This is a genomic window from Paenibacillus sp. Marseille-Q7038 (assembly GCF_965111595.1).
In genome coordinates, this window is record NZ_CBCOOM010000001.1 from 3,231,310 (window position 1) to 3,346,652 (window position 115,343).

111 protein-coding genes and 4 pseudogenes (2 of these 115 only partly in view) are annotated in these 115,343 nt (G+C 41.3%); 25 read left to right on the forward strand and 90 right to left on the reverse strand.

Features of this window, described 5'->3' with window-relative positions:
• Positions 1-953, reverse strand: the 5' portion of a protein-coding gene (gene htpG, locus ACWPWY_RS15350; RefSeq protein ID WP_454192445.1) for a molecular chaperone HtpG. The gene continues 934 nt to the left of window position 1, outside the view; 953 of the gene's 1,887 nt are visible here — the first part of the coding sequence; it begins with the start codon at positions 951-953; its stop codon lies beyond the left edge, outside the window.
• A gap of 101 nt (positions 954-1,054) precedes the next feature.
• Entirely contained in the window at positions 1,055-2,368 is a 1,314-nt protein-coding gene (locus tag ACWPWY_RS15355; protein WP_454192446.1) for an Imm26 family immunity protein, read from the reverse strand.
• A 98-nt stretch (positions 2,369-2,466) separates the two neighbouring features.
• Here ACWPWY_RS15355 and ACWPWY_RS15360 point away from each other — a divergent pair, with 98 nt between their 5' ends.
• A complete protein-coding gene (locus ACWPWY_RS15360; RefSeq protein ID WP_454192447.1) occupies positions 2,467-2,907 on the forward strand; it encodes a hypothetical protein in 441 nt (146 codons plus the stop codon).
• Positions 2,908-3,049: 142 nt separating this feature from the next.
• Positions 3,050-3,385: a nuclear transport factor 2 family protein gene (locus ACWPWY_RS15365; RefSeq protein WP_454192448.1), complete on the forward strand. Its 336-nt coding sequence runs from the start codon at positions 3,050-3,052 to the stop codon at positions 3,383-3,385.
• A 102-nt stretch (positions 3,386-3,487) separates the two neighbouring features.
• Here the strand turns inward: ACWPWY_RS15365 and ACWPWY_RS15370 are convergent, their stop codons facing one another.
• Complete coding sequence (locus ACWPWY_RS15370; protein WP_454192449.1) at positions 3,488-3,679, reverse strand: hypothetical protein; 192 nt, start codon at positions 3,677-3,679, stop codon at positions 3,488-3,490.
• Positions 3,680-3,917: 238 nt separating this feature from the next.
• Here ACWPWY_RS15370 and ACWPWY_RS15375 point away from each other — a divergent pair, with 238 nt between their 5' ends.
• Entirely contained in the window at positions 3,918-4,889 is a 972-nt protein-coding gene (locus ACWPWY_RS15375) for an aldo/keto reductase (RefSeq protein WP_454192450.1), read from the forward strand.
• Between the two features lie 179 nt (positions 4,890-5,068).
• On the opposite strand, the gene ACWPWY_RS15380 is transcribed toward ACWPWY_RS15375, so the two are convergent.
• Complete coding sequence (locus ACWPWY_RS15380; RefSeq protein ID WP_454192451.1) at positions 5,069-5,401, reverse strand: hypothetical protein; 333 nt, start codon at positions 5,399-5,401, stop codon at positions 5,069-5,071.
• An 82-nt stretch (positions 5,402-5,483) separates the two neighbouring features.
• Here ACWPWY_RS15380 and ACWPWY_RS15385 point away from each other — a divergent pair, with 82 nt between their 5' ends.
• Positions 5,484-6,068: a GNAT family N-acetyltransferase gene (locus ACWPWY_RS15385; RefSeq protein WP_454192452.1), complete on the forward strand. Its 585-nt coding sequence runs from the start codon at positions 5,484-5,486 to the stop codon at positions 6,066-6,068.
• A gap of 125 nt (positions 6,069-6,193) precedes the next feature.
• Here ACWPWY_RS15385 and ACWPWY_RS15390 read toward each other — a convergent pair whose 3' ends face one another.
• Genes ACWPWY_RS15390 through ACWPWY_RS15400 form a run of 3 tightly spaced genes read right to left on the reverse strand, consistent with a single transcriptional unit; the run spans position 6,194 to position 7,581 of the window.
• Positions 6,194-6,673: a GNAT family N-acetyltransferase gene (locus tag ACWPWY_RS15390; RefSeq protein ID WP_454192453.1), complete on the reverse strand. Its 480-nt coding sequence runs from the start codon at positions 6,671-6,673 to the stop codon at positions 6,194-6,196.
• 39 nt (positions 6,674-6,712) lie between these two features.
• Entirely contained in the window at positions 6,713-7,201 is a 489-nt protein-coding gene (locus ACWPWY_RS15395; protein WP_454192454.1) for a hypothetical protein, read from the reverse strand.
• A complete protein-coding gene (locus ACWPWY_RS15400) occupies positions 7,198-7,581 on the reverse strand; it encodes a hypothetical protein (protein WP_454192455.1) in 384 nt (127 codons plus the stop codon). The genes ACWPWY_RS15395 and ACWPWY_RS15400 overlap by 4 nt, the downstream gene beginning before the upstream one ends.
• A gap of 272 nt (positions 7,582-7,853) precedes the next feature.
• On the opposite strand from ACWPWY_RS15400, the gene ACWPWY_RS15405 reads away from it, so the two are divergent.
• Together ACWPWY_RS15405 and ACWPWY_RS15410 are read left to right on the forward strand one after the other, a co-directional pair.
• On the forward strand, positions 7,854-8,669 hold the full coding sequence (locus ACWPWY_RS15405) for a DUF4097 family beta strand repeat-containing protein (RefSeq protein ID WP_454192456.1): 816 nt from the start codon (positions 7,854-7,856) through the stop codon (positions 8,667-8,669).
• Between the two features lie 318 nt (positions 8,670-8,987).
• Entirely contained in the window at positions 8,988-10,433 is a 1,446-nt protein-coding gene (locus ACWPWY_RS15410; protein WP_454192457.1) for a methyl-accepting chemotaxis protein, read from the forward strand.
• A gap of 119 nt (positions 10,434-10,552) precedes the next feature.
• Here ACWPWY_RS15410 and ACWPWY_RS15415 read toward each other — a convergent pair whose 3' ends face one another.
• The 29 genes and pseudogenes from ACWPWY_RS15415 to ACWPWY_RS15555 form a co-directional block, all read right to left on the reverse strand.
• Positions 10,553-10,951: a hypothetical protein gene (locus ACWPWY_RS15415; protein WP_454192458.1), complete on the reverse strand. Its 399-nt coding sequence runs from the start codon at positions 10,949-10,951 to the stop codon at positions 10,553-10,555.
• A 9-nt stretch (positions 10,952-10,960) separates the two neighbouring features.
• Positions 10,961-12,088 carry a WXG100 family type VII secretion target gene (locus tag ACWPWY_RS15420; RefSeq protein ID WP_454192459.1) on the reverse strand — a complete coding sequence of 376 codons (1,128 nt, stop codon included), beginning with the start codon at positions 12,086-12,088 and terminating at the stop codon, positions 10,961-10,963.
• Between the two features lie 164 nt (positions 12,089-12,252).
• On the reverse strand, positions 12,253-12,573 hold the full coding sequence (locus ACWPWY_RS15425) for a nucleoside triphosphate pyrophosphohydrolase (RefSeq protein WP_454192460.1): 321 nt from the start codon (positions 12,571-12,573) through the stop codon (positions 12,253-12,255).
• Between the two features lie 322 nt (positions 12,574-12,895).
• Positions 12,896-13,147: a hypothetical protein gene (locus tag ACWPWY_RS15430; protein WP_454192461.1), complete on the reverse strand. Its 252-nt coding sequence runs from the start codon at positions 13,145-13,147 to the stop codon at positions 12,896-12,898.
• Between the two features lies 1 nt (position 13,148).
• A complete protein-coding gene (locus ACWPWY_RS15435; RefSeq protein ID WP_454192462.1) occupies positions 13,149-13,622 on the reverse strand; it encodes a hypothetical protein in 474 nt (157 codons plus the stop codon).
• An 81-nt stretch (positions 13,623-13,703) separates the two neighbouring features.
• Positions 13,704-14,279, reverse strand: a complete 576-nt coding sequence (locus ACWPWY_RS15440; RefSeq protein WP_454192463.1) for a WXG100 family type VII secretion target — start codon at positions 14,277-14,279, stop codon at positions 13,704-13,706.
• A gap of 163 nt (positions 14,280-14,442) precedes the next feature.
• Positions 14,443-14,766 (reverse strand): nucleoside triphosphate pyrophosphohydrolase, encoded by a 324-nt coding sequence (locus ACWPWY_RS15445; RefSeq protein ID WP_454192464.1) that lies wholly within the window; start codon positions 14,764-14,766, stop codon positions 14,443-14,445.
• 657 nt (positions 14,767-15,423) lie between these two features.
• Positions 15,424-15,657, reverse strand: a complete 234-nt coding sequence (locus tag ACWPWY_RS15450) for an immunity 22 family protein (protein WP_454192899.1) — start codon at positions 15,655-15,657, stop codon at positions 15,424-15,426.
• Positions 15,658-15,998: 341 nt separating this feature from the next.
• A complete protein-coding gene (locus ACWPWY_RS15455) occupies positions 15,999-16,364 on the reverse strand; it encodes a hypothetical protein (RefSeq protein WP_454192465.1) in 366 nt (121 codons plus the stop codon).
• A 428-nt stretch (positions 16,365-16,792) separates the two neighbouring features.
• Positions 16,793-17,428 carry a hypothetical protein gene (locus tag ACWPWY_RS15460; RefSeq protein ID WP_454192466.1) on the reverse strand — a complete coding sequence of 212 codons (636 nt, stop codon included), beginning with the start codon at positions 17,426-17,428 and terminating at the stop codon, positions 16,793-16,795.
• The gene (locus tag ACWPWY_RS15465) at positions 17,429-18,205 is read right to left on the reverse strand and encodes a hypothetical protein (protein WP_454192467.1); all 777 of its coding nucleotides are present in this window, start codon (positions 18,203-18,205) and stop codon (positions 17,429-17,431) included.
• Positions 18,206-18,256: 51 nt separating this feature from the next.
• Positions 18,257-18,511: a WXG100 family type VII secretion target gene (locus ACWPWY_RS15470; protein ID WP_454192468.1), complete on the reverse strand. Its 255-nt coding sequence runs from the start codon at positions 18,509-18,511 to the stop codon at positions 18,257-18,259.
• 178 nt (positions 18,512-18,689) lie between these two features.
• Entirely contained in the window at positions 18,690-19,121 is a 432-nt protein-coding gene (locus ACWPWY_RS15475; RefSeq protein WP_454192469.1) for a DUF5643 domain-containing protein, read from the reverse strand.
• Positions 19,122-19,305: 184 nt separating this feature from the next.
• Positions 19,306-19,608: a DUF4179 domain-containing protein gene (locus ACWPWY_RS15480; RefSeq protein WP_454192470.1), complete on the reverse strand. Its 303-nt coding sequence runs from the start codon at positions 19,606-19,608 to the stop codon at positions 19,306-19,308.
• 189 nt (positions 19,609-19,797) lie between these two features.
• Positions 19,798-19,926 (reverse strand): sigma factor-like helix-turn-helix DNA-binding protein, encoded by a 129-nt coding sequence (locus ACWPWY_RS15485; RefSeq protein WP_454192471.1) that lies wholly within the window; start codon positions 19,924-19,926, stop codon positions 19,798-19,800.
• A gap of 55 nt (positions 19,927-19,981) precedes the next feature.
• Complete coding sequence (locus ACWPWY_RS15490; protein ID WP_454192472.1) at positions 19,982-20,206, reverse strand: RNA polymerase sigma factor; 225 nt, start codon at positions 20,204-20,206, stop codon at positions 19,982-19,984.
• 11 nt (positions 20,207-20,217) lie between these two features.
• Positions 20,218-20,370: a hypothetical protein gene (locus ACWPWY_RS15495; protein WP_454192473.1), complete on the reverse strand. Its 153-nt coding sequence runs from the start codon at positions 20,368-20,370 to the stop codon at positions 20,218-20,220.
• Positions 20,371-20,516: 146 nt separating this feature from the next.
• Positions 20,517-21,955 (reverse strand): annotated as a pseudogene (locus ACWPWY_RS15500) (radical SAM protein).
• 27 nt (positions 21,956-21,982) lie between these two features.
• A complete protein-coding gene (locus tag ACWPWY_RS15505; RefSeq protein ID WP_454192474.1) occupies positions 21,983-22,492 on the reverse strand; it encodes a prolipoprotein diacylglyceryl transferase in 510 nt (169 codons plus the stop codon).
• Between the two features lie 388 nt (positions 22,493-22,880).
• Positions 22,881-23,144 carry a B-box zinc finger protein gene (locus tag ACWPWY_RS15510; protein WP_454192475.1) on the reverse strand — a complete coding sequence of 88 codons (264 nt, stop codon included), beginning with the start codon at positions 23,142-23,144 and terminating at the stop codon, positions 22,881-22,883.
• A gap of 408 nt (positions 23,145-23,552) precedes the next feature.
• Positions 23,553-24,014: a DinB family protein gene (locus tag ACWPWY_RS15515; RefSeq protein WP_454192476.1), complete on the reverse strand. Its 462-nt coding sequence runs from the start codon at positions 24,012-24,014 to the stop codon at positions 23,553-23,555.
• Positions 24,015-24,049: 35 nt separating this feature from the next.
• Positions 24,050-24,523 carry a HugZ family pyridoxamine 5'-phosphate oxidase gene (locus ACWPWY_RS15520; protein ID WP_454192477.1) on the reverse strand — a complete coding sequence of 158 codons (474 nt, stop codon included), beginning with the start codon at positions 24,521-24,523 and terminating at the stop codon, positions 24,050-24,052.
• Between the two features lie 89 nt (positions 24,524-24,612).
• Positions 24,613-25,386 carry an ABC transporter ATP-binding protein gene (locus tag ACWPWY_RS15525; RefSeq protein ID WP_454192478.1) on the reverse strand — a complete coding sequence of 258 codons (774 nt, stop codon included), beginning with the start codon at positions 25,384-25,386 and terminating at the stop codon, positions 24,613-24,615.
• A 3-nt stretch (positions 25,387-25,389) separates the two neighbouring features.
• The gene (locus tag ACWPWY_RS15530; RefSeq protein ID WP_454192479.1) at positions 25,390-25,770 is read right to left on the reverse strand and encodes a FecCD family ABC transporter permease; all 381 of its coding nucleotides are present in this window, start codon (positions 25,768-25,770) and stop codon (positions 25,390-25,392) included.
• Between the two features lie 64 nt (positions 25,771-25,834).
• A complete protein-coding gene (locus tag ACWPWY_RS15535; protein ID WP_454192480.1) occupies positions 25,835-26,089 on the reverse strand; it encodes an iron chelate uptake ABC transporter family permease subunit in 255 nt (84 codons plus the stop codon).
• Positions 26,090-26,147: 58 nt separating this feature from the next.
• Positions 26,148-26,291 (reverse strand): annotated as a pseudogene (locus ACWPWY_RS15540) (iron chelate uptake ABC transporter family permease subunit); the annotation flags it as partial.
• Positions 26,292-26,406: 115 nt separating this feature from the next.
• Positions 26,407-26,751 (reverse strand): ABC transporter substrate-binding protein, encoded by a 345-nt coding sequence (locus tag ACWPWY_RS15545; protein WP_454192481.1) that lies wholly within the window; start codon positions 26,749-26,751, stop codon positions 26,407-26,409.
• Positions 26,745-27,212 carry an ABC transporter substrate-binding protein gene (locus tag ACWPWY_RS15550; RefSeq protein WP_454192482.1) on the reverse strand — a complete coding sequence of 156 codons (468 nt, stop codon included), beginning with the start codon at positions 27,210-27,212 and terminating at the stop codon, positions 26,745-26,747. Before ACWPWY_RS15550 ends, ACWPWY_RS15545 begins: the two co-directional genes overlap by 7 nt.
• Positions 27,213-27,307: 95 nt before the next feature.
• On the reverse strand, positions 27,308-27,430 hold the full coding sequence (locus ACWPWY_RS15555; RefSeq protein WP_454192483.1) for a hypothetical protein: 123 nt from the start codon (positions 27,428-27,430) through the stop codon (positions 27,308-27,310).
• A 317-nt stretch (positions 27,431-27,747) separates the two neighbouring features.
• On the opposite strand from ACWPWY_RS15555, the gene ACWPWY_RS15560 reads away from it, so the two are divergent.
• Positions 27,748-28,050 carry an ArsR/SmtB family transcription factor gene (locus tag ACWPWY_RS15560; RefSeq protein ID WP_191803092.1) on the forward strand — a complete coding sequence of 101 codons (303 nt, stop codon included), beginning with the start codon at positions 27,748-27,750 and terminating at the stop codon, positions 28,048-28,050.
• A 146-nt stretch (positions 28,051-28,196) separates the two neighbouring features.
• Positions 28,197-29,213, forward strand: a complete 1,017-nt coding sequence (locus tag ACWPWY_RS15565) for a zinc-dependent alcohol dehydrogenase family protein (protein ID WP_454192484.1) — start codon at positions 28,197-28,199, stop codon at positions 29,211-29,213.
• Positions 29,214-29,336: 123 nt separating this feature from the next.
• Here the strand turns inward: ACWPWY_RS15565 and ACWPWY_RS15570 are convergent, their stop codons facing one another.
• From ACWPWY_RS15570 to ACWPWY_RS15590, 5 genes and pseudogenes are all read right to left on the reverse strand, one after another.
• Entirely contained in the window at positions 29,337-29,651 is a 315-nt protein-coding gene (locus ACWPWY_RS15570) for a DUF2628 domain-containing protein (RefSeq protein ID WP_454192485.1), read from the reverse strand.
• A gap of 354 nt (positions 29,652-30,005) precedes the next feature.
• Positions 30,006-30,176, reverse strand: coding sequence for a hypothetical protein (locus ACWPWY_RS15575; RefSeq protein WP_454192486.1), 171 nt, complete (start codon positions 30,174-30,176; stop codon positions 30,006-30,008).
• 39 nt (positions 30,177-30,215) lie between these two features.
• Positions 30,216-30,395, reverse strand: a pseudogene (locus ACWPWY_RS15580) (CPCC family cysteine-rich protein); the annotation flags it as partial.
• A gap of 169 nt (positions 30,396-30,564) precedes the next feature.
• Complete coding sequence (locus tag ACWPWY_RS15585; RefSeq protein WP_454192487.1) at positions 30,565-32,184, reverse strand: Na/Pi cotransporter family protein; 1,620 nt, start codon at positions 32,182-32,184, stop codon at positions 30,565-30,567.
• Between the two features lie 211 nt (positions 32,185-32,395).
• Positions 32,396-33,772, reverse strand: a complete 1,377-nt coding sequence (locus tag ACWPWY_RS15590; protein ID WP_454192900.1) for an MATE family efflux transporter — start codon at positions 33,770-33,772, stop codon at positions 32,396-32,398.
• A 182-nt stretch (positions 33,773-33,954) separates the two neighbouring features.
• Here ACWPWY_RS15590 and ACWPWY_RS15595 point away from each other — a divergent pair, with 182 nt between their 5' ends.
• Together ACWPWY_RS15595 and ACWPWY_RS15600 are read left to right on the forward strand one after the other, a co-directional pair.
• Positions 33,955-34,596, forward strand: a complete 642-nt coding sequence (locus tag ACWPWY_RS15595; protein ID WP_454192488.1) for a TetR/AcrR family transcriptional regulator — start codon at positions 33,955-33,957, stop codon at positions 34,594-34,596.
• Positions 34,597-34,763: 167 nt separating this feature from the next.
• Complete coding sequence (locus ACWPWY_RS15600; RefSeq protein WP_454192489.1) at positions 34,764-37,868, forward strand: MMPL family transporter; 3,105 nt, start codon at positions 34,764-34,766, stop codon at positions 37,866-37,868.
• Positions 37,869-37,897: 29 nt separating this feature from the next.
• Here the strand turns inward: ACWPWY_RS15600 and ACWPWY_RS15605 are convergent, their stop codons facing one another.
• Genes ACWPWY_RS15605 through ACWPWY_RS15615 form a run of 3 tightly spaced genes read right to left on the reverse strand, consistent with a single transcriptional unit; the run spans position 37,898 to position 38,802 of the window.
• On the reverse strand, positions 37,898-38,491 hold the full coding sequence (locus tag ACWPWY_RS15605) for a GNAT family N-acetyltransferase (protein ID WP_454192490.1): 594 nt from the start codon (positions 38,489-38,491) through the stop codon (positions 37,898-37,900).
• A 43-nt stretch (positions 38,492-38,534) separates the two neighbouring features.
• Entirely contained in the window at positions 38,535-38,708 is a 174-nt protein-coding gene (locus ACWPWY_RS15610; RefSeq protein WP_454192491.1) for a hypothetical protein, read from the reverse strand.
• Entirely contained in the window at positions 38,674-38,802 is a 129-nt protein-coding gene (locus ACWPWY_RS15615; protein WP_454192492.1) for a hypothetical protein, read from the reverse strand. Before ACWPWY_RS15615 ends, ACWPWY_RS15610 begins: the two co-directional genes overlap by 35 nt.
• Positions 38,803-38,992: 190 nt before the next feature.
• Between ACWPWY_RS15615 and ACWPWY_RS15620 the strand changes: the two genes are divergently transcribed.
• Positions 38,993-39,430, forward strand: a complete 438-nt coding sequence (locus ACWPWY_RS15620; RefSeq protein ID WP_454192493.1) for a GNAT family N-acetyltransferase — start codon at positions 38,993-38,995, stop codon at positions 39,428-39,430.
• Between the two features lie 69 nt (positions 39,431-39,499).
• Here ACWPWY_RS15620 and ACWPWY_RS15625 read toward each other — a convergent pair whose 3' ends face one another.
• Positions 39,500-40,699 carry a copper amine oxidase N-terminal domain-containing protein gene (locus ACWPWY_RS15625; protein WP_454192494.1) on the reverse strand — a complete coding sequence of 400 codons (1,200 nt, stop codon included), beginning with the start codon at positions 40,697-40,699 and terminating at the stop codon, positions 39,500-39,502.
• A gap of 487 nt (positions 40,700-41,186) precedes the next feature.
• Between ACWPWY_RS15625 and ACWPWY_RS15630 the strand changes: the two genes are divergently transcribed.
• Entirely contained in the window at positions 41,187-41,936 is a 750-nt protein-coding gene (locus tag ACWPWY_RS15630; RefSeq protein ID WP_454192495.1) for a class I SAM-dependent methyltransferase, read from the forward strand.
• A gap of 55 nt (positions 41,937-41,991) precedes the next feature.
• Here the strand turns inward: ACWPWY_RS15630 and ACWPWY_RS15635 are convergent, their stop codons facing one another.
• From ACWPWY_RS15635 to ACWPWY_RS15655, 5 genes are all read right to left on the reverse strand, one after another.
• Positions 41,992-43,521, reverse strand: coding sequence for a glycoside hydrolase family 32 protein (locus tag ACWPWY_RS15635; RefSeq protein ID WP_454192901.1), 1,530 nt, complete (start codon positions 43,519-43,521; stop codon positions 41,992-41,994).
• A 135-nt stretch (positions 43,522-43,656) separates the two neighbouring features.
• A complete protein-coding gene (locus ACWPWY_RS15640) occupies positions 43,657-45,252 on the reverse strand; it encodes a glycoside hydrolase family 68 protein (protein WP_454192496.1) in 1,596 nt (531 codons plus the stop codon).
• A gap of 103 nt (positions 45,253-45,355) precedes the next feature.
• The gene (locus tag ACWPWY_RS15645) at positions 45,356-46,633 is read right to left on the reverse strand and encodes an ABC transporter substrate-binding protein (protein ID WP_454192497.1); all 1,278 of its coding nucleotides are present in this window, start codon (positions 46,631-46,633) and stop codon (positions 45,356-45,358) included.
• 29 nt (positions 46,634-46,662) lie between these two features.
• Positions 46,663-47,859, reverse strand: coding sequence for a helix-turn-helix domain-containing protein (locus tag ACWPWY_RS15650; protein WP_454192498.1), 1,197 nt, complete (start codon positions 47,857-47,859; stop codon positions 46,663-46,665).
• Positions 47,837-49,642 (reverse strand): cache domain-containing sensor histidine kinase, encoded by a 1,806-nt coding sequence (locus ACWPWY_RS15655; protein WP_454192499.1) that lies wholly within the window; start codon positions 49,640-49,642, stop codon positions 47,837-47,839. The genes ACWPWY_RS15650 and ACWPWY_RS15655 overlap by 23 nt, the downstream gene beginning before the upstream one ends.
• A 406-nt stretch (positions 49,643-50,048) precedes the next feature.
• Here ACWPWY_RS15655 and guaD point away from each other — a divergent pair, with 406 nt between their 5' ends.
• Both guaD and ACWPWY_RS15665 read left to right on the forward strand, forming a co-directional pair.
• Complete coding sequence (guaD, locus tag ACWPWY_RS15660; RefSeq protein ID WP_454192500.1) at positions 50,049-51,413, forward strand: guanine deaminase; 1,365 nt, start codon at positions 50,049-50,051, stop codon at positions 51,411-51,413.
• 74 nt (positions 51,414-51,487) lie between these two features.
• The gene (locus tag ACWPWY_RS15665; RefSeq protein WP_454192902.1) at positions 51,488-52,804 is read left to right on the forward strand and encodes a uracil-xanthine permease family protein; all 1,317 of its coding nucleotides are present in this window, start codon (positions 51,488-51,490) and stop codon (positions 52,802-52,804) included.
• Between the two features lie 55 nt (positions 52,805-52,859).
• Here the strand turns inward: ACWPWY_RS15665 and ACWPWY_RS15670 are convergent, their stop codons facing one another.
• From ACWPWY_RS15670 to ACWPWY_RS15685, 4 genes are all read right to left on the reverse strand, one after another.
• Positions 52,860-54,410, reverse strand: coding sequence for an acetamidase/formamidase family protein (locus ACWPWY_RS15670; RefSeq protein ID WP_454192501.1), 1,551 nt, complete (start codon positions 54,408-54,410; stop codon positions 52,860-52,862).
• A gap of 298 nt (positions 54,411-54,708) precedes the next feature.
• A complete protein-coding gene (locus tag ACWPWY_RS15675) occupies positions 54,709-55,326 on the reverse strand; it encodes a sugar O-acetyltransferase (protein ID WP_454192502.1) in 618 nt (205 codons plus the stop codon).
• Between the two features lie 227 nt (positions 55,327-55,553).
• Entirely contained in the window at positions 55,554-57,737 is a 2,184-nt protein-coding gene (gnpA, locus tag ACWPWY_RS15680) for a 1,3-beta-galactosyl-N-acetylhexosamine phosphorylase (RefSeq protein WP_454192503.1), read from the reverse strand.
• 12 nt (positions 57,738-57,749) lie between these two features.
• A complete protein-coding gene (locus ACWPWY_RS15685) occupies positions 57,750-58,769 on the reverse strand; it encodes a glycoside hydrolase family 88/105 protein (RefSeq protein WP_454192504.1) in 1,020 nt (339 codons plus the stop codon).
• Between the two features lie 224 nt (positions 58,770-58,993).
• Between ACWPWY_RS15685 and ACWPWY_RS15690 the strand changes: the two genes are divergently transcribed.
• Complete coding sequence (locus ACWPWY_RS15690) at positions 58,994-59,935, forward strand: helix-turn-helix domain-containing protein (RefSeq protein ID WP_454192505.1); 942 nt, start codon at positions 58,994-58,996, stop codon at positions 59,933-59,935.
• A gap of 153 nt (positions 59,936-60,088) precedes the next feature.
• On the opposite strand, the gene ACWPWY_RS15695 is transcribed toward ACWPWY_RS15690, so the two are convergent.
• From ACWPWY_RS15695 to ACWPWY_RS15720, 6 genes are all read right to left on the reverse strand, one after another.
• The gene (locus tag ACWPWY_RS15695) at positions 60,089-60,577 is read right to left on the reverse strand and encodes a cation:proton antiporter regulatory subunit (protein WP_454192506.1); all 489 of its coding nucleotides are present in this window, start codon (positions 60,575-60,577) and stop codon (positions 60,089-60,091) included.
• A gap of 28 nt (positions 60,578-60,605) precedes the next feature.
• Positions 60,606-61,838 (reverse strand): cation:proton antiporter, encoded by a 1,233-nt coding sequence (locus ACWPWY_RS15700; RefSeq protein WP_454192507.1) that lies wholly within the window; start codon positions 61,836-61,838, stop codon positions 60,606-60,608.
• 297 nt (positions 61,839-62,135) lie between these two features.
• Positions 62,136-62,507, reverse strand: coding sequence for a hypothetical protein (locus tag ACWPWY_RS15705; RefSeq protein ID WP_454192508.1), 372 nt, complete (start codon positions 62,505-62,507; stop codon positions 62,136-62,138).
• A gap of 48 nt (positions 62,508-62,555) precedes the next feature.
• Positions 62,556-63,071: a DUF4241 domain-containing protein gene (locus ACWPWY_RS15710; protein WP_454192509.1), complete on the reverse strand. Its 516-nt coding sequence runs from the start codon at positions 63,069-63,071 to the stop codon at positions 62,556-62,558.
• Positions 63,072-63,363: 292 nt separating this feature from the next.
• Positions 63,364-64,530, reverse strand: a complete 1,167-nt coding sequence (locus ACWPWY_RS15715) for a DUF4317 domain-containing protein (protein ID WP_454192510.1) — start codon at positions 64,528-64,530, stop codon at positions 63,364-63,366.
• A gap of 177 nt (positions 64,531-64,707) precedes the next feature.
• Positions 64,708-66,342 carry a formate--tetrahydrofolate ligase gene (locus ACWPWY_RS15720; RefSeq protein ID WP_454192511.1) on the reverse strand — a complete coding sequence of 545 codons (1,635 nt, stop codon included), beginning with the start codon at positions 66,340-66,342 and terminating at the stop codon, positions 64,708-64,710.
• Between the two features lie 297 nt (positions 66,343-66,639).
• On the opposite strand from ACWPWY_RS15720, the gene hcp reads away from it, so the two are divergent.
• Positions 66,640-68,328 carry a hydroxylamine reductase gene (gene hcp, locus ACWPWY_RS15725; RefSeq protein WP_454192512.1) on the forward strand — a complete coding sequence of 563 codons (1,689 nt, stop codon included), beginning with the start codon at positions 66,640-66,642 and terminating at the stop codon, positions 68,326-68,328.
• A 167-nt stretch (positions 68,329-68,495) separates the two neighbouring features.
• Here the strand turns inward: hcp and ACWPWY_RS15730 are convergent, their stop codons facing one another.
• From ACWPWY_RS15730 to ACWPWY_RS15785, 12 genes and pseudogenes are all read right to left on the reverse strand, one after another.
• Positions 68,496-69,065 carry an SF0329 family protein gene (locus tag ACWPWY_RS15730; RefSeq protein ID WP_454192513.1) on the reverse strand — a complete coding sequence of 190 codons (570 nt, stop codon included), beginning with the start codon at positions 69,063-69,065 and terminating at the stop codon, positions 68,496-68,498.
• A gap of 306 nt (positions 69,066-69,371) precedes the next feature.
• Complete coding sequence (locus tag ACWPWY_RS15735) at positions 69,372-70,529, reverse strand: cobalamin-independent methionine synthase II family protein (RefSeq protein ID WP_454192514.1); 1,158 nt, start codon at positions 70,527-70,529, stop codon at positions 69,372-69,374.
• A 373-nt stretch (positions 70,530-70,902) separates the two neighbouring features.
• Entirely contained in the window at positions 70,903-71,871 is a 969-nt protein-coding gene (locus tag ACWPWY_RS15740) for a tRNA dihydrouridine synthase (RefSeq protein ID WP_454192515.1), read from the reverse strand.
• A 388-nt stretch (positions 71,872-72,259) separates the two neighbouring features.
• Positions 72,260-73,051 (reverse strand): ROK family protein, encoded by a 792-nt coding sequence (locus ACWPWY_RS15745; protein ID WP_454192516.1) that lies wholly within the window; start codon positions 73,049-73,051, stop codon positions 72,260-72,262.
• Positions 73,048-73,425, reverse strand: coding sequence for a winged helix-turn-helix transcriptional regulator (locus ACWPWY_RS15750; protein WP_454192517.1), 378 nt, complete (start codon positions 73,423-73,425; stop codon positions 73,048-73,050). Before ACWPWY_RS15750 ends, ACWPWY_RS15745 begins: the two co-directional genes overlap by 4 nt.
• Before the next feature lie 119 nt (positions 73,426-73,544).
• Complete coding sequence (locus tag ACWPWY_RS15755) at positions 73,545-75,173, reverse strand: glycoside hydrolase family 43 protein (protein WP_454192518.1); 1,629 nt, start codon at positions 75,171-75,173, stop codon at positions 73,545-73,547.
• Positions 75,174-75,238: 65 nt separating this feature from the next.
• Positions 75,239-76,636, reverse strand: coding sequence for an MFS transporter (locus ACWPWY_RS15760; RefSeq protein WP_454192519.1), 1,398 nt, complete (start codon positions 76,634-76,636; stop codon positions 75,239-75,241).
• A 696-nt stretch (positions 76,637-77,332) separates the two neighbouring features.
• Complete coding sequence (locus ACWPWY_RS15765) at positions 77,333-78,427, reverse strand: DUF1648 domain-containing protein (protein WP_454192903.1); 1,095 nt, start codon at positions 78,425-78,427, stop codon at positions 77,333-77,335.
• Positions 78,428-78,578: 151 nt separating this feature from the next.
• Positions 78,579-78,855 (reverse strand): annotated as a pseudogene (locus ACWPWY_RS15770) (23S rRNA (uracil(1939)-C(5))-methyltransferase RlmD); the annotation flags it as partial.
• 54 nt (positions 78,856-78,909) lie between these two features.
• The gene (locus ACWPWY_RS15775) at positions 78,910-79,503 is read right to left on the reverse strand and encodes a DUF1349 domain-containing protein (RefSeq protein WP_454192520.1); all 594 of its coding nucleotides are present in this window, start codon (positions 79,501-79,503) and stop codon (positions 78,910-78,912) included.
• A gap of 378 nt (positions 79,504-79,881) precedes the next feature.
• Positions 79,882-82,695, reverse strand: a complete 2,814-nt coding sequence (locus ACWPWY_RS15780) for a cellulase family glycosylhydrolase (RefSeq protein WP_454192521.1) — start codon at positions 82,693-82,695, stop codon at positions 79,882-79,884.
• A 59-nt stretch (positions 82,696-82,754) separates the two neighbouring features.
• A complete protein-coding gene (locus ACWPWY_RS15785; protein WP_454192522.1) occupies positions 82,755-84,587 on the reverse strand; it encodes a cellulase family glycosylhydrolase in 1,833 nt (610 codons plus the stop codon).
• Positions 84,588-85,042: 455 nt separating this feature from the next.
• On the opposite strand from ACWPWY_RS15785, the gene ACWPWY_RS15790 reads away from it, so the two are divergent.
• Complete coding sequence (locus ACWPWY_RS15790) at positions 85,043-85,795, forward strand: helix-turn-helix domain-containing protein (protein ID WP_454192523.1); 753 nt, start codon at positions 85,043-85,045, stop codon at positions 85,793-85,795.
• A gap of 269 nt (positions 85,796-86,064) precedes the next feature.
• On the opposite strand, the gene rlmD is transcribed toward ACWPWY_RS15790, so the two are convergent.
• From rlmD to ACWPWY_RS15810, 4 genes are all read right to left on the reverse strand, one after another.
• Positions 86,065-87,963, reverse strand: a complete 1,899-nt coding sequence (rlmD, locus tag ACWPWY_RS15795; protein WP_454192524.1) for a 23S rRNA (uracil(1939)-C(5))-methyltransferase RlmD — start codon at positions 87,961-87,963, stop codon at positions 86,065-86,067.
• Positions 87,964-87,997: 34 nt separating this feature from the next.
• Positions 87,998-88,879, reverse strand: coding sequence for a diacylglycerol kinase (locus ACWPWY_RS15800; protein ID WP_454192904.1), 882 nt, complete (start codon positions 88,877-88,879; stop codon positions 87,998-88,000).
• Between the two features lie 276 nt (positions 88,880-89,155).
• Complete coding sequence (locus tag ACWPWY_RS15805) at positions 89,156-89,929, reverse strand: sirohydrochlorin chelatase (RefSeq protein ID WP_454192525.1); 774 nt, start codon at positions 89,927-89,929, stop codon at positions 89,156-89,158.
• Between the two features lies 1 nt (position 89,930).
• Entirely contained in the window at positions 89,931-90,221 is a 291-nt protein-coding gene (locus ACWPWY_RS15810) for a YerC/YecD family TrpR-related protein (protein ID WP_160033767.1), read from the reverse strand.
• A 408-nt stretch (positions 90,222-90,629) separates the two neighbouring features.
• On the opposite strand from ACWPWY_RS15810, the gene ACWPWY_RS15815 reads away from it, so the two are divergent.
• Positions 90,630-91,325, forward strand: a complete 696-nt coding sequence (locus tag ACWPWY_RS15815) for a hypothetical protein (RefSeq protein WP_454192526.1) — start codon at positions 90,630-90,632, stop codon at positions 91,323-91,325.
• Positions 91,326-91,466: 141 nt separating this feature from the next.
• On the opposite strand, the gene corA is transcribed toward ACWPWY_RS15815, so the two are convergent.
• From corA to ACWPWY_RS15835, 4 genes are all read right to left on the reverse strand, one after another.
• Positions 91,467-92,426 carry a magnesium/cobalt transporter CorA gene (corA, locus tag ACWPWY_RS15820; protein ID WP_454192527.1) on the reverse strand — a complete coding sequence of 320 codons (960 nt, stop codon included), beginning with the start codon at positions 92,424-92,426 and terminating at the stop codon, positions 91,467-91,469.
• Positions 92,427-92,737: 311 nt separating this feature from the next.
• Positions 92,738-93,724, reverse strand: coding sequence for an anion permease (locus ACWPWY_RS15825; protein ID WP_454192905.1), 987 nt, complete (start codon positions 93,722-93,724; stop codon positions 92,738-92,740).
• A gap of 20 nt (positions 93,725-93,744) precedes the next feature.
• Positions 93,745-94,362 carry a DUF47 domain-containing protein gene (locus tag ACWPWY_RS15830; RefSeq protein WP_191802778.1) on the reverse strand — a complete coding sequence of 206 codons (618 nt, stop codon included), beginning with the start codon at positions 94,360-94,362 and terminating at the stop codon, positions 93,745-93,747.
• 328 nt (positions 94,363-94,690) lie between these two features.
• A complete protein-coding gene (locus tag ACWPWY_RS15835) occupies positions 94,691-95,773 on the reverse strand; it encodes a DUF3048 domain-containing protein (RefSeq protein WP_454192528.1) in 1,083 nt (360 codons plus the stop codon).
• Between the two features lie 327 nt (positions 95,774-96,100).
• On the opposite strand from ACWPWY_RS15835, the gene ACWPWY_RS15840 reads away from it, so the two are divergent.
• Positions 96,101-96,628, forward strand: coding sequence for a DoxX family protein (locus ACWPWY_RS15840; RefSeq protein WP_454192529.1), 528 nt, complete (start codon positions 96,101-96,103; stop codon positions 96,626-96,628).
• 158 nt (positions 96,629-96,786) lie between these two features.
• Positions 96,787-96,999 carry a hypothetical protein gene (locus ACWPWY_RS15845; protein WP_454192530.1) on the forward strand — a complete coding sequence of 71 codons (213 nt, stop codon included), beginning with the start codon at positions 96,787-96,789 and terminating at the stop codon, positions 96,997-96,999.
• A 71-nt stretch (positions 97,000-97,070) separates the two neighbouring features.
• Here ACWPWY_RS15845 and ACWPWY_RS15850 read toward each other — a convergent pair whose 3' ends face one another.
• Both ACWPWY_RS15850 and ACWPWY_RS15855 read right to left on the reverse strand, forming a co-directional pair.
• Positions 97,071-97,853, reverse strand: a complete 783-nt coding sequence (locus ACWPWY_RS15850; RefSeq protein ID WP_454192531.1) for a DODA-type extradiol aromatic ring-opening family dioxygenase — start codon at positions 97,851-97,853, stop codon at positions 97,071-97,073.
• A gap of 102 nt (positions 97,854-97,955) precedes the next feature.
• Entirely contained in the window at positions 97,956-98,786 is an 831-nt protein-coding gene (locus ACWPWY_RS15855; protein WP_454192532.1) for an alpha/beta hydrolase family protein, read from the reverse strand.
• Positions 98,787-98,982: 196 nt separating this feature from the next.
• On the opposite strand from ACWPWY_RS15855, the gene ACWPWY_RS15860 reads away from it, so the two are divergent.
• A complete protein-coding gene (locus ACWPWY_RS15860) occupies positions 98,983-99,735 on the forward strand; it encodes a DUF1129 family protein (RefSeq protein ID WP_454192533.1) in 753 nt (250 codons plus the stop codon).
• A 73-nt stretch (positions 99,736-99,808) separates the two neighbouring features.
• On the opposite strand, the gene dhaK is transcribed toward ACWPWY_RS15860, so the two are convergent.
• Both dhaK and ACWPWY_RS15870 read right to left on the reverse strand, forming a co-directional pair.
• On the reverse strand, positions 99,809-101,566 hold the full coding sequence (dhaK, locus tag ACWPWY_RS15865; RefSeq protein ID WP_454192534.1) for a dihydroxyacetone kinase subunit DhaK: 1,758 nt from the start codon (positions 101,564-101,566) through the stop codon (positions 99,809-99,811).
• A 5-nt stretch (positions 101,567-101,571) separates the two neighbouring features.
• Entirely contained in the window at positions 101,572-102,705 is a 1,134-nt protein-coding gene (locus ACWPWY_RS15870) for a glycerol dehydrogenase (RefSeq protein ID WP_454192535.1), read from the reverse strand.
• A 220-nt stretch (positions 102,706-102,925) separates the two neighbouring features.
• Between ACWPWY_RS15870 and ACWPWY_RS15875 the strand changes: the two genes are divergently transcribed.
• A complete protein-coding gene (locus ACWPWY_RS15875; RefSeq protein ID WP_454192536.1) occupies positions 102,926-103,951 on the forward strand; it encodes a PocR ligand-binding domain-containing protein in 1,026 nt (341 codons plus the stop codon).
• A 77-nt stretch (positions 103,952-104,028) separates the two neighbouring features.
• On the opposite strand, the gene ACWPWY_RS15880 is transcribed toward ACWPWY_RS15875, so the two are convergent.
• Positions 104,029-106,806 carry a stalk domain-containing protein gene (locus tag ACWPWY_RS15880; protein WP_454192537.1) on the reverse strand — a complete coding sequence of 926 codons (2,778 nt, stop codon included), beginning with the start codon at positions 106,804-106,806 and terminating at the stop codon, positions 104,029-104,031.
• 186 nt (positions 106,807-106,992) lie between these two features.
• Between ACWPWY_RS15880 and ACWPWY_RS15885 the strand changes: the two genes are divergently transcribed.
• Together ACWPWY_RS15885 and ACWPWY_RS15890 are read left to right on the forward strand one after the other, a co-directional pair.
• Positions 106,993-107,958 carry a hypothetical protein gene (locus ACWPWY_RS15885; RefSeq protein WP_454192538.1) on the forward strand — a complete coding sequence of 322 codons (966 nt, stop codon included), beginning with the start codon at positions 106,993-106,995 and terminating at the stop codon, positions 107,956-107,958.
• 97 nt (positions 107,959-108,055) lie between these two features.
• Positions 108,056-108,439, forward strand: a complete 384-nt coding sequence (locus ACWPWY_RS15890) for a VOC family protein (protein ID WP_454192539.1) — start codon at positions 108,056-108,058, stop codon at positions 108,437-108,439.
• Between the two features lie 108 nt (positions 108,440-108,547).
• On the opposite strand, the gene ilvA is transcribed toward ACWPWY_RS15890, so the two are convergent.
• Positions 108,548-109,828 carry a threonine ammonia-lyase IlvA gene (ilvA, locus tag ACWPWY_RS15895; RefSeq protein ID WP_454192540.1) on the reverse strand — a complete coding sequence of 427 codons (1,281 nt, stop codon included), beginning with the start codon at positions 109,826-109,828 and terminating at the stop codon, positions 108,548-108,550.
• Positions 109,829-110,045: 217 nt separating this feature from the next.
• Here ilvA and ACWPWY_RS15900 point away from each other — a divergent pair, with 217 nt between their 5' ends.
• Positions 110,046-110,330 carry a DUF4176 domain-containing protein gene (locus tag ACWPWY_RS15900; RefSeq protein ID WP_454192541.1) on the forward strand — a complete coding sequence of 95 codons (285 nt, stop codon included), beginning with the start codon at positions 110,046-110,048 and terminating at the stop codon, positions 110,328-110,330.
• Between the two features lie 202 nt (positions 110,331-110,532).
• Here the strand turns inward: ACWPWY_RS15900 and ACWPWY_RS15905 are convergent, their stop codons facing one another.
• The 4 genes from ACWPWY_RS15905 to purN form a co-directional block, all read right to left on the reverse strand.
• Positions 110,533-111,153, reverse strand: coding sequence for an alpha/beta hydrolase (locus ACWPWY_RS15905; RefSeq protein WP_454192906.1), 621 nt, complete (start codon positions 111,151-111,153; stop codon positions 110,533-110,535).
• 280 nt (positions 111,154-111,433) lie between these two features.
• A complete protein-coding gene (gene purD, locus ACWPWY_RS15910) occupies positions 111,434-112,699 on the reverse strand; it encodes a phosphoribosylamine--glycine ligase (RefSeq protein ID WP_454192542.1) in 1,266 nt (421 codons plus the stop codon).
• Between the two features lie 272 nt (positions 112,700-112,971).
• On the reverse strand, positions 112,972-114,519 hold the full coding sequence (purH, locus tag ACWPWY_RS15915; RefSeq protein WP_454192543.1) for a bifunctional phosphoribosylaminoimidazolecarboxamide formyltransferase/IMP cyclohydrolase: 1,548 nt from the start codon (positions 114,517-114,519) through the stop codon (positions 112,972-112,974).
• Positions 114,520-114,726: 207 nt separating this feature from the next.
• On the reverse strand, positions 114,727-115,343 hold the 3' portion of the coding sequence (gene purN, locus ACWPWY_RS15920; RefSeq protein WP_454192544.1) for a phosphoribosylglycinamide formyltransferase. The gene runs 28 nt beyond the window's last position; 617 of the gene's 645 nt are visible here — the last part of the coding sequence; its start codon lies beyond the right edge, outside the window; its stop codon occupies positions 114,727-114,729.

Genomic DNA, 115,343 nt, shown 5'->3' on the forward strand with positions numbered 1-115,343 from the left:
AAGTCGCTGCACTTGTCCATAATTAGAACGCCATTAGAGTAAAGTTCAAGACCTTTTTCATACTCTTTTGTGTAGTAATCAAACGGTGTTTTCTCAGGTATAAACAGGATTGCATTATATACAACTGCACCGTCTGCATTGATATGAACGTGCTTCAGCGGTTTGTCAAAACCATAACGTTTTTCAAAATAAAAGTTCTCATAATCTTCATTCGTGAGCTCGTTTTTATTTTTACGCCAGATCGGCACCATGCTATTCACGGTTTGTTCTTCGGTAACTTCCTCGAACTCGTTCTCTGCATCTTCTTTCGGTTTCTGTGTTTTCACATCCATCTTGATTGGATAACGGATAAAATCAGAATACTTCTTGATGATGGTTCTGAGACGATACTCTTCAAGGTATTCATCGTAAGAATCTTCTTCTGTATTCTCACGAATGTGAAGAATAATGTCGGTACCTACGCTGTCTTTCTCTGCTAATTCAATGGTATATCCATCTGCACCTTCGGACTCCCATTTGTAAGCCTGCTCGCTTCCCCATGCTTTCGTAATGACCGAAATCTTATCAGCCACCATGAACGCAGAGTAAAAACCAACCCCGAACTGACCAATGATATTGTGTCCGTCCTTCAGTTCATTCTCGTTCTTGAACGCAAAAGAACCACTGTTCGCGATGATCCCGAGGTTGTTCTCCAGATCTTCTTGCGTCATCCCGATCCCTGTATCGGAAATCGTTAGGGTGCGGTTTTCTTTATCCGCCGTAATTTTAATAAAGTAGTCTTCGGACTGGAAAGTCAGTTGATCTTCCACCAAAGCTTTATAGTACATTTTATCAATCGCATCACTTGCGTTAGAAATCAGTTCCCGCAAGAAAATTTCTTTCTGGGTGTAAATGGAGTTAATCATCATTTCAAGTAAACGCTTGGATTCCGCTTGGAATTGTTTCGTTGTCATGAATAGTCTCCCTTCAACTCGTTAACCTATTTTAGCACTCTGATATTGAGAGTGCTAAGTCTTCCTTTTATATACCATATTCCATTTTTTAATGTCAAGTTTCAGGACGGATTATAATAATCTGGAACCATCACACTGACTGTCTCAAAATACATAAATCGCAGCTCGTCCTGCTGATTTTCAGCACACATTTCCTTATACCAAGCTTCCTCTATTTGTTCTTCTTCAAGTACATTTCCTCTCCACAACGCAAGACCTAACTCCTTAAAATAATAGGCATACCCATTGTCTTCTTCGGACCGATCATACGGCGATACTTTATCAATAATCGGAATGAGCATCTTGGCTTTCGTGTGAAAAGCATCCACCGTCTGTTCCGGCAAATGGATTCGGACTTGAAGAAGTTCCGGTTCGTAACCCGTCACCATCTCTATGAAGGAACTCTTTCCCTCCTGATCATAGTCGATGCGAAAAACATCATTAAACGAATAATTCCAAAGACCTTTTAGATGCTCTTTCCTATAAGATTCCAATACTGCACGGCATTCCTTTTCACTCATTCCAAGATAGAGTTTTCCAATACGCTCACCGGGAATGACATCAACAACCTTATTCGGTATCGGCCTTGAATCGTTATCGTATGGCCCATCTACTCCTGGTAAAAGAAATGCCTCATTATCCTGCATAGGATCATCCCATTCCGTGAGTCCATGATATGCGTTCGCTAATTGGGTAAGGAAAGAATCGGAAAAACGTTTCACTTTACTTCCTGGATGTTCGGACTCTTCTTCTCCTGTAACAAGTACCGGGGCATTCCCAATCACCTGAAAGGTAAAATTATGTATTTGGTCGCCTAATACTGATATGATTGCAATCGGACGCTGAGTTATGACATAAGAAGGCTCCAATACCTCTTCAGAGCAACATTCATAGAGTACACACACTGGATTTTTCTCTGTCGTTTCCTTTACCACTTGTCCATAGGCATAATCTTCATTCATTAAAGGAATCGTAAATACATCACCTATTTTCCATTTCTGCGGGGTTGGTCTAACCCATTTTTTGCAGTAATCGATTGCCCTATTCTTTTCTTCATTAGATAAATTTATCTGATAAGGTGGAACCATGAGGTCATGTGCCAAGAAAATCACTTGAAGGATCGCCTCCGCGTGGGCCTCGCTAGAATGAACAATAATTCCCCCATCGTCATATTCGAAGGTAAGTTGATCCAGCAACCCTTCTTCCTCTCCCCGAATCTTGTCTAATAATAAGAGGCCCGCTTGCGTATTCGTCTGTACTCCGAATTGGTTCGCAATTGTTGTTATTAATAAGTAGCGCTCTAGTTCATAATCAGGAATAAATAACGTCATGTGTCCAATTGTAATATGTTTGTGGGTATCTTTAGATAGAATCAAAGAAATCCAACTCCTCATTATTTTTTATGTCTACTTCTTGATGAAACTAGTCAAATTATGTAATAATTTGTATCATGTGGAACGGAAATTATAGGAGTGTGAGTTACATTATCAAATATTTCATGAAGCTAAATATCGTAAGTATTCTCTATGCCTTGCTTCTATTTATACTAATCGAATTTCAAGTAAATATATACCGTATGGTAAGAATAACAGGCTTGGATGTAGATCAAGTAAATACGGCGGTGACGATCTTATCTTGGGTATTATTTCTCCTCGTAACTGGTGGATGTATCTGGCTTACAAGTAAGTGGCTTAGACCACGTATATTAAACTTTTCGATCATGTTGTTGTGGCTACCTTACTTTTATCTCATGATCACTGTATTTGCACGGCTGTTTCCCCTCACAAATCCAGCTGAATCTCCGCTTCCGGCTATTGGCATCATCATTCTTGCTATGATCTTCCTCTATCCACTGTATATTGGCTTAATTACATGGATTGGATCACTACTCGGCAAAAAGACTCATTCCATATAATTATAATGTAGATTAAATACCACTTTTCGCCGCCAACTTTATCGCTTTAAAATAGTAGTTGATTGATGTGGTAAAAATTGTTATATTCTGATCAAACGAATTCATCATTTACCATCTTCCCATACGTAAAGGAGACTTACCTATGTCCATCACCCAAGTTATTGATGCTCAGCTTGAAGCTTACAATGCTCGTGATATTGAAGCTTTGCTTCGTACTTATCATCCCGATTGTGTTATTGAAGATGCTGCGGGCAACGTACAACAAACGAACAGAGAAGAGATTCGCACTAGATATACGAAGACATTTGAAGTTAGTCCTGAGCTGCATGCGAAGATTCTGACTCGAATTGTAAACGGTCCTTATGTCATCGATCATGAAGAAGTTAGCGGACATAGCGGAAGAACAGATCTGCTGTATGCGGTTCCTATCTATCGTGTTGAAGATGGACTGATCACACATGTACGTTTTATTGGTTAATTCATCGAATTGGATATAAATATAAAGAGGTAAGTCCCTAATTCTAATGGATCGGGGGCTTACCTTTCTTTATAAGAACTCCGAGATTTCATATGGTAACTGCTAATGTCCTATATGTTCCTCTGGAGCAATGAATTGATAAGAACCAAGCAGAACAAAAAAGAGAGTCATCACAATTAAAGAAATTCCAATCCATTGATAGAAACCTTTATTTGAAGATTCCTTTTTTGACCTCACAATGAAATAGGTGCCCATAGCTAAAAATAAAATAATTAAGGGAATTACGATAATCATACATATACCCTCCTTTTTTTCCATTCTATACTAAAATTTAATAGTCCACTAAATCAATTTTCATAACTCATTAAAATGACAAGTTGAATTCTTAAAAGACCCTTTCCCGCTATAAACGAGTCGTATTGCTCCTACTCCGCTACCTCTTTTGCTCTCTATCTCTGGAAATAATATACTTAATGTCTATCGATATATTTTGACTAATCCTACTGAAGATCTCGAAAGGAGCACTGTTCTAATGAAATATAATTATCTAGGTCAGAGTGGACTTCAAGTCTCTCAGCTTGGGCTTGGCACGAATTCTTTTGGTAAGAGAGCGGATGAGCAGACCTCGGCCCGTATTCTCCATCACGCCATTGATCATGGCATCAACTTTATTGATACAGCCAATATTTATGCGGGGACCGAATCAGAACGAATCATTGGACAAGCACTGCAAGGGAAACGAGATCAGGTTGTACTGGCTACAAAAGCAGGACTTGTCAAAGACGATAAGCCTAATGGACGTGGGTCTTCCCGCTATCATCTACAGCTTGAGCTGGAGAACAGCCTGAGACGACTCCAAACCGATTATGTGGATCTCTATCAGATTCATACCTTTGATCCCAACACCCCTCTGGAAGAAACCCTTCGAGCACTCGATGACATGGTCCGTTCCGGTAAAGTACGCTACATTGGTGCTTCTAACTATGCTGCTTGGGAGATCATGAAGGCACTCGGTATTAGTGAGATGCGGAATTTCGTGCGTTATATATCTACTCAAACCAGTTATTCCCTCGCGGATCGTACGCCCGAGCTTGAACTCGTACCGATGTGTCTTGACCAAGGTGTCGGTATTATCCCTTACTTCCCGCTTGCAGGAGGCATTCTGACAGGGAAGTATACAAGCAAACATAGTACTCCATCTGGTTCCCGTGCCGAGACGGATCCGAACTTCAATCGGTTCTTGGAAGAGCATAATTTGGAGTTAGGCCGTAAGGTAAGTGCCCTTGCCGCTTCCCAGGGCTATTCCCCAAGTGCGCTTTCGGTTGCGTGGCTCATGAACCGCCCAGCGGTATCGACGGTTATCGTAGGTGCGACAAAAACGGAACAGCTAGACGATAATATCAAAAGCCTTGAGATTGATATGAATTCAAATCTCGGCGCTGAACTGGATCAGATCAGTGAGCCGTTCATTCACGCCAAGCCTTTTGCAACGTACCGTATTTAGGTAGATCTGTACAAAGTGCGTTTGAATTAGAATTTTATTTAGAAAAAAAGTAACCTACTCCCGTGAAAACTAGCGAGTGGGTTACTTTACTATGGTTATGTATAATATCGGGTGAATCTAACGAATTAAGAGATTTGATGTGATACTTGGTTTGGCCTGCCTTCAAGTTATTAAAAGGGTTAGTGTTCTTCAACGAACAATCCCAATTGCTCGATTAACGGAATCATGGAATCTATTGACCTAGAGGTATGGATTCCCATTAGATAGTCATACCCGATAAAAACTTTCATTCTTCTAGGATAATATACTTTAGCCCACATATCTTCACGTAATATTAATCGGCAAAAAGAGCCCACTTGCTCTGTATCTAGTTTGTCTAAGTCTTTTATGTGGATATAAGTTTCTAGTAATTCCTTAGAATAGAGTTCACGATATTGTTCATTCATTTCCATAAAAGTATCGTAAGAAAAACATCTCGCGACTTGATTAACCATCAAAAATGGTAGTTTCATATATTCCATAACCATCTGTTTGCCAGTAAAATACATTTCATGTTATGTTTATGAGAAATTTTTCCACTGGAGGTCTAGCGATATGACCCATGAGACTAAAGAAAAAATCATGCTCACGATTCCAGAATCCTTTGAAAGTAAAAGATTAATCATCCGTGCACCATTATTTGGGGATGGCGCAGCCTCCTATGAAGCAGTCCAGGAAAGCATGGAAGAATTACGGCCGTGGATGCCATTTGCGAATGATCAGCTTACCGCAGAAAATTCTGAGATCAACATCAGACAGGCACATCTGAAATTTTTAGAGCGTTCCGATTTACGACTTATGCTATTCTCCAAAGAAAATGGACAATTGATTGGAAGCAGCGGGCTGCACCGGATTGACTGGGATGTTCGTAAATTCGAGATCGGCTACTGGGTTAGAAGCTCCTATACAGGGCAGGGTTATATAAGCGAAGCAGTAAACGCCATAACGAACTATGCGATAAATGAACTTGCGGCCAATCGGATCGAAATTCGCTGCGACGCAAGAAATGTGAAAAGCGCAAAAGTAGCCGAGCGGAACGGATTTGTCCTTGAAGGAATTCTACGCGGAGACAGTCTGGATGTCTATGGGGAGTTATCAGATACCAAGGTTTTCTCAAAAGTACGAGGGAAAGAATTTTAAGGAACGATCTTCGAACATATTAAAAATCCATGTGAAGCTGTCTGGTAACTCAGCTGCCATTAACTCGAACGGCACCCCAATTTGTTAGACAACATCTAAAAAATTGGGGTGCCGTTATTCTATGACTACGTTTGGTTCATCGCTACGAATTCCCGATCCCTGCTAAGAAAGGTTTGACCCTTTTGAAATCCAGCTCCCTCATATACTTTTATAGCCCGTTCATTGAAAGTGGCAACAACGAGCTGTAACGGCGAATGGTTCGTAAGATTACGAATGAAAGAAAGGCTCTCTTTTAAAAATAGTCCACCCTGCCCGTTTCCAGTTAGATCAGGCCTCATCCCTAAATCTATATCGATCTGCTCCTCTTCATTATTGTAGATTCCTGCTGCATATCCTCCCGGAACCCTTGCTGCTTCTCCAGTACAAATAAACCCAATGAGATTCTCCTTTCCATCAAGTGCGACATAATAGCTACCGTCCATAAGTTCGTCCAAGGTCTCTTCCTCATCATCCATGTTGTACAGCGAGTAAGGTTCAGGATACGTCCAAGTAGCAATGGCGTTAGCATACTGATGGCTCATCGGTAGAAATGTAATTGTGTTCATTGGAAGTCCTCCTCAATTAACAAGTGTCCTTTTGTATTATTACTTGTACTTCTTATCCCACTCTCGTTTCCATGTACCGTAATTCAGTCCCGAAAACTCCTCCAGTGTCCGTCCATCGAGTGAGTACACCCATCCATCAACAGGGACGTCTGAATCCGGTAAGCTGTATCCGCCAATCACCTCGTTCTCAGTCTGCATTATATATACGATCGTTTGGCCCTTAGGGTTGTCAGGGGCTTGATCTAATGGATGATTCTTAACATAGAATTGAGAAGTAAAAATCATTTTCCCGATATACGAAGCGGCTTCCACCGATTGAACACTCCAATACATTTGATGCGGCAGCTGCGTGAGATCTTCCCTTTGAAGCCTACGTGCATAAACTTTGTCTTCTTGCCGAATGATTTCATAGCCTTGTTTTGTTAGAAATTCACCAGCAGGGGAGTCTACCTTTTGGATTGTGTGATTACTGCATCCAGTGGTCAAAAAAATCAAAACAATTAGTAAAGTGAGACCTCTCATTTTCAATTGTCCGATCCTACATATTTCTGAAGAGATTTGAATACGAGGAGTAACAGTTCACAACATACTTTCCATAGGACGAACAGAACACCCAAACCTATTGCACCTGCAACAAAACCAAGAAGAACATTATCTGTTTCTACTCTGGTAGTTACACTTAGGTCTCTTGAGACGATCTTCATGTATGGAAAGTTCTCTGCAATATATTTTCCGAATTCAATTGCAAGATATATGATCCCAATCATCCCAGTCCAAAACAAAAGATATACCAAATTCTCTGCAGGCTTTCGCCCCAAGGTAAATAGTTCACTTATCGTTACCGGTTCGATCTTTTTCTTTGTAGTTTTATCCGGATGTTCAAACTTCTCTTCATTCTTCTGTTCCATATCGCTTCTTCCCCCATTACTGCTACAGATTATATATCCAATATTATACATTCATATTATTGAATTAAAATTACAAAGCATGAAAAAAGCGCCCTTGGAAAACGAGGCGCTTATCTTGAATTGCGTCTCCTTTGATAGGAAGTGCAACGTCTCGCATATTACTGGCTACATTACAACTTAGTACATCCATTCAATTCTATAGTTTATGGGTATACATTGATTAGATGTAACCATAAGACCCAACTAACTATAATCGAAATGAGTGAAGTAATATGAAGAAGTTATTTTTCGCCCTATTGTCTACCATGTTAGTCCTTAGTGCCTGCGGTAAAGAGGATCATGATCATCCGCCTAATCAGAGTGACTCATCTGTTCAAAACGATACTACTATTCATCCGAGCCAAAATTCCGATCAGGATAACAGAGTGAACCCTCCCCCCACTTCAGCTGCTGGACGAAGTACATATACCAAAGAATTAAATGCAGCAGATATCCATTCGATTGAAGTGAGTCAGCACTACACGGGAAATATTTTTATCAAAATGGAACCTAATACGGACCATATTACCGCTACTCTAAATAACGAAGAAGTGAATGAAGAGATTGCACCCGAACTAGTTCTCTCAACAGATAGCCAAACTCTGTTTGCAGAGGTGCGAGTACCGGGTGAAACGGATACTAACTCAAGCCATATCAATACGAGTTCAAATAATGTAAAACTTAATCTAACCTTTATTATTCCTGAAAAAGCATATGAACATATTTCACTCATCACGCAAAGCGGTAATATTACAGTGGAACGGTTAAACACCAAAGCGATGGAGATCAAAACTGATGCAGGTAACCTTGATATGAAACAAGTGAGTACTAGCCAGTTGAATGCCGAGTCGGGGGCGGGCGATATCTTTTTCCAAACAGATATTCCCGAAACATTTACCTTCCTAGCCGGGACGGGCTCCGGCAAAATTGAAGTGCTAGGAGAAGTGATCGAACAAACAGAGTCATCTGAACCGGACCATACCGTTGGTAACGGAGCTAATGAGGCAAGGCTCATTACTGGAGCCGGAACTGTCCGAGTATATCAGTAAAATAGTGTCACTCCATCTACACCTAACCCTTAGGATTAAGGGGCTTAGGTGTTTTTTTACGATTGTACGAGAAGAAAGATTAGATTACTATCCCTATTCATCTATATAAAATCTCATTGTAACTGTAAATTTTGACTATAAGATATGACCGTATTTCAGACGATATAGTAAATAGGCCTTTATTATAGAGTCCGTTTTACCTACGTATATGGCGAACCTTTCATAAGAGCGAAACGAACGCGTAAACGTTGCAGGAACATTTCTATAACAAGTGGTCCCTAATAAAAAATCATCACCTAAATCGGGAGGAAATAAGGAATGACGCAAGAATTAAGTGAATTGCATAAACGAAATGGACTCATGGTTAGATTGTTATGGATTTGTACAACTCTTGGGCTCGCCGCAAGTTACCGAAGTTTGGATATCATACTCGCGATCCTATACACTGCCATTCCTGTAGTAGCAATATGCACCCTGTTCTATCTTAAGAAGTGGTATGTGAATCAAACGATGTATTTTGTCGCTGTTGGATTTAATGTCATTTGTTTTACCTTTATGTATGCTAGTAAATCTCCCGGAGATTATGTCATTCTGTTGCTTGGACTGGCTCTAACCTCTCTCTATATGGATATGAAGCCACTGCTTCTCAACGGGATCATCGGACTCGCTGTGCTCATCTATTTCTGCTTTGTCATCTATGTTGGTGAAAATACACTAGGTATCAACGCCTATTATTTAGTCACTTGGATAACCCTGCTCGGTCAAAGCACCATTGGAAAACGAATGCTGATAAATATGAGATCAAGCATGCAAGAATCGGAACAGGCTAGACAAAAGGTGGAGCTGCTCATGACTGAAGTACGGCAAGTATCTAACGTAATCACTACGTCGGGAGCAGAACTTAACGAAAATGCGAATATGGCAGGAAAGATTAACAATGAGGTGTTGCTTGCTTTTCAAGAAATATCAACGGGGATGGAATCTCAAGCAGATAGTGTGTCTGACATTAGTTCTGCAATGCATGAATTAAATGAATCTGTGCAGAGAACGTTTGATGCCTCAAACACCACAAGTGACCGAGCTCGTAAAGCCGTAGAGTTAACAAGGGATGGCAAGATTCAGGTTACTGAACTGAGTTCTCTGATTCACCTCGTATCTGAAATTGTGGAAGATACAACGCAAATGATCGAAAAAGTGAATAATGAAAACAAGAAAATTGGCGGGATTCTCACTGCTATTCAGGAAATCAGCACACAAACGAACCTGCTTTCTCTAAACGCATCCATTGAAGCGGCACGTGCAGGTGAGCATGGACAAGGCTTTGCCGTCGTTGCTACTGAAATTCGTAAGTTAGCCCAGTCTACCCAGCAGTCATCAGCCGATATTGCCGAAATTTTGTCCTCTATTCAGAAAGATGTGAGCAGTGCAGCCATACGTATTTCCGAAGGCAAAGAAGCATCGATGGCAGGAGCGACTTCTACTGATATTATTGAAGCACTCTTTACGAATATTGACATCAACAATAATGAAGTGATGGAACAAGCTGTCCACCTGCAGAACCTCAATAGTCAGCTCCAGGAAGCTTCTGCTCGAATTAATGATGAACTAAATTCTGTATCCTCTGTGACGGAGCAATCCGCTGCCTCTGTAGAAGAAGTTCTTGCCAGTGCTGAACTGCAGCAGGAACGAGTTACCGATATGGTAGAGAGTATTGTGAAACTTAACGAGACGGCGCAAAGTTTGAATAAAGTTTTGCAGGGATAAGTGTATTGATGAATAAGAAAACCTCTTTCCTCGTTATTTGCTTGGAAAGAGGTTTTTTATAAATTTCGTTCGGATCTCCCACCCGCTTAATGGCAGTTCACGGTGTGGAACATATAAGATTAATCATAAACTATATATACATTGCTTCCGTTACTCTTAGCTTGTTCTAAAAACTGCGTAATCTCACGTGCAACTTCAGGCAGTATGGGTACGATATTCTGAGAGGCTTCAACTGCCTTCACATCTAACCTTTTTAAATTGAATGATTTAAATAACTTAATAGTAGTATCAAGATTTGTTAATTCCCAAGGACTTTCTTCGTACCAACCTTCATGAACGTAATATTCATGCAAGATACCATCATTGTAAGCTTCATAATGGCACATTAAATCTAATATAGTTTCAAAGTAACCCGTCCACATTTTAAGAATCTTTCTTTCATTGAACTTTTCATAGATAAAAGCAATTTCAGGCTCGCCTTCAAACCCTGCATAGTAGGAATCATTAATTATTTCCATTTTCATATTTTACTCCTTCCAATGCCCTTGGTCTAAAATTCTAACTTGTTCTGGAGTAGCAGTTCCAGCTTTTCTAGCGGCAATTGCATCATACCATTTGTACCCTTCGATCCACTCATTTTCCCCAATCTTGAAGAAGGACTGTGGTTTGTTCCCACCACTACCTGGGACTGTTCTTTGTATTACCCAAGTGTTTCCTTGGTCAACAGGTGCTCCAGAAGTTCTAGTATGCCATCTTACTTCGTATTTATATGTTCCGTCATTCCATTTGTAGGTTATTTGCTCATAACCATCAGCCATTGACTTCGCCTTCATGTTCGTGTTTTCTGGTATTTCGATTGGTGCTCTCTGGGAATACTGCTTTGCTATAGCTAATTGTTCATCAGCACTCATGTCTGAGAATTTTTTATTACCATTAGGCATCCCTTCAGGCCTATTATTCCCTCCCGAACCACCTGGATCATCAAGCTGACTTTTCTTCAACAGCTTCCCTATCGTTAAATATACAGCTGCCTGGCTTGTCACATAGCCCGCATAATATCCTGTACCTTTTTCTTCTATATCTTGTTTCATTTGTTCTACAAACTGTTCTGCATCGGCTCTTGCGGTTCCACTCCCCCAGGCGTAATCCCATGCGAAACGTACACCTATTAATACATCAACTACTCTTCCAACTGTAAATGCATATCCTATATCATATGCTGTTCCGAAGGGGTTCTCCCATAAACTCTTTCCCGTACCTACTACATTATTAAAGAGCCCTTCGATCGTAGCTCCTACTCCCTTAAGCGCAGAGGCAGTATAATCAACACCACTTTCTAGCTTTGCCTCCACTTTTGGAGGTAAGCTAGGCATAACGATCGCCGATCCTCCTTCACCATCCGCTTCAGCAAAACTCCTTGCTATAAAGTTCAGCTGGGCAATCGACGAAATTTTCTCCATCGTCACACCCATGGATAACCTGGCCGATAAATACTCCTGAAAAAACCGTTCTTTTGTCGCTCCTGACCAGCCTTCACTTATAAAATAAATTTGCTTATCTAATTGATTGCACATTCGTTCCAGTTCCTGACGCTGGTTTAAGAAGTGTCTGACAACTTCCATCAGCTGGTCAGGTGAGACCAATATTTTCACCATAAGGCTTTCACTCTCACTGTTAGTTAAGGTGAATAGATTCTATCAAATAATGGAAATATTGCATCTGCCATTTTTCCTTGAACTTCTATTTAATCTCTATCTTATGTACTTCATAAAAGGAAAATTCAGTGAATTTCTAGATATGTTTTTTATGACTGCCTCTACTAATCTACCTCCACGAGAAATATCTTGTCTTTAAATGCACCACGCTGATCGGCTTTCTCTTTACCAATCTTATTTAGTTTCTCTTCACTAATACCATGAACCGAAGCCAGTGCGTAAATGACCTCTAGCATATCCGCTAATTCTTCATTAGCAAGTTCATCTGTTTCTGCTTCTTGATATTCTCTATGTTCCTCTTCCAGCTTTATTCTCAACGCTGACTTGTATGTTTCCTCATCTAGAATTAAAGTCTTACAACGTTTCCCTTGAGATTCGATGATATTCGGAATTAAATCCCTTACTAACTTATTATAGGTTCGCACGTTTATATTAGTCTCCTCTCGATCTCAATCTATTTATCTAACACATCAAATCATTCAAAATACTTCTATATCAATAAAATTATTAAATTGGATTTTTAAATATCAAGAAGCAAAGTTAAAAAAACAGATCAATCATGGTGGTATCTGACCATAATCGACCTGTTCTATGTAACGCTTTAGTTTAATTAGGTGATGCTTTTCAAGCAATATTGTGTGTACAAGTGAAAAGACAGGGATCTACATAAGTTATATGTTTTTGGTTGGGTGATTGATTTCTTCGACGCTGGATAGTCCAATTCCCACCATTTCAAGACCTAGATAATCATGATTCAAATGCTGTTCTTTCCGGAAATTCCCCCCCCTCCCTAACTAAGCAAACCACAAGTCTTTGAGCCGCTCTATCGAAATAAAATTTATTTGGAATATTAGGATCAGGTAAAGACTCTAGCTCAGTAAACTTCTTAGTTATCTTATTCAATTCAATCTTCCCCATAATATCTTCATTTGGACCAAATCTGTAAACAACCGTTTCGTCATCTTCGTGATCTTTTAATAGCAATACATATGAAGCCATTTTATTCCTCCTCAGGTGGATGCCACGAACGGCCAGAATCAACAGTTCTATCGTGTGCCCTCCTATAGTCTGTTTTAAAAATACCTTCAAACTTTGATTCAAAAAGCTCATGCTTCAATAAGTCAATATCTTGTTGTTTAAATGTCCCTTTTTGAAGTCTATCCCATGCTTGTCCTATTTCATAATCTGCTTCAAATCGTCCAACACCATGCTCTTTAATATGCTCTTTAAAAAACACATGATTTTTTATTCTTTCAATTCTATTTTCGGGCATACCTGTATTTTTAGCAATACTCTGAATATCTACATTTGATTTCCTAAAGGATTCATACATTGCATCAGCCGTATCAAGACGCTTTAAATATTCATCAACTGAAAGTTCTCTTCCACCAGTCTGAACATTACCCGTCCCCTCAGTCTTACTCTTTTCACTCAAGCTAACCAAATCATTATTCTTTACGTGGCTTTTCTTCAAAAGCTTTCCTATCGTTAAATAAGAAGCTGCCTGACTTGCTATATAGCCAGTATAATACCCTCTTCCCTTTTCTTCCTCTTTTTACTTTATTTGTTCTAATAATTGTTCAGCATCTGATCGTGCAGTCCCCGTCCCCCACGCATAATCCCAAGCAAAGCGTGCACCTAATAATGCATCGACTGCTCTCCCAACTGTAAATGCATATCCAATATCATATACTGTTCCGAAGGGACTCTCCCAAAAGCTCTTTACTGTACCAACTGCATCGTCAAATAGCCCTTCGATCGTAGCTCCTACTCCCTTAAGCGCAGAGGCAGTATAATCAACACCACTTTCCAGCTTTGCCTCCACTTTTGGAGGTAAGCTAGGCATCACAATCACCGATCCTCCTTCACCGTCCGCCTCAGCAAAACTTCTGGCTATAAAGTTCAGCTGCTGAGCAATGGATGAAATCCGTCCCATTGTTACTTCCATGGATTGACGAGCGTCGAAATATTCCTGGAAAAACCGTTCTTTCGTTGCCCCTGACCAGCCTTCTCTTATAAAATAAATTTGCTTATCTAATTGATTGCACATCCGTTCCAGCTCCTGACGCTGGTTCAAGAAGTGTCCGACAACATCCATCAGCTGGTCAGGTGAGACCAATATTTTCACCATAAGGATTTCACTCTCACTGTTAGTTAAGGTGAATAGATTCTATCAAATGTTGGAAAATATTACATCGGTCATTATTCCTTTAACTTCTATCTCATCTCTATCTTATGTACTTCATAAAAAGGAAAATTCAGTGAATTAATAGATACGACTTTCATCACTACCTCTACTTATCCACCTCCACGAGAAAGATCTTTTCTTTAAATTCACCTCGCTGATTCGCCTTCTCTTTACGAATCTTATTTAACTCCTCTTCACTAATACCATGAACAGAAGCAAGTGCGTAAATGACCTCCAGCATATCCGCTAATTCTCCATTAGCAAGTTCATCTGTTTCCGCTTCTTGATATTCTCTATGTTCCTCTTCCAGCTTTGCTCTCAGTGCTGACTTGTAAGTTTCCTCGTCTAGAATTAAAGTCTTACACTGTTTACCCTGAGACTGAATGATATTCGGAATTAAATCCCTTACTAGCTTATTATAGGTTCGCACGTTTTATATCATTCTCCTCTCGATCTCAATCTAACATTAATTTAACTCATAAAATTATTAAAAACACTTCTAAATCAATACCTGTCGGAAGGAGATCTGTCCACTCTAAACTAAATAACTAATCAGATGTATATTGGGATTTCTTTAATCCTTTTCAATTACGACTTCGTGAGTATTTAAATGCTAATCGGCTTACTTCGATACATTGGAACAGATATGCCGAACTCTTAACATCAACCTGCATGACTTATATATGCACACTTGGCAAGGTACTCGCTACTCCAATATAAGGTATCAGTTACGTTGCCCTCAACAAAGTCCTATTCTTTGCATAACACCTTTACTGTAGTTGTCGTGATTTCCATCTTGAAAGGTGCGAAAGTTTCTTCCTCTCTCTCACTATCGCCACAGGGTAATCTACAGTTGCGAATAAATTTTAATAAATTGCAAGAAACTGAACACAACAAAAACAGGCCAATCACGGTGGTATCTGACCATAATCGACCTGTATTATCTAACGCTTTAGCGTTATTTAGGTTATGCTTTTCAAGCATTACTGTGCGTACAAACAAAATGGTGAAATCTTTATACGGATATTACATGGGTTAGATGTGTTATTGTTTGAACGATGGGGTCACTCGATACTGGGTAGCCCCATTAATGATATTCTACCGTACCTAAGAATCTCAGGTATTTGGAATGAATTGTAGCTTCAACAATTTCATCATAAGAGAATCCTTCAAGTAATTGATTAAGATCATTACTTGCTTCTTCATAATATTCTGCTTCTCTTACTGCATCATCATATCTACGAATCTCAAAGTGTTTAGCAAAAATAGATGAAATAAAATCTCCTTCATCTGAATAAGAAACAACACGTAATCTATCCAGTTCCTCGGAAGATTGGACACCCTACCCACAGAGATACGAATCCTTCTTTTTCTATGTTAAGCCTCCTCTAAAAACTGACTTCATCAAGTTTCTCTAATACTTGATTGTATATTTATACTTGATCACAATTCATGCTTTAGTCTTCTCTACTTCACAATCGATACATGTAGTGTTTAATATTCAATCGCTAATATGTAATTACAAATGTTTCATATATTCACTACGATCCCTTCTCTAGAATTAAGACACCCTTAAGAGGTAATCCTCAGTTAAACTTCTTTAATTGTTGTTGATATTTCTAACTGAAATATGAGTTTGGTTAGCAAATAAAATCATCTTAGTCACAAAATAGCTCTAAAGGTTTCCTTTGGAGTTATCTTTCTAACCTTGATATGATCTGATAGCGTCTTATACCAATCAGGGCGTTGAGCTTTAATCAAAGACAAAGCTTCAGTCAATGCAATTCCTTTTAAGTTTGACAATTTTTCATAATCAATTTGTTTATTAGTTAACCATATATTTGCTATAGACTCACCACAACATGCTACAATCATTTCATCGTAATTACTATCATTTGAGACCTTAATTAAAGTATCAACTGTATCAGTATCCTGGAAGTTATTTGCCAATTCAATTACTGCATCATCTTTCTCTGCCTCACTTGTTGTTGGGTCTAACAAAATTTCTAATAAACTTTCTTTATCCATCCATATCACTTCCTCAGCAGAAATGTATACCTACTCTTCGTCCTCCCGACCAGTAAAAGGATTAAGTACATTTCTTTATCATATAGTCTGGCATCAATACGGAGTTAATCGGTTAATCATCATTCTTGCAATACGTCACCCCTGCTATTTCAAAGAAGAAATCATCAGCAAATTCGATTGAATCAATTGACGAAAGTTGGTTGATATTCAATTTTCCCCATCGAATTTTCATTTGGTCCATATTAATATACTACTCTATCTTCGTCCTCAAATTCCTTTAACATCAATACAAAAACTGCCATGATTCTCTTCTCACCCTTATCTTTTTTCTCGCAATTCAAACGGCCTTTCAGAATCTATCATCTAGGCAGCCCCACATTAATATTGGCATTTAGACAAGCAGCGAGACTGTCCATCGTACAATTCATTTACTTTTTACTAAAGTATTCATTTACTATTGCAGTTAATTGGTCATTTCCTAACTCAATGTTAGTTAAATAATAAAGGAAAAAGTCTTCTACTTCACTTTGATTGAAAAGACTAAGGTATTGAAATGCAAGTAGTGTAGTATTATCTACCCCATAATTTTTTTCTAAGTTTGATTTTATATAGTGAATTACTTGATTAATGAACCTATTATCTTTTGACTTAAAAAGGAAGTTAAGAATGAATGTAATCTTCTCTTCATTCTCCATTTCAATAATCTCACGCACTTCATTCTCTTCTAGTTCTTCTTGTAATAACTTTTCCTTAACCAAATTGAATTTTTTTAAAGCTTCTAATTCATCATTGTAATAATCCTCCCAGAAACTTAGATAAGCAAATTGCTTCGGTAATAAGGCTGAGCTATTATTGGGTTTGTTCCACAATATCCAATCTGGATTCACTTTATCAGATACTATTTCAAATAAGGAGGTTGAATAAGGCACCACTTGATTTACATCATTTTCTATCCTGTAAAATTCCTCACCATTTTTGCTTGTCTCCACAGAATAAACTATATACTTTTTAATCACTGATAGATTCTCTTGTCTCTCGGCATCCTTTTTAAGGCATACTCTCATTTATCTTACTCCTTTAACATTAAAATCAACGTCCAATTCATTTATCCAGAATAGGTCATTTTCATTTTCTCTGAGCTTCTTAGGTTTAGATACTTTAAGTTTAATATCAAATGGACTAATTTCTCCTGTTTTTTGATTTTGATAAAAATGAATTTCTCCCTTTCCATATGGGGTTTCATACTGTTGCTTTGATGTCATTTTAGCCCAATCTTCAATTTCACTTCCGTCATTAGTTAGTATCCTTCGAGCCTTTTTATCCCATAAATCCTCGCCTTTAATAATAACATCAGAGTTAGACAAAACATCTTCTATAAGAAGTGAATGCTTATACTGTTGATGTTTATAAATGTCACTAGCATCACCCGTCCCCTCAGTCTTCCCCTTTCCACCTGAACCTCCCGAACCACCCGGTTCATCATGCTTTAGAAGCTTTCCTATCGTTAAATAAGAAGTCGCCTGACTTGCTACATAGCCAGTATAATACCCTCTACCTTTTTCTTCCTCTGTTCGCTTCATTTGTTCTAACAATTGTTCAGCATCTGATCGTGCGGTTCCTGTCCCCCACGCATAATCCCATGCAAAGCGTGCACCTAATAATGCATCGACTGCTCTCCCAACTGTAAATGCATATCCTATATCATATACTGTTCCGAAGGGACTCTCCCAAAAACTCTTTACTGTACCAACTGCATCGTCAAAGAGCCCTTCGATCGTAGCTCCTACCCCCTTAAGCGCAGAGGCAGTATAATCAACACCACTTTCTAGCTTTGCCTCCACTTTTGGAGGTAAGCTAGCATAACGATCGCCGATCCTCCTTCACCATCCGCTTCAGCAAAACTTCTGGCTATAAAGTTCAGTTTGCTGGGCAATCGACGAAATCTTCTCCATCGTCACACCCATGGATTGCCTGGCCGATAAATACTCCTGAAAAAAACGTTCTTTTGTCGCCCCTGACCAGCCTTCACTTATAAAATAAATTTGCTTGTCTAATTGATTGCACATCCGTTCCAGTTCCTGACGCTGGTTTAAGAAGTGTCTGACAACTTCCATCAGCTGATCAGGTGAGACCATTATTTTCACCATAAGGATTCACTCTCACTGTTAGTTAAGGTGAATAAATTCTATCAAATAATGGAAAATATTACATCGTACATTATTCCTTTAACTTCTAAAACTTCTCTATCTTATGTACTTCATAAAAAGGAAAATTAGAAAACAACAAGAGCGACCCTTAATGGATCGCTCTATACCTCCTATTCCTTTATATCCACTTCGAACTCAAGTTCAGGAAAATAGTTTTCATGATATTCCCTTCCTCGTCATACTTAAATAATCCTTCTTCTGTTTCACTACGCTTGGACTGATAAGGCTTGATAATAATCTTAGAGGGGACAGAGGAAAAAGGTTCTAACCGAAGATCTTCTGTTACCTCAGTTCCGTTTCTTTCATAATGTGCATTTCCAGTAATTGATCTCAAGTCATTACCTTTGTCATCCAACACTTCATACTCAATATTCATCGTTAGCGGATCATATTTTACTCCCTCAGGAAGAACGATGTGAGTCGAGATATTCGTCGTTATTGGTGATAACTCTACTCTCTTCAAGGTTACCGTATAAATCCCTTCCGTCTTGGTTACATGTGGAGAAATATCGACCGTGTCCTCGCTGTTCTTTTTGACAGGAATATTCATGACAACGGGTTCTTCTAGGTTTTTCATATCCAAGTTTACTGTGAGTATAAAAGATTCGGGAAAGGCAGTCTCTTGCTGGTTTCGAAGATCGGATATCTCTATTATTGTAGAATTCTGCGTGGCTCCAGGGTACATGAATGTAGGTATACTTTTATTTGGGGCATACTTTTCAATATTTTTCCCGTCAATCTGCGGCTTTTATATTCTTTATATCATCATTCAACTTCTCTCCCACTTGAACCGAAGAGTCCAGTATCATACGTTCTAAACTCAGTGAGACCCTCGTACCATCATAGATGAGTTCGGGGACCGTAAATTTGGTATTCCCTTGAACTACACTTACATTTGGTTTATCCGCTAGACCTTTTTCGGAAGCGGTCCTGAGCCCAAGGTCACCCGCAAATGCAAATACACTCTTCATCCCGGGAATTTGCTGTAACGAATCGGCCATCGTTGGTGACACAAATCCACTCCCTACAATCACCATGACAGCTGATCTGTACCGCAATCGTTGAAACTGTAATTTTCTTCCACATCTTCTTTCTCCCCCTACGCTTCGTTTTATTTTGATAGATCTCCTCCATCACCCGATCCGTAAGATCGAGAGGCATCTCTTTTTCTCGTATCATTCGGATGACCTGATCCATGGGTTCCTCTTTTTTATGTAAATGATTCTTCATACACGCGACCCGCCTTCCCCATTTCTTTTGATCAGTTTTTTACGTATACGCTCATATTTCTTTCTCGCCGTAGCCGCCTTGATGTTCATGACTTGTCCGATCTCATCATAGGAGTAGTCTTCCACTGCGCGAAGCGGAGAATATGTTTTTCATCAAAAGAAAGATAATCCATTAGTATCTCTAATCTGTCAGTGCTTTGGGTATCCTTCTTGTATGCCATTTCTGCCGAGTAGGTATTCTTAAAGAATTGGAGCACTCTACATCTCGGAATTTCTTTTTATTGAGATTCATACAGTGGTTGTACGCAATTTTGTAGAGCCAAGCTGAAAAGGAACCAGGGCTTTTGTAACTTAGCATGTTCTCATACGCCTTAATAAAAATGTCCTGGACTGCATCCTGTGTCATTTCGGTCTGCTTTAATAAGTATAACAATACACATAGATTTGCCTTTGATACTTCTCGACAATGACTCTATAGGGCTCGGTCTCTCCCTGCTGTATCCTCTGGATCATATGATCTAAATGTAATTGCTCACGATCGTCTGTACTGTTCCGCTGTATAGAGTTCAAAGATGCCTCTCCCTCCTTTCCACGCCTATATAACAATCTGGAATCCCAAAATGTGACATTACATTAAAATAATCCCGATAAATTCTTCACACAAAAATAAAAGCCGGATCGCATCTCTGCTCTCCGACCCTTCTCTATCCTAAAATCTAATTCTCACTCGTTGGTACGACCTTGGTATCTCGATCCCATGCGGTTACAATCTCATTTTTCCGTTCTTTCAGCGACTCTTCCTTATCGTCCCTATAGAATAGATTATATGTATCAAAAGGAATAATACGTCCATCAGGATGGACAATGTGAACACAGGACTTTTTGACAGAACGCACATCAAAATTGTGCGCATCGAGGAACTGCATATGATCACCCGGAATACGTTGTCATACGTAATCTCTTCGGGAACAGTCGCGAGCGGCGGCAAGAGAGCAGGCTTTTCAGCGATAGAGCAGAAGATTCCGGCGAGTGTCCGGTCGACAATAGCCCAAACATTTTATCTCTGATTATGGGATCTTGTTCATATATAATCGTATTGCTGTCCCCTTCGAGTAAAATGCCCGGATCGATCATTCCTGTCAGCGGGATAACTTGTCCGCCAAGCTTCAGCGCATATCCCATTGCCAGGCAGTCCGGATGACATGGAACCGGCAAAATATCATCATCCTCAAATACTTCCGATTGATCAATAATCATCTGTCTCACTTCACTTACCGTCAGGCGATCGGTTGCAGGGTCATATCCTTCGAGTCTGCCTGCGGCCTGAATGGGCTGGATCGTGACTCCACGAACTGCTTTCTGCTGAAGTCCATACTGAATAATATCACCGATCTCTCCATCATTAAGCCCTTTTTTTAGGGTAACAACGAGTGTAGTCGAGATATTGAATTCATTCAGATGATCAATTGCCTGCTGGCGAATTCTTCTTAGATCTGCCCCTCGTAGTTCTTTCAGTACATGTGCTTCAAAACTGTCGAACTGCAAATAAACCTCAAACCCAGGAGCATATTCAGATAACTGGCGAGCAAACTCCCGATCCTGTGCAATGCGAATTCCATTCGTGTTCACCATAATATGCTTGATGGGACGCGATTTACACCTATCCAAAATTTCAAAAAAATCAGGATGTGTCGTCGGTTCGCCTCCACTGATTTGCACGATGTCTGCTTCGCCTTCGTTTTCTATAATACGGTCTAACATAAATTCAATCTGAGCAAGTGATCGATACGAGGTGCGATGCGGGGAAGATTCTGCAAAACAGATCGGACACTGCAGGTTACAGTGATCTGTAATCTCCAGTAAGGTCAGGCGACTATCGCCTCATGATCTGGACATAACCCGCAGTCATAAGGGCATCCGTACTTGATCGGGTATTCCACACGAGCGGCATTTCCGAAGGCTTAATAAACTTACGGGTCCGGTGATAATACTCCACATCGGTGGAGATAAGCACTTTCTCCGGTCCGTGAATAAGGCATCTTTTGACCATGTAAATCTTACCGTCTTCTTCGATGATTTTGGCTTCTACTTTGCGGTAACAGGTCGTACATATACTGTTTGTCAGCTCGTGATAGAGATAAGGACGGTTAGGCATGAAATCGCTCCTCCTGTTAAATACAGATTAGACCTGCATATTGGTATTCGTTATGTGATGATCTACCTTCTTCTTGCCATAAATAAGCCAAGCATAATAGAGCAAACCGGCGATGCAGGCGAGCTGAATATTATTCAGTCCCAGATAAGGATGTGGCGTTGGTTTGATCCATTCAATACCCAGACGAAACAGTAAATATCCTGCCATAAACCACTGAAACATCCGCCCCGATACATATCTTTCTTGAGTAACACTGCTACTTTTTCCCCGGCTTTGACGATACAAAGGTATAAGCAGAATAGCCAATATCATAAGAAAGAAAATTTCATAAAGTCGCGCTGGATGACGGTAAATCCCGTCTCCAAAATCCACACCCGTAATCCATGTCGTTGGCGTACCATAAGTATGGTCGTCCAGTCCTGTCAGGAAACAGCCGATTCTTCCGATACCAAGACCAAGCATCAACGGATACACAAAATCGTCCCCCGTCGATTGGGACCAGCCAACCCAGCGCTTAGTGAGTTCTACTCCGATCAATCCCCCAAGCCGCCGACAATGGTCTTCCCGCCCCATAAGAGTTGTCCTTGACTAAGATGCTCCCAGGTGGCGACCGGGTCCTCCAACCAAAACAGCAACTTGGCACCAATCGCGCACCCAGAATCGTACCTGCTAAAATTTGCAGGCTCATCAGGGCAGACATCCCGCTCGGTCTTCGTGTCCATAGATAGACCCTAAATCCGATAAAATAGCTAAGAGACTCAAACAGTACATGAGGGTGAATCCGCAAGGACCCAAGATATAGATATACAGGAAAATCCATTGGTCCACTCCTAGATTGAGATAGTAAACTCGTATTTGTGTGTGCGAATATAGTATTGAACACTAGAGTAGTTAGAATTAGAGAAGAATAACGTAATAACTAACATTAGTAAGATAATATCAAGGCACCGCATATCGTAATCAAGAGTATCGCAAGTCCGCCAATGATTGCTAAAATTGCAACAATGACTTGCAGAACAACATTTTTCTTGGATGTATGTATAGAAGAAATGGCTTCATTCTTGGTACACTGATCACGGCAATATCCAGTCGCTGGATCATAGCAGTCCTGGCACACCGGTTTCCCACATCTTCTACACTGAGCAACTGCCTGCTTATGAGGATGGTTCATACAGAGGAATTCTGCCATTACTTCACCTCTATTGGTAAGTTTTGTTATCCATTGTAACTTTGTTTTTTATTATTATGCTAGAACGTTGTGAACTTCCATCCTTAAATGAGAAGACATTCTTTATTTTTTGATAAAAGGATCGTATCCTTTCTCCCGGATCGCAGTAACCAGCTAGATATGAGTTCACAGATTATATACTAAATAATCCATTTAAATGGATACATAAAAATTTCATTTCTACATATTGCAAATATATTATTCTGTCTCGACACACAAAAGAACCCAAGAGGTTATCCTCTCGGGTTCTATCTATTTAGCTTTAATTTTTCACCGATCTGCCTGATTTACGCAGGCTCTCTCACTCATCACCAAACTCTATATATCTACTCAACACCTAAATTTTTAATTCATACCTACTATATGTTTTTATACTTGCTTCGCCGCATGCAGTTTCTTTATATACGAGATTTGCCCTGCATGAATGCCTGTATGATACATCAGACGTCCTACGGCTTCAAGCGGTGTAGAGTCCCCAATAGGACATTTCTTGATTTCATTCCATTCTTCCTCGGACAGCTCCGACATCGCCTGAATAAGCCAAGTTTGAGATGCTTCTAAAAATGCTACAAGTTCTTCTACATTCGTAAATGTTTCTTTACTGCGGGTAGCACCTCGGTGGGTATGAATCACAAGATCTTCCGGCATCGGCTTATTAAAAAACCAAGCCGCAAACATGTATTCTACCTCCGCATTATGCCTAAGCATATACCCAATAGAAGTATCGTCCATTTGAAGTGCGAGTTCCTCTGTAGTCAGTCGCTTTACCGTATTTAGAAAACGGCTTTGAATTGCATTCCAGACAGGCATAATCGTAGCAAATGTAGACATTTCCAGCTTTCCTCCCTTTTCCATTTCATCTCACGCTATATGATTCGTTCTTTATTTCGTCTTTTTGCACTGCTGGCGTGACCATCACGGGCTACATGCTCAATGTGGTCTCCAGCAAGGTCTAGATCAAAGGCAAGACCGAAGCCTGCTACATATCTTCCTATCTGCGGAGTAAGCTCGAACAAGGAGAAATCGAGTCCGCGCAAGATCGTTACAAGTTTCGCTGGAAACTTCTCTTCAAATAAAGCGAATACTTCTGGATGTCCCTCATTCCCTACATTTTTTGCTGTACAAGGAAAACGAGCCCGCTGTCTTGCAAATAGATTGCTCGAAGTTGCTTCATCCTCAATTAACAATACATCCACTTGCGAACGTTTATCCAGATGATGATAGTGATTTGCAATACGACTGATATAGATATACATTTTACTGTCGTGAGCTACAAAAGGAGCATAAGAAATGAAGGGGTTCCCTTCCTCATCTACCGTACTTAACATGAGTGATCGCATGACTCACCTGTAAATTCAACATACTTACTTTTTACTTCTTCCATATTGATCCGATTCATATTCATCATGTTTATTCCACCCGCTCTATCCTATATTTTATGAAGTACATGTATTCTAGGTTTTCTATCTTTCGTCAACTCTACATCGACTTCAACGCCGTATACACTACGGATTAATTCTTGGTTTAGTACATCCTTCGGAGTTCCGTATGCTTTTCGCTCTCCGTTCTGAATGACACATACTTTATCACTGTATAGACTCGCATGGTTCAGATCGTGCAGTACCATCACTACGGTAATCCCGAGTTCCTTATTCAGTGTCTTCACGAGCTCTAGCACATCCAGTTGATGCGCAATATCCAGATAGGTGGTCGGTTCATCGAGTAATAACAATTTGGGACGCTGGGCAAGTGCCATGGCGAGCCATACTTTTCTTGACTCCCCGCCTGATAAAGAGTGAACGAGTCTCTGCTCATACCTTGTCATGTTCGTCTGTTCAAGTGCCCACTGAATGATCTCACGGTCTTCCTGAGTGAGTTGTTCGTACCACTTTTTATGCGGCATCCGTCCAAAACCAACCAAATCTCCAACTGTCATATCCGTAGGGCTTACATTCGATTGAGACAACATACATAGTCGCTTCGCTACTTCTCGGACATTCATTTTTTGGAGTTCCTTACCATCAATCGTAATCTCTCCGCTTGCGTAAGGAATAAGGCCGGATATACTTTTGAGCGGCGTAGATTTCCCTGATCCATTGGGTCCGATGATGGAGACAACTTCTCCTTTTTGAACGGGAAGTGATAAGTTCTGAACGATCGGACGTTCTCCGTAGTGTACATGTACCGATTCTACTTGCAACAAGTGCTATGCCCCTCCTTTACGCATCAGATACAGAAAATAAGGCCCTCCTACCATCGCCATCACAATACCCGCCGGAATTTCAAGCGGACTAAACATCGATCTGCCAATGGTATCCGCCACAATCAATACGACAGCCCCTAGCGCTAAGCTAAAAGGAAGGCTGTATTTATAATCCGAACCGATCATCATACGTGCCATATGTGGAACGATTAGACCAACAAAGCCAACAAGCCCAACCATGGAGACGGAGACGGAAGCAAGAAAGACAGCAACAAAAGAAAGCGTAAACCGCACCCGATTTATATTTTGACCGAGGTTATGTCTTTGCCTGTTCACCCAGCCGTAAAATATTTGCCTGCCGAATGCATAGAAGTGCCGATCCATCCCACCGCAGAATAAGGCAGAATCGCTAGTACCGCATCCATTCCTTTTCCCGATAAACTACCGTTCATCCACGAGAGCGCGCGGCGGGTAATTTGTCACTGTAGAGAATAGATAGTAGTCCAATAACTCCGCCAAAGACGGCATTGACTGCTACCCCTGATAAAATAATGCGAATGGGCGTTATCCCCTGTGTCTTGGTCCAAGCCCATCCATAAACCATGGTCATAGCGATCCCTCCGCCGACAATAGGCGCAATGGGAATAAGCGAAGATAACTCTGGCTTCACCAGCATGATAAAAAGTACAGTAACGGCGGACACCGCTGGAAACCCCAGTTAGCCCAGGGTCTGCCAGCGGATTATGCATTACAGCTTGAAGCGGCGCACCCGAAACCGCGAGATTGGCTCCAATGATCAGCGCGAGGATCACCCGCGGAATACGTATATTCCATAGGATCGTGTTCCATTGTTCACTTCCCGATCCCGTTAAAGTCTGGAGGACTTCAGCAGGAGATAACCTCACGCTTCCGATGCCGATAGCAAGAATAATAATGATCAGTAAGATGAGGTACGTAATTGCAAGAAGTAACTTCCGGCTTCTCAGTCAGCCTTGGTGTATTCACAAGCTTATAGTCCCCCTATTCCCCGTACAAAACGGAAGAAAGTGCTTTATAAGCTTCAGGCGTTTTGGATAGGGAAGCTACACCAAACAAGTTGTAATCCAGCGTTTTCATTTTTCCATTCTTGAAAGCACTCATCTTCTCCCATGCGCCGTTCTTCTTCACATCTTCCTCAAACTTCTTCGCTACGGCTTCAGCGTCTCCGTGAGCCACAAGTAAAATCACGTCCGGATTGGCTTCTACTACACTTTCCATATTAAAAGGAACATACGTCTCGGTGGACTGCATTGTATCCGTAAGTACATTCGTTGCTCCCAGATTTTTAGCGAGACTGCCCGCAAATGTATCTTCATTCATCAGCATGAGATAATCTGTGGAACCGAATAGAACATGACAGAGGGTGCGTCTTTTCCTTCTACAGATTTCACAACTTCTGATTCCTGTTCAGCAAAGGTACTCAATACCTGCTCTGCCTCGGCTTCTTTGCCATAGAGACGCCCTATTGCAACCAGTGAAGCTTTGAGACCATCTAATGAATCAACCGGGAGGTATGCTCCCTTCAAACCGGATGGTTTCAGCATTTTTTCAATGCTGTCTTTAATTGATCCAGGTGACAGGATTGCATCCGGCGTAAGGCTTGCGATCACTTCGAGATCCGGCTGATGAGATGACCCGACTTTCTGTACATCTTGGTAAGTCGCTGGCAGTTCACTTTGTGTGGTCGGTACACCTTCTAGCGACAATCCTAAGTCATTAAATAATTCCGTGATGGCTACTGACAAAGTTACGGTCGTACTCGGTGTTTTATTATCAAATTGAGACAAAATCTTTTCTACTAGCGCTTCGTCTACCGCAACCGTTGCGGCTTCCTCTCTTGGAGTCGTATCTTCCGCTCCTGTTGTTGGTGTTGTATCTGCGGCTACTTGTCGCGCTGAGCATCCGAACTGGTCTCACTGCCGGACCCTTCCTGATTCCCACACGCCACCATAACAACCATGGTTAAAGCGATCATTCCTAACTTCCACGTTGAACCCTTCTTCATATCCTCATGCCCCCTGATTTATTGTTTTCTCTCTATGTAGACGTATAATTGATAATGATTATCATTATATGTTTGTTGATAATGGTTATCAATGGACTTTTTCCGTCTACCCATGGATTTTTTTTTGACAGAGTTAGACCAATACATGGGGTAAACCTATTTCCTCATCCGATCTCTTTCTCCTATTTCCTATTTTTCGGTATTCTCAAAAAAATTTGTGCAAAGTCGACTAGCCTTATATCCTCTTATTGAGTAACGTTTAGTAATAAAAGCCCTTTGAATTGACAAATCGTACTTTATCGATTTATAATAGGCAGATGGACAAGTTAACTATTTTTAAATCACTTTCAAATGAAGCTCGATTACAAATTTTAGATTGGCTGAAAGATCCTTTTGCTCACTTTGATCCACAAGAAGGAATTGATTTAGTCGAAGTTGGTGTGTGTGTTAGTCAAATCACGAATAAGTTAAATATGACTCAATCTACTGCTTCTCAATACCTTTCAACCCTACAAAAAGCTGGTTTAATTAAATCAACACGAATAGGTAAGTGGACATATTACAAAAGAGATGAAGAAGTTATTAAAAATCTCGGTATATTCATTCAAACAGAACTATAATAACCAACCAAATTCTATGACGGAGTTTGGTTGTTATTATAACCTACATATCGATAATTCTTAATTTGTAGATTTGTTAGATGCGGATTTAAGTAATATTTCTTGTTATTGGTTATTGATTATTTAATATAAGAAAAGAGGAACTGATGATGAAAGCATGGCAAAAACAAGGCGTAGGATTAGAAAACCTTAAACTAGTAGAAGTAGAAACCCCTAAACCAGGTCCTCATCAAATATTGATTCAAGTGAAAGCTGTATCCCTTAATTTCCGTGACAAATCCATCATGGATGGCGATTATTTACCAGACTTAATGAGCAAGCCTTTCACACCTGTGTCAGATGCGGTAGGTATTGTTGTGAGTGTCGGTTCAGAAGTAACCCAGTTTAAAGTGGGCGACCGTGTTGTTTCACACCTTTATACAAAATGGGTCGATGGAGCACCAAGCGAAGACTATGCCCCAACAGCTGTGGGTGGACCGAATGATGGTGGACTAGCAGAATATATGTTGTTAGAAGAGTATGCAGCAGTAATGGCTCCAGCTAATTTAACAGATGAAGAGGCTTCAACTCTGCCAATTGCGGCACTAACCGTGTGGTTTTCTTTAGTGGAATACGGCAAAATTAAAGCCGGTGATACCGTACTTGTTCTGGGAACAGGTGGCGTGTCCGTCTATGCGACTCAAATCGCCTCTGCCTTAGGTGCAAGAGTAATTGCTACAACGAGCAGTGATGCAAAAGGTGAACGAGTAAAAGAGTTAGGCGCCAAAGAAGTCATCAACTATGTGAAAACACCGGATTGGGAAAAAGAAGTATTAAAACTGACGAACGGTAAAGGCGCTGAACATATTTTAGAAGTTGTTGGCGGAGATAGCATTAACCGTTCGATCGAAGCACTTGCACTACAGGGACATATTTATATCGTTGGTTTCTTGAAGAGCATGATGGCGGAAGTGAATTTATTCGCATTATTAGCGAAGCAAGCACGTATTCAAGGTATCTATGTTGGTCACCGTAAAGCATTTGATGACATGAACAAAGCTTTTGATGAACTCAATATCCATCCCGTAATCGATACCGTATACTCATTCGACGAGGCGATCCAAGCTTATGAGCATCTAGGTCGTGGTGCTTTTGGTAAAATTGTCATTAAAGTTTCTGAATAATTCAAAACTATATAAAGAGACTTTGTTCGATTGAATATGGAACTACGGATTTTTCAGTAAAACCTTAGCATTATCAGCACAAAAAAACCTTCTAACGATGAATTCGTTAGAAGGTTTTTACGTTTACGCTATTCTAGATATGATGCTGTTATGCTCAAGTACTGCACGATCCGACTCATTCACTGGACGGTATCCTTTTTCCAAAAGTTCTTTAATATAAATCTTATTGTAGACAAAAGAAAATACAATGCCGCAGACCCATGCACCAAACCCCAGTGTAAAGGCTCCAAGAATAGCAGCGAGAATGAACATAATGGCGGCCCACTTTAAATCCCCTCTAAATAATGCTGGAAAGAAACCAAAGAAAAATGTTGTCCAGCTGAATCCTACTTTAACGTCTTTTGTTACCCCTGCTTGATTAGCTAATACGACTCTCACGACGTGCACCCCTGTTCTTGCAAAAAAAGCGGATTGCCACTTGGGATAAAACCATTTCATTTCTCATTATTATAGGTCTTATGTATGCCTAACTGACAAAACACATCTTCTTTTCTAGTCATTTACTCCTAATTATATCGGCTCACTTTATGGATAATTTTAGATACATCTCAATATTTTACTTAAAATATGTAAAATTATATTAAATATGCCCTTTTTATTAGTCTTTATCAGGTTCTAAGAACTACTAAAAAACCCCGTCATCATCCACTCATTGCGTGTTTGTAAACTTCGTAATCAGCGGATAATCTGAGGGATTAATTTATGTTATTTTGCGTTTATCTTCCCTATTTTTTACTTCATCATGCTGAGAGCTGCTTCACGATTAAATACTTCTTCCCATTTCTTATCGGTTCCTAATGAAGTTCCTTTAGTAGCCCAATTTTCCGGCTTCTCAAGCTGATCATAGGCATCCATAAGCCGCTTGTTAGCATGGATAACCGCTTCTCTTTTCTGTGATTTCAAGACCTCATTATGGTGATATCCAAGACAATGTTGCTTGAAGATTTCTCTCGCTTTTGTAAGCGAATAGTCCTGATTAGCCCCACCCCATACCTTGTCAGCCTGATCATCCAGCTGGCCATCGTCTTCCCAACCACACAGAATGCAAACCTCGTAACCATATATCTGAATTTCTAATGTAGGATAACCACAACATGGACAGGGATATCTTTTCGGGTCTATTTCCTCATCATCGAGGTCATAGAACTCAGATCTTCATAGTACCGGTGCCAGCTTCTATTTTTCTTTCTCTGCCGATGTCCTAGACCGTCATTATTTGCCGTAAAGCACAAAATGATCAGCACAAAAAAACGTCCTTTCAGCTATAGCCGAAAGGACGGTTCCTTCTTTTCTAATGCTGTTCGTGAAGCACGAACTGAGCAATATTTTTACAGTGATCTCCGATACGTTCAAGGTTCGTTAGCAAGTCCAAATAAATGGTTCCTGCATTGCTTGAACATATGTTTTGGTTTAGACGAATGATGTGATTTTTCCGGAATACAACTTCAAGATCATCTAATTTTCTTTCCAGTTCCAATACGGTGTTAGCTGCCTCGGTATCCTGTCCTTCTAGTGCTACAAGTGCCTTCTCTACCGTCTGATCTGCTACTTCCATCATTTCTTGCAACTCTTTCGTAGCAGCTTCCGAGAACAAAATCTTGTTATTAATGCTGAACTCTGCAAGCTCTACTACATTCTCTGCATGGTCGCCGATCCGCTCAATATCACTAACCGTTTGGAACCAACCAGAAGCTTTTTCCGACTCCCCTGCCGGCAGTCCGTTCTTCTGGTGAATTCGTATGATATATTCCGTGATTTTGCGATTAAGCTCATTAATAAGCTCTTCCTTTTGCAAGGCAAGGTCGGCATACTTCGTATCCTTCTGAAAGAAATACTTCGTCGCATCCTGCAAAGACTCTCTTGCATATTGACCCATGCGCACAATTTCATGCTGAGCTTGCCCTAATGCAACTGCCGGTGTTGCAAGTAGACGATCATCAAGATAAATGGGTTTAAACTGAATTTCTTCCATCTTGCCCGGAATGAGCTTCGTAACAATCCATGCCAATACAGGAATCAACGGCAGGAAGATAAGGGTGTTCGTCACGTTGAATAATCCATGGGCATATGCGATCTGCATCCGGATATTCACACCTTCTCCTAACCATAGAACGATCCAGAGTACGACTGGCAGTAAGAGCATGAAGATAATTGCTCCGCAAACGTTAAAAATAACATGTACTAAAGCAGTACGTCTTGCTGCAATGGAAGCACCAATGGATGCGAGTACCGCTGTAATCGTTGTCCCGATATTGTCACCGAAAAGAATCGGCAAAGATCCACCAAGACTAATCATTCCTTCATCTGCAATGGTCTGCAGAATCCCGATCGTTGCACTTGAGCTCTGTACTACCATTGTAAAGATGGTACCTACGAGCAGTCCCAGTACAGGCTGGTCCGCCATTTGGATCATAAAATCAGTAAAAGCAGGCAGTTCCCTAAGCGGCTTCACCCCACCGCTCATCGTAGATAATCCGAGAAACAACATCCCAAAGCCAAAGATAACTTGGCCAATGTATTGAAATCTCTTTTTATTCAGGAAAAATAAAAAGAAGGCACCTACTGCAATAATAGGCAGCGCATACTCTTCAATTTTGATCCCGACAATAAAAGCAGTCATCGTTGTACCGATATTCGCACCAAGTACAACCCCAATTGCTTGTCTAAGCGTCATAAGTCCAGCGTTTACAAGACCAATTGCCATTACCGTCGTCCCTGAAGACGACTGAATTAAACAGGTAACGATAACTCCGACTAGAACTCCCAATATAGGATTTGTGGTGTACTTTTCCAAAATCCCACGCATTTTGTCTCCGGCCGATTTTTGTAGTCCGTCTGACATAAATTTGATACCAAACAGAAAGATGCCGAGTCCCCCGACAAACTTAAACAATATCTCTTGCCAATCCAATATATGAAAGCCTCCCTCAGTTATTGGTTGTCCAAACCTTTTTTAATTTATCATACTCACGAATCGAAATGAATAATTCAAGTTTAGACATTTTATGATAATTTTAGTACAGACCAGAGAAAAATATTTAATATTTCATATATAGTTGTGACAGATGTTATTGCAAAAAAAAGAGAGCTGATTGCTCAGCTCTCTCGGTTGAAAATATGAATTATATCAATTTGCGGCGATACCATTTATCTCCTCGGAATCGATACCAGAATATGACTCCACGGACACTCCACTCGGTCACCATAGCAATCCATACCCCCATGATGCCAAGTCCAAGCGTAATTCCTAGAAAATATCCTAAAATTACACGGAGAACCCACATCGACAGTAAAGAAGTTAAGGAAGTAAAGTTTGAATCCCCAGCCGCACGTAGTGCAGAAGGAAGAATGAAACTAATCGACCAGAAAATCGGCTGAGTGATCGCAATCAGCAGTGTCAGTGCAAATATATCGGGTACAATCTCAGCCGGCGGCGAGAATAATCCGACGATGAACGGAAACAGCGGAATGATAATAACAGCTACCAGGATAAAGAACGCAGTCGACAAGCCCATAAATGATTTAATAAATTTCCTTGCGTCCGGAATACTTCCATTACCAATACACTGCCCAACAACAGTGACAACCGCGATACTTAGCGCGCTGCCCCCAATTTGGAAAAGTAGCGATATAGAACCGCTGATTGCATTCACGGTAATCGCTAAAGTCCCGAGCTGAACAATAAAGGTCTGAGTGAGCAGTTTCCCGCCATTAAAGAACATCTGCTCTGCGGCAAATGGAATTCCAATCGCCATAATTCTTTTTAGGATCGAAAAATCCAGTTTTAGTGCTTCTTTGATCTTGTATTTTAATGTCTGATTTATTTTGATCAAATAATACATCGAGATGAACATCCCCAGCACTCGTGCAGTAATCATCGAAATAACAAGACCCATAATTCCCATATCAAATACCGTAATAAGCAAAATATTCAGTCCAAGATACGTAAGGTTCATGATGAGTGACAATCCAAGGCAAGCCTTCGTCTCTGCTACCCCGCGAAGGACACCGGTTACGGCCTGAAATATGGCAATAAACGGATAAGAAATACAGCTGCCTATGAGAAAGACACGAGCATTCTCAAATACTTCTGCTTCCGCCTTACCAAATAACAAATTAAGAACAGATGTATGAAAAGTAATAACCAGCCCGCATATGACGATGGAAAGAATTGCTACTGCCGTAATGGCCTGTGTAGCCGATTTCGATACCATCTCCTCATTACCGCTCCCCTTATACTGTGCAACAATGACCGTTCCCCCTGTAGCTACCGCAACAAATACGTTAACGAGGAAAATATTGATCGAATCAACCATACTTACGGCACTTACCGCCGCAACGCCAGATGATGCAATCATCGCTGTATTTAACAGGGCCATTAAAATAATAAAAGCCTGATCCACAAATATCGGGATAATAATCGCGATAATTTGCCTGAAATCAAGCGTCTTTCCAGTAAAATATTTATTCATTAATGCATTTGATTTTTCTTTATACATAGGAAGTGGATTACTCAAATGATCATCTCTTTTTCATTGTATTTACAACATCGCCCAATAGTATAGCATGATTTCGCGAGTATGGGTTGTGAAGTATTTCTTTTTTTATGATAAGGATTGCAGAAAAAACGGTTTTCGACTATAATTTCGTTATTCCAATAAAAGTAAACAGGTGTTCACTAATGCAAATTTTAAAAGAAGAAATCCGAAACAATATTCTGAGCGCTGCCCTATCTGAGTTTGAACAATATGGGTATGCACAGTCCTCGATGAGACGAATTGCGACCGCAGCAGGAATAACAACAGGTAACATTTATCGCTATTTTAAAAACAAGGATGATCTATTCCAGGCACTGATGGGAAGTGCACATGAACAGTTTATCTCGTACACCATCGCAGTTAAGGAAGAAATAGACAATACCTTCACTATTCACAGTGACGAAGTATTTAAGTATATCAAGATGGTGGATGAGACTATTGTAGAACTGCTGAAAGACTCAAGTACGGAGATCAAGATCTTATTAACTTTAAGCGAAGGTTCAGCTTATGCATCGGCAAAACAGGATCTTATTTCCATTGTCATTCAGATTCTAGAAAAGGTATTTACGGTTACCCGGGAGACAACTGATTTAGATCCCGAAGACCGATTGTCTAGCCAGATGCTAGCTGTCACCATCATTGAAGGGATATGCCTGATTCTCCGCGACCACCGGGATGGAGCAACCATTAAATATTTAGTTGATGAGCTGCTGCAAGTGTTCTCCGTAGGGATTGCGGAGAAAATTAGTCGTTGTACGTCCAAACCTTTGGATCATCTCAGCTGAGTGAATAAAGGTTTGGAAGTACCTCCAAACCTCTGGATCATCTAATTTGAGTGAATAGAGGTTGAAGTCTATCTCTTTTTTTAGCATTATAATGAACGCCTGTTTACTAATGTTCTCTGTACCTTAAGCAATGCCACTATTCCAAGATCAAGGGAGATAATGTACGAATGCAAAAGATACTAAAGTGGCGCTGGCTTCTTCTAGCCTTTTGGCTGGTTAGCGCAATCTTACTCACCGTGTTTCAGCCAGATGTCAACGCGATCCTGCATGAAAGAGGCCAAGATCCGCTCACCAAAGATAGTCCCTCCAAAGTAGCAAGTGAACTATTAAAAGAAATGACAGGAGATCAAGGTACCAGTGACATTATTGTTTTTCATAATGAGAATAAACTTTCTGAAACGGATTTAACTCAGATCGAAACAGGTATAGAGAACATACGAGATCATGGTTCGGCGCTCGGTGTGCGCGATATGATCGACCCTTTTTCTACCCCAGAGGCGAAATCCTCTCTTCTCTCCGAGAATGGAACAACCTTAATGGTCAGCTTCAGCCTCGATAAAGGAGATCGTGAAGTTGCCGTCATTAAAGAACAACTGGAGCAAGAATTAGCTGCCGTAGATACTGATTTTTATCTAAGTGGTGAAGATTTTATTCAGAACGATTATCTGGAAGCAACGACGTCAGGCGTAGAAAAAAGTGCTCTACTGACGGTTGTCTTCATTCTTGCCGTTCTTATTATTATGTTCCGTTCACTGCTCATCCCGTTTATCTCGCTACTAACGGTAGGGATTACATATCTCGTATCCATGGGCATTGCAGCACAAATTATTGAAAAATTGAATTTTCCGGTCACCAGTGTAACGCAGATGCTGCTTGTCCTCATTCTGTTCGGGATCGGTACCGACTACAACATTCTTTTATTCAATCGCTTTAAAGAAGAACTTGCTCACGGGGCAACGATTGATGAAGCTATTTTCACTACGTTCCGAACCGCAGGCAAAACCATTCTCTACAGTACATTAACCGTATTTATTGCGTTTGCTGCACTAAGTTTCTCAAACTTTGGAATTTACAAATCTGCAAACGTGGTAGCCATTGGTGCTATTGTGTTAATTGTGCAGATTTATACATTAACCCCCTTCTTTATGAAGACACTCGGGGAAAAATTATTCTGGCCTGCCAAACAAAATAACGGCCATAAAGACAGCAAGTTTTGGACCAAGCTCGCTACGATTTCAGTAAAATATCCGGTTATTACAACTGCACTTATTATTGTCATCATGATTCCCGTTCTGATGTTCAGCAAACAAACGTTGTCCTTCGACCAGCTGAAAGAACTCGGTAACGCCTACCCTTCGACCAAGGGATTCAGTCTCGTTGCTGAAAACTTCAGTGAAGGTCAGGCTCTACCTACGAATGTGGTTATACAAAATGATGAGCCGATGGATAACAATGATGCCTTGGCTGTCATTGATTCGATTACAAACTCCCTTAACCAGCTCGAAGGAGTCGACAGCGTATCCAGTGTAACGCAGCCACAATTCGAGGAAATTCCGGATTTGTATACAGATAGCCAAACCTCTGCTATAACGGATGGAATCTCAGCTTCTAAGGATGGTGTCGATCAGATCCAGAATGGACTTTCACAGATGGAAGCAGGACTTGAGACGCCTGACTTCTCTGAAGTGGATCAGCTAGTTTCCGGTTCGGGAGAGATTACATCAGGATATCAGCAACTGACAGATGCGGTGAAAGAACTTGGAGGCGGTATTAGTGATGGGGCTACCGGTGCTACCGGACTTTCTTCCGGAATTACCGAGATTCGAAACGGTCTTTCTTCCATACAAAACAGCTCTGTAGAAGTCTCAAACGGACTCCGTGAGATTCAGAAACAATATACTGCACTTGGCAGTGGATATGAATCACTCGCGAAGCAACTGCCCGGCATCCAGCAAGGGATGACAGGAATTAACGGACTGATCACTGCTCTCGGCGCTTCCCACAGTGAACTTGCATCAGATGATACTTATGTCGAGCTGAAGACGCAAGGTGCAGCACTCGAAAGCGGCATTGCCCAGTGGGCTGGAGGGCTAACACAGCTCAATACGAATTATGAAAAGTTAAATAACGCCTTTACACAAGCCGCTGGTGGTTTAGATCAAATTAATAGTGCTCAGGGGCAAATCCTCAGCGGTCTCAAAGAATTAGAAAATGGGGCAAAAGAGCTGAGCTCTGGACTGAATCAAGGCGCAAGCGGCGCGGATGAAATTGCTGCAAATATGAATAAATTAAATGTTGCTCTGGCTCAAGTAAATCAGGGGCAAGAAGAACTGAGTAACGGACTATCTCAGTTTTCGGGCGGTCTAAGTTCATTAAAAGATGGACTTCATCAAAGTGGAAATGGACTTGAAGATATTTCGGAGGGACTTGGAAAAACCAACGAATTCCTAACGCAATTTGAATCTTCCAAAACGTTCTTCATTCCTAGAGAAGCGCTCGAAGGAGAAGATTTTGCCCAGGTACTTGATAATTTCATGTCCGAAGATCGTAAAATTACGAAATTGATGGTTATTTTAAATGATGATCCTTATTCTAAAAAAGCGATGGACACCATTGAAGAGATTAATGAGACCGTTGCTTCAGGACTCAAAGGAACTAACCTAGATGGGGCTGTATTCGGAGCAGCTGGACCAAGTTCTACCACCTATGATACCAATAAAGTACAGCTTGAGTCATTTAACGGAACAGCGGTTATCGTTATTATCGGTGTGTTCCTGGTACTGCTACTTGTAATTCGTTCGATTCTGCCATCCATCTATATTGTATTGTCTTTGATCGTCTCGTACTATGTTGCCATGGCTGCAACCAATCTGGTTACCTATCAAATACTGGGTGCTGACGGCGTATCATCGTTTGTTCCCTTCTTCTCCTTCATCATTATTGTAGCGGTCGGAGTCGATTACAGTATCTTCTTCATGATGCGCTACAAAGAATATGGGGAACTGGAACCTGCAAAAGCACTCGTGGAATCAGCCAAAAATATCGGCGGCGTTATCATCTCCGCCATGATTATACTCGGCGGTACCTTTGCCACACTTATTCCATCAGGACTTGTCCTGCTGATTGAACTGGCCGCTGCAGTCATTGCGGGTCTCCTTGTACTTTGCTTCATCTTACTTCCGATGCTGGTACCTGCTTTAATTATGTTACCTAACGCACTTAGCAAGAGAAAAAACAAAGTTTCAAGTGAGAAATCTACGTTACACCAATAACGATATATAGTTGTTAAAAGAAGCATAGCCTATAATAGGCTATGCTTCTTGTTTTGTTTGGAGTGACCATACTCCTCTTTTAAAATACCGAATACTTCTCGATCCACCACCCCTTTGCCGGGCCAAAGCGTTGCTTGTCTGAGTGTGCCTTCTTTCATAAAACCGTTTTTGATAAGCACCTTTTTGGAGACTTCATTTTGCGGCATTACATCCGCCTGAACTCGGTTAATACCCGCACGCAGGAACAGGAATTCAAGCACCAAGTGAACCGCTTCCGTTGCATACCCCCTACCCCAATAAGCCTCTGCTAAGAAGTAACCCATCGTGGCCATATTCACCTTGTGATTGAGATCAAATACTTCTATAATACCAATCAGCCGATCCTGCTGATCCTCAGTAAAAATCCCCCACTTTACACGCGTCTGTTTATTAAAGTCTCGCTCAAAGTGTCCGACCATTTTCCTCACCGTATCTTTATTGTGTCTCGGAAGGATCCCGCAATATTTGAATACAACGTCATTGCTATAGATCTCGAACAATTCATCTACATGTTCCTCTTCTACTTTCTTAAGTACAAGTATGTCTGATTTCAGAACAGGAAACGGGCCAAAAATAGCAACCATATTCTCCTCCTTGTCATTCATCTTATTCTTTCTAAGATGCGGTCTATTCCTGGAGATTCAGATCTCTCAGGAATGGATTAAGAGCTGCAATCTCGTTTGCTTTTTTCATAAGGTCTGTTCCTTCCGGCCCTTGAGCAAACCGAGTAAGCAGAATCCAGCGCAGATAAGCTATTGCTTCAAATTTAGTTCTGTCTTCCTCGGTACTGAAAATCAACATTTTGCGTCACCGGCTGTACGATGATCGGTAGATTTTGTGCTAACAGCTCATCCAGTAAAGGATCTTTCTGTATCCAATCCATGTCACGTAACATAGATATCAGCTCCTTTTTCTTAAAGGTAATAGCCGCCTAAGTGCAGTATCCCTGTTACATTCGATTAGAGAGGCTAGGAAACCTCTGTAATTTAAGGTGCAATTGAATATAAAACATTTTTTACTTTCCTGTTAGGATTGAAATAAGGTAAGTTGGAATTGAGATCATTATGAAGAGAGGTTAATATACCATGGAACTACATATTTCCACTGAACACAGTAATGAGGATCGGACCCGTGTCCGTAACAAGCTGATTGCCTTTAATCATGCTCATTTTCCTAAAGAACTTAGTGATCGGTACGAAGAATTGAACCTGTTTCTAAAAAATGCAGACGGGGAAACACTGGGAGGAATCGTCGGGGATATATGCTGGAACTGGCTGGAGATCCACTATTTGATTCTGGATGAACAAGTTCGCGGACTTGGATATGGATCGAAACTGTTATTGGAGATCGAAGAAATAGCCAGACAGAAATCATGTGATTTCATTAAACTCGATACGCTTAGCTTTCAAGCGCTGGATTTCTATTTGAAATACGGTTATGAAGTATATGGAACGATTCATAATGCAGGCGGGCATACTCACTATTACTTAAAAAAGGATTTAAAAGATTTAATAGACACATGATAACTATCCTGAGCATTGTAAAAAGCCCTGCAGATATCTGCAGGGCTTTCTCTAAGATTCATCGTTCAATTATGAAAGTACGTCGTACTTGAATTCATCTTCTATCGTTGAAATATCAACGGTATCATAAATGAGCCAGTTTCCTCCTTTATTTTTCACTAGATAGTACAAGCTCTCCATATCAAATTTCAAAATTTTGTCCGTCTCTTCTGCATACAGAATCGCGGTATTCCCCGTGTACTTAATGACACTCATGAATTTCGCAGACATATCAAAATTAATTGCGTTTAGTAAGCCCTCATCTGTCATCGCTTGCATCATTTCATACAGTATGGATGAAGGGTCCATTGAGGAGAGAAGCAACGCTGTATTTTTTTCATTAAATCCTTTGTATTGGTTGCTTACGGTCTGCATGATTGCTTTTTCCGTATCTGCGGGTACTTGAACTTGAGTCCCAATGAGATCCTCAGCTGCATAATAGTAGTCCTCGTAGTACAAATCATACTGTCTTAACGTACCATTTGGCATTTTCATCAGATTCACTTCATAGGTTTCTACCGAATCCCAGAAGAAAGGACCACTGATATAACTGCGTGTTCGAGTAATGGTCGCGTAGATGTCATCACCATAGGCATAAATGTTATTTACATTGCTGTAGACCACTTTTGCTTTGGAAAGAAATTGATCGCGGTATTCTTCTTTAATCTCCTCATAGTAAGGAGCGTCAGGGTGAATGAGCTGCATCGTTTTCGATAAACTTCGTTCATTTTCCGCTGCTTGCTGTTTTTTGAAAAATTCAGCGACTTGTGCTTTTACCTTGCTATCTGCAACTCCAGTTGAGATATGAATCGTTTTGTTCTGCTGATTCCATACCACATCATACCCTGTTGCTTCTGCTACAAATCGAAGTGGAACAAGTGTGCTTCCTTTGGTTATGTAAGGTGCAGCGGACAGACTTGTCTTCATTCCATCAATATAAGCTGATTTCTGTCCGACCGTCAGTTGGATTTTTGTCATTCCGTTATTTGCATTAATTCGTTTAGCCGCATTATTATAAGCAACTGTGTAATCAAATGCCTCAAATAATGGACGGAATTGTACGAAAGTGACTCCATTTTTGATTTCAGGGGAAATCGAAAAACTCATAACTTTCCCATCTAGATATACCTGGATCTTTTTCGTTGCCGCATTGGCAGGGGTTACGTTACTAAGGACGGTAAATACCATCAGCAGAGATAACATAAGAAGCCCTAATTTCTTTCTCATCATGCAGTCTTCTCCTCTAAGTTGTAAGTTTTCGGGGAAAGAGAACTCTCTCCTCTCATTCCAAAATAATGAAATGAGCCCATCATAAGCCATCGTAACCTCACACAAAAGAGATTTCAATACTTGTGTAACTTTTTACATAGAGGTAAAATATGACAATCAAAATTAGTGCCTACATATCCGAAATTCTTACTTTTTCGCACCTTTCTTTTTCGCTGCTGCTTTTTCTTTATTCTCTGCAACTCGAAACTGTACAATCCTACTGATTAATTCGTAAATGAGATATAATGGAAGAAATCTTTTGAATGAGGTGAATGGGATGAACTTCCGTATGGTTCGAAGTATGTAGTTGCCGGGCTGGATAAAAACGCGTACCAGCTGTCAAGGGACCCGTCTGTCCTTTTGTCCACAGTAACTAAGGATTTGAATGATATGGCACTGTTCTTTCTCTAGCTTTTTATGAACCTCAATTTGGAAGGTGGAAGAAAAAATGAATGTACTAGAATACAAAGATTTTTATGATAAAGTAGGAAAACGCATCGGCTGGGATTTTAGTAGGGTGAAATGTGTCTCCGAAGGATTACCGTGGGACTTTTATAATGAAGTAACAAAAGTAACGAAGAAGTCAGATCTCTTGCTTGATATCGGAACGGGCGGCGGCGAAGCAATCCTCTCCATCGCGGACTCTGCACTGCTTCTCGTCGGGATTGATTATTCCACAGGAATGATGGAAACAGCAACTAAAAATGCGGCGAATTCCGGCATCCCTAATGTCCGTTTTCTGCAGATGGATGCAGAACATCTTGATTTTCCTAACCATTTCTTTCAGGTCGTCTCTTCTAGACACTCAGGCTTCGATCCAAGTGAAATAGCTAACGTGTTAGCTCCAGGCGGTATATTTCTGACTCAACAAGTCAGCGAAAACGACAAAGGGAATATAAAAGAGGCTTTTGGGAGAGGTCAAGCATTTGGTAAGAAAAATGGGACGTTACAAACTCAGTATATTACGGAGCTAAGGGAGGCTGGCTTTACGAATATCGAGGCTTTTGAAGGTAATGTAACCGAATATTATCAGACGCCGGAAGACTTACTGTTTCTCTTGAAGCATACTCCGATCATTCCTAACTTTGGAGAAACCGAAGATGATTTTCAAATCTTGGAACAATTGATTAGGGACAATCAGACGGACAAAGGAATAAAGACCAATTCATCAAGATTTATGATTATAGCTCGAAAGTAAACATCTTACGTAACAAAAATCATACTAAAAAGGGATACTCATCGTATCCCTTTTGTTATTTCACCGTACGAAAATGCTTAATGACTACATTATCAAACATCGCCGTTCCGCCTTCAGCAAACAGAGTGATTGATTTGTCGTCCGATTCCGGGAAAATTTCATTCGTAAAGACGACTTTACCATCATCAATAAAAACTTCAATGCTTGTTTTATCAACAAGGATTTTTAAATGTACCTTCTTGTTGTTCCCATCAAATGGCGCGGTACTTTCTACATATCTATTACTCTCATCAGGATGTCCGGTCGAAGCTCGGTTCACATAAGTATATTGGCCTTCTACAAAAACACCAACGTCTACGTGGCGAGTTTTATCACTAGATTCTCGAAGTCTGAGTCCAACATTCTTAATCTCTGACCAAGAGATATCTGTCTCCAGCTGATACATGTCTCCTGTTACATCAAGTGTTGTGGAGTCATCCACTTTAATATGTTCAAACGTATCGGTTGAACTCGTTAACTCATCTAATGCTTCAATGGGTTGGGATACTAAATAGTACCTATTATCTCCTTCTGCCTGTAACTCGATCTGACGGACAATGGAGTCTGTACCGTTAAAACCTTCTTCGAGGGTAGGGGTAACATTTGCGTAATCCCAATTATTCATCCAAGCTAACGCATACCGATGATTATATTTATCACTTTCCACTCCGTCTTCAAACGTTACCGCACCATACCAGTCAAATCCATAATCCAACCACTGAGGCTCGGTCTGATCCGCGATAAACTGTTCTCCATCAAAATCTCCGATCCAATACGCATATGTATTCGGTTGGCCTACCGATTTGCCGTTGGCACTGGCACCGAGAATCCACTTTAATGTACCGTCATCCGCTCTTAATTGATAAAGATCAGGGCATTCTAGAACTCCAATATTTTCAGTATGGAAACTGCTTGTATACTGCCAATCTTTTAAATTATCAGACTCATAAAATCCTATTTTGGACCCTTCTGCCATCGTCATCACCCATTTTTGCGACTCATGATCCCATATTACTTTTGGATCTCTGAAGTCTTCCACTCCCGGATTGGCTAGAACAGGAGTATCTCCATAAGGTTGAAATGTTTGGCCGCGATCTGTACTGTACCATAAAAATTGTTCCTGCTTCCCTTCATCTGCCGAGGGTTGCGTCAGTATCGCTACAATTGCACCTTCACCAAATCCTGCTGTGTTTGTATCATCTACAACAACCGAACCCGACCATGGATCTCCATTTTGATTCGTGTATTTGGGAATCGCAACGCCTTCATCTTCCCACTCCACTAAATCTACAGAAGTCGCATGCCTCCATTCTGTACCGTTCCCCTCAGGATAATCGCTATTATATAGATAATAGTAATGATATTCTCCATCAAAATAGATCGGCTTCTGGGGGTCATTTTTCCATTTGTCAGGCACGGTAAAATGATATCCGGGACGAATACTTACCTCTGGAATCGGATGAATAGTAGCTTCCTTATCGTTTTTAACTGCGGTATAAGTGATCAGTGCTAATGCGATTAAACAGCCTGCGAAAAAGATGAACATCACCGTTTTACTTCTCCTCAATCTTTCCACTATATTCAAAATAGTTTCCCCATTTATACTCTGATATGATGCTGCTAAAGCTCATAGATAAAAAGAAAGTAAATGCGATATACAATCCGCATTTACTTCCATTACTTAGTTATCTCTTTTATTTGGTTTGTTTGAATTGTTTGAGTTACCATTTGAGTTACCATTTGAGTTACTGTTTGAGTTACTGTTTGAGTTATTATTTGGTTTGTTCGGTTTCACCGGTTTATTTGGATTATCCGTAGAAATCGTGACTTGACCCTGCTCTAGAATGCTGTCCTTCACAACGGAAGTCTTCGAATTCTTGATGTTAAGCAAGAAGCTTGGAGCAAAGGTAGAGTTATGTTCACCATAGTATCCTCTGTTCGTCATGTAACTTGTGACCACCACATTATCACCTTTTACTTGTGGAATTGCAAAGTGAGCATACGTCCAAGTGATGTCATTCGGATCTAGATCTTGATGCAGCACCAGTCCCGTACCGTTCAGTGGTTTATATGGTCCAGTTAATGAATTAGATACATATCCAAGCAGATAGATGTCTTCATCATCGATTCCATCAATGTACATCTTAGATCCTCTTGAACTTGTGAACAAATACCATTTACCTTTTAATTTAAATACATTCGGACGTTCAATTTCGTCTGTAACCGTATTGGAAGCGATTAGAGGCTTCAATTCTTTTTTGAATGTATAATCATCATTAAGTTCAATAATACCAAGTGCTCCATTTGCGATTTCTGCAAATGATCTTACCGGGCTTTCCAGCAATTTCTTTCTTTCTGCTTCAAAGAAAGCATCCGTTCCGCCGTAATAAGCTTTATTATTAAGAGATTCTGCCCCTTGATACCCCGTTTCTTTGCCTGTATTGGCTTCAAATACAAGATATTTACGGTTCTTATCTTCTACGTAGTGAGGATCTCTTAAGGTATGATTGTCGTTGTAGTCACCTTGGCTAAAACCAGTGGAATCAACGTTTTGGTACATGTCTCCATCTTTACCATCATAGATTGATTTCATATCTTCTACACCAGTGATCTCCAGTGTGTTTTCATTTGGGGCTGACACATTAACTTGAGCTGTAGTTAAAGTTTGCTTTCCGTAAAAATCATTAGCAGGGTCCCATGCTTGACGATTCGTATAGAACAAGCGAATTTCACCATCTGAAGTTAATGTTGCAGAACCAGACCATTCTTCGGCTTGATTGTTTAGAATCGTATCACCCGGTACTAGCTTGTCCGTATCTTTAAATACACGGCCGGCATTCTTCCAGCTGGAAAGAGAATTATCTCCTTGCTTTTTATAGAACATATAAATAAATGTATCGGAACCACGGTCAGGGTCGCCAGCTAAGCCAAAGACAATTTCATAGCCTTTATAGTTCGCTACAGTCCCATCTGCATTTTGCAGCGGCCAAGAGTCCCAAACATCCATTTCAATTTTATTGCCATTCTCATCATATTTCACTGCTGAAGGAATGTTCTGAATCGTAGACGCATCAAATTCAGGAACCTTAAATTGTTCACTATTTTGTTGCGCAGGTATTTTCAGCATATCCGCACGAGTGATATGGGAAAATCCGTACGTTTCTCCTGCATCCTTATGATTGTTTCCTTTGGCTAATGCCGAAGCCCCTCCGCTAACCAACAAAGAAGCGGACAAGGATAATACTACCGTTTGTTTCATCATCTTTTTAAAATTCATAACTGACTCCTCTTTTATAATTAACTTTAAACTCATTGTAATAAAAGCGGGTCATATTAAACATGTCTTACATTGATGCTTTTTGCGGCTTATATTGATTTGTCTATTTATTCGCATACTTTTCCCATGAAGATTGGAGCTCATCGAGCAGCTGATCTCCGCTTATCTGCTTCCGAACATAAGCTTGCATCGCGTATCCGAACTCATCCCTTGTCTGTTCCGGAAACTTAAACCAATTCCAGGACAAGGTTTTCTTATCCTCTACATAACGCGTTAGATCCTTCACGAGTGGTTCTGAGCGATCGGTTTCTATATTTTTAAATGCAGAAATATAATGGAATTGTTCTTTCATGAACTTTTTCCCCTGCTCCGAAGATACCATCCAGTTCAAAAACTTCTTGGCTTCTTTTTTCTCTTCAGTTGAAGACAGCTTATTTACAGCCCAGTTATTCGAGATTCCGATCGGCAGAGCATCATTTTTAGCATGATCATTAATCGACATAGGGATAAATCCTATATTTATATTTGGTGATATTTCCTTGATTTTAGACTCCACCCAGTTGCCCTGTTTCAACATCGCTGATTTACCTGTTGCAAACCGCTCCACCTCGGTATTATAATCAATCGTCTCATAATCCGGGTTACCATACTCCATGGTGAGGTCCAGCATTCGAATAACATCCTTGATCTCTTTATTCCCACGGATGGTTTCCGTCCCTTCATTTAAGGCTTGAATAAAAGCGTCGGGGTTGTCCTGCTGAGCAAAGGCAATATTGAGCATAAGTATAAAAAACCAATTATCTGCGTATCCAACGGTAAAAGGTGTTATCCCTTTTGCCTGTAATTTTTCAGCTGCCTTTTTTAATTCGGTAAACGTAGTAGGAAGGGTATCAATCTTGGCTTCAGCGAAAAGATCCTTATTGTAGATAAAACCGTAGCCTTCAAAATTGATCGGCATTCCATATATTTTCCCATCCATTGTCATCGGCTCAAGCGCCTTATCATAGGCTTGTTTCACCCAGGGCTGATCAGATAAATCCTCTAAATACCTTTTCCATGCCTTGGCTTCTTCGTAACCACCATTCGGAAAAATATCCGGACCTTCATCAGCAGCAAATCTCGCTCTCAATTCATCAAGATAGCTTGCACCGCCGCCGTAGGTTACAATTTCAAGTTTTACATTCGGATTTTCCTTTTCGTATACGTCTGCCATCTGCTCGAACTCGGTCGCAATTTCTACTTTGGGATTCAAGATCTCCAAAGTGATTGTCTTTTCTGCAACGAGAGGTTTTGCTTCTTTCTGTGAAACGATGTCCCTTCCACATGAAGAAAGAGACAGGGTAATAAACCCTGCCATAATTAGAATTCCTATTCGTTTCATGTTTCCTCCATTACTTCCGCTGTATATACTTATACATTCGCCATTCTGGCTTCGCCGTTTATCCTATTTTGCCGTTCTACATTTCGATATTCAATAGGTGTCTTACCTACGTGCTTTTTGAACAATTTAGAAAAATAGATTTCATCTTGATATCCAAGCTTCAGCGCAATCGAGTACATCTTCTCATCCGTTTCAATTAACCACTGTTTCGCTTGATTAATTCGTAACTGAATTACGTAACTCGAGAGCGTCATCCCTACCTTTTGCTTGAATCGCCGCGAGATATGCTCACGGCTTAGGAAAAATCGGGTTGATAGCTTATCTAAGCTTAAATCTTCCATGTAGTGTTCTTCTACAAAAGTAACGATATCTTGCATACGTCTTGCATCATCAAGATCTGCTAAACGGTGAATCGCCCTATAATTTTGTTCTGCCATAGACCACTGGGCTGATTGATAGGAGGATGCAATCTCTTTTAATGAACGAATGGAATACCCGCTGACCAAACGTACCGGAATATCAAACTGCTGTGTAATCCATTCTTCCACCTCAAAGAACTGACCCTCGGCCGATAGAATCACACTCACATGCGGATCATGCTGAAGGGTAAATGCATTCCCCAGTTTTCGAGCATTTAGTTCACGGCTCAGATGCTGTATGTAAGGTTCCGAGTGATGCGTTTGATAAAAATACAATAATGTAAGATCGTACGCATCCGCTTGCGGAAGAGAGGAAGCAATTGCATCCGAATCGAAACTTTCTCCGTTACAAGCGGAGGTAATCTCTCTATTCAACCGAAATGATTTTACCTCTTCATAGAAACCGGACTCCACATTGCGGCGTTCTTCCTCTTCCAGCTTCCAGGCATTTATCGCTCTTGTCAAAGCTTCATTCAACAACTGATCTTCGATTGGCTTCATTAAATAATCGATGCATCCATGCTGAAGCGCTTTTCGCATATAAGAGTAGTCATCAAATCCCGAAATCATGATTACTTTCCCCGGGTAGGAAATGGCACCCAACCATTCAATTAATTCAATCCCATTATTTTTAGGCATTTTGACGTCGGTTAGAATAATCTCTGGACACTCCAGATCAATAATCTGTTTCGCCTCGATACCGTTTTTGGCTTCAAATATTTCCGTGATTCCATGTTTCTCCCACTGTCCCAAGAAACGAATGATTTTTCTTACATTGTTTTCATCATCTACAATTAGAGCCTTCATGTCTTACTCCTCCTTCGTACTTACGTGGAATCACCAGCCGTACGGAGAATCCTTCTCCCTGCAAGTTGTCTACTGTGATTCCTGCTGACTGATCAAAATGAAGAATCAAGCGATCATGAATGTTTTTTAAACCGATATGTTCTAATGAATAGTTCTCTTCACTCGCGGCTGCATAAATGTTATTTTGTAATGATTTCAGTTCCTCCGCGGTCATACTGTTTCCGTTATTTTCAACGACTAAATGGATATACTCGCCTTGAATTTCGCCAGATATATGTAAGTAGGCTTGTTCATATCCCTTGTCATAGCAATGTTTAAAAAAGTTTTCAACGAGTGGCTGCAAAATCATACTTGGAACCGGCACATCAAGAATTTCTTCAGGAATGTCAAGTGAGTAGCTAAAGTCATTCTGAAATCGCTCCTCTTGAAGATGAAGATAGGCTTTAACATACTCTACTTCACTCTGAATCGTTGCTTTTTGATCGACTCGTATAGAGTAACGCATCATTTTAGATAAAGAGTTGATGAGCTGGTAGACCTTTGGTGAATCAGATAGAAGAGCAACCGTAGCAATAGATTGCAGTGCATTGAACAAAAAGTGCGGATTCACCTGAGACTTTAATGCCCGATGCTGGTTTTTCCTATTTTCTATCTCAAGTTTGTATTCCCGGTCAATATGACGATTAATTCGGTTCATCATATCTTTGATATTCCGCTCCAGGATGCCGATTTCATCCTCTCGTTTATCGTTAAACGGGGCATTCATATTTCCTGCCTCTATGCTCTGTACCTTTTGGCTAAGCAGTTTAATCGGACGTGTAACATAGTAGGAAATAACGGCTACCATAATCATACCAAGACCTCCCACAATGACACCAACGATGATGTTTGTGTAGGCTGTTGTTCTCACATTCTCAAATAATAATTCGCTTGAGGTGATTTTCGTAAAGTGCCAATCTTTAATCGGCCCTTGCAATGGGTTAGAAAAAACAATATCTCCATCAGAAACGGTTGCCTCTGTTGGAGAAGAATAGATGATATTCGCTAGTTCAGCCGAGACCATCTTGCCTGTCCAGTTATTATTACTTGTGTATATAATGTACCCCTCTGCATTTGACAGGAGGACCGTTTCATTTTTTGCAAGCACATGATTTGCGAGACTCGCGATCTGATCCAGATCCATATCTATTGTGATGATCCCGAGAAATTCATTCGTCAGGGTATCCATGATTTTATGGTGAATAGTAAGAACCACCGATTGATCAGATTCTGGCAAAATAGAGGTGTTATTATAGTTCACAATCGGATGAGGCGGTTCAATAACATAGTTCATCTCCGAATTCAGGAGCTTCTGGATCGAAGCTTGTTTCAATATGTCCGGGTCCCGCTTCCCTGAACTAAGCATCGCGTTATAGACAGAATAAGAAGTTTGCTCTGCTTCGATATAAAATCGAATCTGGCGAAACTCACTTCTCATCAGATAAAAATGAATCATATCTTTATTGATTTGACGCATACTGAGATAAGGAGAGTCTTCAAATCCTTCTTCAAAGAAGCGAAATAAATCCGGATTTCGATATAAAAGATAAGGGAGATTCAGAATATCATCAAAATATTGTGCTATATCCGTAGATGCTTGTTGCATCTGCTCTGTGCTATTCTCCAGTTCAAGCTGTTCCACGTTTTCCTTCGTCTGCCGGTAGATTAGCAGTACAGAAAGGAAGTAAGGAAGAATAATAAAAACAAGCAGCAAGATTAGTAAGCGATTCTGGATGCTTTTCAACAATACATACTCCTTTATATGAAGACATTTCCCAATGTCTGGTCGATTAAAATGGACAGTGTAACCAAATAAATACTTGCTGCACGCAGCAAGTATTTACAAAAGATTCTATTATTCACATAGCATATTCATATAGCCTGTTCATGCGAAACTTACCATATTTATTACTATGGTCTCCGGTTCGGACAAACTTTTGTTCTTCATTACCCATTTAAGAGGCAGATGAAACAACGCATCCTATTAAACGTTCACTAGATACGAAAATCAGCATTCACCTCGGCTAATGTAACCATTACTGCTCATAAGGCGAAAGCTTACAACTAGCCGCCTTTTATTATAGACTAATCATTTTCCACAGATTATAATAACAAAATACATCATAAAAACGAACATTAAGGCGGTAAGTATGAATAATTATATGCAAATATTTCAAGGTACTGCGTTTACCAGTAAGTCTCCCAAAGAAATTGAAATCCTAAAAGATTATCTTTTCTGTATTAATACAGATGGAATTATTGAAAAGATTGTTGCACCCACTGAACCAGAATATCAAACATTATTAGAGGCGTATCAAGGAAAACCTAATTTCCATTCACTAGATGAAGGACAATATTTCTTGCCTGGTTTCGTCGATCTGCATGTACATGCGCCGCAGTGGGCTCAGTCTGGAACGGCACTCGACATTCCACTCTATGATTGGTTACATACTTACACCTTTCCACTAGAGTCTAAATTCTCGGATCTCGATTTTGCCAAAGAAGTCTATGATGATGTGGTAAGCACCTTACTTGCCAATGGAACCACAACGGCTCTTTATTTTGCAACCGTGCATAAAGAAGCAAGTATATTGTTAGCTGAGATTTGTGCAAGTAAAGGTCAGCGTGGTCTCGTCGGAAAAGTAGTGATGGACGACCCAGAGGGCAATCCAGAAAACTATCGGGACGCGGATACGCAGACTGCTTTAGTAGATACGGAAGAATTTATTATCGCTGTACAGGAACTAGCCAAAACTACCAAACAAGGCGTTTATCCCGTAGTGACACCAAGATTCATTCCAAGCTGTACAGATGAAGGTTTACAAGGACTCGGAGAGCTCGCAGCTAAATATGATACCTATGTTCAGTCTCACTGCAGTGAAAGTGACTGGGCGCATAAATATGTACAAGATCGTTTTAATAAAAATGATGCTTTTGCCCTGAATGATTTTGGTTTGCTCCGTGATAAATCGGTAATGGCTCATTGCAATTTCCTCGATAACGATGATGCCCAATTATTCGCTGAGACCGGAACGGCCATAGCCCATTGTCCTGTATCCAATGCTTATTTTGCAAATAGCGTAATTCCCGTTAAAGAGTTCCACTCCAAGGGTGTTGAGATCGGACTCGGATCGGATATATCAGGCGGTTTCTCACCTAGCCTGTTCGATAACATTAGACAAACTGTCATCTCTTCTCGGATGCTGGAGGATGGTGTGAACCCTAACCTTCCTGCCGAAGATCGCGGTTTACCTAATTCCCGAATTACCGTTGATGAAGCGTTCTATCTCGCTACGGCTGGCGGCGGGGAAAGCTTAAGCTTACCAATCGGTCGTATTAAAGAAAACTATGTATGGGATGTACAAGTGATCGACACGAAGTTACCCACTGCTAAATTACCTATCTTTAACCAGAATGAAGACTTGCATGATGTTTTCCAAAAAATGATGTACCTTGTAAGGCCTGAACATATCCGTGAAGTCTGGGTACAAGGCGAGAAAGTTCATACACGGTAAGAACGAAAATAAATAGAAAATTCGGGGTGTGCATCAGATTGAATACACAGGTAGAGCATCAAGATAATACGGAAATGAGATCACAACATCTAACAGTCTTACCCGATGAGAAGGTACCTTTTTTAAAATCGACTTTCCTAGGTTTACAACATGTACTCGCTATGGATATCTATGTGGTGCCTTTCCTGATCGCGATTTTACTTGGATTACAATCCAATCAGTCGAGTGCTTTGATTCAATCTACTTTTATTGCTGCGGGGATCGGAACGATCGTACAATCTTACTTTTGTATGAAACTGCCTATGGCCCAGGGACCTTCTTATGTTCCACTTGCTGCTATCATCAGTATTTATGCGGCTAGCGGCGGCGGGGAATTAGGTTGGAGTTCCGTACTAGGTGCAAGTTTAGTCGGTTCCCTACTTGTAATCGGGTTAGGTTTTACCGGCGTTTATAATACGATTGTCAAAAACTTCATTCCGCCTGTCGTAGGCGGTACCATTATCTTTAATGTGGGTCTTTCCTTATTGCCTGTTGCTCTGCAAGATAATATCTATGAAGCTTCAGGTGCTACGATTCAGCAAAATGTACTACTAGCACTTACGACCGGCGCTGTACTTATGTTTTTTGTTATTCTCGGTTCTCTTTTAGGTAAGAAAGGTACTTTCTTCCGAATCACATCCGTACTTATGGCGTTAATCGCTGGATGTATTACAGCGAGTTTCATGGGAGTCCTAGATTTCTCAGCCGTAGCAAATGCCAAATGGTTCAGCATGCCGCAGATTCCTTTTAAAGATTTTGGGTTCTCGTTCAATCTCTCTGCTATTATTACGATGGTCATTGTTTATCTCGTACTGATGGCGGAAACAACAGGTACTTGGTTTGCCATCAGCAACGTAATTGATCGCCCGTTAACGGATAAAAATATTAACCGAGGTGTGATTGGCGAAGGAATCAGCTGTCTTGTTGCTTCCCTGCTCGGTTCGACTCCGGTTACCGGTTATTCCACAAATGCGGGTATTATTTCGATCACGGGTATTGCCAGTCGCCGTGTTTTTCTAGCGGTTGGAGGATGGTTCGTCCTCTTCGGTTGTCTCAGTAAACTTGCTGTTCTCATCTCTTCGATTCCATCTGCAGTCATCGGGGGCGTGTTCTCCATCATTTGCGGAATCATTGCCATCAACGGACTACAGGTAATGAAGAATCAAAGCATGGGTGAAAAAGAAATGTACATCATTGCGATTCCTATGATTTTCACATTAGCTTTAGTGCTTGTTCCAGATGAATTCTTATCTTCAATGCCTACTTTCGTGCAATATATCTTAGGCTCTCCTATTCTCGTTGCCTCGGTTGCCGCGATTGTACTCAATAAAATATTGCCAAGTGCAAAATAAATTGTAACGCCAAGTTGCCCCCATAGGATGTAGCTGATCCATTGGGGGCATTTTTTTATTCCGTCTTTGATAATTTTGCTTTATAGAAACTAACAAAATATTCACTAACTTGAGCCTGATTATCTATCGTTTCAATAGGGGCAATCAACTTTATCCTCTCTCCATTAAAATCGGCTGTCTTTTCCCCGATTGTTGCTGTAAGTGAGTTCCCATTATAGCGGATCGTAATCTTTCTTGCTGCTGGTTCCCATTCCACCACTGAACCAAATTGTTCAAAACTTGTGCGCAGCTGTACGAGTTTACGCTCTGATTCTCCAAATACTTTTTTCTGAATTACCGCATGAATGCCCCAGTTAGCATCCACGACTTGCGTTATACCAAAATCAGTGGACACGGACATAAAAGAGTACGCTTCATCTTCTGTTAAGTTCATTCCTTTCATCAGAAAAGCCTTCGTCTTAAGGGCAGCATCTTTCATCGCTTTGTCGATGGATGATTTATTATAAATATCCTGCTGAGCATTTTCCCCCAGCTCTTCTAAGTAGTTCGCATAGCTAAATCCATGGATTACCCATTCATTCTCATTCTCTAATAACGGAAAATTAAGATTGCTCAGCTTGTTATTCAGCGATGCTTTTTTATGTAAGATAATCTGAATATCGCCGGTTAATGAAGTTTCAATCGCTGTTCCATTCAGTTCTGAATCCCCTTGCCCCGCATGCGGGTCACCTATAGATAAGAGTGCTCCAGGAACAGAAACAGGATAGTACATGGTAGCCCCTTCTGTAACACGCCAATCATCAATATTACCACCGTAATAAGAGGGAGGAACGGAGTTCACAACATCTGCTTCTTTCGGTGCTACACTCATCGTTCCAAAATGAAGTCTTACCGGAATTTGAACATCTTTTAATACGTTATTGTTTCTTTCGATTGTATTAGGATCAACGATAAGTCCGGGATAATCCATCGTTGGATGTACCTTTCCATTCGGATCAGTTTGAGGTGTCCATTTATAACTGTACAACCCCTTTGCATAGTCTGTTCCCCCAGCAGAATCCATCTCATAAATCGTTATCACTTCACGCTTAATCGGTTCTTCGATCATCTCACCGTATAAGTATCCCCATCTCGAAGCAACATTGGCACCATAGGTTTTACCTGCATACTGTTCATTCCCGTTCGGACGCAGCTTCATATCAAGTATTTTCACTTCAAGCACATCTCCCGGTTCAGCTCCTTCTACTGCAATCGGTCCTGTCATAATATGTACACCCGGGCCACGATCGGCCACGTTCTGTTCCGTTTCGTTCCAGTGGTAGATGTCCTCTACTCCTTCATCCCCTTGAATCATTCGTTCATGGTCGTCCCCAGAATGATGGGTAATCGCCTCGACGGTAACTATATCTCCTGAGTTTACGGTAAGGACAGGCTCACCTATACCTATGTTACCCCAGCGGATATTGTCTGCATTTGCTGCGAGATAATGGGTTTTCGGCATACTACTCACTTCGTCTGTGTTAGCATTAATAACCCCATAATGCGGATTCACCAAAAGAAAAAAAGATAAAGCAACAAAAACTTTGCACACATTACGTTTTTTCATAATTCATCTCCCCCAACACTTAGTATATGTTACTTTATCTTACTTAATATGGGATTGATTATAGCAAATGGATTTTCAGTGAACAATATAAACTTTTTTATTAGACTGAATTCATTTTTTGATCAAATATTATTCGTTTGCTTTGTTCTAGGCATGGATCTTGTGATTAAGAGGAGGAAAGAAGAGTGTATGAGATTGTCTAAAATGTGGTTTGGGCGAAAGATTTCTAATCTAAAGACAACAAAAAAAAGTCGCCCTATTGGCGACTTCATTATTGCGCGTATGATCATCAAAGATTCTAAACGGTATCTTTTTTTATATTAATTCTTCTATCTTTATAATAGTACTCCTTGTCATGCTCATTAATTTCGCGAAGTACACGACAAGGATTCCCAACGGCAACCACGTTAGCTGGAATATCCTTGGTTACTACACTGCCTGCACCGATCACCGTATTATCACCAATCTTCACGCCTGGAAGAATCACAGCGCCCGCACCAATCCATACATTTTTCCCGATATGAACCGGTATGTTGAACTGTGTTACAGGCTCACGTAGCTCGGGCAAAACGGGATGACCTCCGGTAGCAACCGTCACATTTGGACCAAACATTGTATAATCCCCGACATAGATATGCGTATCATCTACCATCGTCAGATTAAAGTTAGCATACACATGGCTTCCAAAGTGTACATGCTTACCACCCCAATTCGCATGAAACGGAGGCTCAATATAGCAGTCTGCTCCAATTTCAGCAAACATTTCTTTCAAAAGCGCTTGGCGCTTTTCTCCTTCAGATGGACGGGTCGCGTTAAAATCATACAGCTTCTCCAGACACTTCAGTTGTTCATTCATCAGATCTTCATCGGTACAGCTATAAATTTCTCCTGAATGCATCGTTTCATATATATTCATATGATCACGCCTTTCTTGTTGATTATGTACTTTATACAAGCTTATCTTGAATAGCAGGATCATTACAACTTTTCCGGAAATCTTCTGAGTTGCGAATAGAGTGAAAATACCCACGATGAGTAAATTGCTAAAATAAAAACAATCTAACGATAAAGGATACACTTCTATGAGAAGTGCATCCCTATCGTTAGACATTGGATTAAAAATGGGTGTTACTAACCGATGACCTACTCGCTTATATGAATCGCCAATTCATCAATCGTTCTAATCATCGTGTCATACGGCTCTAACTCCATGGTTTGTTTTCCATATTCCGTATCAATGGTCGTTCTTTGAACTTGATCGCTGTTGTTAATCACAACTAATATTTTGCTTTCTGGATAGTAAGCACACTCTGTATAGAGGTTATCTGCAATATATTTCGTTTCATGTAACTCATCGCCGGCATAACGAATGATATTCAGCAGTAATCTTGTGTTTTCCAAGCTGAATTCAAAAGAAGGAAGGTAAATCCCTTTCCCTTTTCCAAAAGCATGCGTCGAGAGTGTTAATACTTCACTCGCTTTATCAACAACTGTAGCTGAACCATCAGTAAGATAGATGTTACTCTTTGGTGCTATGCTAGCTCCTTCAGGTACCAAACCATGCTCATCCTGAGCCTCATATGCCCATCTACCATGAGCTACCCTTGCGCCCGTATCCTCATCCAGACCGAGAACATGTGACATTCTGAAAAAGGTATCATACCCTTCTACTGCCGAAGGCTGATTAACTCCAATAAAGGTACCGCCTTCATACACCCACTTGGTCAGTAAGTCCACACACTTGTGGTCGTTCCAGTGCTCGCCTCCGCTCCAAGCTGAACCAGCAGACCCGGCATTAATGACTACATCACAGTCCTGCAATACGCCCTGGCGGATATCTTCAAAATCAATGAACTGAACTTCAATCGGCAGTCCCGATAAAGCTTCATTAATATGAATCAAATCATGCATATACGTTTCGTGGAAATGCCCTGACAATGTCCAGGATCTCAGCTTGCCCCAGCTATGCAGAACAGCTACTTTTGTCTTGATATGATACGGTTTTCCTTTATCGTGCAGCTCTTTAATCTCTCTGAATTCATTGGCAATCTTCTCGATATAATCACAAAAATCAGGGTATGGCTCTACCAGATGCAAGTATCCACCCAGTCCAATCCGGTCAATCGGCTCACGCAACAAAGCGCGCCGGATATTAATCCAATACTTTTTGGCATCAAGCGTAGGGTCCCCGCCTTCCATAAAGGTAGGAAGCCCGCCTAAACCAACCGGGAAAAGATAAGGATGCAGCCGTATCTCATGCGTATCTACTTTCACACCGGAACACAGCCTTGCTTCATAACCAGAGAATACACATTTAATCATCCCGTCAAAACCGAATTCCTGAAAGCGGTCATTGTAAGGCTCCATACCCACCCAGCTGTCATCATAAAAGACATACGCGAGCTTATCATGCTTATGCACAATATCAATTAATTTCTTCCCGAATTCGATGACAAAATCATTGATAAAGGCCATATAGTCCAGCTTCCGCTGCTCCGCCGGAATATGACTGACGCGATATTTCCCACCATTCACAAAATCTTCGGCCGTGAGCGAATAACCATATTTCTTTTCAAACAGATCCAGTGCTCTTGAACTTACTGTAAAATCATAGGATCCCCAGTCTGTGAACAGATGGCGATTGCGCTCATTACTGCCCCAGATCCAGGCGAAATTATAAAATAAAGAGGTGAAACGAACAACCGTTGTCTCCTTATGCTGTTCACACCAATCTTCCATCCACTCCAGCAGATATTTTTGCGTATCCGTATACATAGGATCGATCTGCATCAAATGTTCTTTGTCCCAATGATTCGTTGTGTGATTATACATGGAGATCTCTTCCCAGATCCGGTAGACCATGAAGCTTACTGTGTATTTATGCCAAGGAACAAGTCCGGTAATGACCACGTTTCCTGATTCTCTTTCGTAATTCCATTGTTCTCTAGGAACTTCTTCTCCGGTTGTTCGGTCATACACCTGCCAATACTTTAGCGCCTCTTTGGAGTCATTAACTCTGAATTGTTCGTCAAAGAAATCTTCCATTAGATAGATGGAGATATAGTCTTGTACAGCTACCTTCGGACCCGTAATTAAAAAACACTGCTGCAGCTTATCAAGATTCTCACTTGCCCATTCGTTATGATCTCTAATAATACAAATCGTAGAATAAATACCGTATCCCGCATTAATAATCTCATCGGATAATTTCGTACCGTCACTATCACGAATTACATCCGCACCCCACCGCTCTGCTAACTGCAGCGTGAGTGCCTCATAACCAGATTCACCTGGCAGAGTAAAGGATCCCGTTGTTTTTTTAGACAAGGTTGATTCCTCCTATGTAAGCATATCGGATAGAAAAGAGAGTGCGAGGCCTTGGCCCCAGCCTTGAATCCAGTCTTTTGGAATATTGCGATATCCTTCTCGGTCTTTCATCACTGCCGTACCGCCTGATACACCTAGTACTCTTCCATCTTCGGTAATATTACTCACGATGCCATCCAGTGCCTTTTGTACATATTTGGTATGCAGCGGATTGCCGTTATTGATCATAGCAGCCGCAATACCACAAGATGCAGATACTTCTTCATAGGAATCCTTGTCATCCAGTACCGTCCGCCACAAGCCGTTCTCTGTTTGAACAAGCTTCAGTGCCGCCAGTTGATCCCGAAGTGAACACTCTACATCCATGCACTGCGGGTACAAATACCAATCTTTCAAAAGCATTTTTACTTGTGACATGGTGTAGGCTCCCCAAGCATTGGCTCTCCCCCAGAAAAATCCGGACATGTGATCCTGATTGACATGATTGTAGCCATGGTACCAGAAACCGCTGCTAGGATCTTGGAGGTATTTGATATGCCAGTAATATTGATTTAGGGCATCCTGGATCATTTCTTCATCTTTTAATTTGGTTCCGACACGGAGCAGGAAAAATGCCGCCATAAACAAAGTATCCGCCCATGCCTGTTCCGGAAAATCATTATTAGCCGATACCGTATGCTGCAGAACATTGTCCCCGAACCTGAGCGCATGATTCTGGAGATAATCTACCTTGCTCATCACAATATCCCAATATTTCTGATCCCCTGTTTCCTCATACAATGTGATCAGCATATGACCCATAGCGCATGTGTTTACCGTCCAATGCGGCAGGCCGAGCTCTATATATTCATCTGCCCACTGAATCAGCATATTCAGATACTCTTTATTCCCTGTTGTTTGATAGGCTCTAGATACACCATAGTAAGCCACACCGCAAGGCCAGTCCCAAGTTAAGTCCATTGCCATTGTTTTTTTGACGACTTTGTCGATAATATTTACGATCTCTTCCCTGTCATAATTTAATTGAAGCATCTGTATTCTCCTCTCGTTCGTACACATCCGAAGTGGTGATTGAGAGCGATCCGATACTAATGGAAGCGCTTTAATAATTCTATTGTAAACCGCTTTGTGGGCTATATCTAAGCATATTCAAAGAAAAACAACGCATTTCCAACCATTTATATCATATATAAGGTTGAAATTGGTATTATTTTGACCTATACTGGGCAGAAATCAACAGAATGGGAGTATGGAGTATGCCCAGAAAAAAGAAACCCATCATTGAATACCGCCATTACAGCTTACCTATCCACTTCCCCATCTTACTGTTAAGCGGTGAACGCTGGAAGATTTCCGACATCAAAAGCGATCATCTTCATTTTCATAACCATTTGGAGATTGGTATTTGTCATTCAGATAGCGGCTTTATGGAGATCAAAGGAGAGTCTGTTCCTTTTCAAGCCGGTGATGTAACCTTTATTCCGAGGTATCTTCCTCATACAACGTATAGTTCACCAAAAGCAGCCAGTCGCTGGTCCTATCTCTTCTTTTCGCCGGAAGACCTCTTTCGACATTCATTTAAAGGAGCTTATCACCCCTTCGAACCGAACCTGAGGATGCTAAAGGGAATGCACTGCATATTGAACAAAGAGAACCATCCGAAGGTTTATACACTTGCGACGTCGGTCGTAGAAGAACTTAAACAGCAGAATACTTACTATGAGGAAAGTGCCTATGGCTTATTATTATCCTTATATATAGAACTCCTTAGAATTCACTCCATGAATATCCCCTTGGCAGATCAAGAATCCGAGCAAAGCTCAAAAGGTGATTTTGTCATTTCTCCGGTTTTGGAATATATCAAAAAAAATTATATGCAACCAATCACTATCGATTTTTTAGCCGATTTATGTCATTTAAGCTCCACTCATTTCCGAAGAAAGTTCCATGAAATGATGGGGACCTCTCCTCTCGATTTTCTAAACAGTACCCGGATTGAAGAAGCCTGCAAGCAGTTAAAACGTACGGATGATTCCATTCTTTCGATATCTGAGCAAGTCGGATTTCAATCCATATCCAGCTTTAATCGGTGTTTCTCCAAGCTTATGGGCGAGTCACCGAAGCAGTGGCGTAAAGGAGCTCAGTCGGAAGCACAATCCGCAAATGCGTCTATATTGGAGTTTACGGGATGGGTATAGTCATACGGTAAGTAGTAGATTAAGAAATAGATCAAGACAAAATAAAGACGCTTCTAGGGGGTTGATTCCCGAGCGTCTTTTGTTATTTTTTATAACGTTACTAGCTAGTGTATACTGATCTCCGAAGTCCGTATCAGCGCTACCGAGCCTATGTTATCCTTCTAACAGCAAATCATTCAACTGCTTAAGTTGTTTTCTCTCTCCCGCGATCACAAGAGTCATTCCTAACATCAGTCGATCTTGCGGTCCAGGATTAATCTTCTGTTTCCCCTTCTCCACAATAGCAAGGATCGTTGCACCTGTGCGAGCTCTAACATGTAATTCCTCGATCGTTTTATTAATACTTTTAAAGTGAGGTTCGATTTTGCACCATTCAATGACGAGTTCATCCAGCGTTACTTGAACCGTATCGAGCGCTTTAGGTTTGTACTGCATCCCCCCAATAATGGAAGCAATCTGTCTAGACTCTTCATCATCCAAGCTTACTTGAGAGATGCATTCATCTGGATCCTCATCTAAAAAATGATAGAGTTCTCTTCTTCCATCATTATGGATAACAACAACTATCTTGCTGCCTGAATTCGCTTCCAATTGATACTTCTTTCCTATTCCAGGAAGATCAGTTTCTCTTATAGTTCCCATATACGTAACCTCCATTATTTAAACTATATCAGATGGATTCGTTTAATTTATCCTCTTTCGGCTTTTCCTTTATTTGGTTCCATTTAAACAGTTTATTTAAGCCATTATAGATATGTTTCGATTCTTTTGCCAGTAGCGGCCCAAGAATGGCCAATATTAACACATATAGCGCCGAAAATGGTTTTAAAATCGGTAACAATCCTGCAGATATACCTAAATTAGCTACAATGATCGTGAACTCTCCGCGAGCCATAACCGTAAGACCAATATTGGTCGAAGCTTTATGAGATAGTCCCGCTTTTCGCCCAGCAATCATTCCTGCTAGAATATTCCCTATCATGGTTAACACAACAGCCCCAACGGCAATCCATGCAGCATCACCCAGGGTTAATGGATCAATACTTAGACCGAAGCTAAAGAAGAAAATAGCACCGAAGAAATCTCGGAACGGAACCACGAGCTGTTCGATCCTCTTACTATGGGTTGTTTCCGATAAAGCTAGCCCAAATAATAAAGCCCCGATCGCTTCTGCTACATGCAGAGTTTCGGAAAAACCGGAAATAAAGAACAAGAGTGAGAATACAACAATAATGAATATTTCATTAGAGGTGATATTTAGCAGCTTGTTTAGTAAAGGTGTTCCTTTCCTTGCGATGACGAAGAACAGTAACATATACCCCATTGAGAGCGCTACAGATAGCAAAATACCACCAATAGACGTGGCTCCCCCTAGTAGTAAACCAGACATCACGGATAGGAAAACAGCGAGGAACAAATCATCGAACAAAATCATACCCAGGATGAGCTCTGTTTCAGAGTTACCTGTTCGTCTGAAATCGACGAGTACTTTTGCCACAATGGCCGTAGAGGATACAGATAACATCCCTGCAATAATTAACGTTTCATATAACGGAAAATCGACCATGAAACCATAAGCTAAACCAATAATAAAATTGATAAGAACATATACCGTTCCACCAAACACAATATTGCGACCTGATTTAATTAATTTAGAGACGGAGAACTCGAGTCCTATATAAAATAATAAAAACAGAACCCCGATCCGTCCTAAAAATGTGATCACTTCATTGCTTTCAATGAAGGTCAAATCAATCAAACCCATCGTCGGAGCATGCGGCCCAACTAACATCCCCAAAACAATTAAAAAGGGTATGATTGAAAACTTAAATTTACCTGCAATCAGTGAAAAGATCGCAATAAGTAGTAAAGCGGTTCCAACTTCGAAAATCATATGGTCCATACAACTTCATCTCCCTCCTATGTATCATGTTCAGTAGACCAAATTCCATTATAACTTTAAAAAAACATATAATAAACATTTAAATAAATATTCTCCAAAAATTCATGATCATAAATAGATAAATCCATTCCCTTTTTTAGTTAACAAAAAGAAACCAATCCTTATAAAAGTGTAGTTTACTACACAACATGAAAGGACTAGTTTCTTGTTTCTTTACCACCTTACTTATTTATGTCTGCGAGATAATAATGGTATTCATAAAAAATAAGGCGAAGCCAATCAACGTTATAGATGGGTTTATTCCCTCAATATCACATCAGAACATACTACCGACAACCAGGGTTTTGAGTAGTCTGTTGTAAAAATTCCAACATGTTTTTGCTTATCCAAATTCTCTGTCAGCTCTTTAAAAAGGACAATTGTAAAGAGACTTTCTTTGTTTACCTCATCTGGAGTTAAGAGTAGTTCTGTGCTAGTTTGAAAATCCGCTTTTATGCAATTTTTAAAAATAATCTTTAATAACCTTGTCGTGTCATGACCATCTTGAATGTCCCAATAATAATCAACAACTACTGTCAGGTCGATTAGGTTATCAGCCCATTGAACTTCCGTAACTATACTGTCTGTGAAATCATAATTTTCTAGAACATCATTCAAATTAGCAGCCAACACTTCCGCTCACCTACTTTTCAAAATAAAAGTCTCATTAGTAGAGAGTTAATTCTTAATAAACAAAATCTTTACACCAACAACCTGACTCTCCCCATTTACTGCTTTATACACGCCGTAAGCACCATCACCCGTACCGGTACGAGATACGACGCCACCCGTAAGGACACCCGCTTCTTCCCCATTGTCGGTGATATCACAGCAGGCAAGATACCATTTGCTATCCGTATCGGCATTACCTTCACGATCGGACGCATCTGAAGCTCGGTAATGATTTCTATCAAAAATCCCAGCCTGTCCGCTATCCACTCCAACCACAAATGGACACTTGATCCACTCCAAGAATTTCCCCTGTTCAGCAACCGATTTATGATAAGCCGTCAGTTTAGCATTAGCTTCACCCCAATCTGGAATTTCCACCTTCTCCACTTCCGTGTTCCAAGTACCGTTCGCAACAAGCTCTAACACACCCATGATAACAGTATTGGTATCCAGTTCATAACAAGGGTCAGCCACAACGATTTGCCCAGAATTCACTTCGAAATTACCTAGTTGAATGATCAAGAGAGATTACCTCCATCCTATAATTATGTATGATGTTTATTTTAGCACAGTCCACTTCCTAATATTCCCTTCTTCAACTCATGCTTCAGCGAATGAACAAGCTCAGATCATAGCAGCTTCATATCATCACTCTCAAAATGATCCTTACTAGTTACGTTGGTTAATTCGATTATGTACGAAAAAACGGAGCACCTCGTTAGGGCACTCCGTTTAATTTATTATAAATTTATTTAAAACATAGCTTTGGAATTATTCATGCGGTTAAACTTTAATTTGATATTGTAAGCCAATTCTACAATGTCTCCGTACTGAGCGTAAACCCTTCGATCACAACATCTTCGTCGACCTCAATCATGATGCATCGTTTCCCTTGATAATTCACCTGTTTCACATACTTCAAATCTTGCGGGCTGACCGAAATCGTGGCTACCTTGGTATCGATCTTAATCGATTTTGTGGTATATTTCGGCATAACGCTGCTCGCTTTCAGCTCATAGTTCCTATCATCAACAATTGTTTCAAACGCACGTTCCACTTTTTCCGGCGTTACGTTCTCTATACCGCTTACCGTCAGGACACGTTCCAAATCTTTATAATCCAGCTTCGGAGGTTCTTCTTCCTCCTCGTTTGTTTCAATCACATACTGAATCTCCTCGTACACCTGTGCGATGGTAGAAGCATCCAGTTCTTCACCCGCCACTTCCTTCACGATGTCCTCGAAGAACGCTCTCTCTTCGAGCGCCGTCACGGATCTTTCGGCAGTTAAGACCTGTTCGATGAAATGTGGATCTGGAAAGTTTGATTTCCCCGTACAATACAAAATGCGGTTCACATCAGAATAATTGTCCGTCACGCTAGGATAAAAGAACCCTTGCTCCGGCGAGCTCAATTTGATAATCGGATCTACATTCACATTGTACTTATATTCCCTCTCCACATAATCGAATAAGAGAGTTTTCTTTTGCTTCTCCGTGGAATTCACGCTGCATAAAATGAACGGATGTGCGAATACTTCATCCTTCCCACTCTCCTCAGCCTCTTCATTTCTGGCTTTGGTCGGCAAGTAATACTGTCCACGCACGAACGTAATCACGGTATCCCGTTCATATTTGGCATCTACTAACATTTTATCTACGAGCAGGAGCATAAGGTCCTGCCATTCTTCTGGATCACCTGTTATTAAAGCTTGGTGCAACAGCACCTGCGCAGGTTCCTCCGCTTCCTCTTGAAACTTAAGTTCGAACAACTTTTGATCTAATTCACCAGTGAGTAATTTTTTAAAATTACCCATGTGCAGCTCCTGTTTCTCTCGCTCCACTAATTCAAAGGGATTCCGCTCCCAGTGATAGACTTCGTTCGTTTCCTTCATAATGTACACGTTAAGAATATCGTAAATATTCAGTAAATCATGATCCATCTTAAACTGCTTGCGTATATGCGCGACTTCTTTCTTGTTCATGGTTCCTCAAACAACTCCTAAGAACTTAATTGGTTTTATCAGTATATACGAAAAGAAAGAGTGTTCGCTAGAAAGCTTTTGTTGTTATTTCTCTTTAGGCTTAATTATTTTGTAATCCTACCAGAATTATTTATTCGAAATCATTACTTAAGAAGGTCCTCTTTCCTTCTCCGTATATCAGCTCAAACCTTCGATATGTCCCGCATCATTCAGCTTGATCCGCCATGCCGCCGGTTCTTCAGGCAACCCTGGCATCGTAACCACCTTACCGGTTAGAACAACGACGAATCCTGCACCGGCCGACCAGCGAATATCCTGTATCTCTATTGTAAAATCCTCGGGTGCCCCAAGTGCGGCAGGGCGGTCTGTAAACGAATAAGGCGTCTTTGCCATGCAGACAGGTAGATCCTGCACACCAAGCCGCTCCAGTTCCTTCAGTGCTCGCCTCGCGGCAGGGCGGTATTCGACATTAGCTCCCCGATAGATGCGAGTAACGACCGTCTCAATCTTCTCTGTGATCGGCATATCATCAGGATAGAGCAACTGGAACGTATCTTCTGCTGAGTTGTCAGCCAGCTCCGCTACTTCCTGTGCTAACTCGCGGCAGCCTTCGCCCCCATGCTCCCAAGCGTCTGAGATGATTGCCTTCACGCCAAGCTCTGCACAAAGAGCAGCTACCTGCATCAGCTCTGCTTCCGTATCGTTCGCAAAGCGGTTAATCGCAACGATAACCGGTACGCCGAAGGTGTGCATGTTCTCCACATGACGCTGTAGGTTGGCGAATCCGGATCGTATCGCCTCTACATTCTCCGTTAAGAGTTCCTGCTTGGCTACACCGCCGTTATATTTCAATGCCCGTACAGTTGCGACGATAACCGTAGCTGCGGGTTGTAGACCACCCATGCGACACTTAATGTTCATGAATTTTTCTGCACCCAGATCAGCGCCGAATCCCGCTTCCGTTACAACGTAATCGGCCAGCTTCAGCGCATGGCGAGTCGCCCGTATGCTGCTGCATCCATGGGCGATATTGGCAAATGGACCTCCGTGAACGAATACCGGGTCACCTTCGAGTGTCTGTACCAGATTCGGATGGATTGCATCCTTAAGCAGCGCACACATCGCATCCACCGCCCGAAGCTCACCTGCCGTCACTGGCCGCTTGTCCATGTCATATGCCACGACGATTCGGCTGAGCCGCTCCCTTAAATCGTCCATATTTTCCGCTAAGCATAGCACCGCCATCACTTCCGAAGCCGTCGAAATAAGGAAGCCATCTTCACGCACCGTGCCGTTGTTGTCTCCAATACCAATGACAATCTGACGCAGCGGTCGATCATTCATATCGAGCGCTCGTTTCCATACAATGCGCCCTGGGTTAAGACGCAAAGTGTTACCTTGAAAAATATGATTATCGATGAGTGCCGCGAGTAGATTATGCGCTGATGTAATCGCATGGATATCGCCTGTAAAGTGCAGATTAATATCCTCGGCTGGCACAATTTGAGCTTTCCCACTGCCTGTGGCGCCGCCTTTCATGCCCATGCAAGGACCGAGCGATGGTTCACGCAGTGCGGCAGCCGCTTTTCGTCCAATCCGATTCAATCCTTGCGTGAGTCCGATCGTTGTTAATGTCTTGCCTTCCCCTGCTGGGGTCGGATTCATTGCGGTAACGAGAATTAGCTTCCCGTCCGGCCGCTGAGAGATGGATTCCCATACATTCTCGGATAACTTTGCTTTCCATTTTCCGTAAAGTTCAAGCTGATCTAGTTCCAGACCCAGCCTTGCTGCAACTTCTGTGATTGGTTTCATCGATGCCTTCATACCTCTCCTGTTTAATTCGCTATTTCATTGTCTAGTTGAATCCACAAACTCTCAAAAATACTGCTTTTAATCATCCGAGCACTCTTAATCTCTTAAGTTATGCCCCCTATAGGCTATTATAAAAAAAATCATTCCAAGATAGTTAACTTTCTTGAGACGAATTTAGTACAGACTTGGTTTTCAAACGAGAACCAAAAAATAGTGATTCCAATCACCAGCCTCGATTTTGCCGCGGGTTATACTGAATTTAACGATAAGGAGCATACGAAAACGGGAGGGAAAATAATGAATAACAACATGACAAATCAGACCTCAAATCACCAGCCATCCATGTTCTGCTTTCAATGCCAGGAAGCATCCAAAGGAACGGGTTGCACCATTGTCGGAGTATGCGGTAAACCGCATGACGTGGCAAACCTGCAGGATTTGCTGATTTATCTACTGAAAGGGATCTCTTTTCTCAGTCTAGATGTTCGGCTGCCGGAAGCACTTGAACAGCGCGTATCGCTGTTTATCATGGACTCTTTGTTTGTAACTATTACGAACGCTAACTTTGACCGTGAGGTTTTTGTGGAGAGAATAAAGGAAGCAATTGCGCTCCGAGGCGAGGTACGAGCTTTTTATAACGAACAATATCCAGATAGATCGGCCAATCTGCCTGATGCTGCGGTGTGGGAAGCGGATAACGAAGCCGCTTTTGATGAAAAAGCACGTACCGTTGGTGTCCTATCCACCCACAATGAAGATATTCGCTCGCTACGCGAACTGATTACTTACGGCCTCAAAGGAATGGCTGCTTATACGTACCATGCGCTTCATCTGGAGAAGGATGACCACGAGCTGAACCGGTTTATGCGCCGTACACTTGCGGCTACGCTTGACGACACCCTTGAAGTGCAGGATCTGGTAGCTTTGACGATGGAAACTGGCAAATACGGTGTAGACGCAATGGCGATGCTTGATGAAGCAAACACCTCCGTTTATGGTAATCCGGAAATAACGAAGGTGAATATTGGGGTTAGAAACCGGCCCGGCATTCTCATCAGTGGCCACGACCTGAAGGATTTAGAAGAGCTGCTGAAGCAGACGGAAGGAACCGGCGTGGATGTGTATACGCACAGTGAGATGCTTCCGGCTCACTATTATCCAGCATTTAAGAAATATGAGCATTTTGTAGGGAATTACGGAAACGCCTGGTGGAAGCAGAATAGTGAATTTGCAGCCTTTAACGGTCCAATTCTCATGACGACTAACTGCATCGTTCCGCCGAAGGACAGTTATAAGGACCGTATTTATACGACAGGCAACACCGGATTTCCGGGAGTCCGCCATATTCCGGAAGGAACGAACGGCGCTCCTAAGGACTTCTCTGCGCTGATCGTGCAAGCAAAAGAGTGCCCCGCTCCAACAGAACTAGAAACAGGCGAGATTATCGGTGGCTTCGCTCATGCTGCTATGATGAACGTAGCTGATCAAGTGGTTGATGCGGTGAAGTCTGGCGCAATCCGCCGATTCTTCGTCATGGCCGGCTGCGACGGGCGGATGAAATCCCGCAATTATTACACCGATTTTGCGACTGAGCTTCCGAAGGATACGGTCATCCTGACTGCAGGCTGCGCCAAATACAAATACAATAAGCTGGATCTTGGCGAAATCGGCGGAATTCCGCGGGTTCTGGACGCCGGGCAGTGCAATGATTCTTACTCCCTGGTCGTCATCGCCTTGAAGCTGAAAGAAATATTCGAACTTGAGGATATCAATGAATTGCCGATCTCCTACAACATTGCCTGGTACGAGCAAAAAGCAGTTATCGTGCTACTTGCCCTGCTTTATCTTGGCGTCAAAAATATTCATTTAGGCCCTACGCTTCCTGCATTCCTGTCCCCTAACGTTACCAAAGTACTCGTAGAGAACTTCGGGATCGGCGGCATTACCAATGTGGAAGATGACATAAAAATGTTCCTAGGTGCCTAATAAATAGATGCAACATTATTGTTTGCTAACGAACACAAAAAAAGAAGACACACAGGCGCATCCTGTTGTTGTCTTCTTTTTTTATGTCTAAACTCAGTGATTTCACATTTCACTTACATCAAGCTTATTTTCCGTCTCTTTAACACATTAATGACAGTTATTTATTATTATAATGTACTGCGCCGGAGTTCATAAAAATACTGCACAATGGGATGCTTTAACTTTATCTTCTCGGACATGTTTAAAATCCGCTTTTTGCCAACACGTCTGTCGATTAATGCTAATACATTCAATAAGATATCATTGCTCTCTAGATTTTCATCTATTGAAGTAGATAAGTACTTTGTAGCTACAACGACAAAATTAGATTTAGTTAAGGTAGCTTGGGCTGTCAAAAGCTCCTTAGCAAGTACTGCTATTTTCCTGCCTCTTGCAATTACGATTAAACGATCCTCTGGAACAGTACCCTTTGTATCTTGTCTAACCGCTTCAATTTCTTCATTGCTGATAGGGATTTCGAGCGTAGAATCACTCTTAATTTCCTGTTCCGTCTGATACCATCTGATCGAGTTATTTGGATCGCTCATGTTGAGTACGTTCTTTTTATCAACAGCAATATAACAAATCCCTGATTTATCAAGTAAATAACGGTAACTTGTTGCCCGGTATTCGACTCTTCCAATTAACGCAGGACTAAGAAAACTCTCCAGTTCTTTCTTCAATTTACTCCAGGACATGTATCCTCCTATTTCTTAAAGCCTACCACCTATTTTGCAGTTGTCAGGCTTTCTTTGCTTTCTTTTCAGATGATCAGATCGTTTATTAAATCACTTTGTATCTACATCATATACGAATTTATTATATCCCCCGATTCTATCACAACTTTATTTAATTTTCAGTACGTTCCTCTGTTCATAGAAAAAGACTGCCGATAAGTACCATCGACAGTCTTGAGGGTAACTACTCCCCCTCTTAAGTTAATTTACATACTACTGAATCAATTTCATAACTCAGCAACCAAAGGTATTATGAAATTGATTCAACTAACCCCAATATTGCTCTGCAATACGTTGTCCTTGATTAATTTTCGCCCATTGTTCATCTTCCGTAAGTTCATTACCGCCATCACAGGACGCAAAACCGCATTGGTGAGAAAGTAATAAACGATCTTTATCAATGATTTTCGATGCTTCATCAAGCATTCTGACTACACGAGCTTCATCATCCAGCGTATTGGTTTTGGAAGACAACAATCCAAGTACAATTTCGGTTTCAGGCTTATCTTTGAAAACGGCAAGTGCTTCAAGTGATCCTGCACGTTCATCATCCCATTCAAGGAAAAAGCGGTCGTATTTCAGCTGCTTCAAGAATAGATTCGCAATTTTGGCATAGGAGCCGCCGCCCATATTACGAGAGTCATAGTTACCACGGCAGTTATGAGTCCACATTTTCAAGCCTAAGCTATGGCCATAATCAATGATTGTATTGTTAATGTCAATAAATTCGGTAGCGAGAGCCTGCACTTCCTCTTGATCGATATTCTCGCCAGTATAGGGAGAGTTCGGGTTATCATCTGCAAATAGCTCCCATAGACAATCGTCGAATTGCAGAATTTTTCCTCCTACAGCGGCAAAATCCTCTACAAATTCCTTATAAGCCTTAACGAGACCGTCTTTAAGCTCATGTCGATCTTTATATACTGCTTCTTTACCACCAATGTTATCTGACCATGATAGCTCTCCAAAAATATGGGATGGAGAAGGTACACACAGCTTTGTTTCACGGTCGCCAGCAAGCGCTTGAAGTTCTTTAAAGACATGAATAAAATGATGGTTTTTCCCGCTCAATTCACCTGTAATGCGCAAACCAATATCTTTTCGAGTCTCATATTTTGACGTTCCATCTGTGTCTCTGAAAAAATATCCATGATCCGCTATATAGCGGCTAGCCCCCTCAAAGCCCCAGACAAAATCCAGATGCCACATTGATTTGGAATATTCCCCATCGGTTAGAATGGACAGACCATTTTTAATTTCTTTATCGACGACAGCCTGAATCGCATCCGTTTCACACTGCTCATATCCTTGCAAATCCTGATAAAAGGGATAAGTGATATCATCACGATGTTCAATTTCATGCTTATATTCTAATAAATCTGACGGACGCAGCAAGCTACCTACGATTTGAAATCTATTACACATAAAAATTTCCTCCTCGGTTAGTTCATCTCGTTATGTATTGTTTTGATTCTAGCATGGAGGAATACGTTCCACGTAACACTTAAAAGGAATACCTGGTTATAACTAAAAGCTATAGCCAGCAACTAAACTTACCCTATAGTTATTATCGTTTTCTTAAAGACGAATTAGCTAAACAAAAAAACCGAACTCAGAAAAGTTCGGGTACCTTAAATGTGATGAACAGGAAAAAGCCAAGAAAAGACAGGAGTATATACCTGAATTTATCTTGGCTCAAAATGTTGTAACCATCAATTTTACAATCTTAGATTAGTACGATTCTTTTATTTCTCATATAACTTAGGCTATTAACACTTACTCCGCACACCGTTAGGTATTAATCAACATTGTTTTCTTCAAAATTATCAAGTAGTATACGTATTTCATCCGTTGATTTCGTGTTCATCAATTGATTTCTGAGTTCGCTTGCCCCGCGGAATCCTTTGACATATATCTTGAAGAAACGATGAAGCGCTGAAATGGAACGAGGCAATACTTCTATATATTGATCATGCAGATCAAGCTGCAATCTTAGGAGATCAAGGTACTCCTGACTACTATGCTCTTTCGGTTCCTTTTCAAAGGCAAACGGATTTTTGAAAATACCACGCCCAATCATCACGCCATCTACACCATATTTTGTGGCAAGCTCTAGCCCCATTTGACGGTCAAGAATATCACCATTGATTGTAAGTAATGTATTTGGCGCTATTTGGTCACGCAATTCCTTAATTTCCGGAATGAGTTCCCAGTGCGCATCGACCTGACTCATTTCTTCTCTTGTACGCAAATGAATGGAAAGGTTCGCGATATCTTGTTTTAAAATATGAGTTAACCATTCTTTCCACTCCCCTACTTCGTTAAAGCCCAGGCGTGTTTTCACACTTACAGGCAGCCCGCCCGCTTTTGCCGCCTCTATAAGTTCTGCTGCAAGATCTGGAAGAAGGATGAGACCACTCCCTTTCCCTCTTCGTGCGACATTGGGGACTGGACAGCCCATGTTAATATCTATCCCTTTAAAGCCCATCTCGGCCATCCCAATACTCATTCGGCGGAAATTCTCAGGATTATCTCCCCAAATATGGGCAACTAGTGGCTGCTCATCCTCCGTAAACATTAAGCGTCCGCGGACACTTTTCATTCCTTCTGGATGACAGTAACTCTCTGCATTTGTGAACTCAGTAAAAAACACATCAGGTCTGCCTGCTTTAGCAACAACATGACGGAATACTACATCCGTTACATCTTCCATTGGAGCTAGCACGAAAAATGGTTTAGGTAAGTCGTTCCAAAAATTTTCTGACATATTTATATTTCATATCCTTTCATTATAGGTACCTCTTCAAATGCTATTTCAAAATAAATAACGGAAATATTTCTATAACTACAACACACATTTAATAGACTAAGCCATCCATCCCTAATAGAGGACAGCATCTATGTGGACATTCGAATTAAAGGTATTTAATCATTTTACAGTATACCCTAGCTTTATTCATTTATCATCATAAGGTCTTCTTCAGACGATCGTTGTCATGTCGAAAGAAAAAGCCCAGAAAAATAGAAGCAAATCCTTGAATTTCACTCATCTCTCATCCATTTTTTATAAATACAAAAGAGCCCTTACCAGGACTCTTCATTCGTTACATTTTTGAGTTATATTACTACCCGAGATGATTAAAAGTATGGACAGATTACTCCGTAAAAAATAAATCATACAATTCTAGTCCTAAAATTTTTCTACAAATTAAAGCCACGCCACCGAGCAATGTTAATTTATGAATATGGTCATCAATGGAAATAACTTGGGTTGAACCGCGTGGATCAAGTGCCATATATTCTTTACTAATCTCGTCTAATAAATATGGAAAGAAAGCAATAAATCGAGATGAAAGAAACACCGCATCTGGTGCACTATATTGCACTGAATTGTAAGTAATTTGTGCAATAGCTGAAGCCCATTCCTTCATAATAGCAGTTACTTGCTCATCCTTTTTATCCATAAATACAATAAAGTCCTCTAATGTAAAGTTCGGGATGTTTTTCAATTCACTAATCTGATCAAGCACCGCTTTTTCAGAATATACTTCTTCTAATCGGCGTTTCTTTTTATTATCTGAAATGATGATCGATCGCCCAATCTCACCAGACAAACCATGTAAGCCTTTATACAAACTCCTATCGATAATCGTTCCTACACCGATTCCGTTATGAATGTTGATGGCTAGAATATTATCAAATTGAACATGATGAGCATGCTGATAATAGTCTCGGATATAAATAGCAGTGAGATTTGCTTCATTTTCTATGATGACAGGAACATCTATAAGTTCCTTTAACGCATCTATTAAATTAAAGGTTTGAAAATCTAAGAAGGGACTATACAAAATTTGATTATTAAAAACTGGCGCATGCACAGAAATAGCAATTCCTATTAATCCATGAATGGTATCATCAATTTTCAGATTTAAAATAATATCTTTCATGACTGCAAAGATATCCTTAACTTTGTAGTATAAATTTTGATGGAATCATGATGAATGAGCTCGCCATTGATATAATTTATGGAATATCTTAAATGTTTAACTCCCATATCAAACGCCAGTACAAACCCATATTTACGATTAAAGCGTATTAAGTTTGGTCTTCGCCCACCAATATTAGACGCTTCTCCTATTCCTAACTCTTCAATCAAACCCTCGTTGTGAAGCTCACGAACAATAGAAGAAACTGTGGATTTTTGAAGATTGATTTTATCAGCTATTGAACTTCTAGATGTCTGATCAGTATCAAATAAAGTTTTTAATACTAATTTTTTATTATTTTCTCTCATTACATCCTGATCAGTTTTCTTAATCATTTAATTATAATTCCTTTCAGATATTGTTCAGTTAGAAGTATAGCATATTGGATAACCTATCTAAAAAAATAGTTGAAAGATTTACTCTCCCAACTATTTCTAAGTGTCATGATTCAGTTTTATTTTTCTTCAAGTTCTTTATACATAAAATAGTCGAAGTCCGCTGGCAATTCGTAACCGGAATAATCAACATTAGCCATTCCAACAAAAGCTCCAGTGAAAAATCCTCCATAGGATTGAATCACATAATCATCAGACAAGATTGCTGCATTCAACGTCAAGTCAATATCAGTCCAATACTCATTATCAAAAGAATAGGCATAGGTATAGGTCTCTTTTCTAACTTTCACTTTAAAATGCACATAATCAATATCATCAGGTACTTTAATGGCTTTATCCTTAAGGAAACTTGTGAGTACTCCTCGGTCATTCTGAGTCACTTCAATGACCCGTCCATTTATTTCATTCCAGGTTACATGAATCATAGACCAATGCTTCGTATTATAGTAATTTACGAGTCCAGACATCTGCTGAAATGTAAAAGGGGAATACGCTACAGCTGTTTGGGCATCAAAATAAAAGGATTGCCAACGTCTTGCTACAAGTGACTGTTCATGTTCATTTGTTAAAGAGCCTTTACCAAACAAGCGCAAATTCCCTGGCTTTTCTGTAAGTGAACCTATTTTCTCATCAAATGGAACTCGTAAGGTATTAAAATTGATATTTAATGTATCGGAGTCAAAATCATCCTTCTCTGGATAGGTTGGAGCATATTTTGTTTCAACACACCCTTTAGGAGCTTCGACAAAACGACTTCCCTGCTTGCCGCCTACGATATGCGGCCATTTATTATCATCCCACACTACTTTTTGAATTGCTGTTTCTCTTCCTAATGTACACCAGCCGCGCGGATCACGGATCGATTCTGTCTCATGATGCCATGGGCGTCCCGTTAAGTGTGCAAAATACCATTCTCCTGATGGAGTATCTACTAACGAACCGTGTCCACATTTTTGAAGCTCATTATTAGGCGCATCAAATGCAGTCAAAAACACATCACCAGGTTGTGTTTCATAAGGGCCAAATAATTCTGAAGACCTAGCAACTACCTCTTGATGAGAATAAACCGTACCTCCCTCAGCACAAAATAGATAATATTGTCCAAATAACTTATAGATATGAGGACCTTCTACTAACTTAACATCGGTTCCCTTATAAATGATTTTTGAAGTCTCAGGAAGCATTCTCTTTTCTTCAACCGAATATTCCGTAAGTTTAATTCCGTTAAAAGGATGACGATATTCTCGATGATCCCATTCCATTTGGACAAGATATTTTTTTCCATCCTCGTCGTGAAACAGGGACGCGTCAAAACCCACTCCATTTAACTTGATTGGATCACTCCATGGGCCGTTAATGTTTTCAGCAGTAGTTAAATAATTAGTCATATCTTTGAAGGCGCCTTCCGTAACTTTCACATCGGTATAAATAAGCCAAAACTTCCCGTCAGCATAAGATAAATCAGGTGCCCAAATACCTGCCGAATCTTTGTTTCCTTTCATATCCAGCAGCATTTTCGTGGAGAGCGGGTGAGTGATAAGCTGCCAATTGACAAGATCTTTAGATTCATGGATCTGAACGCCTGGAAACCATTCAAATGTAGAAGTTGCAATATAGTAAGTATCATCAACCCTTATAATTGAGGGATCTGCATTAAACCCTTTTAATACTGGATTATTAATTTGCATGAAAATTTCCTCCTTATACCTCTATTATTTAGTAATAACAATTGCCTAAAACATGGACCCATCCCTTAGATACTATGGCGAGCCTCGATTTCTTTATTAATTTCATAAACTTGTTCATCAGTTAAATTGTATTTAGAAATAATAACCATAGCTAGAATTAACAAGATCGCAGGCAGGACAGCAACTAACCATAATATTCCTTGTTGAGCGAAGCTAGATTGTACTTCACTGCCAGCTACATACCCTGTAAAGCTTAGAACAAAGCCAGGGACAACACCGCCTAACGCCATACCAAATTTGAAAAAGAAGCCAGTTAAAGCGTTTACAACCCCCGAAATACGCCGTCCGGATTGAAGCTCGCCATATGAAATCACTTCTGGAACTAATGCCCACATGTATCCGGTTGCAACAATCACACCAGTCGATTTTATGAATTGAGCAATAAGAACCCATGTAATATGATCTTGTGGATTTGGAATGAGATAGATAAAGAGCATCCCAATAATCGCTATACTTAAGAACACCAGAAACATGCTTTTTTTACCGATTGCTTTCTTGATTTTAGGAACTAAAGGTAAAAAGATAAATGCCGGTATAGACCCTAGTGCATTAAACCACTGAACATAATCTGATGCTTGTACAACATACTGCATATAATAAGCTCCGCCTGCATTACCGATCGACATCATGGCAAAAGCGGTTATAAAAAAGAAGGCTAGAATTCGTAATGGTTTATTTCGTTTAAATTCAGTCACCAAATCTGAAATCTTAACTTCATCTTGCTTTGAATCATCCATTACAACTCTTTCTTTTGACTGAGTAAAACAAAACAATAAAATAAGAAAACCGACACCTGCATAAATAGCCATTGTTATGAGCCAGCCAGAAGCACTTGATTTCGTATCCCATGTACCATCGGAAGAGAACAACTTAACAAGTACGGGCACTCCATATGCAACTGCAAGACCGCCGAGATTGGCAAGGAACATACGTGTTGAAGTTAATTTCGTAATTTCGTCATTGTCACGAGTTAATGAAGCATTTAGTGCACCATAAGGTACGTTCAATAAGGTATACAGCATAGATAACCCAACATAAGTCACATACGCATAAATTAAACTACCGGAATAACCATTCCAAAATACTAGTACGGCCAATACTGATAACGGAAATCCAGCAAATACTAAGTACCCTCTATATTTACCAAAACGTGTGGAGTTTTTATCTACAACTGCACCAACAATTGGATCCCAAATAGCATCAATAATTCGTACAACCAAAAACATCGCAGCTGCAACTTTAGGATCTAGTCCATAAACATTGGTGTAAAAAAACAATAAATACGTTGATACCGTATTATAAATGAGATTCTGTGCCAAATCACCGGAACCAAATCCTATGCGTTGCAATCTGGATAGTTTATAAAAGCCCCTTTCATTATTTCTTGTCATACTCGATTCCATAAGTTGTCCTCCTTAGCTCATCATGATGCTGGAAAGCGTTTTCTTCGAATTGATTTTACCATAGTTAGTTCGATGGAGCAACTAAATACCTATCATAATGTATACTTACCTACTTAACGACTTCGGCTATTTATCACAATCTTGACTTTTCTAATATTCTTAACTGCTTTTAGATATACTGATTAGCCCGTTTTCCCTAGAGCTTCTTCATGTAGTAGCTCAGGCAGCGGTTGATAAAAGATTAAAGCTTTTAAGTCTGAAGGTACAACAGAAGATCTCCTGCTAGAGACCTTTGGTCATCCTCCCCAGAACTTCCAAAGTCTAACATAACTGAATAATGCCTATATAAAAACAGAGGAAAGGCTTGATAGAGCTGGGTTTTCCCCTTCTCCATTCTTCCCTTCCCCCTCTTTTATCACGTCTTTATTCGATTTTTAGCACGAGCTATTGCGACTAGCAGGAATTTATTCATCATCTAAAAATCCTGTTCAGTATGAATAAACCCTTGCTAATAAACAGGCCACAACCCCCGCATTCCACCGTCGGACAAATAAAGTCTTGCTAGCAAAACCATGTTTTTCTCAAGATCTCAGAGAATGCTTAAACAATCCAGCAGCTTATAGTAAAAATGTTGAAGAGCATCATCAGTCAATATGAATTATTTATATGTTGAAGCTAGATTACTCTGGTGGAGTACTAACCTCCAAGCCTTGTTCTCACCACAACTAACAGTACAATTATTCCGAGCAAAATCAGCCAGCTTACGGGGTGACCGAAATTTAATCCCCAGCCGACTCCAAATCTTTTCTCGACGATTAAGTTTGAATCCTTGCGATTGAAAAAAATCATACCTAATAGCCACTTATCATCACCATGGACAGGTCTGACATTAGAGGAATCGGCAGATCGCTCCAAGCGGCTTCCACCCTGACCAGCCCAGAACGATAAGGCGAAGACATATAGGCTGATAAAAGCTATTATGATTAGGATAATGGGGATAGCGAAATTGATGTTAAGCAGAGATATCATGTTTAGTTGCACGACGGAAAGGAGGATAACGATTAAGATGCTTGCTGTAATCATAAAACATGACCAAGCACGGCGGAAAGTTATGTCTTGTCTGATGGAACGGTTCGGATTAGTGGGTTGAACCTGCTGCTTCACTCTGCGAATACTCCAATTCTCAAATATGAATACAAGTGTTATGAACACTTGTATTATCGTAGGCATAAACACAGAACTATAAGATTTAGCTGTATAGCGATCTACGTTCCAACTGCTGTTGTAATGGATCGGTATTTGATCTGGAATCAGATCGTAGTTGAGTTGCACAGTTACAATACTAACAACAATAATTAAAACATGAATGAGGAACCAACTACTAGACAAGCCCATGTTTCTTTTCCGAAAACCAGTGTCCACTGCCATGATCGATGATTCCGGAGCAATAGGCAGCATAGGTAGTAAACTTTTCATTTTGAAATGATAGCTAATGTTTATGACAAGGGAGATTACGACCATAGCGAATGAATAAGTTACAATGATCCAACTTTGTTGCTTGGAATGTTCATCACTGTATATTAGGCTGATGATACAAACAATGAGTAGGACGGTAAGCAAGGTAGCACTAATCCTAACATATGACTTCCGCATCTGACGCAGAGGCTCACTGTGGAATTGCACAGCGCTGACGGTGACCCCAAAACTAATTGATTCTCTTGTTAAATAAGGCATGCTTACCATGAGTACAATGCTAGGCACAAATACACAGATCATTACTATAACAGGCATTATCGTCACATCATTCGCCTCCTCTTACAATCTAAGTGTGTATTCGAAAACTCTATAACCTTAGAGCATAGGCGATTCATCACTATGCCTTTTTACGTATGAGAATCGTATTAATTTAGGATAGGTAATCGACGTAAACATAAATTTAATTACAAATACTCATCACTTGCGGAAGCTGTTCACGATTGCGGCGAAATCCATTCATCCTTCTCTGGTATGCTGTCTCCATTGGTAACTAAGACTAGCATCATTTCACCGGTGCGGAACGCTTTCTTCACCAAAACATGCCTCAATAGTCCGTGCCCTGTCTCTTCGTTATATGCTCTAATTCCAACACGGCGGCCAATCTAATGGACACGCTCAACGACTTCATCGTTATGCTCATGTTGAATTAAGCATAAAATAGGATCTGGAATGACTTGCGTCCCCTCATGTTCCTCTCATCGAACGAGTCTCATTGGTAATCTATCAGTGGCATGGAGTTATTTGTGTTCTTTCCATTGACATTCAGTAAATTTCATTTCAGTGAAAACGGCTTTAAATGAAGATTCTTCTGGACTGCAAGCATAAATACCAATCTGGATATCGTCCGTTCCTTCAAAAAGGTGTGCAATACGCATTTGCTTATAATGAATGCCATCATAAGAATTTTCAATACAATAATCGCTTTCACGTCGGCTTATTCTATAATACATAAATTTCTGTGTTGCAGTAATATCCGTGGTTGCCCAATCAGAATATCCTAAGTTCGTTACCACACTTCCTAACCTCTGGTATTCCTCATTTTCATATTCGATTGAAGCCTTTATCCAGTTATCACTATTTTGATAGATGATGACGCCGCACTGATCAAAACGATGTTTACTGTCAAATTCCGTTTTCACTGAAAAAGAAAAGTATTTCTCATTGGTTTTCATTAACAGAGCAGGTGCATTATCGTTTTGAAAGCCATAATAAGTTCTTTGCCAAAAATCTGTTCCCGCATCGGTTCTAATCATAATTTCATCATTAGTAATAGTATATTCCTTAGGCTCATGTAACCAAAATAAGTTATCCTTTTCAAATGTTAAATCCATATTGATTCTCCTCCCATTTATAACCGGCTGCCGTCGGTAGTAGCGAATTTAATATAAACTGAATAATGTATTGATATAAAATAAAGGGAATTCTTGATGGATCTAGTTTTCCCCCTTCTCCATTCGATTTTTAGTACGAGTTTATTATGAATAGCGCGGGTTCGTTGTTTACATAATCTCTAGCCAACACCCCCATGCTCTCCAGATGTGTGACGTATTCAAAGGTGACCGAGATTGTCTCAACCTCTCCAAATGTATATTATCTAGCATAGTAGCTGACACATTAGATAAATTCCCTTCTGTTACTAAAAAAACACAAAAGGCACAACATAGAAGCAAACACCTCTATATTGTGCCTATTCGCTTAAAAACTATCAATTAATTTAGATCTAGCGCTCGCAAAATGACTACTATTGCTTCTGCACGTGTTGGTACGTCATTTGGAGCAAAATTGTTGTTACTGCGTCCTTCAACTATACCTAACTCATGCAACGCTTCAACTGTTCCTTTTCCCCATGCTGGAATCGTAGCATCATCCGTAAAGCCCGTTTGCTCGATTGCCGCGCTATCTATACCTAATACTCTTGCCAGTATTACAGTCATTTCTGTACGCGTAATTTTTTGATTAGGACGGAAGCTACCATCGCCATAACCGTTAATAACGCCGCGATTGACTGCTTGTGCAATGGCATCCTTTGCCTCTGCACTAATTTCGTCATTATCTGTGAATACTAATTCATCTTGCTCAGCTTGCCACTTGAAGGCATTTGCCAGCATCTTAATAAATTGTGCACGAGTTATCAGGTCAGCAGGCTTAAACGTGTTATCTCGATTTACTGCTACGATGCCTAGTGTCGTTGCACGCTTAATTTCAAGTGCTGCCCAATGTGTTTCTGGAACATCGATAAACGCGATTTGCGGCTGTTCCAGCTCAACTGGCTCACTTGGCTCTGCTGGTTTTGCTGGTTCTATTGGTTTTGTTGGTTTTGCTGGTTCCACTGGCTGCCCAGTCTCTGGCTGTGGTGTTACTGAAGGAACATCTGCTCTTGTTGTTACTGTAGCAGTCGGTCCATTGCTGCTCCAATTACCAGCTGCATCACCTGCCTCCAGCTTAAAGGTATAGTTCGTGCTTGGCTTCAAGCCTCTTATTACAGTGCTCGTTGCATTTCCATCAGTAATATCATGGGTTTTTAGTTCATCTCCTTGCATCCATGATACTTTATAAGCCGTAACATCTACATCATCGGTAACTGCATCTGCAGCCCATGTTAATGTGATATTGGTTGTATCAGTATGTGCAGTCACTTTGCTGACTTCAGCCCATACGGGCGCTTCTGTGTCCTTAGATTGTTCTGGAATAGTCGGACCGTAATCTAAGGTGACAGAGATTGTCTCAACCTCTCCTAGTGTTTTGTTATCCAAAACAGTAGCTGATATATTAGATAAATCTCCTTCTGGTAGACGAGCTTCCACAGGAATCGAGCCCATCCAGGGATTATGGAGATTTACACGGGTCGTTTTTTTGTCATCAGTTGTTGTAAATGGAACTCCTGTCATTTGATATGGAACGCCATTGATCTTAACATCCTTAATTGTGACCATATATTTCGGAAATAGAAGTTCGCCGTTAGAGATACCAATTGCTGAGAATAACACGCTGTTAGCAAATCCTTCCGTCGTTCCGGTAAAATCAAGGCTGACGGTATAAGTTCCCGGTCCTTTGATTTCAACATCAGAAGCCACAACACCCTCTGTTTTGGATGTTGGACTATAAGTATCTCCTGCACTATAGGAAACCTTATTATCATTACTGTTGTACATAATCCAGGCAACAGCTTTCTCATCTCCATTCAATATAGGTCCAACATAATTTTTATCATACTCCTTGCCTTTTGAAATACCTAATTCTAATGATTTCCGAGCATTCTCTTTGATTTCTTCATCAGACAGAGAAGACTGGGCTGAATAACTTTTCTCCTTAAAGAGTTTTGCAAGACCCTCATCGTTGATTTTAAGATCCTTTCTAACAAAGAAACTGCTGGTGTCCCAAAGCATTGGAACGTATCCGTAGAGATCGGAGTTATCAAGAATATTCTGAGTGAAATCTGTTGTATTCTCTTTAATAGCACCATCCTTGGTAGGAAGAGCACCGTATTCACCAATGATGACACCGTATCCCTGATCTGTGAACTTTGTCATCTTAGCAAGGATATCATTCTGCGACTTATATTCCGATTCACTTCCCCAGCTTGCTAAATCTTCCGAACCGGCGTAAGACCAGGGATCATAATAGTGTACGGATACTAATAATCTATTAGCGATACTATCTTTTGGCATCTGAAAGCGACTATCAAGGGTTGCCATAATGTTTGTATTATAACCGGCAATCAATAAAAAGCGTTTTGGATTGTTACCTCCGCTACCTCGGATTATATCTACGAAGGTCTGATTTATTTTATTAGTGGTCTCATAACGTTCGTCTTCGGTAAGTGCCCCCGAGTCCTTACTCACATCAACATCATTCAACCGGCTGCCAAGCTCCTCGTTCCCTGATTCAAAGATAAGTTTATCTGAATAGTCTTGGAATCTTTCTGCAATTTGGCTCCACATAGACACATATAAATCCATCGCTTTCTCACGTGTCTCGCTAGTAGCTGAACCGAACATTCCCCACCAGCCGCCATCCCAGTGTTCGTTGATGACAACATACATATCTGCATCGAGCGCATAATTCACGATTTCTTCTACACGATCCATGTATGCTTTTTTGATGGTATAGTCTCCGCTTTCATAATCAATGGCATTCGTCCACGCTACTGGAATTCTGATAGAATCAAAACCTGCTTCTTTCATGGCAATCAACATTTCTTTCGTGGTGACTGGCTGCCCCCATAAAGTTTCATATGCGGATGGCTCTGCGTCCACTCCAAGTGATAAATGACCATACGCCTCCATCGTATTTCCCAGGTTAATTCCGTTTCCCATCAATTTAGCCACATCAAGTGCCGTAATCTCTTTCTCTCCTTCAGTATCGTTCACCTGTATATCCTCTTTACTGTCTGTAGTACTTTCTACTGCATCTGTCTTCGGACTCATTACATCAGCACTAAACGTTGGCTTCGAGTATCCCATTATTCCGATAAAAATAAATACCAGAATAAATAACCTAAATATTATTTTTCGGTGCTTCATACATATATTCTCCTTTTTCATATAAAGTTTTTTTATAAACATTTCCGTTAATTAATGTTTTACCATTGCTTCAATTTAATTTCTTGCACTTGACCGCTGTTATATGCCTCCAGCTGCAGAAAGGATACTTCTGAACCCGAAGAGATTCCAAGCGCTGTTTTCAGCTCGCCTACAGTTGTCGTCACTGAGGTGATTCCCGTTGGATCCGTCATACTGGCCGCATATACAGGTCCATTCTTCCAGGTTCCGGATACTGTTGCTCCCCAGCCAAGTATATTCCAGCCTGCCTTTGTCGCATCCGTGTAAGTGTATTTAATCGTAATTAAATCCCTGTCATAGGCATCTGTGAACCAGGTAGTATCCGATGTACTGAAGCCAGTTCCAGAATTGTTTTCATAGATTGTCGTTTCGGTATAAGTTGACACTGTCACATTACTATTTGTTGAGTATCCATTGTTAGCAGCTGTTATGACTGTAGTTCCAGCAGTTTTAGCCGTAACAACTCCGAAACGATCGACACTCGCAACTTCCGAATTACTGGAACTCCATTCGACCCAATCATTTGCACCCGCCGGTGTAAGTGTAGCTATCAGTGTTATCGGCTCATCACCTGGTCTCAAGGTCAAACTTGTTTTATTTAAGGAGATTGTCGATTGACTCTGATCGCCATAATAATACATAATTGCGCCTATGATTTCTGGTTGAGTAACCGGATAGGAAACTGACTGACGATTGAATAATCCAAATCCGTAATTACCATTAAATCCGTTATCCCATATAATAGGTACGCAACCGTAAATTTTTGCATATTCGCTGAGCGTATTCGCATAATAGGTCCTGCTATCTGTATTCATAGAGTCTGCTTCAGATTTATCGACAGAGCCATACTCCCCTATTACGACCGGATACCCCTGTGAAGTGAATTTTTCGTAAAGCTTATAGAACTGGGCATTTAGATAGTCTTCATTAGCCCAAGAGATACTCTTCCCTGAATCCGCCATGTCTCCCCACTGCGTCACATAATCATCTTCACTACCGGCGAACTCCCATGGGGTGTAGTAATGTGCTGATACCATAATTCTCTTCTCACCGCTTGGTACCTGACTAGAAAGGTTATAATCCATTGGCAAGGTAAAACCGTAATCACCGGTGGTGTAATCAATGTTTGTAATCCATCCCGGGACCACTAACCAACGCTTATCATTGTTACCGCCGGCCACTCTAACTGTATCTACAAATACCTGGTTATACGAACTAATCAACTGATTCGCTCGGATAATATCATTTGCGGATTCCACACCTACTTCGTTCATGGACTCAAAGATGACATGTTCATCATAATCCTTGAATGTAGTAGCAATCTGATACCAAACTGCGGAAAATTTCTTACGTATCGCATCCTGCTCACTGCTATCCGTTAGAATCCAGGAACCGGTAACTGAATGGGCACCGTCATTATGCAAGTCGATGATTGCATACATATCATTGTCCACTACATAATCAACCACTTCTTTTACTCTTGTCATCCAGGAATGATCAATGGAATAATAGGGTTCCGACCCGATGTAGTTCAGCCAGGACACAGGAATTCGGACAGTCTTAAAACCTGCCGCCTTCACTACCTTGATCATATTCTCCGTCACAATCGGGTTCCCATAGGCAGTCTCTGAAGGATAACCGTTCGTACTTGCTTCTAACTGGTTACCGAGATTCCATCCTGCCCCCATCTCCGCTACAATCTGAGACTGTGACAGATTGGTAAACACTCCATCCGCTTTGGCCACAGATGCTTCAGTATTCAGGCATCCTACTACAATCAGCGCTATCATTACTCCCAATAAAAAACGCTTACATAATATTTTTATTTTGCCTAAACTATATCTTTTTTTCATCTTTGTTCCCCCTTCCACTATAAAGTACCATTCTCCACTTTAGTTCTTGAACTCCAGCTCTAAATCATTACGCTTATTGCTGTTATTCTACAAATATCCAGTTTTCCTCCTAAAAGTCAGGGAATATCTTCCCCATATGTCTACAATACAAAAACCATAAAGAAATCCCCCCTACTAACATCTTAATGAATACGCTAACATTTATAAAAAATTGAAAATATAATTTTTGTTGGATTTCTACCAGGCATGTTATATTCTATTTACATATTTTTCCGTTAAATTCAAAACGCTTGCATGATGAGCTCTTTATAAACTAGCATTTTATGCGAAGTGACCAAAAGGATGCTTGGCCCTTTGATTTGTATAGACTCATGTAAATAAAAATAATTGAAATTGCCATATTGTTAAGTTAGCTTGCGGTTTGTTTGTTAATTAAAAGAGGGAGGTGTCTGAAAGTGACTAAAAACCTTGATTATCAAATGTTTTTGCAGAGAGAAACTGATTTTTACCATGAACCATCAAAGCATGAGCAAAACTTATATGAACTTATAATAAATGGGGATGTCAATGGCATCCTTGAAAATAAGAGGCTCTATGGTCACAAACCCAACGAAGGAAAGGGTATCCTCTCGAAAAATGCCTTGCGCAATCAGATCTATCATGTGGTCATTCATACAGCACTTGTGACTCGAGTTTGTACAAATGCAGGTCTGCCGCACGAGACTGCATATACCCTAAGTGACATGTATATCCGTCAGGTAGATGTTGCTCAGAGTGTGAAAGAGGTAATGGAACTGAACGATCGGATGGTCATGGATTTTGCATCTCATATGAAAAAGCTCTGTTACCTGGACTCTTTGTCAGACGTGGTAAGAGCAACGATTAATTACATTATCGATCATCTACATAACAAAATAACTACGGATGAGCTCGCCAAACATGTTAATCTCAATCGTAGTTATCTATCCGTGTTATTTAAAAAGGAAGTTGGCCGTAGCATCCATGAATATATTAAGGATAAACGCATGGAGACAGCAAAAAATATGCTCCGCTCCTCGGATTATTCTCTTACGGATATTGCTAATATTCTATGTTTCTCTTCTTACAGCCACTTTAGTTCATGCTTTAAACAAACATCAGGCTTGACCCCTAAGGAATATCGGGAGCAAAACCGGATCGTAGGAGGAGTACTTTTCAAGTTATTGTAGTTTCTTTTTGTAGACCTCTGAATAATTGCAGGCTTTCAATAAAAAATAGAACGCTTCTCGACCTTGGATGCTAGCGATGTAAAGGTCGTGAAACACGTTCTAAAAAGGTAAAGAAGGGACTTTATTATAATTTTAATAATGTCTTGATATAAAAACAGAGGAAAGGCTTGATGGAGCTGGGTTTTCCCCTTTCTCCATTCTTCCTTTCCCCCTCTTTTATCACGGCTTTATTCGATTTTTAGCACGAGTTTATTGCGAATAGCATGAGTTTATTCATTATCTACAAAATCTCTAATCAACACCGCAACGGATTCTACATGCACCGTATGAGGGAACATATCCACCGGCTGAACCTCAGTCGTCCGATAACCGCCATCTTCGAGTACCCCCAGATCTCTCGCCAGTGTCGAAGGATTACAAGATACATACACTACTCGCTCCGGACGCATCTCTAGAATCGTATCCAGCAGTCTTGGATCGCAGCCTTTACGAGGCGGATCGACAACGATCACATCTGGTGTAATGCCTTGATCTTTCCACTGCGGAATAACATCCTCGGATGGTCCGGTTTCGAAGGTAGCATTCGTAATCCCATTTAGCTCGGCATTTTTCTTCGCATCCTCGATTGCTTCCTTCACAATCTCTACCCCATACACATGCTCAGCATGCTGTGCTAGGAAAAGAGAGATCGTCCCAATCCCGCAATACGCATCGATAACGGTCTCTTTCCCGGTAAGTCCTGCGTATTCTACGGTTTTACCGTATAGTACCTCCGTTTGTACCGGGTTTACTTGGTAGAAGGAACGCGCCGAAATCGCAAACTTCACGTCTCCGATATAGTCATAGATCACTTCACTGCCCCATAGAACACGGGTAACATCGCCAAAAATCACGTTCGTCTTCTTCGTGTTTACGTTCTGACAGATACTTGTCACCTGCGGAAGATGCTCACGGATGCCGCGAATCCATTCATCTTTCTCTGGGATGCTGTCTCCATTGGTGACAAGGACCAGCATCATCTCCCCAGTACGGAACGCTTTCTTCACGACAACATGCCGCAATAGTCCGCGTCCTGTTTCCTCGTTATATGCCCTAATCCCTACGCGGCGGCCAATCTCTTTGACACGTTCAACGACTTCATCGTTATGCTCATGCTGAATTAAGCAGCGCTCCATATCGACGATCCGGTGACTGCCTTTCGCATAAAATCCACCGATAAGGCCGCCTTCCATCTCGCCCATCGGCACCTGTGCTTTGTTCCGGTAACGCCAAGGCTCGTCCATACCGAGCGTAGGGAGAACGGTAATTCCAGCAGACTCATTTGGAACATTAACCCATTCATGCACAGCTTTATCCCCACTGCTGTGTACAGTTTCGGTTCCTTCTACAAGGTTATCCACCTGTGGATGAATGTTTTCGTCATCTACATTATCCACATCTTGATGAGCGCGCACTTCATTATCTACGTTTTCGCCAGCAACATTCAGTTTCCCGATGCGCTTCAGATTATCTACAACCATCTGGCGTTTCCAGTGAAGTTGTCCTTCGTAGCTCATATGCTGTAGCTGACAGCCGCCGCACTGTGCATAGATGGGACAAGGTGCAGAAACACGGTCTTTGCTCGCTTCCACAATCTCAAGCAGTTTCGCATATCCATACTGTTTCTTTGTCTTCAGGACTTTGACGCGAACTTTTTCGCCAGGAAGCGCACCCGCTACGAACAAGGTATACCCTTCTGCACGGCCAACTCCTTCACCGTCATGATTCATGCCGATAATATCGATCACGGTCTCGTCATTTTTAGCTACCGGCAAACCGAGCTCAGCCGCAATATCTCTAGCAGGTTGTTTTTTACCGCCGCGATTACTTCCTGAACGGCCTTTTCCTGATCTTCTCTTCTCGGTTGTACGATTTTCTCTACCTGGTGTCTGTCCTAACGGTCCTTGAGCAGCAGAAAAAGATGCCTCGCCTTGCGGCCGCATCTCTGTTCCTCTTGCATTCAGAACTTCCTTGTTACCTGATTTCGCTGTCATATATTCGGTCTTCTCCGTCTTAACACGCTCTCTGTCCTGACGAACTGCATTGTTCTGCGGCTTCCCTGCACTTGTCATTCCCTCACGCTCTGTGTTCCGGCGGCTTTTTCCACGTCCGCTGCGGTTTGTATCCATATTAGTTAATTCCTCTTTCTATATTGAAATTGATTTATCTGAAAATTTGAATGTGATGCGGCAGATTACGGAACGTTGCAGGCAGCTGTCCGCCCAGTTCTCCATCCAGATTCAGCAGCACTTCACCTGGGGAGTTTACTTCCATATAATCGGTCTGAAAATGAATAACCTTCTTGTCATTCAGATGCTCTCCACGCAGTGCAAGTCGAACGAGACGAATCATCTCAGGAAGATTACACTTCTTGAGAGCAATGACATCGAATAACCCATCGTCAATCGTAGCTCCTGGAGCGAGCTTCTCAAAACCGCCTACCGAGTTTGTATTTGCGATGAGAAAGAGCATGAATTCATCATGGATATCTTCCTGTCCGTTCGCACGAATATACAATTCCTGCGGAGCCAGATTCGTCATTTTCTCCATGCCCTTCATATAATAAGCAAGCTGTCCAATCATCGTCTTCAGTTTGCTTGGCACTTCATATGTGAGTTCCGTCAGCGTTCCGCCGCCGGCTATATTAATAAAATAACGATCATTCACAAGTCCAAGATCCACGGGACGGGTCTCTTGACGAATGACCATGTCGCAGTAATCTTCCCAATGACGCGGAATTCCCAGCGCTCTTGCGAAATCATTTGTTGTTCCCAGCGGAAAAATACCAAGCGGCGGTCTATTTTCTTTTTGGGCCATTCCGTTAATCACTTCATAGAGCGTACCGTCACCACCGGCCGCAATAATGAGGTCATAGCCGCGATCAATTGCTTCTGAGGCTTCCCTCGTTGCATCGCCTTCACCCGTCGTTGCATGGCAGGAAGCTTCAATTCCACCTTCATCAAGACGTTGTAATATGGACACAAGTCTTCTTTTGGCTTCTTCCCGGCCCGAAGTTGGGTTATAAATTAATCTCGCTTTTTTCATCGTCATGATCCTTACGCCACCTACTTTTAGCAAATATCCGTTCCTTTTTTGTAGCATCGTTTCTTCTAAAGTATTCCCAATAAAAAAGCTCTTTAGTGTCCCTTATGCTTATATCTCACGTGCAAACACAGATAGTTCATTATACAACAAAAACCCAGCTGTCGTCTTCAATCTGATTCGTGTAACCACGTCAGGACAATCAGCCAGGCTATATTTTGTATTCTACTATATTCTAATATTGCTTCGATTGTTCATCCTACTACCAATAGCTGAGTATCATGAATAAGAGATTACATTTTGCTGCATCGCGGCAACTTGTCTCTCAATCCAGGTATGAAGCAGCGGATGAGGAAGCAGGGTCTGTTCACCGCTGTAGACTACTTCCACCCCATCAAGGCGCTTCGGAATGACTACATTGGTAAAATAACCTGCACTAAGAAACACCGGAACCGCAATCACGCGGAATCCTTGTTCTCGCCAGTAACTTGCACGATCCTTGACTTGATCTGGATTTAGCAAAGCATAATCTGCTTTTGCAACACCGCTTACCACCTGCACTCGCTCAGCAAGTGTTCCTAGACCTTGTTCCCATCGCTGTAGAAAACCATCATGGCGACTTCCATGACCAATGAGTAGAATCACTTCGCGAGATAGATCCTCCGAAAAGGACTGAACTTTATCCCAAACCATATCAGCAAGAAGAGGATCATCATGAAGCGGAGATCCGAAATGCAGCCTCGCCGAAATGCGAAAGGGAGCAAGATCCGTCTCCTTCTCAGGAGAAGGCTTCGCACCAAGAGCATACCCGATCTCATCCACATGTGTACTTCCCGCCGAAACAAACAAAGGGATCGCCAAAATATCCGTTACCCCCGCTGCTTCCAGTCGGTCAATCCCATCCTGAATTCCTCTTCCTTCTACATTCTCAAGAAAAGAAGCTTCTACAAGAGCAGGCTGCAAAAGCGTAAGCTTCCCTACCGCATCGTCTACAAGTTCTGTCCAGCCTGCATCCTTGGATCCATGGCTGATAATGAGAACGCCCTGTTTCATCTTAGCGTCCGAGGCGTTCCAGCGCCATTTTGTACCCGTCATTTCCGTAGTTCAGGCAGCGTTTCACACGAGAAATGGTCGCCGTGCTTGCTCCTGTCTCGGATTCGATCTGGTTATACGTATTTCCTTTGCCGAGCATACGGGCCACTTCAAGACGCTGAGACAGCGACTGAATTTCGTTCACTGTGCACAAGTCATCAAAAAATACATAACACTCTTCGATATCTTTAAGCGTCAAAATCGCTTCAAATAATTGATCTATACTTCTATCATCTAGCTTTTTCAGCTGCATTATTTTATCATCCCCTAAGGTTATCTGATTACTTTCTCCATTGTACCTACCCTATGTAGGTATTTCAAGCATTAACGGTTTCACGCGCTACAGAACAAAACCGTTTTTATATCGGTTTCCCCTGTCGTAATACCACTACACATTATAACACATTAATTCTGCTGGCGAATGTATTTAAAAACTTGTCCACATTTTCCTTGGAATCGAAACAAGATTAATTATCCACAGTTGATGATGTGAACATCCTGTGTGTATCTCCACCGTATTCGCCGTGTTTTCTTCCCATCTCTATCTAGTAGGCAGCGGCCCAAATCCGCGATTATCACGGAAAAAAGCAGTTTTTCTAAAACCCTATAGGTTATTGTTACATATACTGTGGTAAATCATGTGCAAAGGAATGTGATGAACATGTCTCAGCAATACCATGGGAGACGCAGCCGGCAGGCTCGTGCGTTACGAGACCCGCAGCAGTATACTCCCTATCCAGGTATTCCTCAATACAGTAACACTCAGACCGTATCTAATCCCACTCCACCTTATTCTTTGCAGTCCTATAATCAGCCTCAGATCGTACCTCAGCAACAAGGACCTCCTTTATACCCAACCCAAAATTATGCTCAGCCAACCCCAGTATATCCTGCAAACCAAACAACACAAGAGGAGGCTGCAGTTACCGAAACAGCAGAGGCAGCAGCAGGAGGCGGGATTCTTAGCAGCTTAAGCGGACTCGGCGGAAATCTTAAAGAACTCAAGGGATTTATTGATCGTATGGGCGGCATTGATGGCATTATGGATGGAATGGGTAAAGTTCAAAGGGTTGTGAACGGAGTTCAGCAAATGGCTCCCATGTTTAAACTCGTTACAGGTCTTCTGCCATTCGGCGCTGCCGCAGCTGCGAAAGCAGCCAAAGACAGCACTTCCCCTCCGTCGCCTCTATATGAGGAAGAATATTATACACCGAAACGGCGAAAAAAGAGAAAAAAATCAAATTCCAAAGGCAAAAACGGTTCTTCTAAAAAAACGAGTAATGTCTCTTCCGGTAAAAAAAAGAATAAAGAAGCCAAAACAAAGGCGTATTACCCCTCAGCAACTAGAAGATATTAACTTCCGCCGTTCCTTACAAAACGGCTCATAATAGCGCCCTCATATCTTAAATGATGGGTGCTATTGTGCTGTTTTCTCCGTTTCTTTATCATATTCGGTAATCTAAATCTTCTATTTACTGATAGCAGAAGTTTTAATAATCTAGTGAAACCACCCTCGTTTTTTAAACCAGAAGATCATTCCTGCGCTAAGCAGTCCCATAAACAAAATAACGCTAAAATACCCATATCTTAGTCCCAGCTCTGGCATGTGTTCAAAGTTCATTCCATAAATCCCTGCAATCAGGGTAAGCGGCATAAATATCGTTGTAATTACGGTGAGTGTTTTCATAATACTATTCATTCGGTTCGAATTCAGTGAGATGTAGCTGTCTCTCAGGTCTGCTGTCATTTCCCGGTCGGCTTCGAGCAGATCGGTAAGCTTGAGCAGATGATCGTAGATATCAATAAAATACAGCTTATGCTCACTTCCACCTTGAATTCGCTGGGAATGAACTACCCGATATAACAAGTCTCTCATCGGCACAAAAGTCCTTCTCAGTCGCAGTAACCTGCTTCTCAGCATAAATACTTGATTCATAAGCTCATCAACAGGTTCATCACTGCTTCGTCCCTCCAGCTCTCCTAGCTCATCTTCGATGGCAAAGAGAATCGGAAAATATCCATCGACCAGCTTATCCATCACGGTATAAGCTACAGCTACCGTAGCTTTACTCCAAATCGTTCGTTCACCTGCATGTTCTGAAGTTCGCTCCCATGCCTGATTGATTTCCTCCAGTTCATCATGATGATAAGAGACCAGGTAATTCGGGCCTAGAAATAAATCAACCTCAAGCGGCTGTCCATCTCCCATGCGAAGGGCATGTAACACAAGAAAATAAACATTATCGTAATAATCAAGCTTAGGACGCTGAAGTACATGCAGACAATCTTCAACAGCCAGAGGATGAAAATGAAAATAGTCAGTAAGCAGCTGAGTCTCTTCTTCGGTTGGACGGCTAAAGTCGGCCCATACAAACGTGTAATCCTGAAGATTCATCTCCTGCAGCGGCTGATTCATGACAACCTCATGCTCCTGAGTTATTGCCAGTGTGCGAATCAAGGGAGCTTCCCCTCCATTTCCAGTATCCATTCCTAGAATTTATGTACTTAAATATCTATCACACTATATAAACCTATAACCGAACTACTATGTTATTCACAAACTCACAAGATTTCAGACGCATTCAGGCTGTCCACAAGTGGATAACTTCTATAATGCTATTATCTTCAGGTAAATGTCCCCATATTCACAGAGTTATGAACATTTTCCACATAAAGGCGTGAAGAACCCAAATAACTCGTAATAAAGTATCCACACTTTACGAGTTAATTTGGGTTCTTCCTTTATATATAAAATCGCATTTATGATGTTTAGAAGAACAAGAACATAATTAGACCAGCGAGTAATCCCGTAATCGGGATCGTAATAAACCAAGTAACTACAATCCGTCCTGCAAGGGACCATTTGACGGCTGAGAAACGTTTTGCAGAACCAACACCGAGAATCGCTGATGTAATCGCATGTGTTGTGCTTACTGGCAAATGAAGCAGCGTAGCTGAAAAAATTACAGATGCTGCTGAGAAATCCGCTGCAAAGCCGTTAATCGGCTCAATCTTGAAGATTTTCGTACCCATCGTCTTGATAATTTTCCATCCACCAATGGCCGTACCGCCCGCCATCGCTGTTGCAGCTGCAATTTTAACCCACAGCGGAACTTCCATATGATCCTGAACGCCGCCGGCAACGAGGGCAAATGTAATAATCCCCATCGCTTTCTGTGCATCGTTCGTTCCGTGTGTAAAAGATTGAAGGGCAGCTGTGAAAATCTGCATTGTTCGGAATCCTTTATTTACCGTGTGCGGACTGCGTTTCGCAAAAATATACTTCAGAATCGTCATCACCACATACCCAATCGCGAACGCGATAATCGGCGACAAGATCAGACCTTCTACAATGCTAGTGAATCCAGACCAGTTCAGCTTCCCTGGTTCGCTGATGAATACAGCCCCCGCCAGTGCGCCAATCAGTGCATGGGAAGAGGAAGAAGGAAGTCCGAACCACCAAGTGACCAAATTCCAAATAATCGCGGCAATGAGCGTCGCTATAACAATATTGATCCCGTTATCTAGTTTCGTGGGATCAGCTACGCTTCCCCCAATTGTTTTCGCTACCCCTGTAAATAACAGGGCTCCAATAAAGTTCATACTGGCTGCGAGAAGAATCGCACGACGCGGCGTCAATGCACGGGTAGATACCGAAGTTGCAATGGCATTGGCTGTATCATGAAATCCATTGATAAAGTCAAAGGCCAAAGCCAAAAAGACGACGATCCCTAGAATCCATACTGGAGTTACCATATCCATATCTCACATACTCCTTATGAATTCCGCATAATGATGGACTCAAGACAGTTTGCAACATGTTCACAGGAATCTGTAGTTGCCTCAAGGCGCTCGTAGATTTCTTTACGCTTAATCAGCTCGATTGGATCCTGTACGGAAGCAAACAAGTTTTTCGTACAGATACGAAGAAGCTCGTCTCCTTGATTCTCCAAATCATTCAGGCGAATCGTATACTCACGGATAGCAAGCAATTTTTTCTGCGATAAGAGGTGAACTGCCTTCTGAATCTCGTAAGCAGATTCACGAAGAATTTCGGAGAACTGAATGATGTACTCGTCCGCTTCCTTCAGATCGTACATATAGAAACGGGAAGCCGTTGCTTCAAGTCCATCTAGTACATCGTCAAGTGTTGTTGCCAGAGCCATGATGTCATCACGTTCAATCGGTGTGATAAACGTTTTGTTAAGCTCTTTGATGATCGTATGCGTATAGTTGTCGCATTCGGTCTCGTACTTCTTCATTTGGTCAGTAAACTCGACCATGTTACTTAGATCGCCGGTGTTCTGTGCAAAGTAGTCTGCAGCTTGTACAACGGTATTTGCCATATTTTCGAGTGACTCGAAAAAAATATCTTTTTTCTTCTTAAAAGCCATTTTTATATCCCCTTCACAGAAAGATTGCGTGAAATTTAATGAAAAGAAATGACAACAAGTGATATCTTATCACACTTTTCATTGTGTTTACATAAAAAACGAATGAATTTTACAATTGAATTTTTCAACTTTTGACATAGACTGACCAGTACCGACACAGATTATCCAAATACTGTTTATAACGCTTGTCATTGTCTTGTTTCTACTATGTTTTTCTTCACTCTTAAACAAAATAAGCTAACACTCTTTGATCGGTCAGGACCTAAGATGGTTAGCTTTCTAATAGACATAGGATATGAGCAAAAGTTAAGATTTCAATTTCATTATATTAAGGTGTACGAATAATAACATGTTCAACAAGCGGCGGTACACTCGTCACAATACTTAAGAAGGTTTTTCCTGGCACAAGCGGCAGTTCCTTTCCTCCTTTTGTTACACGGATAAGATCCCCCGCTTTTTTGGACCATTTCGCATGGATCACTTTCCCTTGTTGAAATAACATCGCATCTCCGCCAGAAGTTAGATCGACACTGAGTCTTCCTACATCATCTAATACCTTATGGGCTGTGGATAATACGATAATATTCGAAGCTGCTAACCTTTCCCCATTATCTGCATCAATATCTTCTTTTCCCTGCACACTTCTTAGATACGTGCTCGTAGACTCATCGTAATCGTAACTCACTTCGTAACTGCTCGTTAAGTAAGTAATGTCAAAATGGAGAGCTTCTTCTCCCTCCACCTGCGCTCCTTCTTCTAAATAGGGATATACAGGTGATTTATTTTCTTCCGAATACCCCCGTTTCGCAGCAGCTTCTCTCAACTGATCCAGTGATGAGTACAGATTATGAGGGGCCTTGCGTTCACTGCTTCGGAAATAGTAGGGACCTGCGTTCGAAATTTCATCCAGATAAGGTTTCCCCTGATTTTGTAAAATAGAGTAGGCTGCCTGACTGCCTCCAGCATGAGCAAGAATACTGCCATAGCTCTCTCCAATCTCTATGAGGTAAGGACGAATACTGCGAATCGGACCTACTGTTTCCGTCGTACCCTCACTTTGAAAAATAGCAATTAGCCGGGTGATACCTCCCTCAGCAAGCACTTCATAGATCTGATCGGCATGACTTAGACCTGATTGCGGTCTTGCAGCCGGGGCATTATTAATCATTACCGCAACTGGCCTTTTCTCAGCGGGTTCTTCTACTTTCATTCCCGTTAAAGGAGCCGTATAAGCGTAATCTCGTTCTTGATTCTCTTGGGGCGTATCTATTGAATCAATTGATTCCGTTGGTGCCTCCATTTCAAGCGCTGAAGGAGTCGCAATTTCTGATGATTCGGCACGGCAGGCCGTCATTAAGAGCACAACCAATAAAAACATCAATAACGCCACAAGTCTCCATTTTTTATGCAAACCGATTATTCCCCCTCCGTATGTCCACTCTAATGAACATGGTTATCTCATTTATTTAATCACACCTGAAGAGGTTTTGCCCCTATTTGTTGTAAATTTGGAAATAATGAGGATGGTAAACAGGTGAACAAAGAATAAATAAATTCTTTTTATCGTTTGTGAAAAATATCACAACTAAGGTGGCGTATTTATTTTAATATAAAGACATCGAAAGAGTGATCACTTTTACAGCAATAAAAAAAGTCACATCAGCAATAAAGCAACCGCAACATGGATGCTCGGCAATATATCTTAATAGACCATAAAAAAATGGATGGAGTGGTTTCTATGTTTACAACATGGATTAGAGAAAATAAAGTAGCAATGTGGTTATTGACTGTACTGCGTATCTACATCGGTTATGATTGGATGACTCACGGATGGGCTAAACTTACAAGCGGCGGTTTTGATGCAAGTGGCTTTATCGGCTATGCGATCACCAATTCGACTGGGGAAGGCGCAACAGTCCAAGGTTGGTGGGGAAGCTTCCTTCAAACCTTTGCTCTACCGAATGTAGGACTATTCAATGTCCTTGTACCGCTTGGTGAGTTCCTTGTAGGCCTTGGTCTTATCCTTGGATGTTTCACTACTTTAGCTGTACTGATGGCAATGGTAATGAACTTCGCTTTCCTCTTCTCGGGTACGGTAAGCACGAATGCACAGCTGATCTTGCTTCAAATGTTCATCTTAGTTGCTGGATTTAACGCAGGTAAAATTGGTCTTGATCACTGGGTGGTTCCTTACATCCGTGCACAGTTTGGTAAATTTAGAAATAAAGACAAAGCCGTTCACATTAAAACACAGCAAGATTTTTAATAAAGATAATACTCACTTACACCATCATATCTTTTAAAAAACAAGCTCCTGTAAACGGGAGCTTGTTTTTTTGCCTCTATACAAGCATTGCCTATGTTATAATTTCTGGTAAAGAAAGATCTATCGCTTCATAATTGACCACCTGGAGGTGTGTATATATGTCGGTTAATCGCCGCCTGAATACAGATGCTGACTTCGAAGAAGCAATGAATGGCAAGCAACGAATTCGAGTATTTCAAGATAATCATCAGATCAATAACGGAGGACAGATTATTCGCTTTGATCAGAAGACGATTGTGATCCAGTCCAGTGTCAGTGATTTAGCCTACCATGGACGGAACGAATGTGAATTCTTCGAGATCAAGAAGTAATTCTGCTTAAATACAAGAAAGGCATCCCCTTTTGATCAGGGATGCCTTGTTTTATTTTATAAAAGTGAGACTTAAGTGGTTCCAAACTGCCAGCAGTTCAGGCTGAGACTGCCATATTGATAGGTCTGGAATTTCCTAATGGCCTTCCGATCTGCATCAGCTGCGCCCATTGCATAGAACAAGGGAGCGAAGTGCTCTGAAGCATAAGAAGGGACTGCATCCTGAGCATAGGGTGCTTTCTTCTCGTAAGCAAACAGCTCTCTTAGATTCCACTGTTCAAGACGCTCTGCGACCCATTCATCAAATTCCACTGCCCAGGCCTCGGGCTCGTCTTGCTGACTCAGCTTTCTCAAATTATGAACCAATCCGCCACTGCCAATCAGTAAAATCCCTTCATCGCGAAGCGGGGCCAGCATACGTCCAATATGATACTGTTCCTCCTCGGATCGCTGTGAATCTACGGATATGGCGACTACCGGAATGTTCGCTTCCGGGAACATATGACGAAGAATAACCCAAACTCCATGATCGAGTCCTCTGTCTTCTAGTGGTTTCACAGGAAGGTTCGCTTCCTTGAATATGCCGCATATTCTCCTAGATAATGAAGGATCACCTTGAGCCGGATATTCCAGTTCATACATCTCGCTAGGAAAACCATAAAAATCATGCATCGTGGAATGATGCTCGTCCATCGATACGGTCTGCACAGGCTCATCGAAATGCGCCGAAAAAACGGCAATGCCTTTGGGAAGCGGCATACGGGTACCGAGTTCTCTAAGGAAAGCAGTATACTCGTTATCCTCTACCGCAAGGGTAGGTGAACCGTGAGCTATAAACAATGTAGGTAAGGTCATCGCTGCCAAGCCTCCAGACACAGGTATAATGGTTGCCCCTTTATTTTAACTCTAGAATGTAAGAATTCCAATCATTTTCAGGGCTAATTTCATAATTTAACCTTAGATCATCCAGTGCTGCCAGTCCTCGTCCATCCGATTCTGTTCAGCAAGCCATGCACGGGTACGTTTGATAAGTTGCTCCCGCTCTGGTCCTGATGAAAATGTATGATTTCCTTGAAAAATAATATCCTTATCACAGCGTCCCGTTGAACGCATCCAGAACACTTTCTGAAATAAAAAAGCATAATCGACCGGAATGGTATCATCGCTTGTTCCATGCGCAATAAGTACATCCCCCGAAAATTTAACAGCCTCCTGAAACGGCTGAAACTGAGCGAGCGAATCAAAGAACACCGGACTAAAATCATAACCCAGATGATCTGCGCTTCCTTCTTTTACAGCCTGATCATATGTACTGCGGCCCGTAATCTTCACGATATCATTGAAAGGATAACCTACAGAGGACCACATAATCAGCCTGTTCACACGCTTATCTCTCACTGCTGTAAGCAGCGCCGTCGCTCCGCCAAGGCTATGTCCAAGCAGTGTGATTCTCTTAGGATCAACGTCACAGCACTCTATCGCATAATCGAGAACACTGCGTGTCTGATTAATCATCGATTCAAGACCTTCTGCTCCATATTCTCCGCTGCTTTCACCGCACCCAATGTAATCAAAACGGAGCACTAAATATCCATCTTCGGCAAGTTCTCGGCCCGTTTTTACAAAAAGACGATCGACACCAATCCGGCTGCCCACAAAGCCGTGACATATAATAATAAGCGGTACACGTGAAGGACGTTCTCCTTCTTGCAGTTCAGGCACAACAGGATAATGAATCGTTGCAGCGAGTTCTTCCTCACCGTGACGAATACCGATTTGTCTTTCCATAAAAACGCCTCCTAAGAATTGAATATATCTATTTCAATTAAATCCGATAAGTTTAATATGAATTAAGTAAAATCAGTGTAGCATCCTCCTGCTAAAAAAGTCAATCAAACCTTTTTTTGTATCCCATTTTTGCGAATTAAGGTGTCGTCCCGTATAATTTATCAATAGAGCCCGTACTCCGAAGGAGAGAACACGAATGAAACCGAACAACAAACAAATCATGCTGCTGCGGAATCGCCAGAACACTTTTCTGGGGCAGATGAATGAAAGAACCTTAGCTTTTTATGAGACTTTCTCTATGAATGTCAGAGACACCCGCATTCCAGCACAGAAGCAGGAAGAATTGCTCCTGGATGCTGCTAAGCACCTTGTAGAAGCACAAAACAAAGGGGATAAACCGGATTCAATTTATGAAGGTAATCCGCTGGGATACATAAAAGAACTTGAACAGAAATACAGTCCGCAACACGGTACTGGTCCAACTTTACCCAAGAATACGAAGGCCCAAACTTCCCCTTCTGCCACTGAAAGTGAAACCCGAGGTCTTTCATTCAATCTGATGATCGCTTGGTCTGCGATATCCATTGTTTTCGTACTTATGGGCTTCATCGGATTAGTTACAGAATGGGGCGGTCAAGATCCAACTCCCTATACCCGGATCAGCTTATTTACTTTAACTCTTATTGCAGGCGGAGCCATTATATTGATTCAAGTGTTACTTTCTTTCAACAATGGAACCGATGAGGTTCAATCCTCTGTAAGAAAAAAAGGATTTCAGCTTGCTTCTATGCTCAAATATCTCATCGTCGTGGTCGTGATTCTACTACTAGGATATATGCTCGGAAAGGTCCTCCCGATCATTCAGCTCTCTTCTATTACATTTCTCATCATTGGACTTATTGCACTTGTCTTGATCTACCCGATTTTTGTTCGTAAACGTAAAAAATAATAGAAAGAGGCTGTCTAATATATCGTTAGTGAACGATACGTAGACAGCCTCTTTTTATAGGAATAAGAATTGGTTATTTCATTGCTTCAGACAATTCGGTGAAAATAAACCCAATCGCATATGCTCCCGCATCTGGATATCCAATGCTTCGTTCTCCAACCGTCCCTGCTCTTCCCATACGAGCAACGATTTCTTCGGTTTTCTTCGCACCATCCACCGCAGCTTGTGCAGCTTTTTTAGAAGCAGTCTTCATATCTTCGCCTGCATCTGCACTCTTCTGCCAGGAATCAGCCATAGGTACAAGCGCATCAATGAGTGTCTTGTCACCCACGACTGCCCCGCGTCCAAATGATCTTTCCCCTGTATCCTGGATTCCCTTCACTACAGCAGACAATAGATCAGCTACATCCTGTACCCTAAGAACTTCTTTCTCACCGGCACTCTTACTTGCTGCACGGAAAGCCGATCCCCAGATCGGACCTGACGCCCCGCCGCATTTCTCCATAATAATGAGAGAACATGCATCAAGGAACTCGGACATACTGGAACTTTTCTCGAGTACGTGATCCCACTCTTTTTTGAGCTGTTTAAATCCGGTTGCAATACTTGTACCGAAATCACCGTCTCCTGCATGAGAATCGAGATCACAGAACGGTCCCTCATTTTTAATGATGATTTCACTCATCTTGTCGATATAATAGACGAGATTATTCAGAGAGAACTGTTCATTTTGTACCGTACTATATTCTTCAGATGTTTCTACGGTGTATGATGCTTTCTTACCGCCATCTGCTTGAACTTCTTCCACTTTGTCTGTATAAATAACCTCTGTCAAAGGCCCTCTCATGGTAAGCGCCGGAGTCTCGCACTCTACAGCAAGCAGATTCTTTAATTCTTCATCAAGCTGCATCAGTGACAAGGAAGCGCCAGCCATATCAATACTTGTCATATAGTCACCAACTAGAACCTTCATCACCTTTTTGCCTTTTGCCTTCATCTCTTTCATGACTGCATTATTCAGCAAATACAGTTCCTGAAGCGGTGAGCCTCCAAAGCCATTAACGAGAACAGCATACTCATCTTCTGCGCTCTGATCCATATGTTTCAGCAAATCTTCTACCATCCGGCGGGCGAGTTCATCAGCAGGGAGTACTTTTTCACGCCGAATCCCTGGCTCACCATGAATACCCACTCCATATTCAATCTCATCCTCGTTCAATTGGAACGTAGGGCTTCCTTTGGCAGGAACGGTACAAGAAGTCAGGGCAAACCCAATACTTTTTGTACGGTCTGCTGCTTTTTGTGCCGCTTCTTTAACTTCTGACAGTGATTTGCCCAGTTCTGCTGCAGCTCCGGCAATCTTATGAACAAATACCGTACCTGCTACACCACGCTTACCTACCGTGTACAGGCTGTCTTCTACTGCAATATCATCTTCTACTTTTACATAGTCAACGGTAATTCCGTCTTCCCGTGCCAGATGAGCAGCATTACGGAAGTTCATAATGTCCCCGCTGTAGTTTTTAATAATAAGCAGCGTACCTTTGTCACTGCGTGACCCACGAAGCGCTTGGTAGACTTGAATCTGAGATGGAGAAGCAAATACGTCTCCGCAGACGGCTACATCAAGCATCCCTTTTCCTACAAAACCTGCGTGTGCCGGCTCATGACCGCTTCCTCCGCCGCTGATCAGCGTGACTTTGCTAGGGTTAAGTTCTTTTTTCGCAATAATCTTATATCTTGAATCAAATGTAAGTTCTGGATAAGCGAGAATAAGACCGCCAGCCATCTCTCTTACAAGTGTTTCCGGTTTGTTCATTATTTTTTTCATATCGTTCACCCTAACTTTTGTTTATATTCTCGTCCAATTTGGTCAGCAACCATGATGGAAGCAACGACTGCTTCTTCGGTTACTGGGAATGGCATGGAGTGAATCGATTCCTCTGGAATACATGCTTTTCTTGCTACTTCTTTCAGTTCTTCCACTGTAACTTGATCGACGCCGATATCAGCAAGACATACCGGAAGTCCGATGGATACACAGAATGCAAGAACTTCGTCCAGCTCTTCTTTCGGTGCATTTTCAAGTACCAATTGAGCGATCGTACTGAACGCTACTTTTTCACCGTGGAAATAATGATGTGTGCCTTCTAGTGCAGTAAGTCCATTGTGAATCGCATGGGCAGCTGCAAGACCTGCACTTTCAAAACCAAGTCCGGACAACAAGATGTTCGTCTCTACAATATTCTCAAGCGCTGGAGTCACTAAGTTGCAGTCACATGCAACCTTCGCATTCAGTCCATCTTCGAGCAGTGTTTCATAACATAGTTTTGCAAGCGCAAGCGCTGCTTTTGTACCGACTACTTTAGGGGCACTGCCATCAAGTACACCACAAGGAAGACCTGCGTTTACGCCTGAGTAGGATCTAGCCGTTGCTCTTGCTTCAAAATAAGTAGAAAGAGCATCTCCCATTCCGGAAACTAAGAAACGAGTAGGTGCATTCGCAATAATCGTAGTATCGATCATGACTACACTTGGACTTTGTTTAAAGTAAGCGTAATCATCAAATGCTCCATCTTCGGTATAAAGTACAGCGGAATGGCTTGTTGGTGCGTCTGTTGCAGCGATCGTTGGTACGATAATTAGGGCTTCACCTTCAGCTACACACTTCGCAGTGTCGATAGCTTTTCCTCCGCCAAGGCCAATCGTACAGTCACATTTTTTTTCTTCTGCGAGCTTTTGCAGTCTGGCGATCTCTTCACGGGTACATTCTCCGCCGAATCCACCTTCTACAAGAGTTACATTAAATTTATCTGAAGTTGTGTTCAATTGTTCTTTTACACGAGCAATATCATCTGGATGGGCAATCAGTAACGCAGAGTCACCAAATGTCCGAATAAAATATCCTAAATTTAAAAGTTCATTTTCACCTTGTACATATTTCGTTGGACTAATAAAAGCTCTTCTCATCGTTATTACCTCCTAGCAATTTGTTTCTCTCTCTATTATATTTTTTACCCAATTTACTTTCATTGAACTCCGATTACTAATTAAAGCGTTTTCTTATTGTGTTTTTTTGCACTAAACTATCACAAATTGTACTTTTATGTACTTCACTTCTGTAAAAAGATATACTAAAAGAAGAAATTAGGCATCTAACTTCAATTTTTTACTATAGGAGTACACCACTATGAAACCAGCACACTTCCATCTGAATCAAATCATTGATATTGATAAATGGCACGGGCTTCAAGACTCCCTATCACTTGTAACGAAAATGGCCATTATTACCGTCGATTACAAAGGTGTTCCTGTAACGAAGCACAGTCATTGCCAGTCCTTCTGTCAAGCGGTGCGTAAAGACGAGATGCTGTCTGAGTACTGCCAGAAATGTGATGCCCGGGGCGGACTTGAGGCCGTTCGAACAAACAAACCCTACATATATTCCTGTCATTTTAATATCGTGGATATTGCCATTCCGATCCTTGTTGATGGTCAATATGTGGGGGCGATTATGGCAGGACAGATCAAACTGACGGATCAGGAATTATATCTTGAACAGATTGTGAATCGTCCCGAGAATACAGAAAGCCGAGCTAAATTCAAAGCACTTGAAAAAGAATACAGTGCACTACCGCAGCTTACTTACGATGAAATGGCCAAAGCGGCAGAGATGCTGCTTCAGCTTTCTACTTATATTGTCGAGGAGTCCATTCAGAAGAATGCAACTATTGAGATGTATAAAAATGCACTGTCACAGGACATGCCGCTTACCATTCCGGCTCATCTTCCTTCCGTAACCGCATTTAAAAATATGGAAGCCATGCAGCATGAGCTGGTTAATACGATGATCGATAGAAAGATTAAGAAATTTACAACGCATGATTTCCATACGCTGAATCCCTTGCTTACCCCAGCGTTTGAGTATATTTATCACCACAAAAATGAGAATATCACGCTTCAGCAAATGGCTAAATTATGTCATGTGAGTCCAAGCTATTTTAGCCGGATCTTTACAAAAGAAACGGGAGAAAATTTTTCCGTGTTTGTACCTCGACTAAAAATGGAATGGGCAAAGCAGCTGCTTGAAGAAACCAATCTTCCGATCCATCAAATCAGCGAAGATCTGGGATATACGGATGCGGGATATTTTATTAAAACGTTTAAGAAATTAGAAGGTCTGACCCCAGCGGTATATCGCAGAATGATTCGGTAATTAGTTATGATTCCATTAAAAAAAGCCGGGTAAATTCATCCCGGCTTTTTTACATATACGGTGCGTATTCCTTATTTCTAGTTCCCCTTACCTTCTTCTTCTTTCTTTTCATCATTCAACTTTTCTTGCGGCTCTTCTTTCTTTGGTGTTACTTCTTCAAGGACAATGGAATCACTAGCTCGGGATAAGCTATTAATTGTTGCTTTATCTCCATCCGCTACAGATAGAACAAAGAATCGGTAACTAACCCCCGGTTTCAGTGAACTTCCATCTGAATCGAGCGTCGAAGTATCTACCGTGACGACTCCGTTTCCACCCGTTTTATTCACGGATGTGTATTGTGATCTTGGCAGGGCATTCGCTTGATCCAAAGTAAACTGACTAGCTGAAGCTGCTTTAACCGCAATCACTGCATAGAAAGAAAGTCCTTTTTCATCCCCTGCTTTATTGAAATTCACTTGTACCGCAGGGCTTCCATTCGGCTTATTCTCTACCTTCGTTATATTAGCCTGATCTACCTGAACCGAAGGCTGACTCAGTGCAAAATTACTCGATCCATCCGATAAAGCATTCACCGAACGGGTGGAACCATCTGCTAGAGAGAGAACAAACGCTTTATAACTAGTACCGGCAACCAGCTTATTACCGTTAACATCCTTGGCTCCTTCTCCAAGAAGCTGTGAGATATTCGAACCGTTTTTAGCTACTGCCGTGTAATTACTTGAAGATACACGATTTGCAGCGGAAAGATCGAAGCGGCTTGCTTCATCTGCTCGCACAAGCATGATGAGATAACGGGAAATTCCCGCTTCATCCGAAGCTTTTTGGAACGAAATCGTGACATCGCGGCCGTCCCCGTTATTTCCTTTAATATTCGCGGATACAGAAGATGCAGGTCTAACCGTGCTTGCAGACAGCTGTATCGCTGAAGAAGCAGATGACAGTGCACTCAGCTTACTATCTCCGCGGTTACTTACCGCAAGTACGAATACTCGATAACTCACCCCGCTGCGGATCGCTGACCCATCTGTATCTTTTGCTCCGGATGCAAGTGTAGCCTTCAGATTCCCACCCGTTTTATTTACTCTTGTATACCGATCACTACTTATCCCATTGGCTCTAGAAAGGTCGAAGCTTCCTGCATTGCCCGACTTCACTACAAAGACACGGTAATGATCTACGCGGGATTCTTCAGATGACTTATTAAATGTAACCTGCAGGTCCCGGCCGTCTCCGTAATCCTGAATATCGTTTACAGCTACACTTGTCGCCGGCTTCGATACCGAGTTATTACTTAAGGAGATTGCATTAGAGGAAGAAGATAATAGATTCTCATACCCTCCTTGCTGATTTCCCATGGCTGCTACAAACACACGATAGCTTTCTCCTTCACGAACCGTAACCCCACTCGTATCTTTCAGGTTCTGCGGCAGTGTAATCGTCTGATTTTTCCCATTCTTCGATATATCATAGTAGCTTCCGGAAGATACTTTATTCGCTTCACTCATGGTAAAGGCAGAGCTGTTATTATTGCGGACTACAAACACCCGATAAAAGCCTACTTTTGACTCGTCTCCTGTTTTGTTAAATGAAACCTGCAGGTCTCGTGCATCTCCGTTATCACTGCGGTCCGTTACCGATGTAATAGAAGGAGCGGTCAGCGTACTTCCGTCCAAAGTGAAGCTCGAAGAACCAGAGGACAGTCTATTCTCTTTATCATTCGTATTCGTACTAGTCGAGAGGACAAACAGCGTATATGCAGTTCCATTCTTAATGAGATCCCCTGATACATCCCGTGATGAAGAGGAAAGTGTTGTCGTAATCACTGAACTTGCTGTTTTACCGATAACGGTCGAGTAACTGCTCGAAGCGCGGTTCGCCGCATTTAGATCAAAAGATGATGCATCTTTGGTTTTGACGATAAAAGCACGGTAGCTGTTAATATCAGATGTCGTTCCTGGCTGTTTGAAACTAATCTGCAGATCACGGCCATCTCCGTTATTCGCAACATCTTTGACACGCAGTTCATTTACCGCCTGAACCGCTGGTTTTGCTGTCAGTGTAATAGAATTTCTAGCGGAAGAAAGAAGTGAAGCATAGTCAGCCGCATCGTTTCCAACCGTTAATACATACACTTTGTAAGTTACACCGGATCTAATCTTCTCACCGCTCACATCCCGTGTGTTCTCCCCCAAAGTGAGGCTAATATTCCCATTCCTTTTACTTACTTGAGTATAGTTTGCAGAAGTTGTATTCATGGCTGCATTAAGTGTAAAGTTCCCTGCACTCGTATCCTTGACGACCATGACACGATATTCATATACTCCGCCTTCATTCTGCGAAGGTGTGAAATCAACTTTAATATCCCGACCGTCACCATACTGAGTACCTACACTCGTTGTAATCGTAGAGGTAGACAAGTCATCACTCTTCGTGACGATATCCACACGTTTTGCTTGAGAGTTCCAATACACTTCTTCTCCCAATGCTTCGGTTACGAATCGAATGGGAACCATGGTATTCCCCTTAACTACGGATGCAGGAATATCCAAGTAAACTGTGTTGCCATTGATATTCGCTGTCTTTGATCCGATCTTCAGAGATACCGTCTGGTCACCTTTGGTCGCAGTAACCGTCTTCGACTTATTGTTCCATACGACCTTTGCGTTCAGCCCTTCAAAAATAGACCGCAGCGGAACCAGTACTCTGGCGCCTTTCATTATCGGTGCTTGTGAAGCTGATAATTTCTCATTATCAATGTAAATCTGTATGGCCGTTGCTGCATGAGACACGACAGGGGGAACACTTGCTGTGATAAGGGCAGCGATGACAGCTGTAGAGATCCATTTTTTCATTTTTATTGTTACCTCCAGTATTTGGATTATTAACTTGGTTTAGCTTAGCAATCTTATAACGTAAGCCGATGGGATAAAGTTCCATAAAAGGAACGTAAAACATAAATATATTTTTTATTCCTTTCGAAAGTGTGTCTATCGGTTAATACATGAAGAGTTAGCAATCATATTCTAGGAGGTATAAATATGAAGAGTTACACGCCAAGAGAGGTTTCTTATTGGAAAAAGAAGAGCGCTAAAACAGCCATCATCCTGCTGAGCAGCGCTGCATTGTTGTTGCCTGGAGCAGGGTCCATCGGCGCACAAACCGTTCAAGCAGCCGCGACTAAACCGCCCACATCCCATTCAGATTCTGCTAAGATTCTTAGCACCTTCCAATCCTTACTTAAAGAAAACAACTTACGGGATGCTGACAACTATCTATATAAGAATAGTAAAAAGGTAACCCGGCATCATGCCACTCTGATGGTCTTATATTTAGAGAATGCACGGATTAAGGCTCTCCCCGTACTCAATCAAAAATTTTATCCCGAAGAGATTCAGAAAGAGCTTTCTTCTATTTTTTATAAGCGAAATGATAATATAGACAATCTTTTGAAAAAGGCTAAAACACAAAAGTTGAAAAATTTACTGACGGAAGCAAAAAACAGTGGTTATAAAATGAGGACTTCAGAAGGAATGTATTACTTGACTATGGACTATTCCAGATTCGAGCGATATCAAAGTGATATAAAAGAGGATATATCTGCTTATATCGCGATCCAGACAGATGAAACGAACAAATATTCTTCAAGTGATGCTGCACTAACCATCGGCTATCAGGAACTCGTGAACAGAGCGCTAAATCAGGAAGATTTCCTGATTAAATACCCAACATCCAATCGTGCAGGACAGGTAAAGACCTTGTTCAACGATTATAAACTTTCTGTATTTTATGGACTTAACAATACCCCTCTTTTCTCCTATGAGGAGAACACGATGAATACAAATGCTCGAAAAGCGTATGAATTTATTTCCCAGATTCCAAACACGAACAAGAGTGAGTTACGCACTCATCTCAAACAATATATGGAGCTCGTGAAAGAGGAAAAATATAAAAAAACAGCAAAGGTAGAGAAATGGATCACAGAAAACATTATTCAGGAACCGTAATCATCCGCTCTTTTCATTTTTGTCCAATAATATAATGATAAATTTCATTAGATAGTATATAGTTTCACTATGTGATACAAACAAAGGGGTGAACTTAATGAACTATCATTATGTTGGCATTGATCATGTTCAGCTTGCAGGTCCTCCCGAATGCGAGGCAGAAGCTCGTCATTTTTACAGTGAAATCCTTGGATTTACCGAAATTCCTAAACCGGAAGTACTGCAAAAAAGGGGCGGTGTATGGTTTCTTTGTGGAAGTCATGAGGTTCATATCGGCGTGCAGACTGATTTTTCTCCAGCTACAAAAGCTCATCCTGCTTTTGATGTGAAACAGCTAGAAGCATTGCGCAGTTACTTAGTAGATCAAGGGATTCCAGTCATCGCAGATGAGGCCCGCCAAGAAGAAGGTGTCGATCGTTTTTATCTTCATGATCCTTTTGGAAATCGCCTGGAGTTTATGGAACGGAGCAATCATAAATAATAGATTTTCACGATGCATAAAAAATAAACAAAACCCCCGCGAATTTCTGTACGGGGGTTTTGTCATTCGATATATTCAATTTCTAGAACCAGTAATTTTGAAAAATGATCAAATCAATAGATTAAATAAATTTTGGTCTTTGTTTAGTTCCGTATACTGAATGTTTTTCGCTGTCATTCGTTCAATCAGCGGACCATAATCCTCTTTATTGAGTAGCTCTATACCAACAAGGGCTGGACCATTTTCTTTATCATTTTTTTTCGTATACTCAAATCTCGCAATATCATCATCTGGACCGAGTACATCCGAGAGAAATTCACGAAGGGCACCCGCACGCTGCGGGAAATTAATCATGAAATAATGTTTGAGCCCTTCATATATGAGTGAGCGTTCCTTAATCTCCTGCATTCGGTCAATATCGTTATTTCCACCGCTAATGATACATACGACTTTCTTCCCTTTGATCTTATCTTTATACTGTTCAAGCGCAGCTACGGCAAGAGAGCCGGCAGGTTCAACTACAATGGCATTCTCGTTATATAGTTCCAAAATGGTGGTACAAGCTTTACCTTCCGGAACCTTAACTACATCATCCAGTGTTCGGGTGCAGATATCATAGGTTAAATCCCCTACTCTCTTCACCGCTGCCCCATCGACAAACTTATCAATCTTCTGAAGCGTAACTACCTGTTTCTGATCCATCGCCTCTGTCATGGATGCTGCGCCTAAAGGTTCCACCCCAATGACCTGTGTCTGTGGATGCACTGTCTTAACATAGGTTCCGATTCCAGCAGCCAGACCGCCGCCGCCAATCGTTACAAAAACATAATCGGCAGGACCATCAAGATCCTCCATGACTTCCATCCCGATTGTTCCGTTCCCTGCAATAATCTTCGGCTGATCGAATGGATGAATGAACGTAAGCTCCTGTTCATCTCTTACCCGCATAGCCGCTTCATAGGAGTCATCATACGTATCTCCCGTAAGGATGACTTCAATGTTATTGCCGCCAAACCGTTTTACTTGCTTAACCTTCTGATTCGGCGTTGTGCTTGGCATAAAGATTTTACCTTGAATTCCAAGGGCATTACATGAAAAAGCAACTCCTTGTGCATGATTTCCAGCACTCGCACAGACAATGCCCCGTTCACGCTCTTCTGCAGATAAATTACGGATCATGTTATAGGCACCGCGAATTTTAAAAGAACGAACAACTTGCAGATCTTCTCTTTTCAGGTAGACTTCACAATTGTACTTTGCCGATAGTACAGCATCACGCTGGAGCGGCGTTCTTACGATGACCTCTCTCAGTACGTGGTGCGCTCTAACGATATCTTCCATTCCCACTACAGGGACAGTTCCATGATTAGGTGTCTCTACAGATTTCATTTTCTCCCACACTCCGCTTGATTTGGTCAGCTTTACGTTCGCTGCATATATTTTCTATTTTATGTATTGTACCATTTTTGTACGGTTGAAAAACGGTTCTATCTGCGGATTTTCATGATTTTCTTGAAAAAACTCTTTTCTTTCAGCTACATTTTGCATATCACGGCAAACCTATGTTTAAATAAAAGCAGTGTTTGAAAGAGGAGGAGCCTAACCAATGTCGATTAACTACGAACAAGACTTACTGCCTATCGGCTCTGTTGTACGCATCAAAGAATGGAAACAGAAGCTGATGATTTACGGCCGTTTGCAAAATGATACCGAATCTCAAAATACATGGGATTATGTTGCATGCTACTACCCTCATGGGAATCTGACGGAAGATTCCAATGTATTCTTTAATCATGGAGATATTAAAGACGTTGTTTTCAGAGGCTTCGAGGATCATGAGGAAGCTGCTTTCCGTAAGATTCTTGCTGAGGCAATTAAAGAAGCAGAGTAATTCAAAACTGCGGTTGCGACTGCAACTAGCAGAGGAAAAAGAAAACCCAAAGGAGTTCCCCTCGTAAAGAGAGACCCCTTTGGGTTTTTGTATGTTCCCCGAATCTAGTTCATATTTCATCAAAACGGTAAGATAAGAGTTGTTTTCACTTACTTTTCTATTCATATTATTAATACGCTGTCCGGTTACTTCTCTTGTCAGATCATACTTCTTTGGAAGTAATGTTTTGCTTGAACCAAGCAACGGCCGCTACAACTTCGGTACGACTCAGTTGGTGGCCATTATTTTCCCAGTGTAACTGTACGCTTGCCCCAGCCTCTTCAAGAAACTGCTTAAGTTCTTCGGATTCTTGAGGTGCGCACATCGGATCGTTCTTGCCTGCAGCGATAAAAACAGGAATACCTGACAGATTCGGCAGTTCTTTCTCACGTAAAGGCACCATGGGATGATGTAGAATTGCTCCTTTTAAAGAGTCAGCATAGTGAAATAGTAGGCTTCCGGCAATATTAGCACCGTTTGAATAACCGATCGCTACTACGTTACTTCGGTCAAAGTGATACGTCTTCGCTGCTTCATCTAAGAACTCGTGCAGCTCTTTTGTACGGAAAACCAGGTCTTCTACATCAAACACCCCTTCGGCCAAGCGGCGGAAGAATCGGGACATTCCATGTTCACTTACGTTTCCGCGAACCCCTAGAATATTTGACTTAGGAGATACCATTTCTGCGAGTGGAATTAAATCGCTTTCCGTTCCGCCAGTACCATGAAGCACTAATATGGTAGGCAAGTCTGGATTTGACCCTTTATGGAATACATGTTTCATCGTCATATCTTCGCTCTCCTTTTATTTCATATCACATTACCTTTAGTCCATCGAATCGATATCAGTCCTATTACCCACATCTCTCATACTTTGGTGTTCCCGTTTATTTATCTTAAATTTAAGATATATCTTTGAACTCATCATACTTCTTTTTCTTCTTTAATTCAACACTAGATATGATTTTCTGTTTTAATTACGATTCTAATAGACAAATAGACCAAACAGAGCACCTACTGCTCTTCATTGGTCTATTTGTTATCTTATTTGTACGGACTATTTTTTATACTAATGCTTTTGCTGCAATATCAGAGCGCTGATGTTTACCTTCGAACGTGATGTGTTTCGCAGCTTCATACGCCTGGTGTCTTGCTTCTTCGATAGAAGTTCCTCTGCCGACGACGCCAAGTACACGTCCTCCGTTCGTTACATATTCACCTCTATCGTTTTTCGCTGTCCCTGCGTGAAATACGAGGGCTTCTCCAGCTTGCTCAAGTCCAGAGATGACAATCCCCTTCAGATAAGCAGCCGGATATCCGCCAGAAGCGAGAATTACGCATACAGCGGCTTCGTTGCTCCACTGAATGTCGATGTCAGCAAGCGTACCATTCACAGCTGCCAAGAAAATATCAAGCAAGTCTGTTTTTAGTCTCGGCAGAACGACCTGCGTCTCGGGATCACCAAAACGAGCATTGAATTCTACGGTCTTTGGTGTACCGTCTGGTGAGATCATGAGCCCTGCAAACAGAACACCGCGGAAAGGACGACCTTCAGATACCATCGCTTTGGCTGTTGGAACAACAATCGTTTCTATCGCTTTATCAATAATCGCCTGATCGATATGCGGTAGTGGAGAGTACGTCCCCATCCCGCCGGTATTTGGACCTTTGTCCCCATCATATACCGGTTTATGATCTTGTGCTGCTGGCATACATCTCACGGTTTCTCCATCGACAAATGCCAGAATCGACATTTCCTGACCTTCCAGGAACTCCTCGATTACGACATTCGTACCTGCTTCACCAAACGCTTTCTCTACCATCATAAGATGAAGTGCCGTTTCTGCCTCTTCCCGAGTATATGCTACCGTTACCCCTTTTCCAGCAGCAAGTCCGTCGGCTTTAATGACGATGGGAACGGGGCGAGAACGAAGATAATCGAGTGCTGCCTCATAGTTATCAAACTTCTCGTAAGTTGCAGTTGGGATGTTATATTTACGAAGCAGATCTTTCATAAATGTCTTGCTTCCTTCAATCTCCGCTGCATTTTTCCGTGGTCCAAAGACAGGAATGTTCTTCGCTTCGAACACATCGACAATTCCAGCTGCTAATGGATCATCAGGGCCAACGACAACAAGCCCCACTTCTTTTTGGATTGCAAAATCAGCTAGTTTCTCAAATTCATGTACACCCATCGGCACACACTGTGCAATTTGGCTGATTCCTGCATTTCCGGGAGCACAGTAAATGGTGTTTACCTTTTCGCTTTTTGATAGAGACCATACGATAGTATGCTCACGTCCGCCAGCACCAATAACGAGAATATCCATAAGTTCCTCCTCTAATATGTAACTTTGCATAATAATAAAGGCTGAGAGGCCAAGCTCTCTGCTTTGCACTCTCAGCCCCAGGACAGATAAGATAACGCTCTGCTGAAGAATCGATTTCATAAAACCATATATTGAGTTATGAAATTCATTCTGTTCCGTTCAAAAACCCCTTTTTGATCGTGCACAGATCACGCTCGAATCTAAATCCATTTTAGGTAATATATCTTTCATATGATGAAATGAAAATTTCCTTGTAGCTTATTTCCGGCAAATTAATGTTTGAAGTGTCTTACTCCTGTGAAGACCATGGCAATTCCGTTCTCATTCGCTGCCTTAATGGATTCTTCATCCTTAATGGAACCACCTGGCTGAATAATCGCAGTAATGCCATGTTTCGCTGCAAGCTCTACCGTATCACCCATTGGGAAGAATGCATCCGAAGCCAGTATAGCTCCTTTTGCTTTATCTGCCGCTTGTTCCAGCGCAATTTTCGCTGCACCTACACGGTTCATTTGCCCTGCACCAACACCCACTGTCATATTATCGGAAGCGAGCACAATCGCATTTGATTTCACATGCTTAACTACTTTCCATCCAAACAGAAGTTGTTTCAATTCCTCTTCAGAAGGAGCACGATCTGTTACCACCTGTAGATCAGCAGCATCCACAGAGTCTACATCACTTTGCTGAACAACCATACCGCCGTCGATACTCGTTACAACAAACTGACTTGTGCGTTCTTTAGCAGAAGAGAATTCGCCCATTTTAAGCAGACGGATATTTTTCTTTTTCGTGAGAATTTGGAGTGCTTCTTCCGTAAAGTCTGGAGCAAGCACAATCTCAAGGAAGATTTCGCTAAGTTTTGCCGCTGTATCCGCATCAATGATTCGATTCGCTGCAACAATACCGCCAAAAATTGAAGTTGGATCCGCTGAATAAGCTTTCATGTAAGCTTGATAAATGCTTTCACCTGTACCTACTCCGCAAGGGTTCATATGTTTTACCGCCACAACAGCCGGCTCTTCGAATTCTTTTACAATTTGGAGTGCAGCGTTAGCATCGTTGATATTGTTATAGGAAAGCTCCTTACCATGGATCTGTTCAGCTGTGGTTAACGTACCCTGCGCTGCAAGAGGTTTACGGTAAAATGCAGCTTGCTGATGAGGATTTTCTCCATAACGAAGGTCCTGAATCTTCTCGTAAGTAACCGTATACCGTTCAGGAAGTGGATCTCCGTTCACATTAGACAGGTAATCGGAAATAAGTGCATCGTAAGATGCTGTATGGCGGAATACTTTAGCTGCAAGCTGTTTACGAGTCTCAAGGGTTGTATCTCCTTGTTCACGAACCTCAGCAAGTACCTGACTGTAGTCATTAGCATCTACTACAACACTAACAAATGCATGATTTTTCGCTGCGGAACGAAGCATCGTTGGCCCACCGATATCAATGTTTTCAATCGCATCCTCGTAAGATACATCCGGTTTAGCAATGGTTTCTTGGAAAGGATAGAGATTTACAACAACCAGATCGATGTAATCAAGACCCAGATCTTTCATTTGCTTCTGATGCTCTTCGTTGTCTCTAACTGCGAGAAGCCCGCTGTGTACGGCAGGGTGAAGTGTTTTTACACGACCATCCATAATCTCAGGGAATCCAGTTACGTCGGAAATACCGATGACTGGAATACCTTCTTTCGACAATAGGCTGCTAGTGCCGCCTGTCGAGATAATTTCGACCCCTAAATTAGACAACTCGCGGCAAAAATCCACGATGCCTGTTTTATCTGATACGCTAACGAGTGCTCTTTTTATACTCACGATATAGCTCCTCCTCTTGTGTGTCACCACATAGAATCAATAGTTAAAGACTGATTTCCGAAACATGTCTAATTAAAACAAATAAATATAGATCATACCGCTTTCTTACGTCTAATGAACAACGTCGAAACTACGTTTATTTCCCGAGAAATATCACATCATGCCGTATCGTTTTACTAGCCCGCACAAAATGTTGGAATGTCTCCACTAGGGTGCAGTTTGAGTATTTTCCTGGCATTCTTTCGCACCCATCGTAACTTTCCGTCCATTCAGTTTTACAAGACCTTTTGCAAACCAAGAAACAACCTCTGGATATAATTGCTGCTCCAGTTCATGAATAGATTCCCCTAATGATTCCGCGGTATCTTCCGCAGATACCTCTACTGCACGCTGTGCAATAATAGGCCCCGTATCCATTCCGCCGTCAACAAAATGCACCGTTATTCCCGTAAGGGTTACCCCGTAATCCAAGGCTTGTCCAATAGCATTTTTACCTGGAAAAGCTGGCAAAAGGGAAGGATGAATGTTGATGAGTCTTCCCGCATATGCTTCGACAATAACAGGAGTCAGTAATCTCATATAACCTGCAAGCACAATAAGGTCGATCTTAAGTGCATTCAGTTTTTCAACGATTTCCTGTTCATATGCTTCACGTGAAGGATAATCTTTTGGCTGAAACAGATGGCAGGGAATCCCCGTAGCCTGCGCTTTTTGGACAACCAGAGCTTGCGGTTTATCACTGACAAGAAGCTCGATTGAGCCTTCTATTTTCCCATTAGATACATTTTCTACTAAGGACTGAAAATTGCTGCCTTGCCCAGAAG

Excerpts from the sequence above, each read along its gene's own strand:
- ACWPWY_RS15875 (WP_454192536.1), top strand. The coding sequence starts at position 102,926 with ATGAAACCAGCACACTTCCATCTGAATCAAATCATTGATATTGATAAA.
- ACWPWY_RS15675 (WP_454192502.1), bottom strand. The coding sequence starts at position 55,326 with ATGAATATATATGAAACGATGCATTCAGGAGAAATTTATAGCTGTACC.
- ACWPWY_RS15640 (WP_454192496.1), bottom strand. The coding sequence starts at position 45,252 with ATGAATTTTAAAAAGATGATGAAACAAACGGTAGTATTATCCTTGTCC.
- ACWPWY_RS15455 (WP_454192465.1), bottom strand. The coding sequence starts at position 16,364 with ATGGATAAAGAAAGTTTATTAGAAATTTTGTTAGACCCAACAACAAGT.
- ACWPWY_RS15545 (WP_454192481.1), bottom strand. The coding sequence starts at position 26,751 with ATGCTGATGAATGAAGATACATTTGCGGGCAGTCTCGCTAAAAATCTG.
- ACWPWY_RS15735 (WP_454192514.1), bottom strand. The coding sequence starts at position 70,529 with ATGTGTAATAGATTTCAAATCGTAGGTAGCTTGCTGCGTCCGTCAGAT.
- ACWPWY_RS15645 (WP_454192497.1), bottom strand. The coding sequence starts at position 46,633 with ATGAAACGAATAGGAATTCTAATTATGGCAGGGTTTATTACCCTGTCT.
- ACWPWY_RS15720 (WP_454192511.1), bottom strand. The coding sequence starts at position 66,342 with ATGAAACCAATCACAGAAGTTGCAGCAAGGCTGGGTCTGGAACTAGAT.
- ACWPWY_RS15890 (WP_454192539.1), top strand. The coding sequence starts at position 108,056 with ATGAACTATCATTATGTTGGCATTGATCATGTTCAGCTTGCAGGTCCT.
- ACWPWY_RS15370 (WP_454192449.1), bottom strand. The coding sequence starts at position 3,679 with ATGATTATCGTAATTCCCTTAATTATTTTATTTTTAGCTATGGGCACC.
- ACWPWY_RS15510 (WP_454192475.1), bottom strand. The coding sequence starts at position 23,144 with ATGGCAGAATTCCTCTGTATGAACCATCCTCATAAGCAGGCAGTTGCT.
- ACWPWY_RS15760 (WP_454192519.1), bottom strand. The coding sequence starts at position 76,636 with ATGGAATCGAGTATGACAAGAAATAATGAAAGGGGCTTTTATAAACTA.
- ACWPWY_RS15755 (WP_454192518.1), bottom strand. The coding sequence starts at position 75,173 with ATGCAAATTAATAATCCAGTATTAAAAGGGTTTAATGCAGATCCCTCA.
- ACWPWY_RS15630 (WP_454192495.1), top strand. The coding sequence starts at position 41,187 with ATGAATGTACTAGAATACAAAGATTTTTATGATAAAGTAGGAAAACGC.
- ACWPWY_RS15555 (WP_454192483.1), bottom strand. The coding sequence starts at position 27,430 with ATGAAGAAGGGTTCAACGTGGAAGTTAGGAATGATCGCTTTAACCATG.
- ACWPWY_RS15475 (WP_454192469.1), bottom strand. The coding sequence starts at position 19,121 with ATGAATATTCCTGTCAAAAAGAACAGCGAGGACACGGTCGATATTTCT.
- ACWPWY_RS15765 (WP_454192903.1), bottom strand. The coding sequence starts at position 78,427 with ATGCCTGTTATAGTAATGATCTGTGTATTTGTGCCTAGCATTGTACTC.
- ACWPWY_RS15685 (WP_454192504.1), bottom strand. The coding sequence starts at position 58,769 with ATGCTTCAATTAAATTATGACAGGGAAGAGATCGTAAATATTATCGAC.
- ACWPWY_RS15470 (WP_454192468.1), bottom strand. The coding sequence starts at position 18,511 with ATGGTGAAAATAATGGTCTCACCTGATCAGCTGATGGAAGTTGTCAGA.
- ACWPWY_RS15605 (WP_454192490.1), bottom strand. The coding sequence starts at position 38,491 with ATGGTTGCTATTTTTGGCCCGTTTCCTGTTCTGAAATCAGACATACTT.
- ACWPWY_RS15430 (WP_454192461.1), bottom strand. The coding sequence starts at position 13,147 with ATGGCTTCATATGTATTGCTATTAAAAGATCACGAAGATGACGAAACG.
- rlmD (WP_454192524.1), bottom strand. The coding sequence starts at position 87,963 with ATGGATACAAACCGCAGCGGACGTGGAAAAAGCCGCCGGAACACAGAG.
- ACWPWY_RS15620 (WP_454192493.1), top strand. The coding sequence starts at position 38,993 with ATGGAACTACATATTTCCACTGAACACAGTAATGAGGATCGGACCCGT.
- ACWPWY_RS15415 (WP_454192458.1), bottom strand. The coding sequence starts at position 10,951 with ATGGAAATAATTAATGATTCCTACTATGCAGGGTTTGAAGGCGAGCCT.
- ACWPWY_RS15615 (WP_454192492.1), bottom strand. The coding sequence starts at position 38,802 with ATGTTACGTGACATGGATTGGATACAGAAAGATCCTTTACTGGATGAG.
- ACWPWY_RS15420 (WP_454192459.1), bottom strand. The coding sequence starts at position 12,088 with ATGGTGAAAATATTGGTCTCACCTGACCAGCTGATGGAAGTTGTCAGA.
- ACWPWY_RS15905 (WP_454192906.1), bottom strand. The coding sequence starts at position 111,153 with ATGAAACATGTATTCCATAAAGGGTCAAATCCAGACTTGCCTACCATA.
- ACWPWY_RS15870 (WP_454192535.1), bottom strand. The coding sequence starts at position 102,705 with ATGAGAAGAGCTTTTATTAGTCCAACGAAATATGTACAAGGTGAAAAT.
- guaD (WP_454192500.1), top strand. The coding sequence starts at position 50,049 with ATGAATAATTATATGCAAATATTTCAAGGTACTGCGTTTACCAGTAAG.
- ACWPWY_RS15750 (WP_454192517.1), bottom strand. The coding sequence starts at position 73,425 with ATGATTAAGAAAACTGATCAGGATGTAATGAGAGAAAATAATAAAAAA.
- ACWPWY_RS15740 (WP_454192515.1), bottom strand. The coding sequence starts at position 71,871 with ATGTCAGAAAATTTTTGGAACGACTTACCTAAACCATTTTTCGTGCTA.
- ACWPWY_RS15365 (WP_454192448.1), top strand. The coding sequence starts at position 3,050 with ATGTCCATCACCCAAGTTATTGATGCTCAGCTTGAAGCTTACAATGCT.
- ACWPWY_RS15565 (WP_454192484.1), top strand. The coding sequence starts at position 28,197 with ATGATGAAAGCATGGCAAAAACAAGGCGTAGGATTAGAAAACCTTAAA.
- ACWPWY_RS15560 (WP_191803092.1), top strand. The coding sequence starts at position 27,748 with ATGGACAAGTTAACTATTTTTAAATCACTTTCAAATGAAGCTCGATTA.
- ACWPWY_RS15385 (WP_454192452.1), top strand. The coding sequence starts at position 5,484 with ATGACCCATGAGACTAAAGAAAAAATCATGCTCACGATTCCAGAATCC.
- ACWPWY_RS15650 (WP_454192498.1), bottom strand. The coding sequence starts at position 47,859 with ATGAAGGCTCTAATTGTAGATGATGAAAACAATGTAAGAAAAATCATT.
- ACWPWY_RS15730 (WP_454192513.1), bottom strand. The coding sequence starts at position 69,065 with ATGTCCTGGAGTAAATTGAAGAAAGAACTGGAGAGTTTTCTTAGTCCT.
- ACWPWY_RS15405 (WP_454192456.1), top strand. The coding sequence starts at position 7,854 with ATGAAGAAGTTATTTTTCGCCCTATTGTCTACCATGTTAGTCCTTAGT.
- ACWPWY_RS15520 (WP_454192477.1), bottom strand. The coding sequence starts at position 24,523 with ATGCGATCACTCATGTTAAGTACGGTAGATGAGGAAGGGAACCCCTTC.
- ACWPWY_RS15515 (WP_454192476.1), bottom strand. The coding sequence starts at position 24,014 with ATGTCTACATTTGCTACGATTATGCCTGTCTGGAATGCAATTCAAAGC.
- ACWPWY_RS15810 (WP_160033767.1), bottom strand. The coding sequence starts at position 90,221 with ATGCAGCTGAAAAAGCTAGATGATAGAAGTATAGATCAATTATTTGAA.
- ACWPWY_RS15815 (WP_454192526.1), top strand. The coding sequence starts at position 90,630 with ATGTCTCAGCAATACCATGGGAGACGCAGCCGGCAGGCTCGTGCGTTA.
- ACWPWY_RS15800 (WP_454192904.1), bottom strand. The coding sequence starts at position 88,879 with ATGAAAAAAGCGAGATTAATTTATAACCCAACTTCGGGCCGGGAAGAA.
- ACWPWY_RS15375 (WP_454192450.1), top strand. The coding sequence starts at position 3,918 with ATGAAATATAATTATCTAGGTCAGAGTGGACTTCAAGTCTCTCAGCTT.
- ACWPWY_RS15460 (WP_454192466.1), bottom strand. The coding sequence starts at position 17,428 with ATGAGAGTATGCCTTAAAAAGGATGCCGAGAGACAAGAGAATCTATCA.
- ACWPWY_RS15400 (WP_454192455.1), bottom strand. The coding sequence starts at position 7,581 with ATGGAACAGAAGAATGAAGAGAAGTTTGAACATCCGGATAAAACTACA.
- ACWPWY_RS15590 (WP_454192900.1), bottom strand. The coding sequence starts at position 33,772 with ATGTATAAAGAAAAATCAAATGCATTAATGAATAAATATTTTACTGGA.
- ilvA (WP_454192540.1), bottom strand. The coding sequence starts at position 109,828 with ATGAAATCTGTAGAGACACCTAATCATGGAACTGTCCCTGTAGTGGGA.
- ACWPWY_RS15785 (WP_454192522.1), bottom strand. The coding sequence starts at position 84,587 with ATGAAAAAAAGATATAGTTTAGGCAAAATAAAAATATTATGTAAGCGT.
- ACWPWY_RS15410 (WP_454192457.1), top strand. The coding sequence starts at position 8,988 with ATGACGCAAGAATTAAGTGAATTGCATAAACGAAATGGACTCATGGTT.
- ACWPWY_RS15635 (WP_454192901.1), bottom strand. The coding sequence starts at position 43,521 with ATGTTCATCTTTTTCGCAGGCTGTTTAATCGCATTAGCACTGATCACT.
- ACWPWY_RS15490 (WP_454192472.1), bottom strand. The coding sequence starts at position 20,206 with ATGACACAGGATGCAGTCCAGGACATTTTTATTAAGGCGTATGAGAAC.
- ACWPWY_RS15860 (WP_454192533.1), top strand. The coding sequence starts at position 98,983 with ATGAAACCGAACAACAAACAAATCATGCTGCTGCGGAATCGCCAGAAC.
- ACWPWY_RS15390 (WP_454192453.1), bottom strand. The coding sequence starts at position 6,673 with ATGAACACAATTACATTTCTACCGATGAGCCATCAGTATGCTAACGCC.
- ACWPWY_RS15780 (WP_454192521.1), bottom strand. The coding sequence starts at position 82,695 with ATGAAGCACCGAAAAATAATATTTAGGTTATTTATTCTGGTATTTATT.
- ACWPWY_RS15695 (WP_454192506.1), bottom strand. The coding sequence starts at position 60,577 with ATGGGAACTATAAGAGAAACTGATCTTCCTGGAATAGGAAAGAAGTAT.
- ACWPWY_RS15625 (WP_454192494.1), bottom strand. The coding sequence starts at position 40,699 with ATGATGAGAAAGAAATTAGGGCTTCTTATGTTATCTCTGCTGATGGTA.
- ACWPWY_RS15775 (WP_454192520.1), bottom strand. The coding sequence starts at position 79,503 with ATGGATTTAACATTTGAAAAGGATAACTTATTTTGGTTACATGAGCCT.
- hcp (WP_454192512.1), top strand. The coding sequence starts at position 66,640 with ATGAATAACAACATGACAAATCAGACCTCAAATCACCAGCCATCCATG.
- ACWPWY_RS15610 (WP_454192491.1), bottom strand. The coding sequence starts at position 38,708 with ATGTTGATTTTCAGTACCGAGGAAGACAGAACTAAATTTGAAGCAATA.
- ACWPWY_RS15670 (WP_454192501.1), bottom strand. The coding sequence starts at position 54,410 with ATGAAAAAACGTAATGTGTGCAAAGTTTTTGTTGCTTTATCTTTTTTT.
- ACWPWY_RS15830 (WP_191802778.1), bottom strand. The coding sequence starts at position 94,362 with ATGGCTTTTAAGAAGAAAAAAGATATTTTTTTCGAGTCACTCGAAAAT.
- ACWPWY_RS15825 (WP_454192905.1), bottom strand. The coding sequence starts at position 93,724 with ATGGTAACTCCAGTATGGATTCTAGGGATCGTCGTCTTTTTGGCTTTG.
- ACWPWY_RS15690 (WP_454192505.1), top strand. The coding sequence starts at position 58,994 with ATGCCCAGAAAAAAGAAACCCATCATTGAATACCGCCATTACAGCTTA.
- ACWPWY_RS15855 (WP_454192532.1), bottom strand. The coding sequence starts at position 98,786 with ATGGAAAGACAAATCGGTATTCGTCACGGTGAGGAAGAACTCGCTGCA.
- ACWPWY_RS15900 (WP_454192541.1), top strand. The coding sequence starts at position 110,046 with ATGTCGATTAACTACGAACAAGACTTACTGCCTATCGGCTCTGTTGTA.
- ACWPWY_RS15600 (WP_454192489.1), top strand. The coding sequence starts at position 34,764 with ATGCAAAAGATACTAAAGTGGCGCTGGCTTCTTCTAGCCTTTTGGCTG.
- ACWPWY_RS15845 (WP_454192530.1), top strand. The coding sequence starts at position 96,787 with ATGTCGGTTAATCGCCGCCTGAATACAGATGCTGACTTCGAAGAAGCA.
- dhaK (WP_454192534.1), bottom strand. The coding sequence starts at position 101,566 with ATGAAAAAAATAATGAACAAACCGGAAACACTTGTAAGAGAGATGGCT.
- purD (WP_454192542.1), bottom strand. The coding sequence starts at position 112,699 with ATGGATATTCTCGTTATTGGTGCTGGCGGACGTGAGCATACTATCGTA.
- ACWPWY_RS15700 (WP_454192507.1), bottom strand. The coding sequence starts at position 61,838 with ATGGACCATATGATTTTCGAAGTTGGAACCGCTTTACTACTTATTGCG.
- ACWPWY_RS15885 (WP_454192538.1), top strand. The coding sequence starts at position 106,993 with ATGAAGAGTTACACGCCAAGAGAGGTTTCTTATTGGAAAAAGAAGAGC.
- ACWPWY_RS15480 (WP_454192470.1), bottom strand. The coding sequence starts at position 19,608 with ATGGTGATTGTAGGGAGTGGATTTGTGTCACCAACGATGGCCGATTCG.
- ACWPWY_RS15665 (WP_454192902.1), top strand. The coding sequence starts at position 51,488 with ATGAGATCACAACATCTAACAGTCTTACCCGATGAGAAGGTACCTTTT.
- ACWPWY_RS15715 (WP_454192510.1), bottom strand. The coding sequence starts at position 64,530 with ATGAACAAGAAAGAAGTCGCGCATATACGCAAGCAGTTTAAGATGGAT.
- ACWPWY_RS15530 (WP_454192479.1), bottom strand. The coding sequence starts at position 25,770 with ATGGATCGGCACTTCTATGCATTCGGCAGGCAAATATTTTACGGCTGG.
- ACWPWY_RS15850 (WP_454192531.1), bottom strand. The coding sequence starts at position 97,853 with ATGACCTTACCTACATTGTTTATAGCTCACGGTTCACCTACCCTTGCG.
- ACWPWY_RS15595 (WP_454192488.1), top strand. The coding sequence starts at position 33,955 with ATGCAAATTTTAAAAGAAGAAATCCGAAACAATATTCTGAGCGCTGCC.
- ACWPWY_RS15745 (WP_454192516.1), bottom strand. The coding sequence starts at position 73,051 with ATGAAAGATATTATTTTAAATCTGAAAATTGATGATACCATTCATGGA.
- ACWPWY_RS15880 (WP_454192537.1), bottom strand. The coding sequence starts at position 106,806 with ATGAAAAAATGGATCTCTACAGCTGTCATCGCTGCCCTTATCACAGCA.
- ACWPWY_RS15380 (WP_454192451.1), bottom strand. The coding sequence starts at position 5,401 with ATGAAACTACCATTTTTGATGGTTAATCAAGTCGCGAGATGTTTTTCT.
- ACWPWY_RS15840 (WP_454192529.1), top strand. The coding sequence starts at position 96,101 with ATGTTTACAACATGGATTAGAGAAAATAAAGTAGCAATGTGGTTATTG.
- ACWPWY_RS15440 (WP_454192463.1), bottom strand. The coding sequence starts at position 14,279 with ATGGTGAAAATATTGGTCTCACCTGACCAGCTGATGGATGTTGTCGGA.
- ACWPWY_RS15805 (WP_454192525.1), bottom strand. The coding sequence starts at position 89,929 with ATGAAACAGGGCGTTCTCATTATCAGCCATGGATCCAAGGATGCAGGC.